The organism is Vibrio panuliri (assembly GCF_009938205.1).
Classification (GTDB): Bacteria; Pseudomonadota; Gammaproteobacteria; order Enterobacterales; family Vibrionaceae; genus Vibrio; species Vibrio panuliri.
In genome coordinates, this window is the sequence record NZ_AP019654.1 from 2,595,060 (window position 1) to 2,710,402 (window position 115,343).

General features: G+C 45.9%; 85 protein-coding genes, 4 tRNA genes, 3 rRNA genes and 1 other annotated feature (2 of these 93 cut by a window edge). Of the genes, 33 read left to right on the plus strand and 59 right to left on the minus strand.

What is annotated here, in order from left to right; all coding sequences use genetic code 11:
• From iscU to trmJ, 4 genes are all read right to left on the minus strand, one after another.
• Positions 1 to 247: the 5' portion of a Fe-S cluster assembly scaffold IscU gene (iscU, locus tag GZK95_RS11850; protein WP_005592829.1), read on the minus strand. 134 nt of this gene lie to the left of the window's left edge; only the first 247 of its 381 coding nucleotides appear in the window; the start codon lies at positions 245 to 247; its stop codon lies off the left edge, out of view.
• A gap of 44 nt (positions 248 to 291) precedes the next feature.
• The gene (locus GZK95_RS11855; protein WP_075716271.1) at positions 292 to 1,506 is read right to left on the minus strand and encodes an IscS subfamily cysteine desulfurase; all 1,215 of its coding nucleotides are present in this window, start codon (positions 1,504 to 1,506) and stop codon (positions 292 to 294) included.
• A 30-nt stretch (positions 1,507 to 1,536) separates the two neighbouring features.
• Positions 1,537 to 2,043 (minus strand): Fe-S cluster assembly transcriptional regulator IscR, encoded by a 507-nt coding sequence (iscR, locus tag GZK95_RS11860; RefSeq protein ID WP_075706794.1) that lies wholly within the window; start codon positions 2,041 to 2,043, stop codon positions 1,537 to 1,539.
• 115 nt (positions 2,044 to 2,158) lie between these two features.
• Positions 2,159 to 2,887, minus strand: a complete 729-nt coding sequence (trmJ, locus tag GZK95_RS11865; RefSeq protein WP_075716272.1) for a tRNA (cytosine(32)/uridine(32)-2'-O)-methyltransferase TrmJ — start codon at positions 2,885 to 2,887, stop codon at positions 2,159 to 2,161.
• A gap of 177 nt (positions 2,888 to 3,064) precedes the next feature.
• On the opposite strand from trmJ, the gene suhB reads away from it, so the two are divergent.
• A complete protein-coding gene (gene suhB / locus GZK95_RS11870) occupies positions 3,065 to 3,868 on the plus strand; it encodes an inositol-1-monophosphatase (protein ID WP_075706793.1) in 804 nt (267 codons plus the stop codon).
• 57 nt (positions 3,869 to 3,925) lie between these two features.
• Here the strand turns inward: suhB and GZK95_RS11875 are convergent, their stop codons facing one another.
• The 11 genes from GZK95_RS11875 to rluD form a co-directional block, all read right to left on the minus strand.
• Positions 3,926 to 4,687 (minus strand): hypothetical protein, encoded by a 762-nt coding sequence (locus GZK95_RS11875; protein ID WP_075716273.1) that lies wholly within the window; start codon positions 4,685 to 4,687, stop codon positions 3,926 to 3,928.
• Positions 4,688 to 5,391: 704 nt separating this feature from the next.
• Positions 5,392 to 5,468: transfer RNA gene (locus GZK95_RS11880), tRNA-Trp, on the minus strand.
• Between the two features lie 35 nt (positions 5,469 to 5,503).
• Positions 5,504 to 5,580: transfer RNA gene (locus tag GZK95_RS11885), tRNA-Asp, on the minus strand.
• Positions 5,581 to 5,622: 42 nt separating this feature from the next.
• Positions 5,623 to 5,738 (minus strand): 5S ribosomal RNA (gene rrf, locus GZK95_RS11890).
• Positions 5,739 to 5,829: 91 nt separating this feature from the next.
• Positions 5,830 to 8,719, minus strand: a 23S ribosomal RNA gene (locus tag GZK95_RS11895).
• Between the two features lie 270 nt (positions 8,720 to 8,989).
• A tRNA-Ala gene (locus GZK95_RS11900) sits at positions 8,990 to 9,065 on the minus strand.
• Between the two features lie 42 nt (positions 9,066 to 9,107).
• Positions 9,108 to 9,184 (minus strand) — tRNA-Ile (locus GZK95_RS11905).
• Positions 9,185 to 9,248: 64 nt separating this feature from the next.
• A 16S ribosomal RNA gene (locus GZK95_RS11910) occupies positions 9,249 to 10,801 on the minus strand.
• The 16S, 23S and 5S rRNA genes sit together here with 4 tRNA genes alongside, the layout of an rRNA operon.
• Before the next feature lie 468 nt (positions 10,802 to 11,269).
• Complete coding sequence (gene clpB, locus GZK95_RS11915) at positions 11,270 to 13,843, minus strand: ATP-dependent chaperone ClpB (protein ID WP_075710973.1); 2,574 nt, start codon at positions 13,841 to 13,843, stop codon at positions 11,270 to 11,272.
• A 117-nt stretch (positions 13,844 to 13,960) separates the two neighbouring features.
• Complete coding sequence (gene pgeF / locus GZK95_RS11920; RefSeq protein ID WP_075713574.1) at positions 13,961 to 14,686, minus strand: peptidoglycan editing factor PgeF; 726 nt, start codon at positions 14,684 to 14,686, stop codon at positions 13,961 to 13,963.
• A 2-nt stretch (positions 14,687 to 14,688) separates the two neighbouring features.
• Positions 14,689 to 15,666 (minus strand): 23S rRNA pseudouridine(1911/1915/1917) synthase RluD, encoded by a 978-nt coding sequence (gene rluD, locus GZK95_RS11925; RefSeq protein ID WP_075710977.1) that lies wholly within the window; start codon positions 15,664 to 15,666, stop codon positions 14,689 to 14,691.
• 130 nt (positions 15,667 to 15,796) lie between these two features.
• Between rluD and GZK95_RS11930 the strand changes: the two genes are divergently transcribed.
• The gene (locus tag GZK95_RS11930; RefSeq protein WP_075710979.1) at positions 15,797 to 16,522 is read left to right on the plus strand and encodes an outer membrane protein assembly factor BamD; all 726 of its coding nucleotides are present in this window, start codon (positions 15,797 to 15,799) and stop codon (positions 16,520 to 16,522) included.
• 54 nt (positions 16,523 to 16,576) lie between these two features.
• Here GZK95_RS11930 and GZK95_RS11935 read toward each other — a convergent pair whose 3' ends face one another.
• Entirely contained in the window at positions 16,577 to 18,208 is a 1,632-nt protein-coding gene (locus GZK95_RS11935) for a methyl-accepting chemotaxis protein (RefSeq protein ID WP_075713572.1), read from the minus strand.
• Positions 18,209 to 18,576: 368 nt separating this feature from the next.
• Here GZK95_RS11935 and GZK95_RS11940 point away from each other — a divergent pair, with 368 nt between their 5' ends.
• From GZK95_RS11940 to yjjX, 5 genes are all read left to right on the plus strand, one after another.
• Entirely contained in the window at positions 18,577 to 20,019 is a 1,443-nt protein-coding gene (locus GZK95_RS11940; RefSeq protein ID WP_075710983.1) for an MltF family protein, read from the plus strand.
• 341 nt (positions 20,020 to 20,360) lie between these two features.
• A complete protein-coding gene (gene hpf / locus GZK95_RS11945; protein ID WP_075710985.1) occupies positions 20,361 to 20,690 on the plus strand; it encodes a ribosome hibernation-promoting factor, HPF/YfiA family in 330 nt (109 codons plus the stop codon).
• A gap of 107 nt (positions 20,691 to 20,797) precedes the next feature.
• Positions 20,798 to 20,918, plus strand: a sequence feature (Phe leader region).
• Between the two features lie 13 nt (positions 20,919 to 20,931).
• Positions 20,932 to 22,110: a prephenate dehydratase gene (gene pheA / locus GZK95_RS11950; protein WP_075710987.1), complete on the plus strand. Its 1,179-nt coding sequence runs from the start codon at positions 20,932 to 20,934 to the stop codon at positions 22,108 to 22,110.
• 344 nt (positions 22,111 to 22,454) lie between these two features.
• Positions 22,455 to 24,800, plus strand: a complete 2,346-nt coding sequence (locus GZK95_RS11955) for a putative bifunctional diguanylate cyclase/phosphodiesterase (protein ID WP_075711136.1) — start codon at positions 22,455 to 22,457, stop codon at positions 24,798 to 24,800.
• On the plus strand, positions 24,766 to 25,296 hold the full coding sequence (gene yjjX, locus GZK95_RS11960; RefSeq protein ID WP_075710989.1) for an inosine/xanthosine triphosphatase: 531 nt from the start codon (positions 24,766 to 24,768) through the stop codon (positions 25,294 to 25,296). The genes GZK95_RS11955 and yjjX overlap by 35 nt, the downstream gene beginning before the upstream one ends.
• Positions 25,297 to 25,345: 49 nt before the next feature.
• Here the strand turns inward: yjjX and trpR are convergent, their stop codons facing one another.
• Together trpR and sltY are read right to left on the minus strand one after the other, a co-directional pair.
• On the minus strand, positions 25,346 to 25,642 hold the full coding sequence (trpR, locus tag GZK95_RS11965) for a trp operon repressor (RefSeq protein WP_075710991.1): 297 nt from the start codon (positions 25,640 to 25,642) through the stop codon (positions 25,346 to 25,348).
• Positions 25,643 to 25,657: 15 nt separating this feature from the next.
• Positions 25,658 to 27,604, minus strand: a complete 1,947-nt coding sequence (gene sltY, locus GZK95_RS11970) for a murein transglycosylase (RefSeq protein ID WP_075713034.1) — start codon at positions 27,602 to 27,604, stop codon at positions 25,658 to 25,660.
• A gap of 283 nt (positions 27,605 to 27,887) precedes the next feature.
• On the opposite strand from sltY, the gene ettA reads away from it, so the two are divergent.
• The 3 genes from ettA to GZK95_RS11985 all read left to right on the plus strand — a co-directional run bounded on the left by ettA (position 27,888) and on the right by GZK95_RS11985 (position 31,132).
• Positions 27,888 to 29,555 carry an energy-dependent translational throttle protein EttA gene (gene ettA, locus GZK95_RS11975; protein WP_075710995.1) on the plus strand — a complete coding sequence of 556 codons (1,668 nt, stop codon included), beginning with the start codon at positions 27,888 to 27,890 and terminating at the stop codon, positions 29,553 to 29,555.
• Between the two features lie 203 nt (positions 29,556 to 29,758).
• On the plus strand, positions 29,759 to 30,130 hold the full coding sequence (locus GZK95_RS11980) for a PilZ domain-containing protein (RefSeq protein WP_075710997.1): 372 nt from the start codon (positions 29,759 to 29,761) through the stop codon (positions 30,128 to 30,130).
• A gap of 9 nt (positions 30,131 to 30,139) precedes the next feature.
• Positions 30,140 to 31,132, plus strand: coding sequence for a M23 family metallopeptidase (locus tag GZK95_RS11985; RefSeq protein ID WP_075710999.1), 993 nt, complete (start codon positions 30,140 to 30,142; stop codon positions 31,130 to 31,132).
• A gap of 52 nt (positions 31,133 to 31,184) precedes the next feature.
• Here GZK95_RS11985 and tyrA read toward each other — a convergent pair whose 3' ends face one another.
• A complete protein-coding gene (gene tyrA / locus GZK95_RS11990) occupies positions 31,185 to 32,312 on the minus strand; it encodes a bifunctional chorismate mutase/prephenate dehydrogenase (protein WP_075715439.1) in 1,128 nt (375 codons plus the stop codon).
• 22 nt (positions 32,313 to 32,334) lie between these two features.
• Positions 32,335 to 33,408 (minus strand): 3-deoxy-7-phosphoheptulonate synthase, encoded by a 1,074-nt coding sequence (locus tag GZK95_RS11995; RefSeq protein ID WP_075715440.1) that lies wholly within the window; start codon positions 33,406 to 33,408, stop codon positions 32,335 to 32,337.
• A 245-nt stretch (positions 33,409 to 33,653) separates the two neighbouring features.
• Here GZK95_RS11995 and GZK95_RS12000 point away from each other — a divergent pair, with 245 nt between their 5' ends.
• Positions 33,654 to 35,327 carry a sensor histidine kinase gene (locus GZK95_RS12000; protein WP_075715441.1) on the plus strand — a complete coding sequence of 558 codons (1,674 nt, stop codon included), beginning with the start codon at positions 33,654 to 33,656 and terminating at the stop codon, positions 35,325 to 35,327.
• A 9-nt stretch (positions 35,328 to 35,336) separates the two neighbouring features.
• Positions 35,337 to 36,056, plus strand: coding sequence for a two-component system response regulator BtsR (gene btsR, locus GZK95_RS12005; protein WP_075711008.1), 720 nt, complete (start codon positions 35,337 to 35,339; stop codon positions 36,054 to 36,056).
• Between the two features lie 50 nt (positions 36,057 to 36,106).
• On the opposite strand, the gene nagZ is transcribed toward btsR, so the two are convergent.
• On the minus strand, positions 36,107 to 37,093 hold the full coding sequence (nagZ, locus tag GZK95_RS12010) for a beta-N-acetylhexosaminidase (protein WP_075715442.1): 987 nt from the start codon (positions 37,091 to 37,093) through the stop codon (positions 36,107 to 36,109).
• A 100-nt stretch (positions 37,094 to 37,193) separates the two neighbouring features.
• Between nagZ and GZK95_RS12015 the strand changes: the two genes are divergently transcribed.
• Complete coding sequence (locus GZK95_RS12015; protein WP_075715443.1) at positions 37,194 to 38,309, plus strand: anhydro-N-acetylmuramic acid kinase; 1,116 nt, start codon at positions 37,194 to 37,196, stop codon at positions 38,307 to 38,309.
• A 7-nt stretch (positions 38,310 to 38,316) separates the two neighbouring features.
• Positions 38,317 to 39,252: an N-acetylmuramic acid 6-phosphate etherase gene (murQ, locus tag GZK95_RS12020; protein ID WP_075715444.1), complete on the plus strand. Its 936-nt coding sequence runs from the start codon at positions 38,317 to 38,319 to the stop codon at positions 39,250 to 39,252.
• A 48-nt stretch (positions 39,253 to 39,300) separates the two neighbouring features.
• On the opposite strand, the gene GZK95_RS12025 is transcribed toward murQ, so the two are convergent.
• The gene (locus GZK95_RS12025; RefSeq protein ID WP_075715445.1) at positions 39,301 to 39,648 is read right to left on the minus strand and encodes a DUF2799 domain-containing protein; all 348 of its coding nucleotides are present in this window, start codon (positions 39,646 to 39,648) and stop codon (positions 39,301 to 39,303) included.
• Between the two features lie 230 nt (positions 39,649 to 39,878).
• On the opposite strand from GZK95_RS12025, the gene GZK95_RS12030 reads away from it, so the two are divergent.
• Positions 39,879 to 41,363 carry a carbon starvation CstA family protein gene (locus tag GZK95_RS12030; RefSeq protein WP_075715446.1) on the plus strand — a complete coding sequence of 495 codons (1,485 nt, stop codon included), beginning with the start codon at positions 39,879 to 39,881 and terminating at the stop codon, positions 41,361 to 41,363.
• Positions 41,364 to 41,452: 89 nt separating this feature from the next.
• On the opposite strand, the gene GZK95_RS12035 is transcribed toward GZK95_RS12030, so the two are convergent.
• From GZK95_RS12035 to murJ, 7 genes are all read right to left on the minus strand, one after another.
• A complete protein-coding gene (locus tag GZK95_RS12035) occupies positions 41,453 to 44,218 on the minus strand; it encodes a M16 family metallopeptidase (protein ID WP_075715447.1) in 2,766 nt (921 codons plus the stop codon).
• 202 nt (positions 44,219 to 44,420) lie between these two features.
• Positions 44,421 to 45,386: a 4-hydroxy-3-methylbut-2-enyl diphosphate reductase gene (ispH, locus tag GZK95_RS12040; protein WP_075715448.1), complete on the minus strand. Its 966-nt coding sequence runs from the start codon at positions 45,384 to 45,386 to the stop codon at positions 44,421 to 44,423.
• Between the two features lie 23 nt (positions 45,387 to 45,409).
• Complete coding sequence (fkpB, locus tag GZK95_RS12045; RefSeq protein WP_075711023.1) at positions 45,410 to 45,841, minus strand: FKBP-type peptidyl-prolyl cis-trans isomerase; 432 nt, start codon at positions 45,839 to 45,841, stop codon at positions 45,410 to 45,412.
• Between the two features lie 117 nt (positions 45,842 to 45,958).
• Positions 45,959 to 46,462, minus strand: coding sequence for a signal peptidase II (gene lspA / locus GZK95_RS12050; protein WP_075711025.1), 504 nt, complete (start codon positions 46,460 to 46,462; stop codon positions 45,959 to 45,961).
• A gap of 196 nt (positions 46,463 to 46,658) precedes the next feature.
• Complete coding sequence (ileS, locus tag GZK95_RS12055; RefSeq protein ID WP_075715449.1) at positions 46,659 to 49,487, minus strand: isoleucine--tRNA ligase; 2,829 nt, start codon at positions 49,485 to 49,487, stop codon at positions 46,659 to 46,661.
• A gap of 64 nt (positions 49,488 to 49,551) precedes the next feature.
• Positions 49,552 to 50,487, minus strand: a complete 936-nt coding sequence (gene ribF / locus GZK95_RS12060; RefSeq protein ID WP_075715450.1) for a bifunctional riboflavin kinase/FAD synthetase — start codon at positions 50,485 to 50,487, stop codon at positions 49,552 to 49,554.
• A gap of 114 nt (positions 50,488 to 50,601) precedes the next feature.
• Positions 50,602 to 52,164 carry a murein biosynthesis integral membrane protein MurJ gene (gene murJ, locus GZK95_RS12065; protein ID WP_075715451.1) on the minus strand — a complete coding sequence of 521 codons (1,563 nt, stop codon included), beginning with the start codon at positions 52,162 to 52,164 and terminating at the stop codon, positions 50,602 to 50,604.
• 260 nt (positions 52,165 to 52,424) lie between these two features.
• On the opposite strand from murJ, the gene rpsT reads away from it, so the two are divergent.
• Positions 52,425 to 52,685: a 30S ribosomal protein S20 gene (gene rpsT, locus GZK95_RS12070; protein WP_075651474.1), complete on the plus strand. Its 261-nt coding sequence runs from the start codon at positions 52,425 to 52,427 to the stop codon at positions 52,683 to 52,685.
• A 61-nt stretch (positions 52,686 to 52,746) separates the two neighbouring features.
• On the opposite strand, the gene GZK95_RS12075 is transcribed toward rpsT, so the two are convergent.
• Both GZK95_RS12075 and nhaR read right to left on the minus strand, forming a co-directional pair.
• The gene (locus GZK95_RS12075; RefSeq protein WP_075711033.1) at positions 52,747 to 53,049 is read right to left on the minus strand and encodes an ArsR/SmtB family transcription factor; all 303 of its coding nucleotides are present in this window, start codon (positions 53,047 to 53,049) and stop codon (positions 52,747 to 52,749) included.
• A 120-nt stretch (positions 53,050 to 53,169) separates the two neighbouring features.
• On the minus strand, positions 53,170 to 54,060 hold the full coding sequence (nhaR, locus tag GZK95_RS12080) for a transcriptional activator NhaR (RefSeq protein WP_075711035.1): 891 nt from the start codon (positions 54,058 to 54,060) through the stop codon (positions 53,170 to 53,172).
• 413 nt (positions 54,061 to 54,473) lie between these two features.
• Between nhaR and GZK95_RS12085 the strand changes: the two genes are divergently transcribed.
• Entirely contained in the window at positions 54,474 to 55,619 is a 1,146-nt protein-coding gene (locus GZK95_RS12085) for a Na/Pi symporter (protein WP_075711037.1), read from the plus strand.
• A gap of 259 nt (positions 55,620 to 55,878) precedes the next feature.
• Here the strand turns inward: GZK95_RS12085 and GZK95_RS12090 are convergent, their stop codons facing one another.
• Genes GZK95_RS12090 through rppH form a run of 5 tightly spaced genes read right to left on the minus strand, consistent with a single transcriptional unit; the run spans position 55,879 to position 61,173 of the window.
• Complete coding sequence (locus tag GZK95_RS12090; protein WP_075711039.1) at positions 55,879 to 56,730, minus strand: thymidylate synthase; 852 nt, start codon at positions 56,728 to 56,730, stop codon at positions 55,879 to 55,881.
• Positions 56,731 to 56,739: 9 nt separating this feature from the next.
• Positions 56,740 to 57,564 (minus strand): prolipoprotein diacylglyceryl transferase, encoded by an 825-nt coding sequence (gene lgt / locus GZK95_RS12095; protein ID WP_075711041.1) that lies wholly within the window; start codon positions 57,562 to 57,564, stop codon positions 56,740 to 56,742.
• A gap of 40 nt (positions 57,565 to 57,604) precedes the next feature.
• Entirely contained in the window at positions 57,605 to 58,396 is a 792-nt protein-coding gene (locus GZK95_RS12100) for a sulfite exporter TauE/SafE family protein (protein ID WP_075711043.1), read from the minus strand.
• A 9-nt stretch (positions 58,397 to 58,405) separates the two neighbouring features.
• Positions 58,406 to 60,652, minus strand: coding sequence for a phosphoenolpyruvate--protein phosphotransferase (gene ptsP / locus GZK95_RS12105; protein ID WP_075715453.1), 2,247 nt, complete (start codon positions 60,650 to 60,652; stop codon positions 58,406 to 58,408).
• A 2-nt stretch (positions 60,653 to 60,654) separates the two neighbouring features.
• Positions 60,655 to 61,173, minus strand: coding sequence for an RNA pyrophosphohydrolase (gene rppH, locus GZK95_RS12110; RefSeq protein ID WP_075711138.1), 519 nt, complete (start codon positions 61,171 to 61,173; stop codon positions 60,655 to 60,657).
• A gap of 618 nt (positions 61,174 to 61,791) precedes the next feature.
• On the opposite strand from rppH, the gene mutH reads away from it, so the two are divergent.
• On the plus strand, positions 61,792 to 62,457 hold the full coding sequence (gene mutH, locus GZK95_RS12115) for a DNA mismatch repair endonuclease MutH (RefSeq protein ID WP_075711140.1): 666 nt from the start codon (positions 61,792 to 61,794) through the stop codon (positions 62,455 to 62,457).
• Here mutH and GZK95_RS12120 read toward each other — a convergent pair.
• Positions 62,454 to 62,765, minus strand: a complete 312-nt coding sequence (locus GZK95_RS12120) for a DUF6482 family protein (protein WP_075711047.1) — start codon at positions 62,763 to 62,765, stop codon at positions 62,454 to 62,456. The genes mutH and GZK95_RS12120 overlap by 4 nt on opposite strands.
• Before the next feature lie 198 nt (positions 62,766 to 62,963).
• Between GZK95_RS12120 and GZK95_RS12125 the strand changes: the two genes are divergently transcribed.
• Complete coding sequence (locus GZK95_RS12125; protein WP_075715454.1) at positions 62,964 to 63,998, plus strand: NADP(H)-dependent aldo-keto reductase; 1,035 nt, start codon at positions 62,964 to 62,966, stop codon at positions 63,996 to 63,998.
• 39 nt (positions 63,999 to 64,037) lie between these two features.
• On the opposite strand, the gene GZK95_RS12130 is transcribed toward GZK95_RS12125, so the two are convergent.
• The 5 genes from GZK95_RS12130 to GZK95_RS12150 all read right to left on the minus strand — a co-directional run bounded on the left by GZK95_RS12130 (position 64,038) and on the right by GZK95_RS12150 (position 70,575).
• Complete coding sequence (locus GZK95_RS12130) at positions 64,038 to 64,289, minus strand: DUF1127 domain-containing protein (RefSeq protein ID WP_075711051.1); 252 nt, start codon at positions 64,287 to 64,289, stop codon at positions 64,038 to 64,040.
• 513 nt (positions 64,290 to 64,802) lie between these two features.
• Entirely contained in the window at positions 64,803 to 65,249 is a 447-nt protein-coding gene (locus GZK95_RS12135) for a YgdI/YgdR family lipoprotein (RefSeq protein ID WP_075711053.1), read from the minus strand.
• Between the two features lie 4 nt (positions 65,250 to 65,253).
• The gene (gene arcB / locus GZK95_RS12140) at positions 65,254 to 67,599 is read right to left on the minus strand and encodes an aerobic respiration two-component sensor histidine kinase ArcB (RefSeq protein ID WP_075711142.1); all 2,346 of its coding nucleotides are present in this window, start codon (positions 67,597 to 67,599) and stop codon (positions 65,254 to 65,256) included.
• A 138-nt stretch (positions 67,600 to 67,737) separates the two neighbouring features.
• Positions 67,738 to 69,489 carry a sensor domain-containing diguanylate cyclase gene (locus GZK95_RS12145; protein ID WP_075715455.1) on the minus strand — a complete coding sequence of 584 codons (1,752 nt, stop codon included), beginning with the start codon at positions 69,487 to 69,489 and terminating at the stop codon, positions 67,738 to 67,740.
• A gap of 156 nt (positions 69,490 to 69,645) precedes the next feature.
• On the minus strand, positions 69,646 to 70,575 hold the full coding sequence (locus GZK95_RS12150; RefSeq protein WP_075711057.1) for a TIGR01212 family radical SAM protein: 930 nt from the start codon (positions 70,573 to 70,575) through the stop codon (positions 69,646 to 69,648).
• A 535-nt stretch (positions 70,576 to 71,110) separates the two neighbouring features.
• Between GZK95_RS12150 and gltB the strand changes: the two genes are divergently transcribed.
• From gltB to GZK95_RS12175, 5 genes are all read left to right on the plus strand, one after another.
• The gene (gene gltB / locus GZK95_RS12155; RefSeq protein ID WP_075716248.1) at positions 71,111 to 75,649 is read left to right on the plus strand and encodes a glutamate synthase large subunit; all 4,539 of its coding nucleotides are present in this window, start codon (positions 71,111 to 71,113) and stop codon (positions 75,647 to 75,649) included.
• Entirely contained in the window at positions 75,649 to 77,118 is a 1,470-nt protein-coding gene (locus tag GZK95_RS12160; RefSeq protein ID WP_075716249.1) for a glutamate synthase subunit beta, read from the plus strand. Before gltB ends, GZK95_RS12160 begins: the two co-directional genes overlap by 1 nt.
• A gap of 209 nt (positions 77,119 to 77,327) precedes the next feature.
• Positions 77,328 to 77,759: a DUF1499 domain-containing protein gene (locus GZK95_RS12165; protein ID WP_075711144.1), complete on the plus strand. Its 432-nt coding sequence runs from the start codon at positions 77,328 to 77,330 to the stop codon at positions 77,757 to 77,759.
• A gap of 287 nt (positions 77,760 to 78,046) precedes the next feature.
• Positions 78,047 to 83,500, plus strand: a complete 5,454-nt coding sequence (locus tag GZK95_RS12170; RefSeq protein ID WP_075716250.1) for a glutamate synthase-related protein — start codon at positions 78,047 to 78,049, stop codon at positions 83,498 to 83,500.
• Between the two features lie 65 nt (positions 83,501 to 83,565).
• A complete protein-coding gene (locus GZK95_RS12175) occupies positions 83,566 to 85,326 on the plus strand; it encodes a diflavin oxidoreductase (protein ID WP_075716251.1) in 1,761 nt (586 codons plus the stop codon).
• 64 nt (positions 85,327 to 85,390) lie between these two features.
• On the opposite strand, the gene vpsR is transcribed toward GZK95_RS12175, so the two are convergent.
• The 4 genes from vpsR to brnQ all read right to left on the minus strand — a co-directional run bounded on the left by vpsR (position 85,391) and on the right by brnQ (position 91,198).
• Positions 85,391 to 86,725: a cyclic-di-GMP-binding transcriptional regulator VpsR gene (vpsR, locus tag GZK95_RS12180; RefSeq protein ID WP_075711067.1), complete on the minus strand. Its 1,335-nt coding sequence runs from the start codon at positions 86,723 to 86,725 to the stop codon at positions 85,391 to 85,393.
• A 331-nt stretch (positions 86,726 to 87,056) separates the two neighbouring features.
• The gene (gene lysS, locus GZK95_RS12185) at positions 87,057 to 88,589 is read right to left on the minus strand and encodes a lysine--tRNA ligase (protein WP_075716252.1); all 1,533 of its coding nucleotides are present in this window, start codon (positions 88,587 to 88,589) and stop codon (positions 87,057 to 87,059) included.
• Between the two features lie 34 nt (positions 88,590 to 88,623).
• Positions 88,624 to 89,722, minus strand: a protein-coding gene (prfB, locus tag GZK95_RS12190; RefSeq protein WP_139312680.1) for a peptide chain release factor 2 whose coding sequence is annotated in 2 segments (ribosomal slippage) — positions 88,624 to 89,646 and positions 89,648 to 89,722 — 1,098 coding nt in all. Because the reading frame shifts where the segments join, the coding sequence is not laid out codon by codon here.
• Between the two features lie 162 nt (positions 89,723 to 89,884).
• Positions 89,885 to 91,198 carry a branched-chain amino acid transport system II carrier protein gene (brnQ, locus tag GZK95_RS12195; RefSeq protein WP_075711073.1) on the minus strand — a complete coding sequence of 438 codons (1,314 nt, stop codon included), beginning with the start codon at positions 91,196 to 91,198 and terminating at the stop codon, positions 89,885 to 89,887.
• Positions 91,199 to 91,506: 308 nt separating this feature from the next.
• Between brnQ and GZK95_RS12200 the strand changes: the two genes are divergently transcribed.
• Positions 91,507 to 92,226, plus strand: coding sequence for a tRNA1(Val) (adenine(37)-N6)-methyltransferase (locus GZK95_RS12200; RefSeq protein ID WP_075712981.1), 720 nt, complete (start codon positions 91,507 to 91,509; stop codon positions 92,224 to 92,226).
• Positions 92,227 to 92,361: 135 nt separating this feature from the next.
• Positions 92,362 to 93,597, plus strand: a complete 1,236-nt coding sequence (srmB, locus tag GZK95_RS12205; protein WP_075711077.1) for an ATP-dependent RNA helicase SrmB — start codon at positions 92,362 to 92,364, stop codon at positions 93,595 to 93,597.
• Positions 93,598 to 93,884: 287 nt separating this feature from the next.
• Here srmB and prfC read toward each other — a convergent pair whose 3' ends face one another.
• From prfC to ubiT, 5 genes are all read right to left on the minus strand, one after another.
• On the minus strand, positions 93,885 to 95,474 hold the full coding sequence (prfC, locus tag GZK95_RS12210) for a peptide chain release factor 3 (protein ID WP_075711078.1): 1,590 nt from the start codon (positions 95,472 to 95,474) through the stop codon (positions 93,885 to 93,887).
• Positions 95,475 to 95,580: 106 nt separating this feature from the next.
• Positions 95,581 to 96,030 carry a ribosomal protein S18-alanine N-acetyltransferase gene (rimI, locus tag GZK95_RS12215; RefSeq protein WP_075712979.1) on the minus strand — a complete coding sequence of 150 codons (450 nt, stop codon included), beginning with the start codon at positions 96,028 to 96,030 and terminating at the stop codon, positions 95,581 to 95,583.
• Between the two features lie 6 nt (positions 96,031 to 96,036).
• Positions 96,037 to 96,429 carry a DNA polymerase III subunit psi gene (locus tag GZK95_RS12220; RefSeq protein ID WP_075712977.1) on the minus strand — a complete coding sequence of 131 codons (393 nt, stop codon included), beginning with the start codon at positions 96,427 to 96,429 and terminating at the stop codon, positions 96,037 to 96,039.
• Between the two features lie 94 nt (positions 96,430 to 96,523).
• Positions 96,524 to 97,027 carry a GNAT family N-acetyltransferase gene (locus GZK95_RS12225; protein WP_075711084.1) on the minus strand — a complete coding sequence of 168 codons (504 nt, stop codon included), beginning with the start codon at positions 97,025 to 97,027 and terminating at the stop codon, positions 96,524 to 96,526.
• Positions 97,011 to 97,538, minus strand: a complete 528-nt coding sequence (gene ubiT, locus GZK95_RS12230; RefSeq protein WP_075712975.1) for a ubiquinone anaerobic biosynthesis accessory factor UbiT — start codon at positions 97,536 to 97,538, stop codon at positions 97,011 to 97,013. Before ubiT ends, GZK95_RS12225 begins: the two co-directional genes overlap by 17 nt.
• 194 nt (positions 97,539 to 97,732) lie before the next feature.
• Between ubiT and GZK95_RS12235 the strand changes: the two genes are divergently transcribed.
• The 3 genes from GZK95_RS12235 (at position 97,733) to GZK95_RS12245 (ending at position 101,823) form a co-directional block, all read left to right on the plus strand.
• Entirely contained in the window at positions 97,733 to 99,772 is a 2,040-nt protein-coding gene (locus tag GZK95_RS12235; protein WP_075711088.1) for a sensor domain-containing protein, read from the plus strand.
• 143 nt (positions 99,773 to 99,915) lie between these two features.
• Positions 99,916 to 100,929: a ubiquinone anaerobic biosynthesis protein UbiU gene (gene ubiU, locus GZK95_RS12240; protein WP_075711090.1), complete on the plus strand. Its 1,014-nt coding sequence runs from the start codon at positions 99,916 to 99,918 to the stop codon at positions 100,927 to 100,929.
• Positions 100,930 to 100,947: 18 nt separating this feature from the next.
• The gene (locus tag GZK95_RS12245; RefSeq protein WP_075711092.1) at positions 100,948 to 101,823 is read left to right on the plus strand and encodes a U32 family peptidase; all 876 of its coding nucleotides are present in this window, start codon (positions 100,948 to 100,950) and stop codon (positions 101,821 to 101,823) included.
• 62 nt (positions 101,824 to 101,885) lie between these two features.
• Here GZK95_RS12245 and GZK95_RS12250 read toward each other — a convergent pair whose 3' ends face one another.
• The 5 genes from GZK95_RS12250 to rpsO all read right to left on the minus strand — a co-directional run bounded on the left by GZK95_RS12250 (position 101,886) and on the right by rpsO (position 107,602).
• Positions 101,886 to 103,229: an MATE family efflux transporter gene (locus GZK95_RS12250; protein WP_075712989.1), complete on the minus strand. Its 1,344-nt coding sequence runs from the start codon at positions 103,227 to 103,229 to the stop codon at positions 101,886 to 101,888.
• 62 nt (positions 103,230 to 103,291) lie between these two features.
• Positions 103,292 to 103,705 carry a MarR family winged helix-turn-helix transcriptional regulator gene (locus tag GZK95_RS12255; protein ID WP_075712973.1) on the minus strand — a complete coding sequence of 138 codons (414 nt, stop codon included), beginning with the start codon at positions 103,703 to 103,705 and terminating at the stop codon, positions 103,292 to 103,294.
• Between the two features lie 113 nt (positions 103,706 to 103,818).
• The gene (gene nlpI, locus GZK95_RS12260; RefSeq protein ID WP_075711096.1) at positions 103,819 to 104,724 is read right to left on the minus strand and encodes a lipoprotein NlpI; all 906 of its coding nucleotides are present in this window, start codon (positions 104,722 to 104,724) and stop codon (positions 103,819 to 103,821) included.
• A gap of 200 nt (positions 104,725 to 104,924) precedes the next feature.
• Entirely contained in the window at positions 104,925 to 107,054 is a 2,130-nt protein-coding gene (pnp, locus tag GZK95_RS12265; protein WP_075712971.1) for a polyribonucleotide nucleotidyltransferase, read from the minus strand.
• 278 nt (positions 107,055 to 107,332) lie between these two features.
• Entirely contained in the window at positions 107,333 to 107,602 is a 270-nt protein-coding gene (rpsO, locus tag GZK95_RS12270) for a 30S ribosomal protein S15 (protein ID WP_075651391.1), read from the minus strand.
• A gap of 384 nt (positions 107,603 to 107,986) precedes the next feature.
• Between rpsO and mtnN the strand changes: the two genes are divergently transcribed.
• The 4 genes from mtnN (at position 107,987) to GZK95_RS12290 (ending at position 111,229) form a co-directional block, all read left to right on the plus strand.
• Positions 107,987 to 108,685 (plus strand): 5'-methylthioadenosine/S-adenosylhomocysteine nucleosidase, encoded by a 699-nt coding sequence (mtnN, locus tag GZK95_RS12275; RefSeq protein WP_075711100.1) that lies wholly within the window; start codon positions 107,987 to 107,989, stop codon positions 108,683 to 108,685.
• Between the two features lie 27 nt (positions 108,686 to 108,712).
• Positions 108,713 to 109,666 carry a cobalamin biosynthesis family protein gene (locus GZK95_RS12280; RefSeq protein ID WP_075712969.1) on the plus strand — a complete coding sequence of 318 codons (954 nt, stop codon included), beginning with the start codon at positions 108,713 to 108,715 and terminating at the stop codon, positions 109,664 to 109,666.
• A complete protein-coding gene (gene btuF / locus GZK95_RS12285; protein WP_075712967.1) occupies positions 109,666 to 110,484 on the plus strand; it encodes a vitamin B12 ABC transporter substrate-binding protein BtuF in 819 nt (272 codons plus the stop codon). The genes GZK95_RS12280 and btuF overlap by 1 nt, the downstream gene beginning before the upstream one ends.
• Positions 110,485 to 110,608: 124 nt before the next feature.
• A complete protein-coding gene (locus GZK95_RS12290; RefSeq protein ID WP_075711106.1) occupies positions 110,609 to 111,229 on the plus strand; it encodes a TRIC cation channel family protein in 621 nt (206 codons plus the stop codon).
• Between the two features lie 98 nt (positions 111,230 to 111,327).
• Here the strand turns inward: GZK95_RS12290 and thrC are convergent, their stop codons facing one another.
• The 3 genes in view from thrC to thrA are tightly spaced (at most 14 nt apart) and all read right to left on the minus strand, a layout consistent with a single transcriptional unit that may run on beyond the window.
• A complete protein-coding gene (gene thrC / locus GZK95_RS12295) occupies positions 111,328 to 112,611 on the minus strand; it encodes a threonine synthase (protein WP_075711108.1) in 1,284 nt (427 codons plus the stop codon).
• Positions 112,608 to 113,564, minus strand: coding sequence for a homoserine kinase (gene thrB / locus GZK95_RS12300; protein ID WP_075712987.1), 957 nt, complete (start codon positions 113,562 to 113,564; stop codon positions 112,608 to 112,610). The genes thrC and thrB overlap by 4 nt, the downstream gene beginning before the upstream one ends.
• 14 nt (positions 113,565 to 113,578) lie before the next feature.
• Positions 113,579 to 115,343, minus strand: the 3' portion of a protein-coding gene (thrA, locus tag GZK95_RS12305) for a bifunctional aspartate kinase/homoserine dehydrogenase I (RefSeq protein ID WP_075711110.1). The gene runs 695 nt beyond the window's last position; the window shows 1,765 of its 2,460 coding nt (coding positions 696–2,460); its start codon lies off the right edge, out of view; its stop codon occupies positions 113,579 to 113,581.

Genomic DNA, 115,343 nt, shown 5'->3' on the forward strand with positions numbered 1-115,343 from the left:
CAATAGACTTGCCTTTCACCCATTCTGTCACTAGAGAGCTTGATGCGATCGCACTGCCGCAACCGTATGTTTTAAACTTCGCGTCTTCAATGATGCCCTCTGGCGTCACTTTGATCTGCAGTTTCATTACGTCACCACACGCAGGCGCACCAACCATGCCGCTACCTACTGATGGGTCTTCTTTGTCAAATGAACCAACGTTACGCGGGTTCTCATAGTGATCAATTACTTTTTCGCTATATGCCATAATTTTTACCTCGAATCCTCTACACCAATTGGGAAGCTAAGTGCTTAGTGGTGTGCCCACTCAACTGTACTTAGGTCAACCCCTTCCTTGTACATATCCCATAGAGGAGACATGTCACGTAGCTTAGTGACGGCTACGCGAATTTGTTCAATTGCATAGTCCACTTCTTCTTCTGTCGTAAAACGACCAAATGAGAAACGAACAGAACTGTGTGCCAATTCGTCATCAAGACCAAGGGCACGAAGTACGTATGAAGGCTCTAGACTTGCCGATGTACAAGCACTGCCTGATGATACAGCAAGGTCTTTAAGCGACATAAGCAGCGACTCACCTTCCACAAAGGCAAAGCTCACGTTCAGGTTGTGAGGAACACGTTGCTCTAGGTCACCGTTAACCGTCACAGCTTCTAAGTCTTTCACACCGTTAAGTAGGCGATTACGTAGAGTCATTGCGTGGTCGTAATCTTTCTGCATATCTTCTTTAGCGATGCGGAATGCTTCACCCATACCCACAATTTGATGCGTAGGAAGTGTACCTGAACGGAAACCACGTTCATGACCACCACCATGCATTTGCGCTTCAAGACGGATGCGAGGCTTACGACGTACATAAAGAGCACCGATACCTTTAGGACCGTAGATCTTGTGCGCAGATAGCGAGATGAGATCCACTTTTAGCTCTTGTACGTCAATTGGTAATTTACCTGCAGACTGTGCCGCATCGACATGGAAAATGATTTTACGTGAGCGGCAAAGCTCACCAATGGCCGCAATATCTTGTACCACGCCAATTTCATTATTCACATGCATGATAGAAACAAGCACAGTATCTTCACGCATCGCAGCTTCAAGCTTGTTTAGGTCAATCAGACCATTTGACTCAGGCTCAAGGTAGGTAACTTCAAAACCTTCGCGCTCAAGTTGACGACATGGGTCAAGAACCGCTTTGTGCTCTGTTTTACAAGTGATTACGTGCTTGCCTTTCTTTGAATAGAAGTGAGCAGCACCTTTAATCGCAAGGTTATCTGACTCGGTGGCACCTGACGTAAAGACGATTTCGCGAGGGTCTGCATTCAGCAGATCAGCAATTTGCTCACGAGCATTGTCGACTGCTTCTTCAGCTTGCCAACCGTAACGGTGCGAACGAGACGCAGGGTTACCAAACGTACCATCCATCGTCATGTACTGAACCATCTTTTCAGCTACTCGAGGATCTACTGGACAAGTTGCTGAATAATCAAGATAAATCGGCAGTTTCATTCTCTACTCCAATGTAACATTGCTGACCGCTCACGAGCGGACATTTAAATCCACAGCCGCACCGAATGCAGTGCGATTTGCTAGACCGTGGTTCACCGCAAGATCTATGTCTTGTCGGTCTGAAATTTCAATTACTTCGTTGTCTTGCATCAACTCACCAAGGGTGATGTTGTTTAGGAAGTCACTAATACGCGAGCTTAAATCGCGCCACAATGTGTGAGTTAGGCAACGTGTACCACCTTGGCAGTCTCCTTTGCCATTACATTTTGTCGCATCAACAGACTCGTCAACAGCCGCAATTACGGTACCAATGGCAATTGTGTGCGCATCCGCTCCTAGGCGATAACCACCACCTGGCCCGCGAACGCTGGCAACCAATCCGGCTTTGCGCAGCTTTGAAAATAGCTGCTCTAAGTATGAAAGCGAAATACCTTGTCGCTCTGAGATGTCTGCTAGCGGTACGGGACTCTGCTGTGAATGTAAAGCCACATCTAGCATAGCTGTAACCGCGTATCTTCCCTTAGATGTAAGTCTCATAAAACACCATATCCACATCGTTCATGTGGTAAGAAGTTTTTCATACCTGACAAAAATGGTCAAGTATTTATTTGACTAAAACAGTCAGGTATTTAACCCCAACCTTTATATGGTGTTAACGGCTGCCTATTTTTTTCTCTACGGCAGTCAAAATACCGCGCAACGTGTTTAGCTCTTGCGACTCTGGACGAGCTCGGTTGAACAAGCGACGCATCTTGTTCATCACTTTACTAGGCTGGTCTGCAGAAATGAATTGGGTATCAATCATCACTTTTTCAAGGTGTGTGAAAAACATTTCTAGCTCTTCGTGGCGCGGATAGGATTCTTCCGCTGGTTGGGCAAAGTTTTGCTTTTGCTGAGCTAAAAACGCCACGCGAATTTCATAAGCAATCGTCTGAACCGCCATCGCTAAGTTCAATGAGCTGTACTCTGGATTGGCTGGGATACAGACGTGGTAATGACACGTTTGCAGTTCGTCATTGGTTAAACCCGTGCGCTCACGCCCAAAGACGATGGCCACTTGGCTATGTTGACCTTCTAACGCACATTTCTCGCCACATTCACGAGGCTCAAGCATCGGCCACTCAAGAGTACGAGAACGTGCGCTCGACCCAACCACGAGAGCACAATCTTTGACCGCTTCTTCTAAACTATCAACAATCTGAGCATTCAGTGCAATATCACTTGCACCGGCCGCTAAAGCGATGGCTTGACCATCCACCTCACACTCAGGTGCGACAAGCACCATGTTGTTCAATCCCATAACCTTCATAGCACGAGCGGCTGAGCCAATATTACCGGAATGAGATGTACCAACGAGGACAACTTTAACGTTGCTGAGCATGAGAAATACCTGTACGAAATAAAGTGGCGAGATATTATCACATTGCAGAAAAAAATGGTTAAAGTGATTCATATTTGCTTGCCAATAGTGCAACAATTAACCACTTCCCTTTAGCGAATATTCTGTGTATACTTCGCGGCGTTTTTCTGTTCTTTAACATCCGTTGGGAAATTTTGTATGCATCCAATGCTTAATATCGCTATTCGTGCGGCACGAAAAGCTGGCAACCATATTGCTAAATCACTAGAAAATGTTGAGAAGATCGAATCTACTCAAAAAGGCACGAACGACTTTGTTACTAACGTAGACAAAGAAGCAGAAGCACTGATCATCGATACAATCAAGGCATCTTACCCTGAACACTGTATCGTGGCAGAAGAAAACGGTCTTATCGACGGTAAAGATAAGGACGTACAATGGATCATCGACCCACTGGATGGCACCACTAACTTCGTTAAAGGTCTACCACACTTCTCTGTATCTATTGCTGTTCGTATTAAAGGCAAAACAGAAGTTGCGTGTGTTTACGACCCTATGCAAAACGAACTATTTACTGCTCAACGCGGCGCTGGCGCGCAACTAAACAATGCACGTATTCGCGTTAAACAAGTAAAAGATATGCAAGGTACTGTTCTAGCAACAGGTTTCCCATACAAGCAAAAGCAACACTCAGAATCTTACTTCAAGATCCTATCTGCGCTATTCGTAGATTGTGCAGACTTCCGTCGCACAGGTTCTGCTGCGTTAGATCTATGTTACTTAGCTGCAGGCCGTGTCGATGGCTTCTTCGAACTTGGCCTAAAACCTTGGGATATCGCTGCTGGTGAGCTAATTGCTCGCGAAGCTGGTGCTATTGTGACTGACTTTGCAGGTGGCACAGACTACATGCAGTCAGGTAATGTTGTTGCAGCAAGTGCTCGCGGTGTTAAAGGTATCCTTAAGCACATCCGCGAAAACGGCAATGTAGCAATTCTAAAATAATCACTACCGTCACAGCTGATTAAACAAAGCCCCGCTCAAGTAGCGGGGCTTTTTGTATCAACTGATTCGAGTAAAGCGAAATGTTTGTAGCTTTTGCTCTTGCCCATCAATATAAGCATAACTATCAATCAACCAAACTTGATTGCCGACAAAACTGAGTTCTAGGCGTACATCTGACGAAGGGATATCGGCATAGATGACATCTTGTACATTGGATGGATAAAATGAAACTTTGCTTGCACCCTCGTTTGCATCACCAACAAAGTTAACCGAAACCTGTTTCGCCTGATTCGTTACTTGCATTTGATAACCTTCACTTTGTTGATAACTGAAGGATGCGCTGAGGTCTAACCCTTGCTGATTAGTGATCTTTACATCTGCTGACGAAAGTGACGCTAACTTGCCTTCAGCGGTTATTTGCCGATGCTCTGTCGTCACTATATGACTTTGAATATTCACGTTCCACTCACCAACAAAATTCTCTAACTGTTGCCAATTTTGCTGTGATTGCGTCTCGCTCTTACCCGTTCCTATCGTCCCAAGAGCATCATTGCGGCTATCATGACGAATATTGTCACGGTTACTTTGCAAATCTTGGCTTGCCCCCGCAACACCACCTGCAACACCACCGGCTATCGCCCCTTTTACGGCGAGGTCGGATTCTCCTGTTAAAGCTCCCATTGTTAAACCTAACAATGCTCCTCCAACAGCCCCCTGCTTGGTCGCAGCATTTGGGTCATCCTCACCAGGGGTAACACAGCCAGCTAGCAAAGGAATAGCAATAAACGATGTTAAAACTAGCTTGTTGTTTATTCTCATAGGACACCTCATCTTTTGAACTGGTTGTATGGTAAGCAACCACTGTCAGCAGAACTTCAGTGACTGTCAGGGCAGTTTCAGAGCGGACAAGAGAAATGTTACGGGTTGTTGCTAAAGATAGATAGGGAGAGGGAGAAGAGTAACAGAGTGTAGAGGAGAGAATCGAGAGCTACTTGCTTTGCGTCCCTGTATTACCGTCGGGACGCGTAGTCTGAGGCTTTAGAAAGACGTAAAAAAGCCCCGACATTTCTGTCGAGGCTTTCGAAGATGGCAGGAGTGGAAGATTCGACCGGGCTTGCGCACAAGCTCCCAACACTTGCTTTGCAAAAGCAACAAATGCAAAAAAGCCCCGACATTTCTGCCGAGGCTTTCGAAGATGGCAGGGGTGGAAGATTCGACCGGGCTGGCGCTCCAGCTCCCAACACTCGCTTTGAAAAAGCGATAGATGCGAAAAAGCCCCGACATTTCTGTCGAGGCTTTCGAAGATGGCAGGAGTGGAAGATTCGACCGGGCTTGCGCACAAGCTCCCAACACTTGCTTTGCAAAAGCAACAAATGCAGAAAAGCCCCGACATTTCTGTCGAGGCTTTCGAAGATGGCAGGGGTGGAAGATTCGACCGGGCTTGCGCACAAGCTCCCAACACTTGCTTTGCAAAAGCAACAAATGCAGAAAAGCCCCGACATTTCTGTCGAGGCTTTCGAAGATGGCAGGGGTGGAGAGATTCGAACTCCCAACACGCGGATTTGGAATCCGCTGCTCTGCCAATTGGAGCTACACCCCTATCTTCAGTTTTAAAGAGCTGAAACTCTGAATAAGTGGCGGAGTGGACGGGACTCGAACCCGCGACCCCCGGCGTGACAGGCCGGTATTCTAACCAACTGAACTACCACTCCGCAGTGGCTTACTCGCTATCAAGCAAGTGTCCATAATGTAAAGCCTGGCGATGTCCTACTCTCACATGGGGAAGCCCCACACTACCATCGGCGCTAATTCGTTTCACTTCTGAGTTCGGCATGGAATCAGGTGGGTCCAAATCGCTATGGTCGCCAAGCAAATTCTTTAATTCGGAAAGCTGGTTTGTGTTCTCTACACAATCAAGTTTTGTTCTTTCTTTGAGTCCATCAAAACCCCTTGGGTGTTGTATGGTTAAGCCTCACGGGCAATTAGTATCAGTTAGCTCAATGCCTCACAGCACTTACACACCTGACCTATCAACGTCGTAGTCTCCGACAACCCTTTAGGATACTTAAAGTATCAGGGAGAACTCATCTCAAGGCTCGCTTCCCGCTTAGATGCTTTCAGCGGTTATCGATTCCGAACTTAGCTACCGGGCAATGCGTCTGGCGACACAACCCGAACACCAGAGGTTCGTCCACTCCGGTCCTCTCGTACTAGGAGCAGCCCCTTTCAATTCTCCAACGCCCACGGCAGATAGGGACCGAACTGTCTCACGACGTTCTAAACCCAGCTCGCGTACCACTTTAAATGGCGAACAGCCATACCCTTGGGACCGACTTCAGCCCCAGGATGTGATGAGCCGACATCGAGGTGCCAAACACCGCCGTCGATATGAACTCTTGGGCGGTATCAGCCTGTTATCCCCGGAGTACCTTTTATCCGTTGAGCGATGGCCCTTCCATACAGAACCACCGGATCACTATGACCTACTTTCGTACCTGCTCGAATTGTCATTCTCGCAGTTAAGCGGGCTTATGCCATTGCACTAACCACACGATGTCCAACCGTGTTTAGCCCACCTTCGTGCTCCTCCGTTACTCTTTGGGAGGAGACCGCCCCAGTCAAACTACCCACCAGGCACTGTCCGTAACCCCGATTAGGGGTCGACGTTAGAACATCAACACTACAAGGGTGGTATTTCAAGGACGGCTCCACACATACTGGCGTACGTGCTTCAAAGCCTCCCACCTATCCTACACATGTAGGGTCAATGTTCAGTGCCAAGCTGTAGTAAAGGTTCACGGGGTCTTTCCGTCTAGCCGCGGGTACACTGCATCTTCACAGCGATTTCAATTTCACTGAGTCTCGGGTGGAGACAGCGTGGCCATCATTACGCCATTCGTGCAGGTCGGAACTTACCCGACAAGGAATTTCGCTACCTTAGGACCGTTATAGTTACGGCCGCCGTTTACCGGGGCTTCGATCAAGAGCTTCGACCTAAGTCTAACCCCATCAATTAACCTTCCGGCACCGGGCAGGCGTCACACCGTATACGTCATCTTACGATTTTGCACAGTGCTGTGTTTTTAATAAACAGTTGCAGCCACCTGGTATCTGCGACTCTCAATAGCTCCATCCGCAAGGGACTTCACCGTCAAGAGCGTACCTTCTCCCGAAGTTACGGTACCATTTTGCCTAGTTCCTTCACCCGAGTTCTCTCAAGCGCCTTGGTATTCTCTACCCGACCACCTGTGTCGGTTTGGGGTACGATTCCTTACAATCTGAAGCTTAGAGGCTTTTCCTGGAAGCATGGCATCAATGACTTCACTACCGTAGTAGCTCGACGTCGTGTCTCAGCCTTAAAAAGAGCCGGATTTACCTAACTCTTAAGCCTACGCACTTGAACCTGGACAACCGTCGCCAGGCCCACCTAGCCTTCTCCGTCCCCCCATCGCAATTGTAAGAAGTACGGGAATATTAACCCGTTTCCCATCGACTACGCCTTTCGGCCTCGCCTTAGGGGTCGACTTACCCTGCCCCGATTAACGTTGGACAGGAACCCTTGGTCTTCCGGCGAGGAGGTTTTTCACCCCCTTTATCGTTACTCATGTCAGCATTCGCACTTCTGATACCTCCAGCATGCTTTACAACACACCTTCAACGGCTTACAGAACGCTCCCCTACCCAATAACTAAAAGTTATTGCCGCAGCTTCGGTTTATAGCTTAGCCCCGTTACATCTTCCGCGCAGGCCGACTCGACTAGTGAGCTATTACGCTTTCTTTAAATGATGGCTGCTTCTAAGCCAACATCCTAGCTGTCTAAGCCTTCCCACATCGTTTCCCACTTAGCTATAATTTGGGACCTTAGCTGGCGGTCTGGGTTGTTTCCCTCTCCACGACGGACGTTAGCACCCGCCGTGTGTCTCCCGGATAGTACTTACTGGTATTCGGAGTTTGCAAAGGGTTGGTAAGTCGGGATGACCCCCTAGCCTTAACAGTGCTCTACCCCCAGTAGTATTCGTCCGAGGCGCTACCTAAATAGCTTTCGGGGAGAACCAGCTATCTCCAGGTTTGATTGGCCTTTCACCCCTAGCCACAAGTCATCCGCTAATTTTTCAACATTAGTCGGTTCGGTCCTCCAGTTGATGTTACTCAACCTTCAACCTGCCCATGGCTAGATCACCTGGTTTCGGGTCTATATCCAGAGACTGAACGCCCAGTTAAGACTCGGTTTCCCTACGGCTCCCCTAGATGGTTAACCTTGCCACTGAATATAAGTCGCTGACCCATTATACAAAAGGTACGCAGTCACAGGACAAAGCCTGCTCCTACTGCTTGTACGTACACGGTTTCAGGTTCTATTTCACTCCCCTCACAGGGGTTCTTTTCGCCTTTCCCTCACGGTACTGGTTCACTATCGGTCAGTCAGTAGTATTTAGCCTTGGAGGATGGTCCCCCCATATTCAGACAGGATAACACGTGTCCCGCCCTACTCGATTTCACTGAACACACATCGTCAACTACGGGACTATCACCCTGTATCGTCGGACTTTCCAGACCGTTCGTCTAACGTGTATAAAGCTTAAGGGCTAGTCCAATTTCGCTCGCCGCTACTTTCGGAATCTCGGTTGATTTCTTTTCCTCGGGGTACTTAGATGTTTCAGTTCCCCCGGTTCGCCTCGTTATGCTATGTATTCACATAACGATACTTACTTATGTAAGTGGGTTTCCCCATTCGGAAATCCCAGACTCAAGTGGCTTTTACTGCCTAATCTGGGCTTATCGCAAGTTAATACGTCCTTCATCGCCTCTGACTGCCAAGGCATCCACCGTGTACGCTTAGTCACTTAACCATACAACCCGAAGGAGTTTCGAGTTGATGTTCAAATCACCAAAGTTGTCTGCAATTTTTATACATGATGCAGACTCGATTTTGCCGGACTCAAATTCCAAGAACACTTGAATGTGTTTTTGTGTATTCATAAATGAATACTTTGAGAACTTTACAAACAACAATAAATTGTTGTTTTGTCAGCTTTCCAAATTGTTAAAGAGCTAGATTTTACTTTCTACTTAAAGAAAGAAACCATTTTTAAGAACACTTAATCAAATGTGCTTAGAGATGGTGGAGCTATGCGGGATCGAACCGCAGACCTCCTGCGTGCAAGGCAGGCGCTCTCCCAGCTGAGCTATAGCCCCATCAGGTGTTGATACTGTGTGCCAATTCCTTGGGATGGGAATTGGTGGGTCTGAGTGGACTCGAACCACCGACCTCTCGCTTATCAGGCGAACGCTCTAACCACCTGAGCTACAGACCCAGTATCGTCTCTTAATTACAAACCGTATCAATCTGTGTGAACACTCATCGCAATAATCATCGTATAAGGAGGTGATCCAGCGCCAGGTTCCCCTAGCGCTACCTTGTTACGACTTCACCCCAGTCATGAACCACAAAGTGGTGAGCGTCCTCCCGAAGGTTAAACTACCCACTTCTTTTGCAGCCCACTCCCATGGTGTGACGGGCGGTGTGTACAAGGCCCGGGAACGTATTCACCGTGGCATTCTGATCCACGATTACTAGCGATTCCGACTTCATGGAGTCGAGTTGCAGACTCCAATCCGGACTACGACGTACTTTTTGGGATTCGCTCACTTTCGCAAGTTGGCTGCCCTCTGTATACGCCATTGTAGCACGTGTGTAGCCCTACTCGTAAGGGCCATGATGACTTGACGTCGTCCCCACCTTCCTCCGGTTTATCACCGGCAGTCTCCCTGGAGTTCCCGACATTACTCGCTGGCAAACAAGGATAAGGGTTGCGCTCGTTGCGGGACTTAACCCAACATTTCACAACACGAGCTGACGACAGCCATGCAGCACCTGTCTCATAGTTCCCGAAGGCACCAAAGCATCTCTGCTAAGTTCTATGGATGTCAAGAGTAGGTAAGGTTCTTCGCGTTGCATCGAATTAAACCACATGCTCCACCGCTTGTGCGGGCCCCCGTCAATTCATTTGAGTTTTAATCTTGCGACCGTACTCCCCAGGCGGTCTACTTAACGCGTTAGCTCCGAAAGCCACGGCTCAAGGCCACAACCTCCAAGTAGACATCGTTTACGGCGTGGACTACCAGGGTATCTAATCCTGTTTGCTCCCCACGCTTTCGCATCTGAGTGTCAGTATCTGTCCAGGGGGCCGCCTTCGCCACCGGTATTCCTTCAGATCTCTACGCATTTCACCGCTACACCTGAAATTCTACCCCCCTCTACAGTACTCTAGTCAGCCAGTTTCAAATGCAATTCCGAGGTTGAGCCCCGGGCTTTCACATCTGACTTAACTAACCACCTGCATGCGCTTTACGCCCAGTAATTCCGATTAACGCTCGCACCCTCCGTATTACCGCGGCTGCTGGCACGGAGTTAGCCGGTGCTTCTTCTGTCGCTAACGTCAAATCCATACGCTATTAACGCATGAACCTTCCTCACGACTGAAAGTACTTTACAACCCGAAGGCCTTCTTCATACACGCGGCATGGCTGCATCAGGCTTGCGCCCATTGTGCAATATTCCCCACTGCTGCCTCCCGTAGGAGTCTGGACCGTGTCTCAGTTCCAGTGTGGCTGATCATCCTCTCAGACCAGCTAGGGATCGTCGCCTTGGTGAGCCCTTACCTCACCAACTAGCTAATCCCACCTAGGCATATCCTGACGCGAGAGGCCCGAAGGTCCCCCTCTTTGGCCCGTAGGCATTATGCGGTATTAGCCATCGTTTCCAATGGTTATCCCCCACATCAGGGCAATTTCCTAGGCATTACTCACCCGTCCGCCGCTCGCCGCCCATAAACGCACCCGAAGGATTGTTTATGTCGCTGCCGCTCGACTTGCATGTGTTAGGCCTGCCGCCAGCGTTCAATCTGAGCCATGATCAAACTCTTCAATTTAAGATTTTGTCGACTCAATGAATACTGAACATTACATAGTAATGTTTGAATTGACTGTGCTGCTATTTCTAGCAATGGTCACTTCGTTTCATTGAAATCTAATTTGAAGCCTAAGCTTCTAATTTGGATTATCATCAACGAGTGCCCACACAGATTGATAGGTTTATATTGTTAAAGAGCTTTGCTTTAAGCTTTCATCTCAAAGCGGACGGTCATTTTAGCGAGATAACCTTAGGAGTCAAATACTTTTTTCGGTTATTTCTCTGAAAGTTAATTTATTAACTTTCACCGTCTTGTTGTCTTGCTATATCGCTCGGTTTCCCGTGACAACGGAGGCGAATTATAGGGAGATAATTTTAACTGGCAATAGTTTTTTTCCACTTTTAGTTCGTTTGCGCGGATTTTAAACAAAACAGCCAAAACAGCAGCAAAAAAGGGGCTAAAAGCCCCTTTCCACTCTATTTATACTTACTGATGAGCAACGATTTGGTCATTATGCACAATCAGTTTGATGGTTTTATCCGGGACAACTCGACCCGACAAAATAGCCTTAGCCAGTGGGTTCTCAACACTTTGCTGGATAGCACGTTTTAATGGTCGCGCACCGTATACCGGGTCAAAACCAACTTGAGAGATCAAATCCAACGCTTTTTCTGATACTTCCATATGGAAACCACGCTCCTCCATTCGCTTAGATAGACGCAGCAATTGGATAGCAGCAATAGACTTAATATGATCCTGACCAAGTGGATGGAAAACAACACTCTCATCGACACGGTTAAGAAACTCAGGTCTGAAGTGTTTAGTCACCACTTCCATTACTTCGTTCTTAATACCTTGGTAATCCAGTGTATTAAAGTTCTCTTGAATACGCGCAGAGCCGAGATTCGATGTCATAATAACGACGGTATTACGAAAATCGACGGTTCGCCCTTGACCATCGGTTAAACGCCCATCGTCCAATACTTGCAATAAGATATTGAATACATCAGGGTGCGCCTTTTCTACTTCATCTAATAAGATGACGGAATAAGGTTTGCGTCTAACCGCTTCTGTTAAGTAACCACCTTCTTCATAGCCGACATAGCCCGGAGGTGCACCAACTAAACGCGCGACTGAGTGTTTCTCCATAAACTCCGACATATCAATACGCACCATGGCATCTTCACTGTCGAACATAAAACTAGCGAGCGTTTTACACAGTTCTGTTTTACCAACCCCTGTTGGGCCTAGGAATAAGAAGGAACCAATTGGTTTGTTCGGATCAGACAGCCCCGCTCGGCTACGGCGAATCGCATTCGACACTACCTCAACCGCTTCTTTTTGACCTATCACGCGTTTATGCAGTACCTGCTCCATACGCAGCAGTTTTTCTTTTTCTGCTTCGAGCATTTTGGATACTGGGATTCCCGTTTGCTTAGACAGCACTTCAGCGATCTCAGCATCAGTCACCTTATTGCGTAGCAACGTCATCTCTTGCATCTCTGCTTGAGTGGCTAAGTCCAGTTGTTTCTCCAACTCAGGTATACGACCGTATTGCAACTCTGACATACGACTTAAATCGCCAGCTCGGCGAGCAAGTTCCATATCAAGACGCGCTTGCTCCAGTTCAGACTTAATGTGCTGGGTGCCTGAAAGTGCGGCTTTTTCCGTATTCCAAACCTCTTCTAACTCAGCAAACTCACGCTCTTTCTCTTGCAGTTCTGAGTTGAGGATCTCAAGACGTTTTTCACTGGCATCATCTTGTTCATTGCTAAGCGCTTGCTGCTCAATCTTAAGCTGAATGATTTTTCGCTCTAGCTTATCCAGAGACTCTGGTTTTGAGTCCATCTGCATACGAATACTCGATGCTGCTTCATCAATTAAGTCGATGGCTTTATCAGGTAGTTGACGGTCTGAAACATAACGATGCGATAGGCTCGCTGCCGCCACAATGGCAGGATCAGTGATCTCTACATGGTGATGCAGTTCATAACGTTCCTTCAAACCGCGCAGAATGGCCACGGTGTCCTCAACGCTTGGTTCATCCACCAGCACTTTTTGGAAACGGCGCTCTAAAGCGGGATCTTTTTCCATATACTGACGATATTCATCTAAGGTTGTTGCACCCACACAATGCAGTTCACCACGCGCTAAAGCAGGTTTAAGCATGTTACCGGCGTCCATCGAGCCTTCACCTTTACCGGCGCCAACCATAGTATGAATTTCATCGATAAAGAGGATGATGTTACCCTCTTCTTTAGATAGTTCGTTTAAAACTGATTTTAAACGCTCCTCAAACTCGCCTCGATATTTAGCACCTGCGACCAATGCGCCCATATCTAATGACAATACGCGACGGCCACGTAAGCCTTCCGGCACTTCATTATTAATAATACGCTGGGCCAAACCTTCAACAATCGCAGTTTTACCCACGCCTGGCTCACCAATAATTACTGGGTTATTTTTCGTGCGACGCTGTAATACTTGAATAGTGCGACGAATTTCATCATCACGGCCTATCACCGGGTCAAGTTTGCCTTGCTCGGCGCGCTCGGTAAGATCGACAGTAAATTTCTCTAATGCTTGACGCATCTCTTCAGCATTTGGGTCATCAACCTTTTGCCCGCCTCTGACCTTATCAATTGCTTCACTGACTTTCTGCTCTGTGATGCCAAACTCTTTTAGCAATGCACCAAGAGGTCCTCGGTCTTCAATCGCAGCGAGGAGGAAGATCTCTGAAGAGATATAGGTGTCTTGGCGCTTTTGTGCCACTTTGTCACATAGATTAAACAGCGTGCCCATGCTGCCTGATAGTTGAACATCACCGCCGATACCACTTACCTTAGGTAAGCGATCCAACATTTCTCCCAACTTGGAACGCAACTGAGAAACATCAACGCTTAACATCGTCAACAGTGGACGGATCGGGCTACCATTTTGATCCATTAACGCCACCATCAAGTGGACGGGTTCAATGTATTGATGATCGCGACCTAACGCCAAAGACTGCGCGTCAGAAATAGCGATTTGGAACTTGCTAGTAAATCTGTCTAGACGCATTTCAACCTTCCTAAACTCAACTGAGGTAATTCTATTTCAGTATGAAAGATGGCTACGCTTAGGCAGATTTTCAAGGGAGCAGAAAGGAAAAAGGCTGACAAATGTCAGCCTTTAAGATTACTCAAGCCATATTAAACTGGCTTGCCGCCCTGTAACGCCATCGCGGCGATAAGAATAAAAGCGTTCTGGATCCGCATAGGTACACATACCACTGGCAAAGACTTGTTGAACACCGAGCTTATTTAAGCGCTGGGTTGCGATTTGATCCATGTTAGCCCACCATTTTCCCGCTTTACCTGTCGGCTTAAAAGCTATGCTCGCTTGCGAATCAGAATCGCAGAATGCTTGCAACACATCATCACCCACTTCAAAAGCCGAAGGACCAATAGCAGGGCCAAGCCAAGCAATCACTTCGCCGTCAAAAAGCTCTACCGCATTCTCAACAATACCGTGCGCTAAACCACGCCATCCAGCATGAACCGCGGCCACTTGTGTACCTTGAGTGTTAGTCAGTAGTACTGGCATGCAATCTGCTGTCATTGCTGAACAGACAACACCGGGTTGAGCGGTAAATACACCGTCTGCATCCAATATTTGGTCTGTTGGTTTGCTCACGACTTCCACATGAGTGGAATGCGTTTGGTTTAACCAAACAGGCGCACTGGGCATTGACGCTTGAACAACAAGAGATTGGCGATTTTCAAGTACCGCTGCTAATTCATCCCCAACGTGACTACCAAGATTTAAACCTTGATATGGTGCAACAGAACAGCCGCCGAGACGTGTGGTCGAAATGGCTTTTACCTGTTTTGGCACTTTCCACTTAGGGATAATTAGCGACATGGTTAGTACTCTTCTTCTAATCCGTGCTCTTGAGTATCAAGGCGCAATGCTTCGGTCATTGCAACCATATCATCTGGCACTGGAGCATGGAACTCAAGCTCTTCGCCTGTGATTGGATGCTCAAAACGCAGCATTACCGCATGCAGCGCTTGGCGGTCAAAACCACGAATCATATCCGTTAGCGCTTGCGTTGCTCCCGAAGGAATGCGCGCACGTCCACCGTAAGCGGCATCACCAAGCAATGGGTGCTGCAGGTAAGACATGTGAACACGAATCTGGTGCGTACGGCCAGTTTCTAGACGTAGGCGAATGCGAGTATGCTCACGGAAGTGCTCTGCGACACGATAATGCGTCACGGCTGGTTTACCCATAGGGCTCACGGCCATCAGTGTGCGTTTAGTCGAGTGACGACCAATTGGCTGATCAACCTTACCACCAGCGGTCATACGACCAATGGCAATCGCTTCATACTCACGAGTAATATTGCGCTTTTGCAGTGCTCGCACTAAACGGGTTTGTGCAGGCACGGTTTTCGCAACCACCATTAAACCCGTCGTGTCTTTATCTAGACGGTGCACGATACCCGCACGTGGTACTTCCGCAATATCAGGGTAATGATGAAGCAATGCGTTTAGCACTGTGCCATCTGGCGTACCCGCACCTGGGTGCACAACAAAATCACGCGGTTTGTTAATTACAATGATGTCATCATCTTCAAAGACGATATCCAACGGAATATCTTGCGCTTCCCAACGCTCTTCATCTTCAAGTTCCGCTTGCAGTGTGATGACTTCGCCACCCATTACTCTCGTTCGCGGCTTGGTAATCACCTCGCCATTAACTTGAACTTTACCCGCAAGCAACCACTCTTTGAGTCGCGAACGTGAGAAGTCGGCAAAAATTTCTGCGATAGCCTGGTCAAGACGTTGACCTAATTGACTATCTTTTACTGTATTGGTTAATTCAATCTGCTGAGCCATATCGAACTTTTTTAAAAACTGTGAGACTAATTGTCACTAGTATGGAAGAATATTGCTCCATTGTATCTGCTACCGACAAGAAAGTAACGGAAGCGAGAGAATTATTTACTTCAAGGAATCGACTCCTGACATGAAACAGCATACTTTATCTGGATTATTGGCACTTAGTTTACTCGTCGGTTGTTCCAGCAGCGAAGAGATTGTTCCAGATGTACCGCCATCAGAGCTTTACTCCGAAGCTCAAGAATTACTGCAACAAGGTAGTTGGACAACAGCCATCAGCAAACTTGAAGCGCTCGACTCACGCTACCCATTCGGAGCTTACTCTGAGCAAGTTCAACTTGATCTTATCTATGCTTATTATAAGAACAATGATTTGGCATTAGGCCTCGCTACAATCGAACGTTTTATTCGTTTAAACCCAACGAACGAAAAGCTGGATTGGGTTCTTTACATGCGTGGTCTGACTCATATGGCTCAAGACCGTAACTTTATGCACGATGTTTTCAACATTGACCGTAGCGACCGAGACCCAGAGCCAGTTAAATCTGCCTTTGCTGACTTCAAGAAACTCTTAGAGCGTTACCCGAACAGTCCTTACGCAGAGGATGCGCAGAAGCGTATGTATGCACTCAAGAACCGCTTGGCTAATTATGACCTTGCAACAGCGGATTTCTATCTGCGCCGAGAGGCGTGGATTGCAGCAATCAACCGCTGTCAAGAGTTGCAAAAAACTTACCCTAATACGGAAGCTGCGCGCCAATCTCTAGAGATCCAGTTAGAAGCATACGAGGAGCTTGGGTTGGAGGAAGCGGCAGAGCGCACTCGCCAGTTAATCAAGCTCAATCCGAGTTAAAAACTCGCTTCAAATAAAAAAACCGCTTCAATGAAGCGGTTTTTTTTATCTTATTTAAGCAACTTTAAATTGCTGAATAATCGTCTGCATATTCGATGCTAACTGACTCAGTTCACTACAAGCTTGCGCAGTTTGTGTGGACCCAGCAGCCACCTCAATCGATGAGTGATGAATATTCTCTACATTTCTCAGTAGCTCTTCAGATACTGAACTTTGCTCGCTACATGCGCTGGCAATTTGAATATTCATACTGGCGATATCGTCAACCGAGTTTCCAATTCCATCAATAATGCCACCGACAGAACTCGCTTGTTCGGTACATGAACCAATTGCTTCACAGCTTTTCGCCGTTGCCTCTACTGCGCTTTTCGCCCGTTGTTGCAACTGTTCAATGATACGCACAATCTCCTCGGTAGAGCTTTGTGTTCTACCCGCTAAGGTGCGGACTTCATCAGCCACAACCGCAAAGCCTCGTCCCTGTTCTCCCGCCCGAGCCGCTTCAATGGCAGCATTGAGCGCCAATAAGTTGGTTTGCTCTGCAATATTTTGGATGACATCGACCACCATACTGATATTGCTAGAGTCTTTTTCCAATTGTGCCACCATCGTTCCAGTGCTTTCTATGACCTCACGAGCGTAAACAATTTGCTCAGCAGCCGTTGATACGCCATCGGCACCTTGACGCGCTGTCGTGCTGGCAAATCCAGCCGCCGTTGAAGCCTCCTCAGTGTTGCTCGCGACTTCGTTAACCGTCGCTTGCAATTGATGCATCGCCGTCGCCACTAAGTTAATTTGATTTTGCTGGCTAATCATACCTTGCTCTGTTTGCTCAGAAACAGCGCTCACTTCCTCAATCGACGCCGCTAATTGAGTGGCAGAACTGGCGATCTGCAAAACCATTTCATGTAATTTGGCTTGCATCTGAGCACAAGTATCCGCCAACTCACCTAGCTCATCTTGACCAAACTCACTACGATTGACGGTTTGAGTTAAGTCTCCAAGTGAAATCACTTTGGCTAACTCCATCACCTTGCTCAATGGCGCACATATCTGCTTGGTGAGCACCCATCCAGTGATCAACATAAAGGCAACTAAAGCACCGATACTCACTCCACCCACAAGCAATGTTTGGCTAACGCGCTCTTCTGCAACACGCTTATCTTCTTCTATGTAGGCTTGGTTGAGGCTTTCCAGCGCACTCATAAACTCAAATGTCGTTTGGTACTGCTCATAACCATCGACTGTCAGGTCATTCGCTTCTGCAATTAAATCACTATCAACCAGCTCGCGAAATTCAGCCAACTGACTCTGATAGGCATGCCAACTTTGTTCTAAAGCCTTATATGCTGAGCGGTCTCTTTCGTCCCAAAGTCCCTGCTGATAAGCAGTTAAACTCTGAGCAATTTCATTTTCAAATTTGTCCATGTTCTCTTTCCAGATCGGTACAAGATCATGGTTTGGGTTAGCGACAATGGCGTACTGATCACGTCGAATCTCTTCAAGATTGATCTTCATATCTTTAACTTGCAGCACACTTGGCACCGTTGTATCAGTAAATACCACCAAAGCATCGCGGATATGATCGATTTGCTTGATCATAAAAAGAACTTGCATCGCAATCGCAATCGCAAGGGCCACAAAAATCACCGCAATTTTGTTTCTAATTTTTAAATCTCTAAAACTCATGACTCACCAGAATTTTCAACTATGAAAAAGTTAATTCAGCAAACGAATTAACCACCAAATTAGATTTATCCAGCTTATATACGCCTAATATTTTTTAATGACACTCACAAAATATATTTTGCGATTCACTTCACATAGAACTAACGATTTAAAAGCTAAGTCACGGAAATATAAGTAATTGGTTTAATTTAAATGAGCAATTGAGTGAACAAAGTGTTAAGCCAGCGTCATACGAGAACTTGTTGTTTTTCAAACCAATGAAGCAGAAGAGGGGAACTTGATAACTTATCGACACGCGCTACTTTTAACTAACAGGGAACTATTCTGCGGCACGGCATAATAAGTCGCAAATCACCACGGGAACTTAAATGGTCAAAGTGATATTACTCACGCTGTTATGCTTACTACCTCTCACCTCCTCCGCGTTGTCTCTTACCCCTCTGGATAAGCAACCACATTTTGGTGATTTACCGACATTGGAGAAAAAGGGGGTTATCCGCGTGCTCGTATCAGCCGATCTGGGTTTTTATTACATCGAGGCAGGACAACCCAAAGGTATCTTAGCTGAACTGCTTTATCATTTTGAAAAGCAACTCAAAAAGCGCTCTTCATACCTTAATTTACAGGTGATTCCTGTCGAGCGAGACGATCTCCTGCCACTGCTTGTGCAAGGGTATGGTGATTTAGTTGTAGCAAATCTTACTATTACAGAGCAGCGCCTTGGGCAAGTTGATTTCAGTACTCCAGTGCGCAAAGGTGTCGACGAATGGATCATTACCAACCAAAAAACACCGCAATATACAAATATCACCCAATTAAGTGGTAAAGAATTTTGGGTAAGGGCAAGTTCGAGTTACTTTGAAAGCCTGCAAGCGTTGAATAACAAACTCAATAAACTAGGTAAACCGCCAGTCTTAATTCGTTTTCTGCAAGAAACGCTACAAGACTACGAAATCATGGAGATGGTTAATCAAGGTCATATTAAAGCGACCGTGCTTGATAGCCATAAGAGTGAGTTATGGTTAAGCGTAATGAACAATATTCGAGCCCACAAAGCGCTTCCCTTACGTCAACATGGCGAGATTGCGTGGGCGATGCGAAAACAAAGCCCAAAACTAAAATCGGTCGTCAATCAGTATCTCGCGAAACACCGCTCTGGCACGTTAATGGGCAACGTGATTTATGGAAAATATCTCGACAGCACCCGCTGGCTAAGGCAAGTATTAGATCCCAACAATATTCGCAAACTGGAGTCGCTATCGCAGATCTTCGTCAAATACTCTTCACGCTATAACTTCGACCCTTTAATGATTTCAGCGCAAGGCTATCAAGAGTCAGGGTTAGATCAGCGTAAGGTCTCACACATGGGAGCGGTAGGTATCATGCAGGTCTTGCCGAGTACCGCAAGAGATCCCAACATCAATATTCGCAACATCTATAACACCGATAGCAATATTCACGCGGGTGTAAAGTACATGCGCTTTATCAAAGACCGCTACTTTAACGAGATGGACATTACTGCTGACAATAAAGTCTACTTTGCACTTGCAGCCTACAACGCAGGACCGGGTAACATCCGCAAGATGCGTCGACTTGCGCGCCAGCAAGGCTATGATGAAAATAAATGGTTTAAGAATGTTGAGATCGTGACAAGACGCAATATAGGCAGAGAGCCAGTTCAATATGTCTCCAATATCAATCGCTATTTCATTATCTACACACAGCTTGCATTACTACAAGATAGTCGCAGTCAATCAAATCATTCACAAACTAACCCGCTGATATTCCCAATTGAAATAGAGGAGAAATAACCAAGTCAGTGAGAAAAAGGGGGAATGTAGCTACGACGAAGTTTTTTGGTGATATAAATCACAACACTGGAGTGATTAAGGTTTGAGCAGATGATGTTTTTAGGTCGCATTAGTGCCCTAAAAAACAGAGGCTTTTTAGCAAGAGACCCTTACCAATCTAACGTGTTTTTTTCGTTTCACAAGCTTTTTCAACCTATGATTCAAAGACAGTTTGAGAAAGATCACAAATGAATCCGAGCAAAAATAACCCCTTCAAAATAGTGATACAGATCACATTCTTTCCTGCCTGAATCAGTAATCTGGAGTTAACCCATGAGGGATGCTACAGAGGAAAAACATTTATGAAAGTAAACATCACTGGTAAAAACATCGACATCACCTCTGCAATCCGCACGCACATTGAGAGCAAGTTTAAAAAACTTGAGAAATGGCAAGTAGACATTATTGGCTGCCAAACTTCGTTTAGCGAAGAGCCAAACAAACAGATGAAATTTGAAGCAGTTATCACGGTACCAAAAGGAAAATTAGTTGCTTCAGCAATCCACGAAGATTTATACGCTGCCGTTAATGAGGTAGAACAGAAACTAGAACGTCAGCTAAACAAACTACGCCATAAACCAGAAGCTCGCCGCAGCGATAAGCCGGAGCTTGAAGTAGAAGACGCGGAATAATTAAACGATGTGAGAAATAGCGCCGTAAGGCGCTATTTTTTTGCTTGACGCTGAAAACACGGTTGCTTATTGTGTTTAACAACACATACTGTGAATGAAATTTATGCGATTAACCCAACTGTTCTTTTTCGACTTGTTTTTTCTCCAATAGGTTTTGGAGGCTGACTCGTTTGCGGAAGATAAGTCAAAAACGAACAGAAAGCCTCCCTCTAGGGAGGTTTTTTTATTTAAGGATAATAGGATGACAGAACCACAATACTCTCTTGACGAAATTCGAGTTCGACTCAACGAACTCGACGATAAACTGTTACAGCTACTTTCTGAGCGCCGTAAGATGAGTATTGAAGTCGCGAAAAGTAAAGTCGAGACGGCAAAACCCGTTCGCGACGCCGAACGCGAGCAGCAGTTACTGGTGAAACTGATCAATAGTGGTCTTGAGAAATATGACCTAGATGCGCAATACATCACGAAACTGTTTCACGCCATCATCGAAGATTCTGTTCTGCTTCAGCAAGCTTACTTGCAAAACTTGGCTAACCCTCAACTAAGCCGAAAGCCGCTTGCTCGGGTCGCCTTTTTAGGTTCCAAAGGATCATACTCTCACTTAGCCAGTCGAGAGTATTTCAGCCGTAAAAACACTGAGCTTATTGAACTAAACTGTGACGGTTTTCGCGATGTCGCCACAACCGTTGAGTCAGGGCATGCAGACTATGGCGTTTTGCCAATTGAAAATACCAGTTCTGGCTCAATCAACGAAGTCTATGACTTACTCCAACATACCACCCTATATATCGTTGGTGAGATTACTTTGCCGATTGAGCACTGTTTAGTCGCCACCGAAGAGATTCGTCTTGAAAACCTAACGACACTCTATTCACATCCTCAACCCCATCAGCAATGCAGTGAATTTTTAGGTCGATTAAAGAATATCGAGCTAAAAACCTGCGCAAGCACCGCTGATGCGATGCAAAAAGTGCGAGAACTAAATCGCACTGATGTTGCAGCGATCGGCAATGCATCATCAGGGAAGCTCTATGGTCTTCAAGCTATTCAGGGCAATATTGCTAACCAAACAGAAAATCATACTCGCTTCATTATTGTCGCGCGTAAACCTGTTGAAGTCTCGCCGCAAATTCCGGCGAAAACGACCCTGATTATGTCCACATCACAAGAGACGGGATCACTGGTTGCAACCTTACTTGTGCTGCAGCGCTATCAAATTAACATGACCAAGCTGGAGTCTCGTCCAATCATGGGCAACCCATGGGAGGAGATGTTCTATGTCGATGTCGATGCCCACTTAGATTCAGAAAATATGCAAACCGCACTGTCTGAGCTGACTCGCATCACTAAACACTTGAAAGTGCTCGGTTGCTATCCAAGCGAAAATGTTAAACCGACGCAAGTGAAACTCATTTAATCCGCTTTCAGGCTACCCCATGCAAGCACGTTGACTGATGTTCAGTGCTTGCATGCCACTTCCACAGTGACAATTCTTCCAACCGATAAATATCCCAGCGCTCTGTCTCACACTCACCCTCTACCACCAGCTAAAGATCTCAAAATCAATGTAATAAATGTAACGACAATCAAAGCTGCAACGGCCTGCAGAAGTTGACTAAAACTAGTGATGGATTTCAGTGAAATTGATGCATTATTGAGCACCAAAATGTAATTCAGCGTCGTTAGGCCAAACAGAATAGGCTCTTTCTGGCGATAACCTAAGCCTAAAAGCCCAGAATCTAAGTCTGTTGTTAAATGACCATGAAACTCAATACAAGAGTCCTGTTACTCGTTGCCCCCGTGATACTACTCAGCGCTGCGATTTCGAGTTATGGCATCTATGAAAATCAAAAAGATGCGCTCATCAAGCGAGAAACCAGTTATTTGCAGTTAACGATGGAAAAACTTGCCGGTCACTTTCGGCAGTCCTATGCGTTGGTCAACAGTTACGCATTGACCTTATCCCGCAGTGAAATTGTTTTAAAATATCTGCGCAATCAAGGAAACGCATTTATCGAAGTCGACATGCTCAATAGCATGCAACGAATCATCAACAGTTTTCAGTCTGTCTCGCAAGACTCTATTGGCATTGCCATCTTAGATGACCAGTACAAACCTAGATTCTTTGCCGACAATCAAAAAGATCCTTTCTCCACCATCGATATTCGTGCATTAGAATACGTTCGGCTTGCCAATACCTTAGGTGGCAACAAAGAGCATATTGGTTTTAGTAAAAACCAGCAGGGTCAAAGTATTTTGATTCACTATCAAGTCATTGAACCTAAGATCTGGAACAAAGCACTCCCCAGTAGCGGTGCGGGCAACACTTTATTTATGGTCTATATGACTCTTGAGCAGTTTGATCAATTACAACGTTTAATCGAATTTGACACCGATAGCTCGATCTTTTTTACTGATCAAGCGGTGGATAAGAGCGGGCTCAATCAATCCATTGAACTCAAGTCTGGGCTATTTGCCACCCTTGACCCTGCCCAGTACTTGCTGGAAGAGAAACTGCGAGAAATTAAGTCACGACTCTTTGTTTTCTTTATCGGCTCATCGATCTTCACCCTGCTACTATTGTTGCGTTTACTCTATCACCATGTCACTAGTCCACTCACCAAGCTCGACAAACAGTTACTCGAGTTAGAAAGAAACCAACGCAATAACATCGATAGATTACCCAACAACGACGAGATTGGGCGTCTGTCTGAACGGTTTTACAGCATGTATCAGGAGTTACAATCTGCCTATCAAAAAACCAAAGCGCTGGCTGAAAACGACCACCTAACGGGACTAGCCAATCGCTATCAATTTCAAAATCATGTGCGACATCGCCTTGCCAACAACGCCCACTGTCAACACGCGTGGATCCTCTACATTGACTTAGATAACTTTAAATACGTTAACGACAAATACGGACACTGTGCGGGCGATAAACTGCTCACCAACTTCGCCAACCATATTCAAACACTGTGTCAAGACTGGCAAATCATTAACCATGTCAACTGTTTACCTGCAAGGCTTTCTGGTGATGAATTTGCGATTTTTGTTGCCGCGGGGGGACATAACAACCATGCAGATACTCTCGCTCAAGCGATTCTCGACCCCTTGGTGGATACCAGTGACTCACCACTGGGCAACTTACCGATTACCGCAAGTATTGGCATCGCGCGCTATCCCAGCGACGGAAAGAGCTTAGAAAGCCTACTCTCTAATGCAGACACCGCCATGTATCAGGCTAAACGTGCAGGGAAAAACCAAGTCTCTTATTATTCCGAGAAATTAGACAGTAGTGTCAGACGACGGACTCAAATTGAACGAGCCTTGCGAAGTGGTGAGTTTGATAAAGAGTTTTCCCTACGCTATCAACCCTACTACAACCGAAGTGGTGAGCAACTGGTTGGTGTTGAAGCGCTATTGCGTTGGCATTCACCAAAACTTGGTAAAGTTGCGCCAGAAGAATTTATACCTATCTCAGAGCAAACAGGAATATTTGGCAATATTGACCGCTGGGTAATCGAGCAAGCCTTCCGTGACTTTTCTGGACTCCAAGCGATGTTTGAGCATGAAATTCAACTGTCGATCAACCTCTCGTCTGCTGAACTCGACTCCAAGCAACTCGCGGTTTTTATCCAGATGATGTCTTTGCAGTATCAAGTAAAACCGCACCTGGTGGACTTTGAAATCACTGAAACTTTCGCGACTGACTCCCAAAGCTACTCCTTGCTCCATGAACTCTCAACCATGGGATTTAAACTCGCGATCGATGATTTTGGTTCTGGCTATACATCTATCACACAGCTAGTAGAATATCCGGTACAGAAGATTAAACTGGATCGCGAATTTTTAGCGGCACTAATCAAGACTGACAACCGCAAAGTGGTAAAACCCTTGGTTGATTTATGTCACTCTCAAGCCATGATCGTCACTGCTGAGGGCATAGAGTCAGAGGATATGCATAATTGGCTTGCAGACAATCAATGTGATTTTATGCAGGGCTATTACCTTTCTCCACCAGTCAAACTTAGTCAGTTGCGAGAATTTGCCAGTGCTAAAAAGGTAGAGAATCATGCCCACTCAAACAGTCATCGTTGCTTCGCTTAACCCAGCTAAAATAGCGGCGGTTGAAAGCGCCTTTAAAGCGACATTTCCTAGCCAAGATTTTCATTTCCAAGGTATCAGTGTGGCTAGTGATGTTGCAGCTCAACCGATGAGCAATCAAGAAACCTATCAAGGAGCCCGCAATCGAGTTAAAAATGCCAAACTCGCGGCAAACGGAGACTTTTACGTCGGGCTAGAAGGAGGGGTAGAAGAAGGCGTTACTTTTGCTTGGATGGTCATTGAATCGGCAACCCATCGCGGCGAGTCACGTTCCGCAGGAATGATGCTTCCACCCAATGTCGCCGCTCAATTAAGTGCGGAAAGCGAGTTGGGAGATATCATGGATAAAGAGTTTGATACGCATAATATTAAACAAAAAGGCGGAGCCATAGGCCTACTAACCAAGCATCAGTTAACTCGCAGCTCGGTCTACCATCAAGCTTTGATTTTAGCGCTGATTCCTTTCGCTAACTTAGAGCTTTACCCTGCGAACCTCTAACTTACTAAGCGATTAAAAAAAGAAAAGGTGCTCTAAGCACCTTTTCTCATTATTGACGTTGTAAAAGCTGGGTGATCGCCTGCTTTTCATCATCACTTTTGGATTTTAACTCATTAGAGCCACGAGTAATGGTCGCCACACCTACGCCCAACATTTGACTGATCTGACGCTGGGACAACTCACCTTTAAGTAGCTCACGCAAAATATTCACCCGCGCAACCAACGACTCTCTTTCATCCGGAGTCAAAAGCATCGTTAGCAATATTTCATGCTGTTCTGTCGCTGTGCTCTGTTTAATCAAATCTAAGATCTGTTGCCAATCAGTATACTCTGGTTGTTGTGACATGATTTACGCGCTCGCTCAATACTTAGTATTCATTTCATGTGGCTTAAGAAACGCACCATCCGCTCCTAACAGCTCACGATAGTAAACTTCAAACATTAATATGTTTTGCACATAGCCGCGAGTTTCATTGAAAGGAATGGCTTCGATAAATGCATAAGCATCTAATTTTCCTTGTGTTCTTTCACGCCACGTTTTGACTCTTCCTGGCCCCGCATTATACGCTGCAAATGCAAAAATTCGATTGTTATCGTACTGCTCAAGCAAACTCTGCAGGTAACGACTGCCAATCTCAATATTTTTGCCCACTTGATACAAATCGCCACTACCTTGATAGGTCAGTTCATACTTGCGCGCAGTGTACTTCGCTGTCGAAGGCATAATTTGCATGATGCCTCTCGCACCAACCGGTGACTTTGCTTCGACATCCATCGCACTCTCTTGGCGAGCCAAAGACATCAAGGTAATCGGGTCTACGCTATGCTTCTCGCCATAGAAATTAAACCACCAGCGGTGAGCGATGGGGAACCTCAGCTCAAGGTTATCCCACATTTTCGCTTCGATACTGCCTGTCACTGTAAGGTGATGCCAACGCTTATACGCAGCGTAGGCGGTCAGTTGCGCCTGCTGCTCTTGTGTCACGTTCCGCAGTAAATGACGCCATTCACTTTTGGCTGCCGCAATTTTATCTCGTAGGATCAACTCATCAATCCGACGCAGTGAGATATCAAATGGTTTAACCATTGCTCGATCAAGTTTGAGTGTCGATTGCGGGTACACCACGGAACGACCTAGCTCTTTTGCCGCTGCAACACTGTAGAAATTCCGTTGACCGACAATTTTCTCAAGGCGTTGGTTCGCTTGTTTTTTCTTGCCTAACGCCAGCTCTGAACGTGCTAACCAGTACTGCCAGCGTAAAGACTGCTGCACATTCGACGGCAGAACCGCGATCCAACTCGCCACACCAGTCCAATCCGCCTGTTGAATCGCTAGACGTGCGCGTCGTTCAATCAACTTACTGTTTTGGGAGGTTTTAATCTGCTCATCACGCCAATCCGCTAGTGAGCTTGAGTCCGTATTGATCAAACGCAGTGCAATATAATCCGCTAAACTTTGCGCCTGCGGCTGAGACATTTTTTGCCCTGCGACCACTTTCTGCCACGCTTGCTGAGCCTGCTCGACATTTTTACGCGCTAACTTTTCCAATGCCATTTCGCTTTGTCGGCGATAGAACTCATCCGCTGGTTGTTTCTTGGCAAATGCCGCGACATTCTCAGGTTTATCAAACAAGGCTTTCATTGCACTTGCTTGCTGCTGAGCTTTTGGCTCTGTTACTTGCTTCGCTAAGTACTTAAGTAAACTTCCATTACGAGCATCAAACGCAAGCAACATCCGCTCAAGAACCTGTTGATCGGTTTTCAGCCCAGCTTTATCCCAAGCCGAGAATAAAGGGTCACAAGCATCAGAAACGCTGCGTCCATGTAGCCACAAATCTTCCGCACCTTTATAAGCCGCCTCTGTTTGCCCGGTTTGTAACTTGGCGTTGTAATAGTGACATTGGTACTTTTCTCCCCTCGGGAGGTCAGTTTGAAACTCAAGTAAGGTTTGCCATTGCTTGCTGCTTGCTAGCTTATCGAGATAAGGCGCACGTATACGATTGGAAAACGGAAAGTCTCTGTGCTGCTCGATAAAATCTGTCACTTGCTGCGGCGATTTATCGCCAAGTTGCACCAAAAATGTACGGTAATCCACATAAGGCGTCAGTGGATAGGAAGCAATTTGTGGACGTAATGCAAGGTAGGTTTCAACTTGCTTTTGATCCAGTAACTGTTGCGCTTGATCATAGAGTGCTCTTTGCTCCGATAGAGAAGGAGCGGCAATACTCGCTGCGCTATATATCATCGTCGACACTGCCAATATCGATGAAGGAAGTCGATAGAACGACTTAGAAAACCTTGGCGTCATGTCATCTCGTCCTTGTGAGATACAAATATAGTGAACTACGCCTCACTGTCGTGAGTAACGTGGGGTATATAAAACTATTCTAATTGCTTCTGTAAAGCAGAGAGTTGTAAATAGAAATTATTTCATACAAGTGTGACACATTTAATCAATTCCCCTTCCCTAATAGACAAATTTCGTTAGTATGCGGGGTCAATCAGCATCAATTGTCAGGTTCGGTAACAATGCTTGTTCGGTTGGTGTAAAATACACGTTTATGTATATGGAAAGTTAGGAACGATCGGCAATGGCTGAATACGTATATACCATGTCGCGGGTGAGCAAAATTGTGCCACCTAAGCGTCAAATTCTTAAAGACATTTCTCTAAGCTTCTTCCCTGGAGCAAAAATCGGTGTTCTTGGTCTAAACGGTGCAGGTAAATCTACCCTGTTGCGCATCATGGCAGGTATCGATACTGATATCGACGGTGAAGCACGCCCACAACCAGGTCTAAATGTAGGTTACCTACCTCAAGAACCGGTACTTGACGAGTCTAAAACAGTACGCGAAATCGTTGAAGAAGCAGTTGCTGATGTGGCTGGCGCTCTCAAACGCCTCGACGCGGTATATGCAGCTTACGCTGAAGAAGATGCAGACTTTGACGCACTAGCCAAAGAGCAAGGCGAACTGGAAGCACTTATCCAAGCGAAAGACGGCCACAACCTAGAAAATGCTCTTGAGCGTGCTGCCAACGCACTGCGTCTTCCTGAATGGGATCAGAAAATTCAACACCTCTCTGGTGGTGAACGTCGCCGTGTCGCTATCTGTCGCCTACTACTTGAAAAGCCAGATATGCTGCTACTAGACGAACCAACTAACCACTTGGATGCTGAGTCTGTTGCATGGCTAGAACGTTTCCTAGTCGATTACACAGGTACTGTTGTGGCTATCACGCACGACCGTTACTTCCTAGACAACGCCGCTGGCTGGATCCTAGAACTTGACCGTGGTGAAGGTATTCCATGGCAAGGAAACTACACCTCTTGGCTAGAGCAAAAAGATGCGCGTCTGCAACAAGAAGCATCTCAAGAAAGTGCTCGTCAAAAAACGATCGAGAAAGAACTTGAGTGGGTACGTAAGAACCCTAAAGGTCGCCAAGCAAAATCGAAAGCACGTATGGCGCGCTTTGAAGAGCTACAAAGCACTGATCACCAAAAACGTAATGAAACCAACGAGCTGTTCATTCCGCCAGGTGAGCGCCTAGGTGATAAGGTTATCGACGTTAAGAACCTCACTAAGTCATTTGACGGTCGTGTGCTGATTGATGACCTATCATTCAGCATACCTAAGGGTGCTATCGTGGGTATCATCGGTGCCAACGGTGCAGGTAAATCGACCCTGTTCAAGATGCTAAGTGGTACTGAGCAACCAGACTCGGGCACTATCGAAATGGGTGATACGGTTAAACTGGCATCTGTTGACCAGTTCCGTGACTCAATGAACGATAAGAACACCGTGTTCCAAGAGATTTCGGAAGGCGCTGACATTATCAAGATCAACAACTTTGAAATCCAAGCACGTGCTTACTGTTCACGCTTCAACTTCAAAGGTTCTGATCAACAAAAAGTGATCGGTGAGCTATCTGGTGGTGAGCGTAACCGTGTCCACCTTGCGAAACTGCTAAAAGCAGGCGGTAACGTACTGCTACTCGATGAACCAACCAACGACCTAGACGTTGAAACCCTACGTGCACTTGAAGAAGCGCTACTTGAGTTCCCTGGGTGTGCAATGGTTATCTCGCACGACCGTTGGTTCCTAGACCGTATCGCCACGCACATCATCGACTATCGCGATGAAGGTCAAGTTAACTTCTATGAAGGTAACTACACCGAGTACATGGACTGGTTGAAGAAAACTCTTGGCCCTGAAGCGGCAGAACCGCACCGCATTAAGTACAAGCGTATTTCTAAGTAATCCCCCTTTAATCAAGAGAGATAGAACACGATCTCTGCTTGAAATTTGCTCTAAGGCCGCTAATATAGCGGCCTTTCTTGATTTACAGTACTGCGTAATAAAACGACAAAAAAGACTTTCATCACTATCTTTAAACAATTCCAAATGGCAAACAGAGTTCTTCTGTTAAGCTGAAAGACAAACGGATTGAAAGAGAGTTAACTATGATTGAACGTCGTCGATTTTCACGCATTGTATATCAAGCAATAGCCGTCGTTTCCCAAGGTGAGAACCAAGTGGAAGCCAGCGTAAAAGATCTATCGTTACATGGTCTCTTACTAAGTAGCTCCCAGAGCAATCAACTGGATTTAACCCAACCAATAGAGGTCAAATTCCAGTTACCAGAAAGTGACATCTCTATCGAGCTCAAAGGAAGAATTATCAGTGAAGAGCAAGGGTTAACCCGTGTGATCATTGAACATATTGATATCGATAGTATTAGTCACATCAAACGTATAATTGAACTCAACGTTGGTGATGATCAGCTACTGCATCGTGAAATCGAACAGCTATCGGACCTAGCAGAATATTCCTAACACCGCTGTATGTCACAAAGAAAAATAACAATTACTATTCCGACTGGTAAAGAGGCACAACATTTCTCTATCAGTCGTTCAGCTCTATTACTGTCTATTGCTGCCAGTGTCACGATCATCGGTTCCACCGCTGGTTATATCCATTACAATCAAAGCCATATTGCCGAATTAAATCAACAACTGGCTCATTCTATCGAACAGAAAACGACACTAGAGCAACTCTACGAAGAGCAGATGGATACCACCCATACACTGTCACAAGAGTTGGAAGAAAAGCGCGATCAGCTGCATGTACTTGGTCGCCGAGTCTATGATGTAGAGGCCGTGTTGGGTTTATCGGGCGAAGAGCCACTCGATGAGCAAAACTTGGAAGACCGCTTAGATGCAGCGGTAGTCGATTCGGCGGTTCGCGCCACCATGTTTCGTATGATACCTAACGACGCTCCATTAGATTACAATCGGATTTCCTCTTCATATGGGCGCCGTACCAACCCAATTACAGGCAAACGCCATACGCATACGGGTATCGACCTCACCTGTAACCGTGGCACACCGATAGTCGCTCCTGCCGACGGCGTGATCGAGACAGTGAGACCAAGTAAAAAAGGGTTTGGTAACTTCTTAACGCTGCGCCATTCATTTGGCTTTATGACCTCTTACGCACATTTACAGCACTTTAAAGTCAAAAGCGGCCAGTTTGTCTCAAAAGGTGATGTGATCGCGACATGCGGCAACTCTGGTAACTCAACAGGTCCCCACCTCCATTACGAAGTGCGCTTTTTAGGCCGTTCACTCAATCCGCAATACACCATGGATTGGACCCCAGACAACTTTAATTATCTGTTTGAAAAAGAGAAAAAAGTAAAGTGGGCACCACTGGTAAAACTGATTGATGACAACGTTCGTTTGCAAGTCAACCTCACCAACAAGCCGTTTGTCGAACAAGCCGTTGATACCGTCAGAAGCGACGCCAACAACAAAGTTAACGTCTCCGTTCAATAACTGAAAAAGCTGCCGATTGGCAGCTTTTTGCTTATCAGCAACAGCGTAAAAATCAGCCTCGATGGATGGAATCATTCGCCTGTTTGAGTAGGTTTTGACTTTCCACCATAAACTGTTGTGAGTAATCGCCAAACCAATCACTGACATGCTCAAAGTTCTTAATGAAGGTTGGCTTATCTTGATTGTCGAGAATCTTCAACGCTTCACCAAAGCAGTGATGGAAACGTTTGATCATGTCGATGTTCTCTTGCGAAGCAAAAATAATATCGCCATACAGATGAGGGTCTTGACCAAATAGACGACCAACCATCGCCAGTTCTAGGCGGTAAATTGGAGAACTGAGCTGCAGTAACTTATCAATACTTGGATTCTCATTGCTCAAATGTAGCCCGTACGCAAAAGAGGTAAAGTGACGTAAGGCTTGTATCAAGGTCATCCCATGATCATGGTCTTGAGCATCTATTTGGCAAAGACTCGCTCCCCAAATTGCAAACTGTTTTAGCAACCATTGGTAATGCTCAGCCCCACGTCCATCACAATAAGCAATCACCTGTTTAGCCAAACTGGGCACATCAGGACCAAACATCGGGTGCAATCCAACTACAGGGCCATTGTGAACCCGCAACATAGCATCAAGAGGTTTCGTTTTGATCGAGGTTAAGTCACATAAAATACAGTCATCAGGCAGTTGACCAAGCTTTTCTATCACCCTTTGTGTCAGGTGAATAGGCACTGTCACCACAACCAAACCAGCGTCATTAAGTAGCTCGTCGGCACGATGCCAATCTTGACTACCTAAAACCTTAACCTGATAGCCTGACAGAGTGAACATGCGACCGAACAGACCACCTAACTGCCCTTTACCGCCAACAATCACCACCGAACGCAACTCAGGATTTAAACATTTAAAACCTGAGTCTTTTTCGCTGGCATAAGACTCACGCATCGTACGGCGCAAAATGTCTTCGATTAACTGTGGTGGCACTCCGATTTTCTCAGCTTCGGCACGACGCGAAGCTAACATCGCGGCTTCTCGATCCGGCGCGTAAATCGGTAAGCCATGCTCGCTTTTTACTTCACCAACTTGCTCTACAAGCGATAAACGCTGTGCAAGTAAACTAAGAATTTGCTTATCAACTGCATCAATTTGATCACGCAGCCCATTTAACTGTTCGGCCATGAATGTCCTTATCCTTTACTACTTAACCTGATAAACGCTCGCTTAAAAATGGCACTAACGCAGAGTGCGCATGACGTAGTAGTGTCTCAGTTGTTGACCAATTAATACAGGCGTCGGTAATAGAAACACCATATTTCATTTGATTTAATGGCTGTTCTGAGGAATGGTTACCCTCATTAAGGTGGCTTTCTATCATTAAGCCAATGATAGAACGGTTCCCTTCACGAATCTGATGAATGACATCTTCGGCAACCAAGGGCTGACGTCGGTAGTCCTTACGCGAGTTCGCGTGGCTGCAATCGACCATCAAAGAGGCTTCTAACCCCATTTGTGCCATCTCTTGCTCGCACTCAGCAACGGAAACTGAATCATAGTTAGTCTGTTTACCACCGCGTAAAATCACATGACCATTTGGGTTACCTTGTGTCGTGAGTAGCGCAACTTGCCCTTCACGGCTGATCCCCATAAAACGGTGACTAGAAGATGCGGCTTGCATAGCGTTGATTGCTGTCGATAGGCTGCCGTCTGTACCATTCTTAAACCCAATCGGCATAGAGAGACCGCTCGCCATCTCTCGGTGAGTTTGCGATTCTGTCGTGCGCGCACCAATAGCAGCCCAACTAAACGTATCAGCAAGGTATTGAGGACTGATCGGGTCAAGCGCTTCAGTAGCCAATGGAATATCCATTTCAGCAAGCTCAACCAAAAGCTGACGCCCAACGTGCAACCCATGCTCAATATCAAAGCTGCCGTCCAAATGAGGGTCATTGATGAGACCTTTCCATCCCACCGTGGTGCGCGGTTTTTCAAAATACACGCGCATAACAATATAGAGTTGGTCATCCAATTGCGCTGACAGTTGCTTTAAGCGACGTGCATAGTCCTTTGCCGCTTCAACATCATGGATTGAACAAGGGCCGCACACCACGAGCAAACGATGATCTTTTTTGTGAATAATATCGGCGATAGTTTGACGCGATTGCTGTATAAATCGGCGAGCTTTATCACTTAAAGGCAACTTAGCCTTAAGTTCATCAGGGGTGATCAGTACTTGTTCTTCACTGATGTTGATATTACTCAATTCACTTTTTTGCATAACCAAAACTCTGTAAAAAATTATTACACCTTAAAATCCATTTATTCAAGGCTGACCAAAAACCTTACGATAACAGGCAAAAACAATAATTCAAGTGTAAATTTAAATAAACATTTAATGTAAAAATAAATTTACGTATGATTTTTTTACTGCCTTTATTGTAAATCAACACTGAAAGCATGTTTTCTCAGAAGCAAAGCCTTTAGAATAAGCCTCAACCGCAAATGGAAAATAGGTTGATCAACATGGATTTGATCCTCTCTCTGCTGCAGCAAATGTGTGTCTACTTAGTACTTGCCTATATGTTGAGCAAGACACCGATCTTTTTGCCGCTCCTCAATATTTCAAATCACCTACGCCACAAAATTAGCATTTATATCCTTTTCTCATTGTTTTGTGTGATGGGGACCTATTTTGGCTTACAAATCAACGATGCGATTGCCAATACGCGAGCTATCGGTGCGGTCATGGGAGGACTATTTGGCGGGCCTGTTGTTGGCTTTTTTGTTGGTTTGACTGGGGGGTTACACCGCTATAGCTTGGGTGGATTCACCGATGTGGCATGCGCAATATCAACCACCGCAGAAGGGTTAATTGGTGGTCTATTGCATACTTACTTACTCCGCCGTAGCAAAGGCATACTGCTTTTTAGCCCTAGCATTGTATTTGCCGTTACCTTATTCGCAGAAATTATTCAGATGGCGATCATTCTGCTGGTCGCAAAACCATTTGATGAAGCATATGAGCTGGTGTCTGCTATTGCCGCACCAATGATCATTGCCAACTCGGTTGGAGCCGCTCTGTTTATGAGCATCCTCCAAGACAGAAAAACAATATTTGAAAAATACTCTGCCACTTTTTCACGCCGAGCGCTAAACATTGCCGAACGCTCCGTTGGGATCTTATCGGCCGGTTTTAATCCTACCACCGCAGAGAAAATCGCTCGTATTGTCTATGAAGAAACAAATGTTGGCTCAGTGGCGATTACCGACGATGAAAAAATACTCGCCTTTGTCGGTATCGGCGATGATCACCACAAACCCGAAACCCCAATATCATCGCAATGTACCTTAGACTCGATTGATAAAGATGCGATTATCTACCTTGATGGCAAAGATAAGCCTTACCAATGCTCAATTTCACCACATTGTAAGTTAGGTTCTGCATTGATCATTCCTCTACGTGCGGGCGATAAGGTTATTGGCACGATCAAACTTTATGAGCCGAAGCTGAAGCTTTTCTCGACCATCAATATGTCAATGGCTGAAGGCATAGCGCAACTACTCTCTAGTCAGATCCTCTATGGAGAACTGCAACAGAAGCAGTCTTTGCTAGCCCAAGCAGAGATAAAACTGCTGCATGCTCAGGTAAACCCACACTTTCTGTTTAATGCGCTCAACACAATTAGTGCGGTTGTCAGGCGAGAGCCAAATAAAGCTCGTGAACTTATCCAGCATTTATCGCAATTTTTCCGCAGTAATTTAAAACAAGATATAGAGTCCGTCTCACTGCAAGATGAGCTTGACCACGTGAACGCCTACCTCACTATCGAGAAAGCACGCTTTAGCGATCGCTTAGATGTGGAAGTCGATATCGATAGTGAATGGTTAGGGCGAAAAGTCCCCACCTTTACGCTCCAACCTTTGGTCGAAAACGCGATCAAGCACGGCACCTCCAACCTATTCGAATGCGGGGTGATCCGAATATACAGTGATATGGTTTCGCAGGGATGCCGTATTACCGTCGAAGACAACGCAGGTAGCTATCAAGCTCCGAAAGAAGATCATGAAGGTCTCGGAATGCAAATTGTTGCCAAACGCCTGACCAATAAATTTGGCCGAGTGAGCCAATTGCAAATCGACGTCGAACCGAACCAGTACACCAGAATGAGTTTTATCATTCCCCATCAAGACCATTAAGGAATAATCATGCTCTCCGCTCTAGTGATAGATGATGAATTATTTGCTCGTGAGGAACTCACCGAGCTACTTGAAGAAACGGGAAAAATCACCGTTGTTGACCAAGCAAGCAACGCCATTGAGGGGTTAAAGAAAATTAATCAACTCAAACCAGACGTGGTGTTTCTGGATATTCACATGCCACAAGTGACGGGTATCGAGTTACTGGCGATGCTCGATCCTGATATTCAGACGCGCGTTGTATTCGTAACCGCTTACGATCAGTTCGCGGTTCAAGCCTTTGAAGAAAACGCATTTGATTATCTACTCAAACCGGTCGACCCCAAAAGACTTGGGATTACCATTCAACGTTTGATTAAGTCTGACAATCAAAGCATCCAGCAGTACGCCCCTCTAACGCCACCTTGTTTAGATCAAGTTCCTTGTGTGGGCTTAAACCGTATTATGATTATCGCCACCGATGAAATTGAGTTTGCCTATAGTGATATTAGTGGGGTGCATGTCCAAACCGCCGATCAAGTGGCGACCTGCCAGCTTACGCTTAAAGTGCTAGAAGAGAAAACACCACTAGTACGCTGTCATCGTCAATATCTTATCAACATCAAGGCGATCAAAGAGATTAAACTGTTAGAAAACGGACTAGCCGAAATCGCTACCAGCAGTGAGCATCCTATTCCAGTGAGTCGCCGCTATCTAAAAACACTTAAAGAGCTGCTTGGGTTTTATTAGTCGATAGCAAAAGAGCCACAACAGTGGCTCTCTCAATCTGCACTCGACCATTAACTACCGAGGATGCGTTTCATCGCCTCAGACGCCTGTCGCCATTGTTCACTGCGTTGCAAATCAGCAAACGAAAACGACTGTTTCTTCAGTAGGCGCGTCGCTTCTGGGAACTCAAGAATCGGCAGGTTATCCAATACCTCAACTTGCCCGGCTCGGTTGTTACACAATAGCAGCATATCGCAACCTGCCACCAGCGCTTGATGAGAACGCTCAGCAGGCCCGCCCATGATTGCAGCGCCTTCCATATTCAAGTCATCAGAAAAGACGATGCCTTTAAAACCAAGTTGCTCACGCAATACCTTCTTAAGCCAATACTGTGAACCACTTGCCGGCTGATCATCATACTGCGGGTAAATCACGTGCGCAGGCATCATGGCATCAAGCGATCCCGCTTCAATCTGAGCTTTAAAAACAGCCATATCTTGCTCTAATATGGTTTGACGCTCATCGTAAGGGGTTTCCAAGTGAGAATCAGCAATCACACCACCGTGTCCAGGAAAGTGCTTACCCGTGGTCGCCATTCCTACTGACTTCATACCACGCATAAAAGCGGAGCTGTGACGCAGAATCGTATCTAGGTCTTCACCAAATGCTCGGTCACCAATCGCCTTACATTCAAAACCTTGGTCCAGCACTGGCGCAAAGCTCAAGTCAATATCATGGGCAATTAACTCTGCCGCCATTAACCAACCACCTAATTCCGCCATACGCTCACTTTCAGCTTGCTCTGCATATAACTTAGCAGCGGGAATACGACTAAAACCTTCGCGAAAACGCTGAACTCGACCACCTTCTTGATCAACACCAATTAATATTGGTCGTTTTGCAGCTTTGCGAATCTCTTTGTTTAGCGCTAAAAGTTGCTGACTATCGTGGTAGTTGCGAGCAAACAAAATCACGCCTCCTACCGTTGGATGCTGTATGACCTCTTTGTCTTCAGCTGTAAGTTCATATCCAGCGACGTCCAACCATAACGGCCCCATAATTTCTCCTATTTGCGCATCAATTTCGCTTTGGCTTTGAGGTTATTCTGATTATTCTAGCTTTACAATGGATAAGTGAATGGATTGGTGAAAATTGGATATGAGTACAAAACAACGCTTTATTGGCGTGATGTCAGGCACCAGTATGGATGCTGTCGACACCGCATTAGTAGAAATTGAAGACAATCACATTGAACTCCTTGCCGCGCTCGACTTTCCCTTTCCTGCGGATCTTAAACAGCGCTTATTGGCAATTTGTCTTGGACAAGAGACTAACTTAGCCGAAGTGGGTGAGCTCGATCACCTGCTAGGACATCTGTTTGCCGATGCCGTCAATGCCCTACTTAAGCACGCAAACTTAGATGCTGCCGACATCATCGCCATCGGTAACCATGGACAAACGGTCTACCATCGTCCAGATGGACAGGCACCCTTTACCATGCAAATTGGTGACGCAAACATTATTGCCACCAAAACCGGTATTAACACCGTCGCCGATTTCCGCCGTAAAGATATGGCGCTCGGCGGACAAGGTGCACCGCTGGTTCCTGCCTTCCATAAATCGATTTTCTCAGCCAAAGAGTCGAGTGTCGTCGTGCTCAACATCGGAGGCATCGCCAATATATCCGTCCTTCGTCCTAATCAACCCGTAATTGGTTACGATACTGGCCCGGGCAATATGTTGATGGATGCGTGGTGCGAGTTACATCGTCAAACCAAGTTTGATAAAGACGCGCAATTTGCTCTTGAAGGGCGAGTCCATTCAGCTCTATTAGCGCAACTGATGAATGAGCCTTACCTCAAACGCAGCGCCCCTAAAAGTACCGGACGTGAGCTATTTAATCTTCCTTGGCTTGAGCAGCAACTCTCCGCTTTCTCACTTTCGCCGCAAGATGTACAACGCACCTTATGCGAATATACAGCAGTGACGATAGCTAATGAGGTCACGCGTTTCGCTGTCGGCGACCAGCCGGAGTTGCTGGTTTGCGGGGGCGGCGTTCGTAATCCATTGATAATGCAAAGACTTAATGAGTTATTACCAAGCTGGAACGTGACCTCAACACAGCAGAAAGGAGTCGACAGTGATAACATGGAAGCGATGGCGTTCGCTTGGCTTGCACAGCGTCGCATCCATAACTTGCCAAGTAACCTTCCTGAAGTAACTGGTGCACGGCAGTTGGCTTCCCTTGGTGTTCTCTATTTTGCTGATCAATGAGGCCTCTATGACCAATGATGCGTTAATCGCTGCTCTAACTCACCTCGTTTCGGAAGGGCGTAACCCCGAAACCATGGATATCGACCTGCTCTCCTCGTACGATATTGTTAAGCGAATCAATCAGCAAGATAAACAAGTTCCATTGGCGGTTGAGCAAGCTCTGCCGGAGATTGCACAAGCCGTCGATAAAATTACGGAAGCATTTAAAGTCGGTGGCAGGTTGATATACATAGGGGCAGGAACCAGCGGGCGCTTAGGTGTGTTGGATGCGTCAGAGTGTCCGCCCACTTTTGGCGTATCAGACAAAATGGTTATCGGCCTAATTGCAGGCGGGCCAGAAGCCATTCTCAAGGCCAAAGAAGGCGCTGAAGACTCGCTTGAGCTTGGAGCAGAAGATTTACAGAGTATCCAATTTAGTGAAAAAGACGTGATGGTTGGTATTGCCGCCAGTGGAAGAACGCCATATGTACTCGGAGCACTGCGTTATGCGAATCAACTTGGCGCGACAACCGTCGCGCTTTCATGCAACCCTCAATCTATTATCGCGGAGGAAGCTGATATTGCGATAACACCTGTTGTTGGCCCTGAGGCGCTAACGGGGTCGACGCGCTTGAAGTCTGGCACCGCGCAAAAATTGATCCTTAATATGCTAACGACAGCCAGCATGATCCGACTTGGTAAGAGCTATCAAAACTTGATGGTCGACGTCAAAGCCACCAATAAAAAACTGGTGGCTCGCGCTGTACGAATCGTGATGCAGGCAACGGAATGTAAAAAAGAGCTCGCGACACAGCTTCTTGAACAAACCAACTATGATGTCAAACTGACCATATTAATGGTTCTTACCGGAATGGATTTACATACCGCAAAAGCTCACTTGGCAGCCAAAGAGGGTTTTCTGCGCCGAGCAGTGGAAGAGCATCACGCTGCCGAAAAAGGTTAGAATTGGTCAAAAAGGCTTGGGCTTTTTGCCTAAGCCTCACCACGGGTATTAATACGAACTTCGCCCTTCATCCCAACCACGCTGCCACTCCATACGAAAGCGTTGCGCTTCTTCTGTGCCTTCACAAACACCATCATAGTACTGTCCCGAAAGACCAACTTGGTAGGCGACATCAGGGTTACAAAACTCATTCACACCGGTTAAATAGCCTTGATCATAATCTGCACTATTCACATTACCCATTTTGGTGAGTTCACGCATCGAACGGGCATGGTTGCCTGTGACACCATCTTGATAACCGATTTGATACCAATCTCCGGCTTGCGCCATTTCTTCAACACTGCTGGCACAACCAGTTAATCCCACTAGCAAGATAACACTTAGTCGTTTTTTCATTATTTTTCCTTGTTATTTGCGTTCACCTAACCAACTTTTATTCGTCAGGGCACATATCCTTTAGTTTAACCACTTCTGCTGAGATTTAACCATTTAACTTTCGCCCGAACCACTTAATTGTTCAACTTGCCACTTAATCCGATATACGACCACTCACCCCAAATCCGGATGAAGCTGTTCTTACATCTCTTTAGTATGTACCGTGAATTTTAAGATCAGGGGACAAAGTTATGTTGTGGTTTTTAACTTGTGTAGCCGCACTCATTGGTGGTTACTTTATCTACGGGGCTTTCGTTGAAAAAGTATTTGGCATCAACGAAAAGCGTCAAACACCCGCACATACTAAAGCAGATGGCGTCGACTACGTACCAATGTCGACCAAAAAAGTTTACTTAGTTCAGTTATTGAACATCGCGGGCGTTGGCCCAATTTTCGGCCCTATTATGGGTGCGTTATACGGCCCAGCCGCTATGTTGTGGATTGTGATTGGCTGTATTTTCGCTGGCGCAGTGCATGACTACTTCTCGGGTATGCTGTCTGTTCGTAATGGCGGAGCATCGGTTCCAACCATCACAGGGCGATACCTAGGCAATGGCGCAAAACACTTTATGAATATCTTTGCCATCGTCTTGCTTCTTCTTGTCGGTGTGGTGTTTGTATCTGCTCCAGCGGGTATGATTACTAACTTGATTAATGATCAAACCGACTTGACTGTGAGCATGACAACCATGGTTCTGGTTATCTTTGCCTACTACATCATCGCAACGATTGTCCCTGTTGATAAGATCATTGGTCGCTTCTACCCACTGTTTGGCGCATTACTGATCTTTATGTCGGTAGGTTTGATCACAGCGGTTGCTTTCTCAAGTGAACATACTGTGATGGGCGATTTCCAAGTCACTGACATGTTTACCAACTTAAACCCAAATGATATGCCTATCTGGCCTGCGCTGTTTATTACTATCGCATGTGGCGCTATCTCTGGTTTCCATGCCACTCAATCGCCTCTGATGGCACGCTGCATGGAAAATGAGAAGAATGGTCGCTTTGTATTTTATGGTGCCATGATTGGTGAAGGTGTTATCGCTCTAATCTGGTGTGCACTAGCGCTATCATTCTTTGGTTCTCTTGATGCGTTGCAAGAAGCTGTTAGCAACGGTGGTCCAGGTAACGTTGTCTATGCGTCATCATTTGGTCTACTTGGCGTGTTTGGTGGTGTCCTAGCGTTCCTTGGTGTGGTAATTCTTCCTATCACATCTGGCGACACCGCTTTCCGTTCAAGCCGTCTGATCCTAGCTGAATACTTCAATATGGAGCAGAAAACGCTACGCAATCGTCTACTGATGGCAGTACCACTATTTGTTATCGGTGGCATCTTAACTCAAGTTGACTTCGGCATTATCTGGCGTTACTTCGGTTTTGCAAACCAATCAACAGCCGTCATGATGCTGTGGACAGCCTCGGCTTACTTACTACGCCACAATAAACTACACTGGATTACATCTGTTCCAGCCGTGTTTATGACTACAGTCTGTGTCAGCTTTATCTTGAACAACAGCTCACTTGGCTTTGGTCTGCCAATGCAAATTTCAACAATCGTTGGCGCCGTGTTTGCTGTTGCGGTACTTGGATATGTAATTAAAACATCAAAAGGTAAAGGTGAAACTGAACTGGCTGATGAAGAAAAACCAAAAGCAGTCACTGAAACTGCATAAATCAACAATACCTTTGCTTGCGAAAAAGGCTCCTTCGGGAGCCTTTGTTTTATCGACAAGATAGACTAAACATCGCATTGATACACGGTTTAACTTTGGGGGGACAGTGTCGCTGTAAGCTTTTTACTCTTCGCTCCAAACACCCAGTTAGCCTTCTGTTGAAGATCATCCAAAGTAATGCTGTTTGCTGTTCCTTCAATATCGAGTAACGCCTCAATACCATAGCCATGTATTAGGTAACGACTATAGAACCAAGCGCGTTGGATCGGATCATCATTAATCGGTTCAACAGCGACGGCGAGTTGTTTGACCGCCGTAGAGAGCTCCTCTTCGGTAATGGAATTAGCTAACCCATCAAAGATAGTCTTTAAAGCGAGTTGAACCTCTTTTAAATCCTCACTTGCGACTTTTGCTGTCACAAACCAATCACTCCCCCACTCTCCATCTTGAGTCACAGGATATACTTCCGGAGAATAATCTAAACCGCGTTTTTCTCTTACCTCATCAAGAAGACGGGCACTTGCAATACGTTGTAGCGCATCCTCGGCAAAAACATCTTTCGCTGATTTCGCCCTCTTTTGTGTGTTAATGAGGCGAGTCAACAGCATAGTGCCTTTTTCATTACCTTGGTTAACTTCAACCAGCGGCGCTAACTCTCCCTTGTATTGATTATCAAAGTTCAACAGAGAAACGTTCTCGTTACTTAGATTAATCGAAGCGATATATTTACGTAACATAGGGGCAATTTGCGCAGGTTCCAGATCGGCGATAATGACCAATTTATTGCCACGGTTATAATGAAATAAGCGCTGGTGAACCTGAAGTAGCTGATCGGTAGTCACGGATGCAATATCGGAATTGAGGACAAAACGGTGTCGGCTATGTGGTTGATAAGTTTCGGCATTGATCGCTTTATACCATTGACCTTCTGGCGAACCGTAATAGGCATTATTGTTCTCATAAAACTCTTGTTTGACTGCCTCAAGTTGGCGCGGCTCAACCTTCACTTCCGTAGAGATATTAAAAATCGTATTTAGAGCTAAAGGCAATGCCTTCACTTCCGTGTTTACCTCTAAACCATGGAATGTGAAGCCAATAAATGGATACACCGCGACACCTTTCTTACGCAAGTAACTATCAAATTGTGCGCCGTTAAACTCACCTAGCCCACTTCGAGCAGCAGACTGAGGTAGTAAGTCACTCGCCGCATACAAGTCTGGCGTTAGCGCAGCTTTACCTCCTTGGCTAGCATAGACAAGATGCGCTCTCTGACCGGCTTGCGGGTCCCGTTGATACCAAACTTCTACTCCATTACTCAACTGCCAAACAGTAAAATCGCCCTCTTTTTCCGTGCGCGACACTATCTCTCCCTGAGCCTTTGGCTGTTTGAGCTCTGAAGTCACATCCTGAAGCTCCAGCGGTTTAAATCCAGTTTGAGCGTATACATCGGGCAGTTTTATAAGCTCTTGTTCTAAAGTGCTCAATGACTCACTCGCGCTATAACCCTGAAGCCAAGAGAGATTGGACGAAAGCAGATCCTCAATATTCTTATTGACCCGCTTTAAATCAATGTAAGTAACAAACTCATTGAGCGCCTGACGATTGGTCTCACGACTTTGTACTGGCATTGCTTGCTCAATAGCGAATACCTTGTCATCAACAATTTGTAATGGCTTACGCTTGTTCCACTCGTTGTCGAAGTTAGACAAAGTATTGCGATAGCCAGTCATAATGCTCTCAAGCTCACTTTGACTGACACCATAATCTCTTAAGGAACGGACAGTCTGCAAAAACAGTTGCTGAGTGGCCTCTCTGTTGTCAGCAGAAAACGCAATACTCGCGGCTGCGTATCGGTTATAGCCTATCCATTGAGAATAACTTCCCGAGTATTGCACTGCCTGAGCGGCATTGTTGAACGCAGCTTGGAGACGTTGAGTAATTAACTGCTGCGTAACTTCATCTAACCAATATTGATACTGCTGCCTATAGGTCGTGATAGCAATAGGGCCTCTATCGACAAGAAAGTGTAAGCTTGGCGATTCCATCTCTCCGACCAGCAAAGTGTAAGAGCCGTTATTAATTTTGTGACCACGCTGCTTATTAACCGCAGGCTTACCATTATTTTTCCACGTTGAAAATTGCTGTGTAATAAGCGTCGAAAGTTCTTCATTGCTTATGTTGCCAGATATAATCAGCTCAGCATTTTGCGGTTGATACCATCTACGGTAGTAATCTTTAAGCGCTTTTGCTGACGCCTGTTTAACGGAGTCTTCAGTCCCTAGCGGATCTTTATCCTCCAACACGGTACCTTTTACTGCTTCTAGGTACGCTTTAGTAAAGAGCGGTTCATTCTCTGAGCGACTGGCTCGGAACTCGCCAAGAATAACGCCTTTCTCTCGTTCAACCTGCTCTGGAGAGAACTCAATCCCATCAGCAACATCTCTCATCCAAGTCAGCGCTAAGGGGAGATGTTGTTTATCGGATAAATCCATTTTATAGGCCGTTAATTGATAACTGGTGAAGGCATTAATATCCGCACCAAAGCTGCCACCAGTCTTCTCAAACAGCCTAATCACCTCATTACCGGTAAAGTGACGACTGCCATTGAACGCCATATGTTCAACGAAATGAGCATAGCCTTTTTGCTTGTCAGACTCCTGCATCGATCCTGCATGAATCATAAGACGAATTGAGATTTCTTTATCTTCCGTTGGGTAGAGATGGTAGCGCAACCCGTTATCGAGTTGATACTGACTCCAGTTCGAGTCTTCTGGAATGGATTTATCGAGGTCACTATTACACCCCACGATAAGTAAAACGGTAAAGAAAGTAAGCCACTTTTTAATCAGTTGCATGAACAGCTCCTAGTCCAATTACTAAGCGCACTATATCGTTCAACGTGGCTCAAAATGTAATCCACCGGGTGGAATGGTGGAAAATACGACCGACAAGAGATAATTGTGTAATTTACATATTCATCAGTTAATTACTAAGATATCCAAACAAAAAAGCCCCTAGCTTATGTTTAAGCTAGGGGCTAGAAGACACTAAACGGAATCAGTCTACTTGTTTAATTTGCAGCTCTTTTGGCACTTCAAAGAACATGTTCTCTTCACGACCTGTCACTTCTTCCACAGAGCGAGTTCCAACAAGCTCTTTAATCCGTTCCATAATTTGATTCACTAGCTCTTCAGGCGCAGAAGCGCCTGCGGTCACGCCTACTTTTCGCTTACCATCAAACCACTCGGCTTGAATATCTTCTGGACAGTCGGTGAGATAACCAGGAGTGCCTAGTTTTTCGGCTAGCTCTTTTAAGCGCGTTGAGTTTGAGGAATTTTTTGAACCCACAACAATTACTACGTCAACGTTGCTGGCAATCTCACGTACGGCATCTTGACGATTTTGCGTTGCGTAACAGATATCATCTTTACGTGGTCCTTGAATCTCAGGGAATACGCGACGCAGCTCAGCAATCACATCAGCCGTCTCATCAACAGAAAGCGTGGTTTGGCTAACATAATGTAACTCACTTGGATCTTTAACCAATCCAAGTAACGGGGCGACATCCTCTGGCTTTTCAACCAAGTACATGCCACCAGTCTCGCTTGAGTACTGCCCCATCGTTCCTTCGACTTCTGGGTGACCAGCATGACCAATTAACACCACTTCCATATTACGACGGCTTGCACGTGCCACTTCCATATGAACTTTTGTGACCAATGGACACGTAGCATCAAATACGGTCAAAGCGCGTTGCTTCGCTTCTTGGCGCACAGCTTGCGACACACCATGAGCGGAGAAAATCACAATATTGTCGTCTGGCACTTCACTGAGTTCTTCGACAAAAATCGCGCCACGTTGTTTAAGCCCTTCCACCACAAAACGGTTATGTACCACTTCGTGACGAACATAAATTGGCGGTTGATACAGCTCCAAAGCGCGCTCTACGATACTGATGGCTCGGTCTACACCGGCACAAAAGCCACGCGGGTTAGCTAACAGGATTTTCATTTCATTGCTCATGGGGTGTTTTCTTCTTTGGGGCGTTATTCTACTGACAAAATTTCAACTTCAAAAGTCACATCTTGTCCTGCTAGTGGGTGGTTAAAGTCAACCGTGACTGAATCGCCAGCTATTTCAGTAATAATACCAGGGATCTCCATACCATCCGGACCACTAAACGCCATAATGGTGCCAACTTCAACGTCGGCATCTCCGACAAATTTGGCACGGTCCATATGGTGAATATTATCTGGGTTTGGTAAACCAAACGCATCAACTGCAGCCAGTTCAATCGCTTTAGACTCACCACTTTCTAATCCAAGCAGACACTGTTCAAAATTATCACTCAGGCTCCCGTCACCGATGACAAGTTTGGCTGGTTTGCCCATGTTGTGTGTACTATCGGCAACAGAGCCGTCTTTCATCTTGATAGTAAAATGGAGGGTAACGGTAGAGTCTTGGGCTATTGATTTCACGATACTGCTTCCTTGTCTTTATGGTAACGCCGAGCTTAGTCGGCTTATTAAACTATGTGGTGAAGGTATAAAAAAAACGCTGTCGAATCAACGGACAGCGTTTATGGTTATTCACTTTTATGCTTTCGCATTCTCTTTGCTAAGAAAGCCATCGAGGATAATCATTGCAGCACCAATACAGATAGTCGTATCGGCAAGATTAAAAATCGGCCAATGATATTGGTCAATATACAGGTGCAAGTAATCCACAACAAAGCCATGCACGACACGGTCAAATACATTACCGATTGCCCCACCGATAATCATCGCATAGGCGATGTTGTTCCATTTTTCTTTGGCGGGTAACTTGCTCATCCAATAAGTCAGCATTGCGGTGACCACAAAAGCGATCCCTGTAAATAACCAGCGTTGCCAACCGGCTTGATCACTTAAAAAGCTAAATGCGGCACCGTAGTTATGAGCATAAGTAATATTGAAAAACGGCAATACGTCAATGCTCTGACCCAATCGCATGTTCTGCATCACAAACAGTTTAATCGCGATATCAGCGATAAAAATTACCACCGCTAGCAATAACCAACGCACGCCAGACTCTTTTAGTGTTAATGCTTTTTCACTCATGTCCTTACCTAAAAACAACCCCAGTAAATACTGGGGCTGCTTGGTTATTAAAAAGTTCCATATCAAATGGCATTACTCTAAATTATTGGAACTGTGTTGCGGCGCTAAATCCTTGAATCCCCTGAGCATAGTCTACTATGTGACTGGGGTGAAAGGATGCTGGCAACAAAGCCATAGTTCCAAGAATGACGAGTAATTAGGCGAAGTGGCGAACTTCACCTTCACCATCAATATTCGACACACAACGACCACAAACTTTCTCATGACCTTCGATAGTGCCTACATCTGCGGTATGGTGCCAACAACGGTCACACTTCTCTGCTTCCGTCGCTTTCACTTCCACAAATAGACCTTCGATATCTGTCGCTTTCGCCGCGTCTGTTTTTTCGCTTAGAGGTTTCACTACCGCTGCTGATGTTAGCAGTACAAAACGTAGTTCATCTTCAAGCTTGTTGATTTGTGCCGCTAATGCGTCATCTGCGTAAAGCGTTACTTCTGCTTGTAGTGCACCACCGATGACTTTATCAGTACGAGCTGCTTCTAGCAGTTTGTTCACGCCACCACGAACTTTTTGGATTTCAGCCCAAAATTCGTTGTTTAGCTCTTCGCCTTCCGCTAGACCAAATAGTCCATCGAACCACTCACCAGTGAACACGAACTTGTCGCGTGCACCTGGCATTTCGTTCCAGATTTCATCGGCTGTAAACGACATGATTGGCGCCATCCAACGAACCAGTGCTTCTACGATGTAGTAAAGCGCGGTTTGACAGCTGCGTTGTGCGTGGCCACCTAGTTTCGCCGTGTATTGACGGTCTTTAATCACATCTAGATAGAACGAACCCATCTCAACTGAACAGAAGTGCATTAGACGCTGCATGACTGCGTGCGTGTTGTACTCTTCGTACGCTTTTACGATCTCTTCTTGTGCTGCTAGCGCTCGGCCTACTGCCCAACGGTCTAGCGCCACCATCTCTTCTGCTGCAACAAGATCTGTCTCTGGGTTGAAACCACTCAAGTTTGCTAGGAAGAAACGTGAAGTATTTCGGATACGACGGTATGCGTCTGCTGAGCGTTTTAGGATTTCGTCAGAAACCGCTACTTCACCGGTGTAGTCTGTTGATGCAACCCATAGACGAAGGATATCTGCGCCTAGTTTGTTGGTTACATCTTTTGGTGCGACTACGTTACCGATAGATTTTGACATCTTACGGCCGTGACCATCAACTACGAAGCCGTGCGTTAGCACTTGCTTGTATGGTGCTTCGTCTTTCATCGCGATCGATGAAATTAGCGACGATTGGAACCAACCACGGTGTTGGTCTGAACCTTCTAGGTATAGGTCTGCGCTGTTGCCGTTGAACTCTTCACGAGCATCAACAACAGCTGAGTGGGTAACACCTGAGTCAAACCATACGTCTAGCGTATCCAGTACTTTTTCGTATTGGTCAGCATCATCGCCTAGCAGTTCTGCGTTATCCACATCCCACCAAGCTTGAATGCCTTTTTGTTCAACTAGCTGTGCTACTTTTTCAATTAGCTCTAGCGAGTTAGGGTGCAGTTCAGCCGTCTCTTTGTGTACGAACAGAGCGATTGGCACACCCCATGTACGTTGACGAGAGATACACCACTCAGGACGACCTTCGATCATACCTTCGATGCGGCTTTGACCCCACTCAGGCATCCACTGAACACCTTTGATTGATTCTAGTGCTTTAGCACGTAGACCCGCTTGATCCATTGAGATGAACCATTGTGGTGTTGCACGGAAGATGATTGGTGTCTTATGGCGCCAGCAGTGTGGGTAGCTGTGCTCGTAAGCGTGGTGGTGCAGTAGCGCGCCTTTTTCTTTTAGCGTCTCTACAACCGCATCATTTGCTTTGAATACGTGTTGACCAGCAAATAGCTCAGTGTCAGGTAGGTAAACACCGTTTGAACCGACTGGGTTAGCAACTTCTAGACCGTATTTTTGACCAACAGCGAAGTCTTCTTGACCGTGGCCAGGGGCTGTGTGAACCACACCAGTACCTGAGTCAGTCGTTACGTGATCGCCTAGGATCGCTGGAACGCTGAAGTCGTAGAATGGGTGGTTGAACTGAGCAAGCTCTAGATCAGCACCTTTAGCAAAACCAAGGTTGTGGAAGTGCTCGATACCCGCGCGATCCATTACGTCTTTCGCTAGCTCAGATGCCACGATGATACGTTCTGGGTTATCGCCTTCGACTTGAATTAGTACGTATTCAAGGTCATCACGTAGACATACTGCGCGGTTCGCTGGTAGTGTCCATGGCGTGGTTGTCCAGATAACGATAGATACGTCACCGTGACCTTCATGACCTTCGTTTAGCTCAAACTTAGCCAGTACTGCTGCTTCGTCTGCGGCTTTAAAACGCACGTCGATAGACGGAGAAACTTTGTCTTTGTATTCTACTTCTGCTTCAGCCAGTGCGCTGCCACAGTCAGTACACCAGTGAACTGGTTTGAAACCTTTTAGTAGGTGGCCTTTGTCGGCAATTTTACCTAGCGCACGGATAATGTTTGCTTCAGTAGCAAAATCCATTGTGCGGTAAGGTTTATCCCACTCCCCCATGATACCAAGACGCTTGAAGCTCTCTTTCTGACCTTCAACTTGACCCGCCGCGTATTCACGACATTTTTCACGGAACTCAGCAGCCGTGACTTTTTGACCTGGCTTACCGACTTTCTTCTCTACCATTAGTTCGATAGGAAGACCGTGACAGTCCCAACCAGGAATATATGGTGCGTCAAAACCTGAAAGTGTTTTGGATTTAATAATAATGTCTTTAAGAATCTTGTTTAGTGCGTGGCCAATGTGAATGTCACCGTTCGCGTATGGAGGACCATCGTGCAACACGAATGACTTTTTGCCTTTTTTAGCTTTACGGATTTCACCGTAAAGATCTTCTTTGTACCAACGCTTAAGCATTTCTGGCTCTCGTTGTGCCAGATTGCCGCGCATTGGAAACCCTGTTTCAGGTAAGTTCAGGGTATCTTTATACTCACTCATCGATTCTTAATTCCGTTATATTGGGCGAAAGTTAGACATTATGTTAATCGGTGGAATAAACCGATTAACTCTTAGACTGACGCAGCCACACCCTTGCTGCCTCAGCATCCAATTCAATTTGCTGTTTAAGCGCTTCGAATGATTCAAATTTATGTTCATCACGAAGCTTTTCTAGAAGTACGATTTCTAGCTGTTTACCGTATAAATCGCCTTGAAAGTCAAATAAATGTACTTCTAATTGCTGACGAACACCATTGACGGTTGGTCGTTGACCAATGTTCGCCACTCCTCCAATCGCTTGCTCTCCAAGCCCTAGAGCTTGAACTACATAGACACCAGAAACAGGTGATACGCAGCGTTTAAGGGGAATATTGGCCGTAGGAAAACCTATGGTTCTCCCAAGTTTGCGACCATGGGATACTCGACCGCTAATACTGTAGTCGCGTCCAAGCATCTCTGCCGCTGCAGGTAAGTTGTCTTCCGCTAAGGCATTACGGATAGCCGTACTACTGACTCGCAGTTGCTGTAAGCAGAAGCTTTGCGTGCTAACCACTTCAAAACCATGCTCTTTTCCTGCTCGCTGTAACATCGCGAAGTTGCCTTTGCGACCGCGTCCAAAGCAAAAATCATCGCCAACTACGAGAAACTTAACACCCAATCGCTTGACCAACAAGTCAGTAATAAACTCTTCCGCCGTTAAATCGGCAAAATGACGGTTAAAAATGACACAAAGCAAACGATCGATGTTCAGCTTACTTAACTGAACAAACTTATCTCTTAAGCGAGTTAGACGCGCAGGCGCTTTATCTTTTGCAAACAACTCTAACGGCTGGGGTTCAAACGTCATCACCATTGAGGGCAAACCTAAAGCTTGCGCTTGATGTGACACTTGCTCAAGCACAGCTTGATGCCCTAAATGAACACCATCGAAGTTTCCTATGGTAAGCACACAACCTTGATGTTGTGGCAAAATATTGTGAATACCTCGGATCAATTCCATTAGACGTTGCTTTCTGCCTTTCTTTTACACTGCGTGAAACCGACGGATTATATACTAATCCTGATACCCAAGTAACCTCATTATGCTTGCTTCAGCGAGATTAACTTAGCGACACTACTCTGTCTCTGCTTTTAAGTCTCTAAGCCGCACGCCTAAAATCAGCAAGCAGATAAGATAAACGCCCGCGCCTAAACCAATCAATGCCGTCAACCACATCACACGCTCTGCAAAACTCCATGTCAACCATACGCTCATATCTTCAAGTTGCCAAAGAATCGCAGTCACCATAGCGCCACCTGCAATAATCAAGCGGGCGATAAACAGCAACGTTTTCTTGGTGATCTGGTAAACGCCTTGAATATGCAGCCCTCTATATAATAGAGACATGTTAACCAACGCAGACAATGCTGTCGCCATGGCCAAACCAACATAACCATAGAAATAGGCAAAAATCATATTGAAGCCCATATTGGTGACCATTGCCACGATGCCATATTTAACGGGTGTTTTCGTATCTTGACGAGAATAGTAGCCCGGCGCGAGTACCTTTATTAGCATGAAGTTAAGTAAACCCGCTGAATAAGCAAGCAATGACAGGGAGGCTTGTTGCACATCGTGAGGAGAAAACTCACCACGCATAAATAGCACCATCAGCATTGGTTTAGCTAGAACCATCAGACCAAGCATAGCTGGCAAACCTAACAGCAGTACCATTCGTACCCCCCAATCCATGGTACTGGCAAAGCCTTCACTGTGCGCATCGACATGTTTGCGTGATAACGCAGGTAAAATAACCGTCGCGATTGCGATGCCGAAAAGCCCCAATGGGAACTCCAACAAGCGATCAGAGTAATAGAGCCAACTGATTGAGCCTGTTTGCAAGAAGCTAGCAATAAAGGTATCGAGAAGTAAGTTGATTTGACTCACTGAAACCCCAAACAGAGCTGGGATCATCAGAGTGCGAATCTTCACCACACCAGGGTCGCGCCATCCCCACTTTGGCTTGACCATGACCCCTGCTTTTATAAGAAAAGGGATCTGAAACAAAAATTGCACTAAACCACCCAAAAACACACCAATCGCCAAGCCGATTTCTGGTTGGGCTAACTGCGGGGCGATAAACCACGCAGAGAAAATGATCATTACATTGAGAAATACTGGAGTAAATGAGGAAACGGCAAACTTACCCAACGTATTTAGAATCGCACCAGATAAGGCAACAAAAGTAATAAACCATAAATAAGGAAAGGTGATTTTGAGCATAAAGCTCGCCAGTTCAAACTTTCCAGCAGAAGGACCATCGTTAACCCAATCTAAAAACCAACCAAAACCAAACAAGGCTGTTACCGCACCGGAGCCCAAGATACCGAGCAACGTCACTATCGAGACGATCACCCCTAGGGTTCCTGATGCTTTGGCGATCAACTGGCGAGTTTTGTCCATATCGCCTGCGGCATGGCTTTCAGTTAAGACAGGTACAAACGCTTGTGAGAACGCCCCTTCAGCAAATAGACGGCGCAAAAAGTTAGGGATTTTATTGGCGAAGAAAAACACATCCGCACTTGCCCCAGCCCCCATAAGGTTAGCAACAACCACGTCGCGCACTAAACCAAGTACACGAGAAATTAATGTCATCGCACTGACAATCAAGCCAGATTTGAGCAGACGTTTACTCACAAACACCTCGAATATCAGCCATACTCAGTCAATCCGCCCAACTAAGATGAAGGAAAGTCGTGTTCAGGGCAGATAAGTATTAGCATTAAAAAAAGAATACTGATAGAATCCCCGCCATCTTAACCGCGATGACTCGTCGAATCCAAAAATTGTTTGGCTCAGACTGGTTTTTGCACAAATCATTTGACATTCGGGCGCAAATAGGGGATATTCCCTGCCCTTAAATTGTCACCGAACTAAAGTTTTTGGGAGTTAGACCCTTGGCAAATAGTAAATCTGCTAAGAAGCGCGCTATCCAAGCTGAGAAACGTCGCCAGCACAACGCTAGCCGTCGTTCTATGATGCGCACTTACATGAAGAAAACTGTTGCTGCTATCGAAGCAGGCGACAAAGAAGCTGCAACTGCTGCATTCGCTGCAGTTACACCAATCCTAGACCGTATGGCGACTAAAGGTCTTGTTCACAAGAACAAAGCTGCACGTCATAAGTCTCGTTTCGCTGCTGCAATCAAAGCTCTATAATAGAACTCTGATTTCCAGTGAAGAAAAAACCGGCCTTGGCCGGTTTTTTTATATCTAAATTTTAACTCACTGGCTGACAATACAAGTTGTGTAACAGGTGAATTAACGCCTTTACTTCTTCACTACTTAAAGTGTAATACACCGTTTGGGCTTCTTTACGAGTACCAACCAAGCCATCTCTCCTCAACCACGCTAAGTGTTGTGAGAGAGCAGATTGACTTAACGCTAGCTTGCTCGACAACTCGCCAACTGAGAGTTCTTGATTATGCAGTAAGCAAAGTATCTGTAAGCGCCTTTCATTGGCCATCGCCTTCAATAAAACTACCGCTTGAGCGGAGTTCTTTTCCATCTCTTGCACATCCATTCGCAGGCCTCCTTGGAACAGCAAAACATCTCACCAGAGTTTTGAGGCTGTATCGGTCGATATCTTATAAACTTAACTTTTTGTAAATGTTAATCGATTTAATTTAAGCTGTAAAAGACCTTAGTTAAATAGATTACTAAAATCTGCATCGCACACATTTTTTACCGCTGGGTGCTGGATCATGCGCTCCGCAAAAATAACGTAATACTCTTCTTTTAACTCATCAACGTGCCCAAGCAACTGTAAGGGCTGATCATCTTGTATTTCTTTGCTATACAGAGTTGGGGCAAGAAAGATAACGTCATCATGATAACGGGCAAAAGCTTTCATTAGTGCCACGTCATCAAACTCTCCCAAAATATCCACTTGGATGCCTTGTCGGTCGAACCACTCGATAACTTTACGCCCCATTGAGGTTCGGCTACCCGGGATCAACAACTTACGCTTCTCTAACACTTCCGGAAATTTTACATTCTCGACATTTCCTGAGCTAAAGAAACTCATACAACTTTCCCCAAGCTTTTTACTGAATAAGCCAGGACTTTGACTCGAATCTACTGGACAATCAGACAAAATCATATCGAGCTTATGCTGCGCTAACTGCTCCAACAGCATTTCGTGAGTCGATTCAAAACAGCGCAAATGAATACTGTTGTCGTCTGGCACTGTGGTCATCAAGATCTTGCTGACTAATCTCTTAGACAGCGCGTCTGCGACCCCTACATCGAAAAGGACGTTGGAATGCTGACTGTAATTGACGATGTCCAGCATCTCGTAGCTAAGACCATACATACGATCGGCATATTTAAAGACTAACTGCCCTAACTCGGTTGGCTCAACACTGCGTCCATTTCTCTTCGTCAGCTTACCGTCCAAACGTTCTTCTAGGGCTTTAATTTGGCCCGTCACCGTTTGCGGTGTTAAAAACAAGGCATCTGCCGCTTTGGTAACTGAACCTTGCTTGCACACCATCCAGAAGTAGTAGAGGTGGTTATAATTTAGGTGAGACATGTTCTATTTTTCTTATCCAATGAGAAGCTTAGTTTATAGCAGAAGGATATGATGACAACAATATTTCGGCTAAACCGAGATAAAGAGCATTTAATGCATACATTTACCGATTCAAAAATGACTTTTATGACAATCGAATGTCATAAATCACCGCAAATACTGACTGAACTCTGACTTTTCTGACATTTTTGCGATTGATTTCAATGTGGAAAATTACCAAATTTAAGTCAATAAAATCAAATAGATAAACCATAAGTAAAGCAATAATTACAGACATCTCCGTTTACAACATGAAAAAAAAACGCCGTTACACCTAACTGTAATATTACTGAAATATTTCCTCTCTACTATCGCCCTCAGATTCAACTTATAGACCAAATCAAACAGTAAACGGTCCAACGGAGAAAATATTTATGAACCAAGCTACTACTACAGCAGCACCAATTTCGAGCACGACTCGCTGGTTACGCTGGGCTAACTTGGCATTCATGTTGTACTTACTGCTTCTTGCAGTAGCGATGGTAGGTACAGGTTTTAAATGGTCAGTGGGCGATCAAGCAAAAGTTCTTTTTGAGTTTGCTTCTCACCCTGTAGCAGGTCTGATGATCGGCCTTGTTGCGACCGCTCTAATCCAGTCATCAAGTACAGTAACCTCTATTATCGTCGGTCTTGTGGCTGGTGGTTTGCCAGTTGAAACAGCAATCCCAATGGTTATGGGTGCAAACATTGGTACAACCGTAACCAACACACTCGTGTCTCTAGGCCACGTTCGTTGCAAAGAAGAATTTAAGCGTGCTTTTGCAAGCGCGACTATTCATGACTTCTTCAACCTACTGGCTGTAATGATCTTCCTACCGCTAGAGATGATGTTCGGTATTCTTGATAAAGTGTCACACTGGTTAGTATCACCACTGCTTAACACCGGTGATATGAGCATGGGCGGTTTTGACTTCATTAAGCCAATTACTAAGCCAGTGATCAGTGCACTGCAAGGCCCACTAGGCTCTTTTGGTAATACCGTTGGTGGTGTACTACTTATCGCAATCGGTATCGCTACTATCTTCTTAGCTATCACTGTAATGGGTAAGCTAATGAAAGGTCTAATGGTAGGTCGTGCTCGTGACATCTTGAAGAACGCAATTGGTCGTGGTCCAATCCACGGTATCGTTTCGGGTTCTATCGTAACAGTACTCGTTCAGTCTTCTTCTACGACAACGAGCCTAATGGTTCCACTAGTGGGTACTGGCGTGCTTAAAGTACGTGACGTTTACCCGTTCACTCTAGGCGCTAACATTGGTACTTGTATTACCGCTCTACTAGCAGCGACAGCAGTATCTGGCGAGTTCGCAGTATTCGCACTACAAATCGCACTTGTGCACCTAGTGTTCAACCTAATGGCAACAGTCTTTATCTTTGGTATCCCGTTCCTACGCGAGATCCCAGTGAAATGTGCCGAGCTACTGGCTGAAACGGCAGTGAAGAACAAACTGGTTGTTGCCGCATACCTACTATCTGTGTTCATCGTGCTACCAGGCGCAATCTTAGCACTGACAGTATAATAACAACGAAATACACCATCGCTTGCTAAGCCCCTAACTTCGGTTAGGGGCTTTTTTTATGCGCAGAGCGCTGCGCTTGAAGAGATGAGATATGAGAGCTGAGAATGGATGATTGGTATGTGGTATGACTGTTCTTTATCGGCAAAGTGACAGCCTCTCTCTGCTCTCGAAGTTTGAAGTTACAAACATTCTTAACTCTCATTTCTCCAGTGCAAAAAAAGACCGACACTAGGTCGGTCTTTTTCATTCAATCTATCGCTTACACTGAGAACGGATATTTAATTGGCTCGTGGCATTCATAGCCTTCAACCCAAAAATCATCCAAGGTGACCCAAGTTTCCAAATCTTCAAGTGACTTAATCTCTGGATTGATGTGGAACGTTGCTGGCGCTAATGGCTCACGTTTGAGTTGCACATCACGCATCAACTCAAGCTGATCCTCATAGATGTGTGCATTAACAATCTTGTGGTACGCCACACCCGGCTTTTTACCGGTAATTTGCGCCATGATCGCAAGGAACACATAAACTTGAACCATATTGAAATTAAGCCCTAGTGGTACGTCACAAGAGCGCTGGGTGCTGTTTAGGTACAAGGTGTCACCCAGTAGCGAGAAATGATGGCTGTACATACAAGGACGCAAACAGCCCATATGAAACTCACCAGGATTGTAGAAGTTTAAGATTTCACCGCGATCATCAACACCACGAGTCAACTCATCAACTATCTTACGCAGTTGGTCGATATGACCACCATCCGGTTTTGCCCATGCGCGTCCTTGAACACCGTAGACACGTCCCATATCATCTTCGCCTTTGCGATATGGGTTGTTAAGCCACGCTTCATTTAGATTAGCGTTAGCGTCCCAAGTTTTGGTGCCAAGCTTGCGAAAGTCCTCTGCATTGTCATAACCACGAATATAACCAAGCAGTTCCGCAACCGCTGCTTTCCAAAAGCTCTTACGTGTTGTTACTAACGGGAACTGGTTGTTAGCCACATCGTAGGTCAAATCAGCGTTGATCACGGTTAAGCAGCGCTTACCTGTACGCTCATTTTCAATCCATTCGCCATGGTCAACAATTCGCTGACAGAGATCTAAATACTGTTTCACACCAATTCCTTACTTCGCTTTTTGTTGGGGTAGTTCGTCTTTGTAGTGACCGCGCTTATAGGCCCATACCATCATCAAGCCACCAGCAATGATCATTGGTGTTGATAAGATTTGACCCATAGAGATAAAGCCACCGAATAAACCTAATTGCGCATCTGGTTCACGGACATATTCGACGAGGAAACGGAATGTACCATAACCGACTAGGAATAGACCTGATACAGATCCAAGTGGACGTGGCTTTTTAATAAACCAGTTTAAAATAAAGAATAGCACGACGCCTTCCAGTGCCATCTCATATAGCTGCGAAGGGTGGCGCGGCAGCGGACCGCCATTGGGAAAAACGATAGCCCAAGGCACATCAGTCACACGTCCCCAAAGCTCACTGTTCATAAAGTTACCCAAACGCCCCATACCTAAACCAAACGGCACTAGTGGAGCAATGAAATCCGCTACCCCAAAGAAGGTACGTCCATTTTTACGCGCATACCAGAACATTGCCGTAATGACGCCAAGTAACCCACCGTGGAATGACATACCACCGGTCCAGACTTTAAATAGGTAAAGTGGATCTTGTAGGAATAACTCAAAGTTATAAAACAATACATAACCGACACGACCACCGATCACGACACCTAAGAAGCCAGCAAAAAGCAAGTCAGACACCTGTTCGCGTGTCCAGCCACTGCCCGGTTTGTCAGCGCGTCGATTCGCCAGCCACAAGGCAAAGGCAAAACCGATTAAGTACATTAAGCCATACCAACGAATAGATAGTGGGCCAATTGAGACTAATACAGGATCGATATTAGGAAATTCGAGGTATCCCTGAGACATAAGAAGATTACTCTTTAATAATGATTTATATGAGATTGTGCTAGAGCAACATAGTTCCCGCGACAAACATCAAAAATACTGCAAAGATCTTTTTCAATGCGGCGGTTGGCAGTGAAGTGGCAAGTTTCGCCCCCACTCGAGTCGTCAACATCGAGGTCGATGCAATGGCTGCCAAAGCAGGGAGATAAACGTAGCCAATACTATAAGCTGGTAAATTCTGCGCGCTGTAACCATGCAGAATGAAGCCTATCATGCCAGAGATGGCAATAACACAACCACAAACAGAAGAAGAGCCTACCGCTTTTCTCATCTCAACGCCATGACGATTAAGAAACGGCACCGATAACGAGCCGCCACCGATACCAGCTAAGCTTGATATCACACCAATACCCGCACCGTAGCCGATAGTTTTTACATTAGATGGCATACTCCGTTGCACACCATTTTTTATCGAAAGCAGCATTTGTAAGGCAAGAAACAGCACTATCACACCAAACACTTTCGGTAAGTACTCGGTAGGAATCCACTCCGCAACATTCGCCCCCACGAAGCCCCCAATCACAACGCCGGGCATTAACCATTTGACGACAAACATATCAACATTGCCCAGTTTCAAATGGTTTAGTGCAGAGGAGCCGGAGGTAACAATAATCGTCGACAATGAAGTCGCAAGTGCAATGTTCATCGTAATCGATGGATCAATCCCCGCTTTGGGAAGCAGTATCACTAAAGCGGGTACGACAATCAGCCCACCACCAATGCCGAGCAACCCTGCCATGACCCCAACAAACGACCCGAGTAGAAGCATCATAACCAACAGCTCTATACTCATATCAATCCCTTACTTCTTACCGGCACGAATAAAGCCAGAGAAACCTTTCAGCTCAAAAAAGTCCTGCATCATGGTGTAAATGTCCTGCCCGTACGGTTGGGTCAACGCTTGGTTCGCTAACTGACTTAGCTCAGTAATGCTGGTATGTCGCAGCAAATATTTTACTTTGGCTACATTGGAGGTATTCATACTTAAACTTCGGTAGCCCAAGCCAACCAAAAGCAAGGAGCCTATTGGGTCACCCGCCAACTCGCCACAGATACACACAGGCAGCTTCAACTGCTGACAGGTCTGGTAAATATGATTGAGCGCCAAGATCACCGCTGGGTGCATACTCTCATAAACATCCGAAACCCGAGAATTGTTGCGGTCCACAGCAAGTAAATATTGGGTTAAATCGTTGGTTCCTACTGACACAAAATCAATCTTATCTGCAATCAACGGCAAAAGATAAAGCATCGATGGAACCTCAATCATTATGCCAACCTGTGGGCGTTTGATTGTCGGCTCAACCAACTGCATCTCTGCGTATGCTTGATCGATCAAGATTAAGGCGTCATCAAGCTCCTGTGCACCCGAAACCATCGGCAAAAGGATACTGAGGTTCTGCGTATTGATGCTCGCCTTCATCATGGCGCGAATTTGCATCAAAAAGATATCGGGATGATCGAGTGTAAAACGGATACCTCGCCAGCCAAGGAAGGGATTATCCTCTTCGATTGGTAGGTAAGGCAGTGGTTTATCTCCACCAATATCGAGTGTTCGCATCACCACACGTTTGTCAGGATACGTCGCTAAGACGGCATTATATTGCTGGGTTTGCTCATCTTCTGATGGAAAACGATGCTGGAGCAAGAAACTAATTTCGGTACGATACAACCCGACCCCATCAACCCCTTGGTTAACCGCGATATTGGCATCCGCACTCAACCCGGCATTAAGCAGAACTTCAATTCGCTCTCCGTCACTGGTGCGTGCCGGTTCTTCAATGCGCTGGTTAACCATATTAGCTAACTCACGCTCTTCGTTGGCTAATGCGCGATACTCTTTGAGCAATTGACGGCTTGGGGAGACCAGAATCTTGCCGCTATAACCATCAACAATACCTTGCTTACCATTGATGGTATTGAGGTTAAGGTTTACCCCCATGACAGCGGGAATGCCCAATGCCCTTGATAAAATGGCGGCATGCGAATTTGCCGCTCCCTCAAGAGAGATTACGGCCAATAGCTGATCTTTAGGAATAGAAGCCAATAGCGACGCCGTCAGCTCACGTACAACTAAGATCACTGGTTGTTCGAAGTTTTGCTGCTCTTGCTCGGTATTGTTGAGGAAATAGAGTAAGCGCTGGCCTAACTCTCGGACATCTTGCGCTCGCTCACGTAGATAGCTATCAGACATGCGTGCAAAACGGCTTGAGTACGCCTCAACCACTTGGCGCACGGCCCAGTCGGCGCGATCGCCTTTTTGAATTTGTGCTTTAAGATCCTTACGGAGCATAGGATCATTGAGTAGATGAGTGAAGAGGTCGAAAATCGCTAGCGTATCTTTGTTTATTTCACTGTCGAGCTTTTTACGCATCCGACGAAAATCAGCTAGCGCTGCTTCAATCGCAATCAACAGCCACTCTTGCTCGCGTTCTACATCCAAAGCAGATGCAGGGCTAACCTCTGACAACTGCGGCTGGCTGTTGTCCCACCAAAACTGTCCTATTGCCACACCAGATGATGCAGGAATACCGCGAATCGCTTGCTGGGTTTTCTCTAGACGCCATTGCCCCTGCGTTTGGGCATGAGCAATAATTACCGCCAACTGCGCAGCAAGTGTCACAAGAAACGATTCTTCAATTTCATCAAATAAGCGCGGTTCTTTTTGCTGCACCACCAGCACACCCAAAACCTGTTTGCGGTGGATTATCGGGGTGCCAAGAAAGCTCTGATAAACTTCTTCGCCCAGTTGGGAGAAATACTTAAAGTCAGGATGCTTGGAAGCTTCAGCGAGGTTTAGGGGTTCAGCACTGCGTTTAACTAAGCCCACTAACCCTTCACTAAAATTAATGTGTATTTTGTTGCCTTTAAAGCGCAAACCTTGCGTTGCCATTAACTCAAGGCGCTGCATCTCCTCATTTGCAAGGTAAATCGTACAGCACTCCGTGTGCATAGCGAGACAAGTCTGTTGCACCAATAACTGCAACGCAGCATGAACATTTTCAACTCTTGAAACTTGTTCAACTATGTCCCTTAGTTGAGAAAGCATCTCTACCCTCTTCGTGATTTACGCTTGCCTTTAACTCGACGCTCTTTAAACGGCATTGCCATGGATGCAAACTCTTTCATCGCTCGACGATAGACATCGCGCTTAAAAGAGACCACTTGACGCACTGGGTACCAATAACTAACCCAACGCCAACCATCAAATTCAGGGGATTTACCACGCTGCATATTGATCTTAGATTCTTCACAATCCAAGCGCAGTAAAAACCATTTCTGTTTTTGGCCAATACAAACAGGTTTAGAATCCCAGCGCACCAGTCGCTTTGGTAGCTTATATCTTAACCAATGACGACTTGTCGCGATGATCTTAACGTCTTTTTTAGTAAGACCTACCTCTTCATACAACTCGCGATACATGGCTTGTTCCGGTGTTTCACCATCATCAATTCCCCCTTGGGGAAACTGCCATGAATGTTGTCCGTATCGTTTAGCCCAGAAGACCTGACCATGGTTGTTACAGATTACAATTCCCACATTTAAGCGGTAACCATCGCCATCTATCACTGGCCAACCTCTAATAAAATCTTTAATTGCGGTAATTTTTCCACATATCCCCAAGCGGAGCAAACTTACTAATGTGACTAGCACAGAAATTATCGCCGAATCTTGCAAAACTGGATAACTAACCACCAGAAAAGTCTTTATTCACACCCCCATGAGACATAGCCCACATTTATTCACCTTTTCTGTGTATAACTATGTGAAAAAAGGTCAAACAGGCGATCTTTTGTTCAATGCACCTAAAGATCATAAAAATACCCACCGACACAGCAGCCAAATAAAACCTTAATATACAAAAAGTTAACCATTTAAATAGAATAAACCCTGTGAAACAATCACTCTGAATCGCATCAGTAGCACAAACTGCTCAAAGATCAATCAGCGGCTTATTTATCCACACCATCAATCAACAAAAACTCTAAGACCGGAAAATTCAAGCAAAAAATCCCACTCAAACACCTGTTAATTCATACAGATGGTGGAAATTTCGTTATTTTTCATTCAATATCTGTGGATAACCTATTAATGAAGATCTTTTCGCCACTCTGGACGATCTTTATCCAAGTCGAAATTTTGCTGAAATGGGTTAAAATAGCGCGACCTCCACCGACATACATCAATATGAAAGCTGAACCGAAATCTGAATCTGAACTTCTCACCCGCGCAACTGAGATTGCAGGCTTAACTTTTCAAGAACTCGCCGATGAAGCGGGGATTTCTGTGCCCGCTGATCTGCGTCGAGATAAAGGTTGGGTGGGACAACTTCTCGAGTGGCACCTTGGTGCAACGGCAGGTAGCAAACCACAGCAAGATTTCGAACAGCTAGGAATTGAGTTAAAAACCATCCCTATTGGCTACAACGGAAAACCTTTGGAAACCACTTTTGTCTGCGTTGCGCCATTGGTCGGCGTTCAGGGGCTAACTTGGCGGCAAAGCCATGTGCGTAATAAGCTATCGCGCGTACTCTGGATTCCCGTCGAAGGGGAACGAGAAATCCCGATTGCGGAACGTCGTGTCGGTTCACCATTAATTTGGTCACCAAGTATTGAGGAAGAACAACAGCTCCAAGCTGATTGGGAAGAGTTGATGGAACTGATAGTGCTTGGGCAAATAGATAAGATCACCGCACGCCACGGAGAAGTACTTCAACTGCGCCCCAAAGCAGCCAACAGCCGTGCGTTAACGGAAGCGTATGGTGCCAGCGGAAAGCTGATCAAAACCCTACCCCGAGGTTTTTACCTACGCACTCAATTTACGGCGCGTATCTTAGCCAATAACTTTGCTTAATGTTTGGTTACTGACAGTTCGATATCGTGATATCGAGGCACATCCTCTGAGCCAAACTCATCATAGCTATTGTGCAAACGTAAGTAGGCTCTCTCGACATCAAGTCGATTAAGTTCCTCTTTAACTTGCTCAAGCGAAGCAAAATGCACTGGCTCTCCATCAACACAAATCGGCTCCAGTCGGTGCTTATACTCTACGGCAAGTAAATATTGTGAAAGATCAGAGCAACTAATCACAAAGACTTTGGGCGGCTGGTAGCTCTTCTTATGAAAGCCATGAATCCATTTATCTAATTGCTTTCTCTGCATCGTCCCCTCCTGCTGATACCGCTGTCATGACGACCGTCGATCTAAGTATAGATTGTCACTGGTCATTTTTGCGTACTCAAGACTTCCATTTCACCTGAAAGCTCGCTTATATTGAAACAAGCCGTCTCGATTGAACATCTCGGCTTGGGTCTTTAAACGAGTATTTGCTCGTCTCATTTTCGCCGACAAGGAAGTGCCATGAAATATCACAAACTCCCACATTCAAACTTAGAACTGAGTAAAATTTGCTTAGGTACTATGACCTATGGTGAGCAAAATACACAATCAGAAGCCTTTAACCAATTGGATTACGCGTTTGAACGTGGGGTCAATTTTATTGATACGGCAGAAATGTATCCCGTTCCACCCAAGCAAGATACGCAAGGCTCAACCGAAGCGTTTATCGGCAACTGGCTCGAAAAATCGGGGAAAAGGGAAAAAGTGGTATTGGCCACTAAAGTCGCAGGTCCACGAAACGTCCCCTATATCCGTGACAACATGAAGCTCGATCGCCGTCATATCCATCAAGCCATAGATGCGAGTTTAGAAAGACTTAAAACTGACTATATCGACCTTTATCAAATTCATTGGCCTCAGCGCGAAACAAACACCTTTGGACAACTCAATTACCCATACCCCGACACTCAATCAGAAGTCACTTTAATCGAAACGTTAGAAGCAATGGCTGAGTTGATTAAAGCCGGTAAAGTTCGTTATATCGGCGTATCAAACGAGACACCTTGGGGTGTCATGAGCTTACTCAAACTAGCCGAAAAGCATGATCTACCAAGAATCGTCTCCATACAGAACCCCTACAACCTACTTAACCGAAGTTTCGAAGTCGGCTTGTCTGAGATCAGTCATTTTGAAGGTGTTGAGCTACTTGCCTACTCGCCGCTCGCATTTGGCTGTTTAAGCGGTAAGTATCTGAACGGTCAACGCCCTTCCGGCGCACGCTGTTCTCTATTTGAACGCTTTGTCCGCTACTTTACGCCACAAGGTATCGCAGCGACTCAAGCCTATGTTGAGTTGGCTCGCGACCATGGCCTTCATCCGGCCCAAATGGCGCTTGCTTTTGTTAACCAGCGTCCATTCGTTGCCGCCAACATTATTGGCGCGACAACGATGGAACAGCTTAAATCTAATATCGATAGCGTCTCTATCGAGTTAAGTGATGATTTACTAAAAGATATCCAAGCGATTGGGACCACTTACTCCAATCCTTGCCCTTAATGAAACGGAGGGAGGGAGATATCCGTTCCCTCCCTTCGGCTACGTCAGTATTCGCGAAGTTAACACCCGACGAAGGTGGCGAATACGACGCTCAGCCTTCACTTCAGGATCGACACTTTTTCCTAACGGACGTCCATCTCGATCGAGTCCGATATCACGCAACAAGTACTCATTGTGCCAAGGAATTTCATGAGCACTTCGACGCACTCTTCGCTTCCAAGCCCGCTCTTCACGGCGTAAGTCGGCTTTGACTAATACTGTGGCTAGTTTTAGGTAAATTGATTGGTTCATGATTTTCTCCAGTCATAGTGGGGCTGGAAAAAGGCAACAGAGACGAATAAACGTAATTTGACATTAATCAGCTGCCTTTTCCGCAGCCAATTAAAAACAGGTTACGGATTAATTCTTTGTATGTTTGACGGCTCGATCGATTTGATCGATGAACAAGCAATCAGCACAACCTTTCGACGCATGGAACGCACAGGTTGAAAACATGGGAGCGCACGATTTTTGAATCACAGTGAACGATTTCATGATGCGCCTCCTAGCAAATAATTAATCCAATCTTTTGGGGAATATGAGCTTAAACTCATGGTTAAATTTTAAGCAATTGAATCTAATATTCAACCCCAAACCACGACCAAAATTCAAAACAATTTTTTTACCTAAAAATAACGTAAATTTAGGCTTATTTATAAGATATTCCACTTGGAAATATGCCAGCATCACTATATTCATTTGAGACATAAAAAAGCCAACCTCATCGGGTTGGCTTATATTTCAATGGGATGTGAGCATCAGCTATCAGTAGACAGTGTCAATCACGACCTGTTTCTCAACCATCCACTGAAGGTTTCCTTGATGGTTAAGCTGTAAAGCAACGTCGACAGGTTGACTTGGGTCAAGCTCCAGTTGCCAAGCAAACACGACTTCCCACTGGTTTTCTGTATGGCTACGAATCTCAACCGCGTCTCCATCAATAAACCATGTATCATCGCCTTGACGCAATGTGACTTGATCCACCTCTAAATCGGCAGGCAACGGTTGCGTGGATTCAAGATAAAGAGCCGCATGAAGATTCTGCTCCTGCAGTTCACCAATCGTCGGCATTTTGTTTAGCCATAAATTCGTGGTTAATTGCACTTCGGCCTTATCAATGGTTACTTTTGCATCTTGCTCCCACCCCACCTGAGGTGAAGAACACCCAGCTAACAATGCGAGCGCGAGCGAAACAATCGTAAACTTTTTCATATTATTACCTCTGGGCTAACCAATCTTTGAGTATCTGAATATCCACTTGATACTCCTTTTTAATTTCATCGACCCAATCATCGATGTTTTCCCACCAAGCCGGAAGCTCTGGAGATTGTGCCTTTTGTGCGACGCTTTGTATATGTTTCAGACCAATCGAACCCGCAGCCCCTTTAATTTTATGAGCCTCGGAGACAATACCTTCCTGATCTTTCGCCACCATATTCGAATCGAGCAATTCAATATAACCCGGCATCATCTCTTCAAACATTTTAATGCTTTCAAGAACCGGTTTAGCTCCGACGATGCCAACGTAAGACTCCAACATATCCAAATCAAGGATGTTCTGATAAACCTCCTCGGCATCAACATGATGCTCAGGCTCAGGGAGATGGGGCATCGGCTCACATGGTTCATGATCACCAAATAGCGCAATCACTTCTTGCACCGCGAGCACCGATAGCGGCTTGCTGATCGCCTCATCCATACCTTGCTCGTAGTATTCCTGCTTATTTTTCACAACGTTAGCGGTAAGTGCAACTAGCGGAGGAAGTACTGGATAGGTTTCTCGAAAATGCGCCGCAACATCGAACCCAGTCATATCTGGCAACTGAATATCAAGGAAAACCAAGTCATACAGTTCTGGATCAAACATCTCAATCGCTTCTTGCCCCGTCATGGCAACAGAGACCTCATGTCCCATACTCTCTAACAGCGAGCGGGCTACCGTAATATTGAGTTCAATATCTTCAACCATAAAGATGTTGAGCTCTCGCTGAGCTGGTTGAACTTCAACTTTGGCGATTTCTGCCTCTTGAGCAAGAGGAACGCATATGGTGACGGTAAAGGTACTGCCAAAGCCCTCTTCACTGCTTACGGTGATGTCCCCATGCATCATTTTAATCAGCTGCTTAGACACCGCTAAACCGATCCCTGTGCCTACCGCATGTAAGTTATCGCTCTCTGATTTCACCTGATAATACATGGCAAAAATATTGTCTAACTCAGATTCTGGAATCCCGACACCGGTATCTTCAACCTCTAGGGTAATGTGGGCATTTCCTTGCTCAATCACCGAGCTTACTGAAAGCACCACACCACCCTCTTTAGTAAACTTCATTGCGTTACTGATCAGATTCCACAAAACTTGACGTAATCGAGTGGCATCAGCACTGATGGCTGTAGGCAGATCATTCAAACGCTCGAGATTAAAACGCAAACCTTTTTGCTCTGCCATTAAGGCGGCAATACTCTCAATTTCAACCACAAACTCTTCGAAATTAAGCGGCGCTGGGTAAAGCTCTAACTTACGACGGTCAAATTTATCCATATCAATGATATCATTGAAGATATTGCCAAGCGTAATCGCACTGACATTGATCGTTTGCATATGTTTGCGTTGCTCATCCGTCATTGGAGTATCAAGCAACATTCGGCTCAAACCAACGATGCCGTTAAGCGGAGTTCTTAATTCATGACTGATAGTCGAAATAAACGTTGTCTTATCACGGCTGGCTTTTTCTAACGACTCTTCATGACGCTTACGCTCAGTAATATCTCGTCCAAAACCGACCAAGCCTAAATGTCGGCCCTCTTTGCTGTAAAACGGCACTTTACGCAGTTCAAAATAGATCTTGCGACCATCAGGGTACTCAAGCCACTGCTCATAAGTGATCGCTTGATTGTCAGCAAAAACGGCATCATCGGTTTCCACAATTTGCTGGGCAACTTCTTTGCTGTATACCTCCCAAGGGGTTAAACCGACCAACTGAGACTCTTTTTTCCCGGTCAGCTCTTCCATCGCACGGTTACACCCAGAGAAGACTCCTTCAGCATTGCGGTAGTAAATAAGATCTGGCGAAGCATCAATAAAAGAACGTAATAATGCGGTACGCTCAGCCAGTTCCATTTGCGTGCGTTCACGTTGATACACCTCATTTTCGAGGTCTTTCATTGCTTCTTCACGCCCCTCTTCTGCTTTAATCCGATCTTCAATTTCGCGATTCAACTTCTCAATATTTTGTTGAAGTTGCTGGTTAAGCTCCAAATCTCGCGAGCGCATTACTTTAAGTTTTGAAACCAGCTTAGAAAGTCGTTGGCGAGACTCCTCTAACTGATCAACTACCACCGAAAGAAAGTAGACAGCCCACGGAGTGATCACTAGGCCAAAGAAAACCGAACGAACAATGTCGATGTTATCGACATGCCCACTAAGAAATAGAGTGATCCCAACTTGAACAACGACTGCGAGAGAAATTAAAGCGAGAGCAAGAAGAATGGAAAAACGCAAAATACCCAGTTTGACCAAGAGATCAACGTAGTATTGAGCAAGATTCTTAATGGTTTTCATTGAGTGCTCCGAGCGAGAAACAGCAGCTATCACCATAAACATCGGCTGCTGAATTATTAGAATAATAAATGGCGACTTAGCTCCACATACTACCTGCTTTCACAACACACAGCTAAAAAATCACGAATTAGCGTATGCTTAATTACTCGATGTGTGATGTAGGCAAGTTTGATTACGACCTTGTGCTTTAGCACGATATAAAGCACTGTCTGCTAAGGCAACCATTGAATCTGGACTGTCGCTTGGCTGAGGCACAAATGTGACAAAACCAATACTAACGGTGACGTAAGGCTTAACTTGGGAGCCTTGATGGGGAATCGCTAAACTCTCTACTTCTGTATGAATGCGTTGTGCCAAAACTTTCGCACCATCAACCGTGGTGTTTGGCAGAATAAATGCAAACTCTTCCCCACCATAACGGGCAACACAATCACTGGAACGCGTAATGACTCGCTTAAAAGCTTGAGCAACGCCAATTAACGCTTCGTCGCCTTGCTGGTGACCATAAAGATCATTGAAGCCTTTGAAGTTATCAATATCACACAACATGATAGTCAATGGTCTCTGCTCGCGAATGTGCAGATGCCATAGTAAATCTAACTGCTCATCAAAACGACGACGGTTGGCGATTTGGGTTAAACCATCAATAAAACTGAGTCTTTCCAGTTCTTGGTTTGCCTCGGCTAATTTCTGTTCCGCAAGATATCGTTCCGACACATCGCGAGCCATCACCAACACGCCATTTGTGCCCGAAGCAGGATCACGAAAGGGAGACTTCACTACGTCATACCATGTCATCTCACCGTTACTATGGACAACTTGTTCTATATATCGCTGTGAAACGCTTTCTTTCAGCACTTGGTGATCACTCTCAGAGAGTTTCTTATATGCCTCTGCAGAGATTACGTCTTGGAGCCGGCGTCCGATTAAGTCATTAACGTCTGAGATACCGAGTTTTTTAACAAATGGTTTATTGCAGGCTTGATAAATTAAGCTTTGATTGAAAATACCAATGGAGTCTGGGCTGGCCTCTAGGATGTTTTGTAGGATGGTGTCACTTTGCGCTAGTGCCACCTCAGTGTCGCGGCGTTTTTCCATTTCATCACGCAAATTACGCTGAATGTCATGCCAATCCGTCACATCATGGCTGATCCCCAGCATACCAAGCGGCTCACCTTGTGGTGACATCAATAGACTTTGGTGCGTCTCTAATAAGCAACTGCGTCCAGAAAGATCCACAGTCCAATGTCGATGAGAGGCCCGTCCTTTGTCAACGCCCGTGATCTCATGCATACCTTCATCAAATCGCTCGCCCCAAAAATGATCAAACGCTCGGTTGGTAAAAAGTTTTTCACCATTAGTCCCTTTGACAAAAATCAGCTCGGATAAATTGTCAAACGCACTTTTTATCACCGAAAGAGAGTGAACTTGTTTGGTCATGTCATCAGCGTTCTGCTTATATGGCGTAATGTAAAACAGCCAACAACGCTTGCCGTGGTAATCGGTCGCACGGGCATACACTTCTACTCGAACAGACTGATTCGCAGACAGTGGCCAATCAATCTTATATACCGCAGAGTTGTTATGCGTGAAATAGTCCATCAGTTCGATGATAAATGATTGATTGAGGGTGCCTGGCAGCAAGTAGTAACGCCCCACACGGCGCACACCTAAGACTCGTGCGGCAACCGCATTTGAAATCAGAAGTTTGCCTGATTTACTCTCAACCAACATCATCGGTACGGGAGAGTCTTCGATAAGACGTTTAACTTGTCGGTGAAATCGATAGTAGAGTTGGACGAAAAGAACCAGCAGCACAATGGCAAACAGCATTTCAAATCCATGAAGATGGACAGACTCAAATATCCAACTTTCCGACGTCTTTATCATATATAGGCTAATTATCTCTGGCGTTTAACTAATATACCCAAGCAACTCGATGATGCTTGGCTATATGCGCCAAGTTACCTGCCATCGAAAGCGGCACCAAGGAGTAACTTGGACATTTTTAAAGATAGCAGTTTCTAATTAATTATCGGTCACAAATCAAGGCTTAATGTAATGAAACGGTCGGCCTGTTAGTGAACCTTGAGCCCCGTCTCTATTTAGTGCTCGTCCTATCTCTGTCATCGCCAACCAGCGGTTCTCGCACCACAGTGGAGAAAGCAGGGTTGGACGACGTGCAGCCGACGATACTCGGTGATAAATCACCTCGGGTGGAGTCATGCGAATCAACTCACTCGCAATTTCAACATACGCTTCCAACTCTGGCGCTTCTAGTTTACCTGCACGCCATGCTTTGGCCATCGTACTGCCCTCGACGATATGCAAACCATGCAGTTTAATGCCGTCAGTACCCACTTCGAGCACTTGCTGCATAGTGCGTACGTTATCTTCTCGAACTTCTCGAGGTAACCCGACAATCAAATGAGTACATACTTTTATGCCCAACGCGCGAGCGCGACGAGTAATTTCTGCATAACATTCGAAGTCATGACCGCGGTTTATGCGTTTCAATGTGTCATTATTAGCCGTTTGCAACCCGAGCTCTAGCCAAATCTCATAACCTTGTTGTACATAGCTTGAGAGAAGATCCAATACCGCATCAGGTACGCAGTCAGGACGCGTGCCGACACACAGCCCGACAATATCCGCCGATTTAAGTGCCTCTTCATACATATTCTTCAGCACTTGCACTTCTGCATAAGTACTGGTGTAGGCTTGAAAGTATGCTAAATATTTTTTTGCCCGAGCAATTTCACCAGCGCGATCTGTTAACTGCTCTTTAATGCTTTTGACTTGCGTTTCCTCATCGGCGAACGACGCCACATTACAGAACGTGCACCCTCCGCGACCAATGGTGCCATCGCGATTCGGACAACTAAAGCCACCATGTAATGTCAATTTATGGACTTTCTCGCCATAGCGACGGTGTAGATCTTGACCAATGGTGTTTACCAACTCATGTAACTGCATATCTTCCACTAATGAGAATAGAAATCATTAAGATTTGTGTAATTAAATTACACAATTTGTTCACTTTTTAAGTACACGCTATTTAACCAAAACCTCCTATTTGATCCCTATCACAAATCAATAAACATGCAGATATACGTGCTTCAAGCTAAAATTTAGGCAAAAAACAAACATAAAACCTATTTCATACGCGAAAAAATTGCGCAACAACGCCGCGTTTTGATTGCATTTTAGCCTGAAGAAATTGTAGGATACTTACAGATCTCACTCGCGAAGCCGTAGGCTGAAAAACAACATAATTAGCGAGGAGAACGGTGATATACCAATCCCGCCTATATAAATCACTACAAAAGTGATGCAGTTAAATGGATATCACCAAGGATTATCTTTCTCACAAAATTTTTCCTGTGAGGAAAGAAAGGAATCAAACCTGAACAACCTCGGTCAGGTGCGAATTAAAACTATAAAAGGAAGTGACGTGCGATTAAGTTCGCTTAATCAAAGTGCGTCCAAATTAGATTGGAAGGATGTATCTATGGTAGATAGAGAGCAGAGCACCCAAGGTCTGTACACTCCTGAATTGGAACACGACGCTTGTGGTATCGGTTTTGTTGCTCACCTTAAAAACCGTAAATCACACGCAGTAGTTACGCAAGCACTTGATATGCTAGCGCGCATGGAACACCGTGGCGGTCAAGGTTGTGACCCTTGTAGCGGTGACGGCGCAGGTATCCTACTGCAAAAACCTCATGAATTTCTTTTAGAAGAAGCGGTGAAGCTTGGGATTAAGCTTCCTTCTTTTGAAAAATATGGCGTGGGTGTGGTTCTTTTCCCGAAAGACCAGCACAAACGCGAGCAATGTCGTGACATTCTAGAGCGTAACGCCAAACGACTAGACCTCGAAGTGATTGGCTACCGCGTGTTGCCAACCGACAACTCAATGATTGGTGCCGACCCACTCAGCACTGAACCTCAATTTGAGCACGTGTTTATCACGGGTGGTCCAGGTACCACGCCAGAAGAACTTGAGCGAAAACTATACGTTCTACGCAACTATACCGTTCGTGTTTGCCTAGAGAGCGTATCGAATATTGGTGATGATTTTTACATCAACTCAATGTCGTACAAAACCCTCGTCTATAAAGGCCAGTTGACCACGGAGCAGGTACCGCAGTACTTCTTAGATCTGCAAAACCCAACTATGGTGACAGCGTTGGCGTTGGTGCACTCGCGTTTCTCCACCAATACATTCCCTAAATGGCGTCTGGCGCAGCCTTTCCGTTACATTGCTCATAACGGTGAGATCAACACCGTGCGCGGCAACCTAAACTGGATGAAGGCCCGTGAAGCGATTCTGGAATCAGAGCTCTTTACTCAAGCTGAAATCGATATGCTGCTGCCGATCTGTCAAGAAGGCAGTTCAGACTCATCAAACTTCGATATGGCACTTGAGCTACTGGTACTTTCTGGCCGTAGCTTACCGCATGCATTGATGATGATGATCCCTGAAGCATGGCAAGAAAACAAAAACATGGATCCAACCCGTCGTGCGTTCTATCAATACCACGCCAACATCATGGAACCATGGGATGGCCCTGCGTCTGTCTGCTTCACTGACGGCGTGCAAGTTGGTGCGACCCTTGACCGTAACGGTCTGCGCCCATCACGCTACACAGTCACCAAAGATGACTTCCTCGTTATGGCGTCAGAGTCTGGTGTGGTTGATATCGCGCCAGAAAACGTTGAGTTCCGCGGTCGTCTGCAACCAGGTCGCATCTTTGTCGCTGACTTAGAGCAAGGTCGCATCATCTCTGACGAAGAAGTTAAAGATGCCATTGCCACCGCGCAACCTTATCAGAAGTGGGTAGAAGAAAATCTACTAAGCTTGAAAAAACTGCCTGATGCGAGCAACCAGTTCAGCCAACCATCGCCTGAGCGCCTATTACACCGCCAACAAGCGTTTGGCGTAAGCTCTGAAGAAGTCAATGAAGTCATCGTGCCAATGGCGAACGATGGTAAAGAACCTTTATCAGCAATGGGTGCCGACTGGCCGTTAGCAGTGCTTTCGCACCAATCACAGCATCTATCAAACTACTTTAAGCAGCTGTTTGCCCAAGTCACCAACCCGCCGATCGACCCGATCCGTGAACGTATGGTGATGTCACTGAACACTTACCTAGGTAAAGATCAGAACTTACTGACGGAAACACCTCTACACTGTCAAAAAGTTGAGCTTGAATCACCAGTGCTGGCAAACTCTGAACTTGAGAAGCTACGTGCGATTGATAACGAGCACTTACAAGCAAAAACTCTCGACATCGTATTCCAAGCAAGCGAAGACCAAGGCAAACTTGAACGTGCACTAAAACGTATTTGCCAATACGCAGAAGATGCGGTGATTGATGGCTATTCCATCATCTTGCTCACTGACCGTGCCGTAAACTCAAACCACGCCGCTATTCCTGCAATGCTGGCGGTAGGTGCCGTGCATCACCACTTAATTCGCAAAGGTCTACGTGCTAAATGTGACATCGTTGTCGAAACAGGTGACGCACGTGAAACGCATCACTTTGCCACACTACTTGGTTACGGTGCTAACGCAGTAAACCCGTATTTGGTTATTGAAACCATCATTGAACTGCAACGCACGAAGAAACTTGATCCGCAAGCCAACCCTCGCGATCTATTCAACAACTACCGTAAAGCCGTGAACGGCGGACTGCTCAAGATTTTCTCGAAGATGGGTATCTCTACGCTGCAGTCTTACCATGGCGCACAGATTTTCGAAGCGCTTGGTATTCACAAGTCAGTGGTAGATAAGTACTTCACTGGTACAGTCTCGCGTATTCAGGGTCTGACTCTGGATGACATCGCTAAAGAAGTGTTAGTTCGTCACCGCTTTGGTTACCCACAACGTGAGATCCCAGTACAAGTACTAGATGTCGGTGGTGTGTACCAGTGGAAACAGCGTGGTGAAAAACACCTGTTCAACCCAGAAACCATCTCTTTGCTGCAAGAATCAACACGCAACAAGAACTATGATCAGTTCAAACAGTATGCAGCAGCGGTTGATAAGCAAGGCGACAATGCGGTTACGCTACGAAGCCAACTGGAGTTTATTAAAAACCCAGCCGGTTCAATTCCTCTTGCAGAAGTCGAGCCGATTGAAAGCATCGTAAAACGCTTTGCAACCGGCGCGATGTCGTTTGGTTCCATTTCTTACGAAGCGCACTCCACACTAGCTGTCGCGATGAACCGCCTAGGCGCGAAATCGAACTCGGGTGAAGGTGGTGAAGACCCAATCCGTTTTGAGCGTAAAGAGAACGGTGATTGGGAACGCTCTGCGATCAAACAGGTTGCTTCTGGTCGTTTTGGCGTGACGTCATACTACCTAACAAATGCTGACGAGCTACAAATTAAGATGGCTCAAGGTGCGAAACCTGGTGAAGGTGGTCAACTACCGGGCGACAAAGTCGATGATTGGATTGGTGCAACACGTCACTCAACTCCTGGCGTAGGACTTATCTCACCACCACCACACCACGATATTTACTCCATCGAAGATTTGGCTCAGCTCATCTACGACTTGAAGAATGCTAACCGTGCTGGTCGCGTTAACGTTAAGCTCGTATCAGAAGCTGGCGTGGGTACGATTGCTTCTGGTGTGGCAAAAGCTAAAGCAGATGTGGTACTGATTGCTGGCTTCGATGGCGGTACTGGTGCATCACCACTGTCGTCTATTCGTCATACCGGTCTCCCATGGGAGCTAGGTTTGGCAGAAACACACCAAACGCTACTAAAGAACGGTCTACGTAACCGTATTGTCGTTCAAGCTGACGGTCAGATGAAGACACCACGCGACCTTGCTGTAGCAACACTACTTGGTGCAGAAGAATGGGGTGTAGCGACTGCCGCACTGGTTGTTGAAGGTTGTATCATGATGCGTAAGTGTCATAAGAACACCTGTCCGGTGGGCATCGCAACACAAAACAAGACGCTACGTGAACGCTTCGATGGTCGCGTTGAAGATGTTGTTACCTTCTTCCAGTACATGGCTGAAGGGCTACGCGAGATCATGGCTGAACTTGGCTTCCGTACGATCGAAGAGATGGTAGGCCAAGGTAAGAAACTGAAAGTTCGCCAAGATGTTTCTCATTGGAAATATAAGAACCTCGATCTTTCGCCTGTCCTTCACGTCGAAGAAGCGCGTGCGGAAGACGGTATCTTCTGTCAAACCCAGCAAAACCATAACCTTGAATCAGTGTTGGATCGCCAGCTTATCCAAGCTGCTATCCCTGCACTAGAAAAAGGTGAAGCGGTAAATGCCGAGTTCCCTATCGTCAATACCGACCGCTCAGCAGGCACAATGCTGTCGAATGAAATTTCGAAGGTCTACAAAGATCAAGGTCTACCTCAACCAATGAACGTTAAGTTCAAAGGTTCTGCTGGTCAGTCATTCGGTGCTTTCCTAGCGAAAGGTGTGAAGTTCGAAGTCGAAGGTGATGCCAACGATTACTGGGGTAAAGGTCTATCTGGCGGTACGCTGGTGCTTTATCCAGATGCGAAATCAAGCATTGTTGCAGAAGATAACATCGTCGTGGGTAACGTTTGTTTCTACGGTGCGACCTCTGGTGAGTCTTTCATCCGCGGTCTAGCTGGCGAACGTTTCTGTGTACGTAACTCTGGTGCAAAAGTAGTGGTTGAAGGCGTCGGTGACCACGGTTGTGAATACATGACTGGTGGCGCAGCGATTATCCTTGGCTCAACAGGACGTAACTTTGCCGCTGGTATGAGTGGTGGTGTGGCTTATGTTTGGGACAAGTCTGGTGACTTTGAGTCAAAACTCAACCCTGAACTGGTTGACCTCGACCCAATCGAGCAAGCAGATAAAGAGCTACTACTTGAGATGCTAACTAAGCATGTTCAATTCACAGGAAGTGAAGTTGCTCAGTCTTTCCTCGACAATTTTGAAGCAAGCCTTGAGAGCATGGTGAAAGTAATGCCACGCGACTACAAAGCTGTTCTACAAAAGCGTCAGGCTGAAGCACAACAGACAGAAGCGGAGGCAGTGTAATGGGTAAGCCTACTGGATTTTTAGAGCATGGTCGTGAACTCCCGCAGAAAATCGACCCGCAAGAGCGTATTAAGAACAACAAAGAGTTCGTTCTCAACGAGGAGTTTGGCGAAAAAATCAACACGCAAGCTTCTCGCTGTATGGACTGTGGTGTGCCGTTTTGTCATAACGGCTGCCCGATTGGCAACATCATCCCAGAATTTAATGATGCGGTTTACCGCGATAGCTGGGAAGAAGCTTGGAACATTCTGAGCTCGACCAATAACTTCCCTGAATTTACGGGTCGTGTCTGTCCTGCGCCATGTGAAAGTGCTTGTGTACTTGGTATCAACCAAGACCCAATCACCATCTGTAACATCGAGAAAACCATAGTCGAGACCGCGTATCGTGAAGGCTACGCGAAACCGAAAACGCCACGCAGCCGCACGGGTAAAACTGTGGCTATCATCGGCTCTGGCCCCGCAGGTTTATCTGCCGCTGAGCAGTTGAATAGTGCCGGTCACTCCGTGACGGTGTTCGAGCGTGATGAAAAAGTCGGTGGTTTGCTACGCTTTGGTATTCCAGACTTTAAACTCGGTATGGATATTATTGATCGCAAGATCAACTTAATGGCAGAAGCTGGCGTTGAGTTCAAAGTAAATCAACATATCGGTGTGGATGTGAACGCCCAGCAACTGCGCCAAGAGTTTGATGTAGTACTACTGACTGGTGGTTCAACCGTTCCTCGTGATCTACCGGTTCCTGGACGTGAACTGAATGGTGTTTACTTTGCGATGCAGTTCCTAGCGCAGAACAACCGCCGCGCAAACAACATGGATCTGAAAACGGAAGAAATTCACGCGAAAGATAAGCATGTTGTGGTGATTGGTGGTGGTGATACGGGTTCCGACTGTGTCGGCACATCAAACCGTCATGGTGCGAAAAGTATTACCCAAGTGGAAATCATGCCGATTCCGCCAGAAAAACGCCCAGCAAACATGCCTTGGCCTCAATACCCAATGATTATGCGTACCTCGACTTCTCATGAAGAAGGCGTTGACCGTCATTGGAACATCTTAACCAAAGAGTTTGTCGGTAACGACCAAGGTGAAGTGACTGGGTTACGTATTGCAGACATCGTCTGGGATGAACCTAAAGCAGGCGAACGCCCTAACTTCATAGAAGTCGAGGGAAGCGAACGAGTGATTCCTTGTGATATGGCATTCCTAGCAATGGGTTTCCTACATCCAGAGCCACACGGAGTGTTAGCGCAACTCGACATCGCTTTAGATGAACGAGGCAATGTCGCAACACAAGGCTTTGCAACCAATCAACCAGGTGTATTTGCTGCTGGCGATATGCGTACTGGTCAATCTTTGGTGGTGCGCTGCATCAATGAAGGCCGAGAATGTGCTCGTGCAATCGATGAGTTCTTAATGGGTGGAACTCATTTAGAAGCAAAAGCGAACTCTCTGATGCTTTCCGCTTAAGAAATTGGGCGAGAGATGATCGTCTCTCGCCTTTTTCCTTCCATTTTAATTTGACCAGCTTTGCGCTGGTCTTTTTTTTCTCTTCGCTTTATTCACCCAGAATGACTTGGCAAGCTCACTGTTCTCTTGGCTATCACTTGGTGAATATGATCAGATTGACTATAGTTGCGTATGGAGTAATCACACTAAACTAGATACGGACAATAATGATGAAAGCCCCCTTCGCACTGTTTGCTGCTGCAATCATGCTTTCAGGCTGCAGCCAAGGAGAGAGAGTTATGGCCAAAAAAATCGATCAAATGTGCGGCGACAAACCCAACTGCGTTTCAACCTTAGATCAAAGAGAAGAACACCAACTGGCTCCCTTCACGCTCAAAGATGGTGTCACACTCGAGCAAATCGCAACCGTTGCCCTCACACTTCCCGGAGCCAAGTTGGCGGTGGAAGAAGATCGCTACTTACGCATAGAATGCACGAGTAAAATAATGCGCTTTGTCGATGATTTAGAGCTAGAGCAACAAGATAACCAACTGATCGTTCGCTCAGAATCACGTGTCGGCTATTCAGATTTTGGCGTCAACCGCAAGCGTGCTGAACAATTAAGAAATGCATTGAATGATGCCGGTTTACTCTCTAAATAAATTCAGTTCTCCTTCGACTTAAACCCAAGTTTGCTTGGGTTTATCACCTCACACCACTCGCAACAACTGTTAAAAATTCATTAACATCTTCGCCAATAACGTCTAATTTTTAGTCGATCTTAGTCACACAATACTTGCGATAAACGATCTCTCATGGTAATTATGGGTGTTCTAATAAAGAGAATAGGAATTATTCTTACTTAAAGACAATGGATTACGGCACTGTAGTGATACAAGCCAATGGACTCAGCGGAAAGTAAACCGCTAGCAATCAAGGAAAAGATCGAATGAATCAGGAATGTCGCTCGCTGTTTGATCGCGAGCTTGAACACTCAAGTTGTGGAGTGGGGTTCATCACGGACAAAACGGGCGAACAGACTCACCAACTTTTATCTCTTGCCCACCAAGCACTTTGTACTATCCCTCATCGCGGCGGTATGAATGCCGAAGGTATTGGTGATGGAGCAGGAATCAACATTGACTTATCAACCCATTTCTTTAGTGGCCTACTAAATCAAGCTGAATTACAACTAGGCGAGTTTGGCGTTGCTAACTTTTTTTTCCCCTATGACAGTAATCAGCACGCACGCACTGAAACGTTAATCACAGAGCTACTCAATCAGTTTGACCTTACTTTTGAGCTCTACCGCCAAGTTCCTGTTAACGCAGATGCGATTAATGTCGCCTCGCAACAAGTACAGCAAGCCATTCACCAATATGTATTTACCAATGGCAAAAATAACCGAACCCCTGCGGAGTTTGAGTTCGATATCAACCTCGCCTTGAATAAGTTAGAGTCCATCGCATTTACCGATGACGAGTTACATGGCTTTTACCCACTCTCCATGAGTTCCAAAACTCAAGTTTATAAAGGTCGTCTAAACTCATGGGAAGTGATGCCCTATTTCTCTGATCTCACCAACCCAGAACATCGAGTCACCACGTTATTCTTCCACACGCGATTTTCCACCAATACAGCCCCTGCGACAATGATGGCTCAACCATTTCGCCGGATGGCCCATAATGGTGAACTGAATACCGACAAAAAAAATCGCTTAAGTGAAGATGCCATTGCACGTCAACAGCATAAAACCGTCGTATTTCCTAAAGGACAATCCGATTCAGCTCGCTTAGACCAAACGTTGGCACGCCGGGTGATCGAAGACCAAATGGATATAGTCACGGCAGTCATCGCCATGATGCCACCAGCATGGGAAAACGACGCTAAGCTCTCCCCTAACGTCAAAGCAATGCTGGAGTATTTCAGCCTTTCAGAAGAGAAAAACGACGGGCCTGCTGCACTTATATTCTCTGATGGTCAAAAGGTGGGAGCACGTCTCGACCGTTTAGGTTTGCGACCACTGCGTTGTGTAGAAACTCACCGCTACCTCGCGGTGATGAGTGAGGCCGGGCAAATTGATTTTCCTGCCGAAGAAATCATTCGATTTGGTCGCATCCAAGCTGGTGGCATGATCTATTTTGACCATGCCACTGGACAAAGTTATGAAACCAACCAAATTCTGGAATCTCTTGCAGCGCAACGCAATTATCCAGCTCTACTTCAATCGGCGCGTTTTACTCTCAATGATCTCGAGCCAACCACACTCGATACCACCGCTGACAACAACAGCTTTAGTACTTATAGCCGCCATGTTGCTTACTCCCTTAACCAAGAGAGCTTTAAATTCTTTCTTGATCCAATGCTCGAGTCCGGTGCTGAGAAAATCTCGGCCATGGGCTTTGGTTTAGCACCAAACGTGTTAACGGATGAAGAAGGAGGCATGGCCAAGTACTTCAGCCAACGATTTGCTCAAGTCACTAACCCACCATTGGACTCATTACGTGAATCTGATGGCATGACGTTACGCGTCGCCTTGGGTGCCAAACCCAATTTTAGCCCGAGAGATACCGTTCAGTTGGTGCTGGAGTCACCCATTATCCAACCGCAACAGTTGCAGCAAGTGTTGCAACAACAGAGAATAAAAGTCACCACCATCGACACCTTGTTTACCCCAACGATCAACAATCGGGATGACAATACACAACGGGTAAAGGATGCCGTAGAACAGGTGTGCCAACAGATAGAGGCTGCGGCCTCATCGGGGTACGGCATTATCGTATTGAGTGACAAAGCGATTGCCAATAACCAAGCCGCCCTGCCCGCTATTTTAGTCGCAGCGGCAGCGAATCAACGCTTGATCAAGCAAGGTCTGCGTTTTGATACCAGCTTAATCTATCAAACCGGACAAGCGGCCAGCAGTCATGATATCGCGTGCTTGCTGGGCTTTGGTATTTCAGCTGTCTGCCCTATCTCTGTCTACTATCGGGCGCAAACACTGGCGAACAACCAAAGTGTCGAAGCTGGGTTGAACAACTTCCAGAAAGCGTGTGAAAAGTCGCTAATGAAGACCATGGGTAAGTTCGGTCTTTGTACCGCTGAAAGCTATATTGGCGGTGAGTTCTTTGAGTCTAACTTTATCGACACAGACTCTGATTGCCTCAATGCTTACTTCCCCAATATTGCTTCGCCAGTCGGTGGAGCAAGGCTGGCAGATATCGCGTGGAGCGCAGCCAAATGGCATTTCAAAGCCATGGCAATTAACCAAGAGAACCAAATTCCTTTGCTCGGCTTGTTTAAAGAACGCCAAGATGGCGCTGGGCACAGTTTTGGTAATACTGCGGTGCGCGAGTACATCAATATGACTCAAGAGCCGGTGAGTTATGTCGAAGCCTCACAAGAGGCCAAACTGCTTGAATCGACCTTGGTACAAGAGCAAGATCTTGCCTACAAGCAAACCGGTTATGACAAACTCACTCCAGAACAAATCGACAATTTTGCCATTACCCCAGCCTATCGAACCTTTGCCAACAATCTTTACTTAGAGAGGGAAACTCGCCCTGCGGCACTGCGCGATATTCTACTCTTACCACTGGATTTTACTTTGGCTACCAGCCAAGCTGAGTTTGTTCACTTACTCGACCGTTACCATTTAGACGGCAACATCGACTATTTATGGCGAGGAATTAAGGTTGATAACCACCAACCTGAGTACGTGTTAACACTCGACAATCCCAAAGCGAATCAAGCGCTCAAAGAGGCGATTGAATTGGTGTGGGAAGGTCATGTTGAACACGTCGCGCTATGGGAAAAAAGTGTCCGCTTGATCGCGTCGCCACAACTGAGCCGCTTTCTCAGCCGAGTAAAAACTTCGCGTAAAGCGCTCAAATTGGAACACGTTTCTGCCGCTCATCTTATTACGCCATGCTTTGCCTCTGGAGCAATGAGCCACGGTGCGCTAAATGCCAATGCCCACCAAGCCGTAGCTCAGGGAACCAATATCGCAGGGGCGATGAGTAACTCGGGAGAAGGTGGCGAACACTCTTCACGTTTTAACTCGATAAAATCCAGCAAAATCAAACAATTTGCTTCCGGGCGATTTGGTGTTTGGGTCGGCTACTTGGCCGATCCACAGCTTGAAGAGATCGAAATCAAAATTGCTCAAGGTGCGAAGCCTGGCGAAGGAGGACAACTCCCTTCGGCAAAAGTGACGGTCGAAATCGCCGCAGCGCGAGGAGGCACCCCGGGAGTCGAACTCGTCAGTCCTCCCCCTCACCACGATACCTACTCAATCGAAGATCTTGGTCAACTGATCCATGATGCTAAAGCTGCACGTGTAAAAGTGATCGTCAAACTGGTCTCTTCTGAAGGTATAGGCACAATTGCTGTTGGGGTTGCCAAAGCAGGCGCAGATATCATCAACGTTGCGGGTAATACTGGCGGTACAGGGGCTGCGGCGGTAACCAGCCTGAAAAATACCGGACGAGCAGCGGAAATTGGTATTGCAGAAGTCCATCAGGCACTAAGTGAAAACGGCTTACGAGACAAAGTGATTCTGCGTTGCTCGAATGCTCATCAAACCGGTATGGACGTGATCAAATCGGCCATCATGGGCGGCGACTCGTTTGAGTTTGGCACGACCGCGCTGATGATGCTGAAATGTGTGATGGCAAAAAACTGCAATATAAAATGTCCGGCAGGCTTAACCACCAACCCTGAGCTCTATCAGGGCGACCCGCGCGCACTGGCACAATACTTCCTCAATGTTGCCCATGAAGTTCGTGAAATCCTTGCATCATTAGGCTACCAAAGCCTTGCGGAGATCCGTGGCAAAACCGAGCTTCTGCACCTCGCTAACCATCACAGTATCGTTGGACGCCTAGATGTTACCGGACTATTGAAACCCGTTGATTTAGTCAGGATTGCTAAACCTGTCTATCTTGAAGCGGATTTCACTGCCGATGACAAGTTAATTGAACGGCTACTCAATCACTACTTTGACTCGCAAGAGCCGCAGATTACGTTAGATGCAGGCAAGCTAAACAACCGCAATAAATCGACTGGAGGGCAGCTCTCGATAGATATTGAACGTGCTCTCAACTATCAAGACAAGGGCTTAAATCATCCTGCGTTGATTACGGCGAGCAACGGCCGCCGCTTCTTTGATGCCGAGTCGATAGTCGTTACCAGTTATGGCAGCGCAGGCCAAAGCTACGCCGCTTTCAACAACAGTGGTTTAGTCATGCAGCATACTGGAACGTGTAATGATGGCGTCGGAAAAGGAGCCAGTGGCGGGCATATCGTCGTGCGCTCACCGCATGCTAAAGCACTGAGAAAAGGCAGCAATGTACTGATTGGTAACTTCGCTCTGTTTGGTGCTACCGGTGGGCAAGCCTTTATTCAAGGTGAAGCTGGCGATCGCTTTGCGGTGCGAAACTCAGGAGCGGTAGCGGTTGTGGAAGGCGTCGGAGACTTTTGCTGTGAGTACATGACCAATGGTTCAGTGATAAACCTTGGTGATTACGGTAAAGGTTTCGGCAATGGCATGTCAGGTGGTATCGCTTATCAATATGATATCGATGGCAAGTTTGCCGCCAGCTGTAGCAAAGATTCTGTGCTCACCGTACCACTGATTGAACATGATCAAGGCTACGAAGAAGCGTTGAAATGGCATCTGGAACAGCATCTTCGATTTAGCGGTTCCGAAACAGCTCGCCATTTACTCGCAGATTGGGCCACTAGCCGAACTCTTTTTACTTTGGTGCTGCCACTCGCCCTAATCCAAAGTCAGCATCCTGAGAGTATTTTGCAAAGCCATACAAGTAAGAAAATGCTTGAGGAAATGATTCATGGTGAAGCAAGCCGCCTGATCGAACAGATTCACTTTGCCTATCGCGATAATCAACCTTTATCCGAAGGTCTAAGCCCGCAGTACGGTGAAATGGACAGTGAGCTAATTTGCCAACTGCTCACTCAAAGTGGCGTCTTACATCGCGCTCAGCAGTTGAGTCTCGCTCATCGTCATCCCGATACGGAGAGCAACTCTAACCTTCGCCGTTTATTTGAGCTAAAAGATAAAAAGCTGCTAGATGCGATATGCAAAGATGTCAAAGAGGCCGTTTCCGCTTACAAAGATCAAGAGCTCGCTGTACTGCTGGCGGCTAAACGGATCGAAGATTATAAAGCGTCGCTCAATCGTCGAGATGTTTGGGACACCCACTCTCGAGGAACCACTGTCTGGATCATGACCCAAGAAAAAGCAGTTGCTCAGCAACGGAGCGAAATTGAGCCACTCAACCAACGACTGGCAACGCTCTATTGTCAGCAATTTGCTGAAGTCATTCGCCAAGATATCGAGCAAACCTCACGCATGGAACAGCAAAAGCAAGTGAAAACCGCCTAAGGAAAGGCACTGTATCCCCCAGTCATGTGTACATACGGGGCAGGTATAGAGAAATAGGAAAGAGAATGAAAGTACCTCATTTACCACAAGATATTCCGTTCAACGACGACCAAAAAACTTGGCTGGCTGGTTTCTTTTCCGGTCTCCACTCACGCTTGCTGGTCAAGCAGGAGTCGGTGGTCCATGCAGAAAGTGCACCGCAAGTAAAAAGCTTAACCATTCTATACGGTTCACAAACCGGCAATGCAGAAAGTGTCGCCCATGACGCAGCAGAGAAAGCAAAAGAGTATGGTTTGACGGCGACCGTACTCGATATGGATGACGTCGACGCGCAAATTTTTGTCAAATCCTCCCGCATCCTGATTGTGACCAGCACTTACGGTGAAGGTGAAATGCCGGACAACGCAGAATCACTGTGGCAAACCATGAGTAGTGACAACGCGCCAAACCTCGAAGGCACCTTTTTCTCAGTGCTGGCGCTAGGAGATACCAGTTATGATGAGTTCTGCTTAGCAGGTAAATTATGGGATGAACGCTTAACTGAGCTTGGCGCAACAAGAGTTTCAGAGCGCATCGACTGTGATATCGACTTTGAACAACCCGCTGAAGATTGGATGGTGGCAACTCTACCCACTATCGCCGACAAAGGAGAGGATGGCGAATCACCGACGCAGCCAACCAACACGTCAACCAAACAGAAATCCAAATACAATCGCAAAAGCCCGTTGCTGGCGACACTCAAACACAAACGCGTACTAACTAAGCCAAACTCGTCAAAAGAAATCGTCCATTACGAAATGTCACTTGAAGGCTCAGGTGAGTTCTATAAACCCGGTGATGCACTGAATGTTATCCCGCAAAATCAGCCTAATCTGGTAGAAGAGGTGCTTGATCAACTCGGTTACAGTGGGGACGAACGTCCATCTTGGAATGGAGAAAGCCACAGCTTACGCGATATCTTCACCGGTTATCTTGATGTGCGAACTCCGAGCAAAGAGTTGGTTAAAGCGCTCGCGGAGGCAGCCAGTGACCATAAGCTATTGCAGCTACTTGCCAGTGAAGACACGACGCCATTAAACGATTTCCTTTGGGGGAAAGATATCCTTGATATTTTGCGTTACTACCCGAATGTCACACTGTCGTTAGCAGAAACACTTTCACTACTCAAACCCATTGCGCCACGTGCCTACTCGATTTCATCCAGTTTGAACAAACATCAGGATGAAGTTCACCTCACCATTGGAAGTGTGCGCTATCAAAACCAAGATCGTGAGTATCGAGGCACCTGTTCGACTTGGCTAGCCGATATTGTCGAACAAGGTGACAAAATTCCATGCTACTTCGCGCCTAACAAGAACTTTGCCATTCCTGAAGATGACCAAGCTCCAATGATAATGGTCGGTCCCGGCACAGGTATTGCCCCATTTCGGGCATTTCTAGAAGAGAGGGAAGTCAAGGCTGCTCCCGGTGATAACTGGTTAATCTTCGGTGATAGAAATGCCGCTAGTGACTATATTTATCAAGAAGAGATTGAGTCTTTAGTCCAAAAAGATGTGCTAACTAAACTAGACTTGGCTTTCTCAAGAGATCAGGCGGAAAAAGTCTATGTACAAGACAAAATGCGTGAAAACGGCGCAGAGTTGTTTGCTTGGCTAGAACGCGGGGGATACTTCTTCGTCTGTGGCGATGCCTACCGCATGGCAAAAGATGTCGACAAAGCCCTACATCAAGTGATCGCACAGCATGGAAAACTAGATGATCAAGGCGCATCTGATTATGTCGCTCGATTGAAAAAACAAAAGCGTTATGTCAGAGATGTTTACTAGCCAACCAATCACTTAAACGAAAAAACCATGGCGATACGCCATGGTTTTTTTATCCATCTAGCACCTAGACCGTGCTATCGGTGATCAGATTATGCTTATTGAGCAGACGGTACATGGTTGCACGCGAAACACCCAACTCTTTCGCCGCCATAGAGACTTGTCCAGAGTGAGACTCCAACACCAGTAACAGCGCATCACGCTCACTTCGCTCGCGGATACTCTTAAGACTACGCTTACCATCACTGCGTTTCGGCAAATCTAAGTTTGCTTCATCGAGCATAACCGTATCTGACATGAGAACCACGCGTTTAATCTGATTCATTAGCTCACGAACATTGCCTGGCCAATGATAACGAGTGAGCGAGCGCACCGCATCTTCAGTAAAGCTTCGCGCCTGCGCGTTGTACTCTCGGGAGTAATCCATCAAGAAGTGACGAGCCAAAATGGCAATATCACCTGCTCGTTCTTTCAAGCTTGGCACGTTAATCCGCAATACATTGATGTAATGGTAAAGTTCTTCATTAAAATCACCATCAATCAGCGCCTTCTCTATATCTGCGGAGTTGGCTGCCAGCACTCGTACATCAATTTCTTTGCTACCATTTGGGGTTTCAATCGTCCCTTCTTGCAAAAAACGCAGCAAATTGAGCTGTTGCGATTTAGGCAAGGTTAGGATGTCATTTAGCAGCAATGTCCCACCATCAGCCTGCTCTAAGTAAGAAGGCTCTTCCTCATCATCGCGATTGATACCAAATAGATCGCTCTCAATCCTGCGTTCTGACAAAGCACGGCAGTTCACCGAAACAAACTCTTTATGTGCTCGTGCTGATGTTTTGTGCACCGCTCGGGCAACTGTTTCTTTGCCGGTACCACTTTCACCATAAATGAGGATACTGACATCCGTTGGGCCGATACGCTTAATTTGATCGCGTAAACGCTTCATCGGAATAGATTCACCGATCAAGCCCATATCATTGTTATTACCGTAATGCGGCCATACCTTTTTCTCCAACTTAAGCATACCCAGTTGGTGTCCAATGGTGCTCAAAAGCTGAGCATCTGGGATAGGTGCAGTAAAAAAGTCGACACAGAAGTTAACGATAAATTGGCAAATTGTGTCAGAGCTAAGCTGAGATTCTCGGATAAACGCAATCCAGCGAACCTGCTTATGTGCACTCACTAAGTTAGCAATACCATTTAAACTAAATTCATCGTGACTTAAGTCAACGACACCAATACATGGACCAGTCTCAGAGAACAAGGTGTTCGCCTTGCGCAAATCTGCGCACTGCGTACATCGCCAACCAACTTGTTCGAGTACTGAAAGCCATGGTTCGTAGCTACCACCTACTACGACTAACGAGCCTGGGACAGAGTCCATACGGAATTGACTACCCATTTAGCTTCTTCCTTTTAATTTGTAATAAACTTTATAATTATTTGTGCCAAGAAGAACACATCAACTAAGCGTCTACACTATAAGAGCTGGCGTAAATAATCTGTCTCACAAATAAGACTAGACACTATTCCAGTAATACGACAAATTTTTCTGCGATAAGCCTTACAGATTTCACTGTAACAAAGCACATACTAAGTTAATTTCATTGCTCAAAAGCCGTATTACTTGCCTATATTCATATAGATGCACAGTTATTAACGAAAAAAAACGGGCAAAAAAAAACCACCCGAAGGTGGTTTTGCTAGTCAACTCAAGTTTATTTACTTGATGATTAAGCTTGTGGTCGCATTGCTGGGAATAGGATCACGTCACGAATAGTATGCGTGTTAGTGAATAGCATCGCTAGGCGATCGATACCGATACCTTGACCAGCTGTTGGCGGTAGACCGTGCTCTAGCGCAGTGATGTAGTCAGCGTCGTAGAACATAGCTTCATCATCACCCGCGTCTTTCGCATCAACCTGTGCTTTAAAGCGGTTATCTTGGTCTTCTGCATCGTTAAGCTCTGAGAAGCCGTTCGCCACTTCGCGACCACCGATAAAGAACTCGAAACGATCAGTGAAGAATGGGTTGTCATCACTGCGACGTGCTAGTGGTGAGATATCTGCTGGGTAGCCAGTGATAAACGTTGGCTGAATCAGTTTAGGTTCAGCTGTTTCGCCGAAGATCTCTTCAAGAAGCTGACCACAAGTCCAGAACTTCTCTACGTAAATTTCTAGTGACTCAGCAATAGAAACCATAAGCTCACGATCCTGAACACCTTCTTCTGTCAGTGCTTGGATTGCTTCATGTTCTGGGTTGTAGTGCTTGATGGCCTCAAGCATTGTCATACGCGCGTATTGACCACCAAATTCAACCATTTGATCGCCGTAAGGCATCGCTGTTGCACCTAGCACTTCTAGAGCCACAGTGCTTAGCATCTCTTCAGTAAGATCCATTAGATCTTTGTAGTCCGCATAAGCCATGTAGAATTCGATCATAGTGAATTCTGGGTTATGACGAGGAGATAGACCTTCGTTACGGAAGTTACGGTTGATTTCGAATACACGCTCAAAACCACCAACAACAAGACGTTTTAGGTATAGCTCTGGAGCGATACGCAGGAACATTTGCTGGTCTAGTGCATTGTGGTGAGTGATAAATGGACGCGCAGACGCACCACCAGGGATCACTTGCATCATTGGTGTTTCGACTTCCATGAAGCTCTTTGACTCCATAAAGCGACGAATTGCTGACACCAACTTAGAACGCACTTTGAATGCATTGCGTGAATCTTCATTCACGATCAAATCTACATAACGTTGACGGTAACGCATCTCTTGGTCAGTTAGACCATGGAATTTCTCTGGCAGTGGACGAAGTGCTTTAGTCAGCAACTCGAACTCTTCCATATTTACGTATAGATCGCCTTTACCAGACTTGTGTAGCGCACCTTTAACACCAATGATATCGCCGATATCTAGGCCGTGGTACTGCTCTTTTAGTACTTTTTGTACTGCTTTATCAGCGTAAGCTTGAATATTGCCTGAAGTCTCTTGTAGCAACAAGAATGGACCACGCTTAGCCATAACACGACCAGCAATTGCCACTACATGGTTAAGCTCTTCTAGCTCTTCTTTGCTCTTTTCACCGAACTCAGCTTGTAGATCGCCCGCTAGTGCATCACGACGGAAGTCATTTGGGTGGCCATTTGCCTTGCAGCTCTGACGGATCGCATCCAGTTTCGCGCGACGCTCAGCAATTAGCTTATTCTCTTCTTGTGCAGAAGGTGCTTGTACATTTTCGTTTTGAACAGCATCAGTCATTTTCGATGTATCCTGTTTTTTGTCGGTGAAAAGCTTACAGACCTGATTTCAGGCTAGCTTCAATAAATTTGTCTAAGTCGCCGTCAAGCACCGCTTGGGTATTGCGGTTTTCAACGCCAGTACGTAAATCTTTAATACGAGAGTCATCAAGAACGTATGAACGGATTTGACTGCCCCAACCGATGTCAGATTTGGCATCTTCGTTCGCTTGCTTCTCAGCATTTTGCTTTTGAATCTCTAATTCAAACAGTTTGGCACGTAGCTGCTTCATTGCTTGATCTTTGTTCTTATGCTGAGAACGGTCGTTCTGACACTGCACTACCGTATTGGTAGGTACGTGCGTAATACGTACCGCAGATTCGGTGGTGTTAACGTGCTGACCACCCGCACCAGATGCGCGGTATACGTCGATACGCAGATCGGCAGGGTTAATATCGATAGCAATGTTGTCATCAATCTCAGGGTAAACAAACGCAGATGAGAAAGAAGTATGACGACGACCACTTGAGTCAAATGGTGATTTACGAACTAGGCGATGTACGCCCGTTTCAGTGCGTAACCAGCCGTAAGCATACTCACCAGAGATCTTCACTGTCGCGCCTTTCAGACCCGCGACTTCACCTTCAGAAACTTCGATAACCTCGGTCTTAAAGCCTTTTGCTTCAGCCCAACGTAGGTACATACGAAGTAACATATTGGTCCAGTCTTGCGCTTCTGTACCGCCAGAACCAGCTTGTAAGTCGATATAGCAATCAGATGCATCATGGTCACCAGAGAACATACGACGGAACTCAAGCTTAGCCAGTTTGTCTTCTAGCTCCGCTAACTCAGGTTCAATTTCATCAAATGTTTCTTGGTCTTCTTCTTCGACCGCAAGCTCTAAAAGACCTTCAACGTCTTCTACACCTTGTTCTAGTTGGTCGATAGTTTCCACAACCGCTTCTAGTGATGCACGCTCTTTGCCTAGCGCTTGTGCACGCTCAGGTTCATTCCATACATCTGGTTGCTCGAGTTCTGCGTTGACTTCTTCTAGACGCTCTTGTTTAGCGTCATAGTCAAAGATACCCCCTCAGGACTGTAGTGCGCGAAGACACATCCTGTAGACGGTTTTTAATTGGATTAATTTCAAACATGCTTGCTCAATATTTATGAGTAGAATTTAACCGGAGAATTGTACTGAAAAGTGTGACGGAGATACAGGAATTTTTTTCTCGCTCAAGGCGGTGGCTGTAGATATAAAAATCCCCCGCAATACTATGTACTACGGGGGATGATGAATAATATTTTAGACTGAACTACGCCGCATCTTCAATCAAGCTTGGTTGGTTTGAACGGCCAACAAAGAACATGCAAACCATCGCAGCAAAGGTAGGCAGTAACCAACCCATTCCCATATCAAACAATGGCAAAGCATTGAATACAGAGACATCGACACCAGCGACTTTCACCGCATCAATCAACGCAAACACCAACGAAACCAATAGAACTGCGCGATAAGCAAGACGTGGGTTAGGCAGTTTGCTGCGCAGGAACGTCAACACAACTAATGCAATGGCTACAGGGTAAAGCGCAAATAACACTGGTACTGAAAGCGCAATCAACTGAGCTAAACCAACGTTAGCGACGAATGCACAAGCCACACCGTTGATAATTACCCACTGCTTGTAAGTAATTTTTGTTAGTGAACTGAAGTAGTCAGAACACGCAGAGATCAAGCCGATAGCCGTCGTTAAACACGCTAGAAGTACAATGACAGTAAGAACAATCTGACCATATGAGCCAAACAGTGCTTGTACATACTGACTTAGGATCACACCGCCATTGTCTGCGCCCGCTGCAATCGAAGAGCTCGTTGCACCTAAGTAAAATAGCGACACATAAACAAACGCCAGGCCAACCGCAGCAATTAGACCTGCATAAGTCAGATACTTAGCCGTTGGCTTGTGCTCGGTAATACCCTTACCACGCAGTGCATCAACAATCAGTACACCAAACATTAGCGAGCCAAAGGTATCCATGGTGTTGTAACCTTCAAGGAAGCCTTTCTGAAGCGGGTGCGTTAAGTACTCACCTTGCGCTGCGATAATCTCGCCTTGCGGAAAGAAAAATACCGCAGTAGCCAGCACGATCAAACCAATAAACAGCACTGGTGTTAACACTTTACCAATCACATCAATCAGTTTGCCTTGTGACCATGAGAAGAACATAGCAATAGCAAAGAAAGCGATAGAGAAAATTGTTAGGTGAAGTTGCTCTGCATGAGCAAAGAATGGCTTAACCGCCATTTCGTACGCAACCAAACCAGTACGAGGGGCCGCAAATGCCGGGCCGATAATGATAAAAATCAAAACCGCCATCACCGTTGCCGCTTTCACTGGTAAGTCTTTGGTAAGCTTTTGCCACGAACCACCTGCGACAGCAATAGCGATAATGGTCACAAGAGGGAGGCCTACCGCTGTCAACAAAAAGCCAAACATGGCTGGTAATACATTTTCACCTGCTAGTTGACCTGCTAATGGTGGGAAAATGATGTTACCTGCACCTAAAAAGAAGGCGAAAAGCATAAAGCCTAACGCTGTAATATCTGATAATTTTAAGGACTGCTTCACAGAATTACCTTTACTGATGATGATGGATGTTGTGTCTGCTCAAATGCGTAAGATCACGCTCTGAACTATTTAATATAGTTCCGAATAATGACCAAATACTCATCTATTCGCAACACTAAAGCGAAAAACACCATATAAATTTAGTTCACAAGCCAAAAAGCAGTTTGTTACACCAAAAAATTAAAATACAGTGGAATTTACAGCTAATAATTTCGTTAACAACATCATGCAAATGTAGAGCATAATATTATACAACTTATCTACATTAGTGATAATCACTCTATTTATAAAGTAACGCCGGATATTTAATGAGCAAGACATTTCATAAAACCAAAGGATTTCGTTTCAAGCAGTTCACTATTGATGGTGGGGAATGTGGCATGCCAGTCAGTACCGATGGCGTTTTGTTGGGCGCATGGAGCGACCTTGAAGGAATGCATCGAATCCTTGATATTGGTACGGGCACTGGGCTACTTGCGCTGATGTGCGCCCAACGCCAACCATCTGCCGACATCTGGGCGGTCGATATCGAGGAGAGTGCTGCGGTGACTGCTCAACTCAACGTGACACACTCACCTTGGTCTGAGCAAATACGCGTTGAACTTGGTGATATCAATACAATGACTTACCCCGAACCATTTGATGCGGTTATTTGTAATCCACCTTACTTTAACAATGGCGAGCAATCTCAGTCTCAGCAACGAGCGACCGCTCGGCATACAGGAAGCCTCAGCCATCAAGCTCTACTGGCACGTTGTAAGACATTACTTCATCCACAAGGGCGAGCGAACTTTATTCTGCCTGTCGTTGAGGGCGAAGCATTTATTGAGCTCGCTCAAAAACAAGGCTGGAGCCTAACGCGCCTTTGCCGAGTAAAGCCAACAGATAACAAAGCCGAGAATCGTTTACTTATTGAACTAGCCCAACAAGGCGACCAATGCCAAGTTGAACATCTAACGATCCGTAACAAAAATGGCTACAGCGATGAGTTTGTCGCCTTAACTAAAGACTTTTATTTAAAGATGTAGAAATAAGGTGTGATCCTAATCACCAATGCAATTATACTATGCGGTCTAATTTTTGACTTAGCCCGGTAAGGCTAGGTAATTTGTCTGCCTCTCATCTATTGTCAATCTCGCCGAAAGGCTTGTGGAGAACTCACTGTGATCAAAAATTTTGCAGAACTCGATTTAGATCCAAACCTGCTTAGTGCCATCGAAGAAATGGGCTTCAAACGTCCAACTCAAGTACAGGCGCAAGCGATCCCTCAAGCTCTAGATGGCCGAGATATTCTAGCATCAGCACCAACGGGAACAGGGAAAACTGCAGCTTTTGTCTTGCCAGCACTGCAATATCTGCAAGACTTTCCTCGCCGTAAACCAGGGCCTGCACGTGTGTTGATCTTAACTCCGACTCGTGAGTTGGCGATGCAAGTCGCGGATCAAGCTCGCGCGCTAGCAAAGAACACCAAACTGAATATCTTTACTATCACCGGTGGTGTGCAGTACCAAGAACATGCTGATATCTTAGCGACCACTCAAGATATCGTCGTGGCGACTCCTGGGCGACTAATGGAGTATATTCAAGCCGAACGTTTCGATTGTCGTGCGATTGAATGGCTGATTCTTGACGAGGCGGACCGTATGCTTGATATGGGCTTTGGTCCAACGGTTGACCGCCTATCTCAAGAATGCCGCTGGCGTAAACAAACTCTACTATTCTCAGCAACGCTTGAGGGTAAAGGGGTTGAAGGCTTTACCGCTGATCTACTGAAAGATCCGGCAGAAATAGATGCAGAACCTTCTCGCAGTGAACGTAAAAAGATCACTCAGTGGTATCACCGTGCGGACAACGCTGAGCACAAACTGGCGTTACTGAAAAAAATCATCACCGAGCAAGCTGAACGCTCTATCGTGTTTTTGAAAACTCGTGAGCGCCTAGCGGAACTGCGCACTGAACTAGAAAAAGCGCAAATCCCTTGTGCATGGATTCAAGGTGAAATGCCTCAGGATCGTCGTAACAACGCAATCGCACGCTTTCGTGATGGCACGGTAAACGTACTGCTAGCGACTGATGTCGCAGCGCGCGGTATCGACTTACCAGACGTTAGCCACGTAATTAACTACGATATGCCACGCAGTGCTGACGTGTACCTACACCGTATCGGCCGAACTGCACGTGCGGGTAAGAAAGGCTCTGCGATTTCAATCGTTGAAGCGCACGATCAACAAATGATGGATCGCGTAGCTCGTTACGTAAAAGAAGACATCAAAGAGCGCTTTATCAAAGAGATGCGCCCAGCACACAAAAAGCCAGTGTTTAAGAAAAAGAAAAAAGACGACAAGAAAAAGTCGGCAACCAAAGCGAAAGTGAAAAAGAAAACTTCAAAGAAGAAGTAATTGAGAACGCTGCGCTTTAAGAAGTGAGATAATAGAAAGGCTGATGTGAAAACATCAGCCTTGAGCCAAACGACTCTCAAAATATTGCTCAAGCAATACGCTCTCAACTCTCATCTCTAGATATAAAAATACCGCCTCAAGGGCGGTATTTTTGTATCCATCAATATTCAAAGTAGTTGGTGTTAGAACAAGGCGACAAGTTCATTCATCGCCATGAGCATAGTCAACTATGTGATTGGTGTGAATTAACGCAGTCAACGCAGTTATCACACCAAATACGAAGAATATTAGTGTTCGCGAGTCGCGCGGAACTGAATATCTGGATGACGCTCTTGCGCTAAATTCAAGTTCACCATCGTTGGCGCGATGTACGTTAGGTTATCACCACCATCTAGCGCTAGGTTTGCTTGGTTCTTACGTTGGAACTCATCCAACTTCTTGCCGTCTTCGCACTCTACCCAACGTGCTGTCGCTACGTTCACACCTTCGTAGATTGCTTCAACGTTGTATTCTGACTTCAAGCGAGCCACAACCACGTCAAACTGAAGCACACCAACCGCACCAACGATAAGGTCGTTGTTTTGCAGTGGACGAAATACCTGTACTGCACCTTCTTCAGAAAGCTGAACTAGGCCTTTCAGTAGTTGCTTCTGCTTCAATGGATCTTTTAGGCGAATACGACGGAACAGTTCTGGAGCAAAGTTTGGAATGCCAGAGAACTTCAACGCCTCACCTTGAGTGAAGGTATCACCAATCTGGATCGTACCGTGGTTGTGTAGACCGATAATGTCACCAGCATACGCATGCTCTGCACGAGAACGATCACCGGCCATAAATGTAACCGCATCTGAGATACTGACTTGTTTACCAAGACGAACGTGGTTCATCTTCATACCTTGTGTGTAAGTACCAGATACGATTCGCATGAATGCGATACGGTCACGGTGTTTTGGATCCATGTTTGCTTGGATCTTAAATACGAAGCCAGAGAACTTATCTTCCGTTGCTTCAACATCACGCTCGACTGCTTGACGTGTTTTTGGCATTGGAGCCCATTCAGTCAAACCATCTAGCATGTGGTCAACACCAAAGTTACCTAGTGCAGTACCGAAGTACACCGGTGTCAATTCGCCAGTTAGGAATAGGTCTTGATCAAACTCAGGGCATGCACCCATAACCAACTCTAGTTCTTCACGTACGCTTGCCGCGAGATCGGCACCTACTTTGTCATCTAGCTCTGGGTTATCGAGACCTTTGATGATACGTACTTCTTGAATCTCATGACCGTGGCCTGATTCATACAGAATCGTCTCATCACGGTGAATGTGGTAGACACCTTTAAACTCTTTACCACAACCAATTGGCCATGTGATTGGCGCACACATCATACCCAATTCGTTTTCTACCTCGTCCAACACTTCCATTGGATCGCGAACGTCACGGTCAAGTTTGTTCATAAAGGTTACGATTGGCGTATCACGCAGACGGGTTACTTCCATCAATTTACGCGTACGATCCTCAACACCTTTCGCCGCGTCGATAACCATTAGACATGAGTCTACCGCTGTTAGCGTACGGTATGTATCTTCCGAGAAGTCTTCGTGTCCCGGAGTATCGAGAAGGTTAACTAGGCAGTTATTGTAAGGGAACTGCATCACAGACGTAGTTACCGAGATACCACGCTCTTTTTCCATCTCCATCCAGTCAGATTTCGCGTGTTGGTTAGAACCACGACCTTTAACTGTACCCGCTTTCTGGATCGCGTTTCCGAATAACAGAACTTTCTCTGTAATTGTGGTTTTACCCGCATCCGGGTGCGAGATAATAGCGAATGTTCTACGCTTAGACACTTCGCCAATAAATGGTGTATTTGACATGAAACTGGTCTTCTTTTCTGTCTGGATGCTTGTTTAAAACTCTAAACAAACGGGATTCGATTCAATTTTGCGCGGTATTTTCGCTTATATTCCTTTGTGGAGCAAATCAGAAAAGGAATAAATAACTCATGATAATCGCGTCTTCGTTACCATTCGCGGTTGGGTAGTAATTTCTGCGGCGATCCACTTCATTAAAACCCGCAGATTCATAAAGTGAAAATGCTTTATGATTACTCTCGCGAACCTCTAGCCATGCACTCTCTGCTTGGGCGTTCTCACACATTTCTATAAAGTGTTCTAACAGCTTTTTGCCAAACCCTTTTCCCTGCTGCGAAGGGGCTATCGCGATATTCAGTAACGTCACTTCACCAACGATATTCTGGGCATAAAAGTAGCCCACCACTTGCTCATTATCGAGTAACACATGGTGGCATGCACCGCGACTAGATAGGTCACGAATCATCGATTCCGCCCATGGGTGGCTGTGAGCTTGCAGCTCTATTGCCCAAACATCGTCAAGATGTTCCGTAGCAAGCGTGGTCAATTGTAATGTCATAATTAGTTAGGAGTATGAACAGATCTGTTGCCACAGCGCTTTACGCTCGGCGTTGTTGCCATCAATATCACTCAACAGTGGTGTATTGAGCACTTTACTAGGTAACTCGGTGCTGGCGCATCCAGCAAACCATACCCATTCAACAGGTTGCTCAAGTTGAGGTAATTGGTGGGGATAGATATGGCGCACTTGCGCCAGTGTTAACTGCATGCTTTTCAACACACGATCGAGAAACTCAGCTTGATCGCCTTGAGGCAAAACCGCTGAAACCAACAGCAATTTACAATCAGACGGCAACGTAATACTTACCGCTTGGTAACCAGAAAGACGCTGGGGATGTATTAACTGATACTGGTCGATACCCATCTCAGATAAATATGCCATCGGTTCGTTTCGCATGACTACTGTTCTCAAAAAATTGGTCGCCAATGCTATCACAGTTCTGGCGATAACAAAAAAGGGGCTAAAGCCCCTTTTCACTGCCAATCGCTAACTACAAAGCGGAAAACTCAGGGCTATACTCGATTAAACCGCTACGCTCAGCAAATTCATTTTCAGCAATGGCCAACACTTGAAATGCGCCTGTTGGCACTTCCCACTGGCAATGAAAATGATGTTGCTCTGCCGCGGCAAAACCAAAGCGCGCGTAATAAGCAGGGTCACCCAGTACTACACATGCTGGATAACCGAAATCACGTAAAGATTCTAAACCTTCACGAATCATGCGCTCAGCAATGCCTTGGTTGCGAACATCTTGACGTACGGCGACAGGTGCTAAACCTTGCCAATTGAGGTCTTCACCTTCCAGTGTTACTGGGCTGAACATTGCGTGCCCAACAACTTCACCGTCATCATTACAAGCCACCAGCGAGAGCGTTAACTTACCATTCTCTCTCAGTGCCATCACCAAGTTCGCTTCCGCTTCTGTCTCAAAGGTTTGTTTGAGTAAGCGATCGATAACCAGAATATCCGCTGGCGCTTCAGTTCGTATAAGCATGTGCTACCTCTTTTTGCATTACTGGCGATTGTACGCCTTTATGCACGAAGTCAGCCAGTTGATTCAATAAAACTTGCAACGGTTTTGGTAATAACTCTAAATCGACACTATCCATTAAGTTTTTCACTTCCAAACCAAGCTCTGTATCCCCTTCTATTGAAAGGCGTCGTTGGAAGAACAGTGTATCTGGATCTTCTTTACGACCGGCAATCAACACTAAGTCGTTTAAGTTGCCACTGAAAGAAACATCTTCATCTACCGGCTTATCCGCCACTACAATTTGTTCATCTTGGTAGCTGATATACCAAGCTAGTTTCATGTCCTTAACTTCTACTTTCAGCCACTTATCTTCTAGAAATTCAAAATCACCATCTTCTAAAGCTTCTTTGAACACTAGTTTTAGCCCGTCTAATAAGGCTTTTTTTTGAACAGATTGCGGCAATAAGTGGACTGGAGATCGCAAAATTGATGCTGCATTTTGAACTAATTGAGTGCGAATCTTGTTAATCACGCGGGTTATCCGTTACTTTGTAAATGATGTCAGGATGATAATGGAACAAGTCAAAGCGAGACCTGTTGTGCATCAATAAATGACCACATGGCTGTAACTCTTTCATCTCTTTGAGAACAAGGCTATATTAGAGCTACAGCTACAATAACATTCTCGCGCTTCGTTTCTATCTTTGGAGAATTGGTACCCTTTTAATGCCACCGCAACAACTTCAGCATTGGTTTAAGCAAATTACGGCCAAAGGACCTTTTTTCTCGGCCATTATCGACAGCCAACACAACTACGTAATGGTGAATGATCGCTATTGCGAAATTTCGGGTCTCAGTACCGATGAATTAGTTGGCATGAACGATAATGCAATCTTGGGTCAGCAACTCTACCAACAGCTCAAACCCTATTATGATCTCGCATTTAATGGTGAATATTTAGAGACCGAAGTTTCACTGCTTCATCTCGATATTGAAACTAGCCTTGCTTGCACCCTTTCTCCAATCCGCTATGACGAAAAAGTGCAATATATTGCCTTTCACGCCGTGGATACGTCGGAGAAACAACTGCTGGTGCGTTCATTGCAAGAATCAGAAGATAAGTTCACTGCACTAACGCAGTTAGTACCTGATGGTCTGCTATTGGTTGAAGATGACTGCATTATTTCAGCGAACCCTGCAGCTGTGCGTATTTTGGGCTTTGATTCAAGTCATGACCTACTTGGTGAAGAGCTAAGTCGTCTGTTTATTGATGAGAAAAGTAAAACGGTTTTTAACAACAAGCTTGGCGTATTGTTGCATGACACACCAATAGCCTGTTTAACCGGGCCTCGTTGTAACATTGAGCGCAAAGTGTTTTTGCAATCAGCCAAAACCATGGTTCTGGGCACAGAGTCGCAACTGGTGTTGGTACAAGATGCCGAGCAAACACCAAAGCAACTGACGCAAAACAAGTACGAAGATGCCCATATTGATAGCCTTACTGGGCTATACAACCGTTTTGGTTTTACCAAACGCTTGGAGCAAATGGTCAAAAATGATACGCCTTTGATCATGCTGTATCTGGATATCGATAACTTTAAAAACATCAACGACTCTTTAGGTCATCATATTGGTGATAAGGTGATTAAAGAGGTGTCGTCACGTCTTAAGCGTCTACTGCCGCAGCAAGCGGTACTTGGGCATTTAGGAGGGGACGAGTTTGGGTTGATCTTACCTGAGCCAGAAAATAATCGCATGGCAGAGTCATTGTCTGATCGCATTATTTCTCTCATTAACCAACCATTTGATTTGCATCACTTTAGCAAGCGTCTTGCCTGCTCTATTGGTAGTGTTTGTTACCCTGGAGATGGTAACGATGCACGTATTCTACTGCAGAATGCCGATACCGCGATGTATGAAGCAAAAGAGCGCGGACGAAACCGTTTGATCAAGTTTAACGATCAGATGAACAAAGAAGCACGTATGCGCTTGTGGCTTGAAATTGAACTGCAAAAAGCACTGCAACAAAATGGCCTTGAGGTATGGTATCAACCCAAAGTGAACGCGCGCGATTTTAGTATCAATGGCGCGGAAGCACTGGTGCGCTGGAAACACCCAGTGGAAGGTTATATCAGCCCTGGGGCATTTATTCCTGTCGCAGAGAAAGCCGGCCTGATTGAAAATCTAGGTCGCGTAGTGATGCGAGAAGTGTTTAACACCGTTAAACGCTGGAAGCTGCAAGGCATTCTTCCTGGACGCGTGGCAATTAACCTCTCACCAGAGCAGTTTGGTAATCCTCAGTTAATCGATTACATGGAGAAGCTGTTGCGCACGACTGAACTGGATCCGAACTGCATTACGTTCGAACTAACAGAAAGCGCGGTGATGAGTGACAGTGAGCATACCTTGCAAATGCTAAATGCGATCAAAAAACTGGGGTTTGCCCTCTCTATTGATGATTTCGGTACGGGTTATTCTTCGCTGGCGTACTTGGCACGTTTCCCACTCGATGAGCTCAAAATAGACCGAGCATTTATCAATGAAATCGACACCTTACCTAAACAGGTAACGGTGATTGAAAACATTATTAACTTGGGTAAATCCCTCAACCTTAGCGTGGTTGCCGAAGGTGTTGAAACCCAGCAACAAGCGACTCTGCTCTCCAACCTAAACTGTAACTCAATCCAAGGTTTCCACTTCTTCCGCCCACAACCAAAGCAAGAGGTTGAAGAACTGTTTGTGCAAAACCGTCGACATAAGAACTAGCTCAAACGCCAACCTTTAACCTTTCACCGCAAAATTCAACATCCTTTGCGGGCTAACTCACCGAAACCTGCCTTACATCAAGTTTGCCGTTCACAATTCTTCATAAAATGCGGGCAATTAAAACGTAATAGAACTGTTTAGCAATGGAACTCCTATGTCCTGCGGGTAACCTGCCTGCTCTAAAAACCGCTATCGATTGCGGTGCTGATGCGGTATACATCGGCTTTAAAGACGATACCAATGCTCGCCATTTTGCTGGTTTGAACTTTACCGGCAAAAAGCTCGACAAAGCCGTACAGTACGTACACGACAACAACAAGAAAATCCATGTTGCACTAAACACATTTGCGCACCCGAATGGCTTTGAACGTTGGACGAATGCCGTTGACCACGCTGCTGATGTGGGCGTTGATGCACTGATCGTTGCTGATATTGCGGTATTGGATTACGCAGCACGTAAGTATCCAGAGCTAGAACTGCATCTTTCCGTTCAAGCTTCAGCGACCAACGTTGCAGCAATCGACTTCTATAAGAGCAACTTCAACGTTAAACGCGTTGTACTTCCTCGCGTGTTGTCTATCCATCAGGTCAAGCAGCTTTCACGTAATATGACCAGCGACGTTGAACTGGAAGTGTTTGCTTTTGGTAGCCTATGTATCATGTCCGAAGGTCGTTGCTACCTATCTTCATACATGACGGGCGAATCACCCAATACCGTTGGCGCATGTTCACCAGCAAAATATGTGCGCTGGCAAGAAACCCCTCAAGGTCTTGAGACTCGTTTGAATAACATTCTTATCGACCGCTATAGTGAGGGAGAAAATACTGGCTACCCAACGCTGTGTAAAGGGCGTTTCGTGGCAGATATTGAAGGTGAAGCCAAGCGTTACCATGCCTTGGAAGAACCCACCAGTCTAAACACCTTATCGCTATTGCCTGAACTGTTTGCCGCCAACGTTGCATCAGTCAAAATTGAAGGTCGTCAACGTAGCCCTGCGTATGTCGAGCAAGTCACTCGCACATGGCGTGCGGCGATAGACCGTTACCAAGCCAACCCTGACGCTTATCATGTTGATGCTGCTTGGGATGCTGCACTGGCAAACGTGTCCGAAGGGACTCAAACCACACTTGGTGCTTACCATCGTAAATGGCAATAACGGTTTAGGAAGAGATAAATGAAATACGCACTCGGCCCACTACTATACTTTTGGCCAAAACAAGACGTTGAAAGCTTCTATCAGCAAGCAAAACAGAGTTCCGCCGATATTATCTACCTAGGCGAAACCGTCTGTTCTAAACGACGAGAGATGAAACCGGCGCATTGGTTTGATATTGCGAAGGACTTAGCCGACTCTGGTAAGCAAGTTGTACTGTCTACCATGGCTTTGCTTGAAGCGCCAAGTGAAGTCAACATCATGAAAAAGTATATCGACAACGGCGACTTCACTATCGAAGCAAATGACGTCTCTGGCGTACAGATAGCATCTGAGCACAAAGTGCCTTTTGTCGTCGGTCCAGCGATCAATACTTACAATGCACACACACTAAACCTGTTCCTTAAACAAGGTATGGTGCGTTGGTGTATGCCAGTCGAGCTTTCTCGTGAATGGCTTAGTAATGTTATGCAGCAATGTGAAGAGCTTGGTATTCGCAATAAGTTTGAAGTGGAAGTGTTCAGCCATGGCTACCTACCACTGGCTTACTCCGCTCGCTGCTTTACAGCACGCGCTGAGAACCGAGCAAAAGATGACTGTGAAACTTGCTGTATCAAGTACCCAACGGGCATCCAAGTACGTAGCCAAGAAGGACAAGAGGTATTTAACCTCAATGGTATTCAGACTCAATCAGGCTACTGCTATAACCTAGTCAATGATTTACCAAGCATGCAGGGGTTGGTTGATGTGGTTCGCCTTAGCCCACTTGGACTTGATACTTTCTCTGAGCTTGATCGCTTCCGTGCCAATGAGCAGGGTGAGAACCCAATTAAGATTGCTGACCGCCAATGTAATGGCTACTGGCACCGCCTAGCGGGTCTTGAGATTCAATCTTAATCAAGCATATAGAAAAGACAAAGCCAACCTCTCCGGTTGGCTTTTTTACATCTTGTTGCCTGTTAGCTCGCGGCATTTAATGGCTGATTGATGGGTAAAACCATACGTTTTATATCGCGCCACAACATCCAAGCCACCACAAGACTCAATGCCACATTCGATAATGGATAAGCAATCCAGATACCCGGAACCCCCATGAGTTTTGGCATTATGAACAAGAACGGCAACTGAATAACCATGTTACCCACAGTGACAAACATTGCTTTGCTGCCTTTATTGACTGACTGGTAGTAAGCGCCAGCCACCACCAAGAAGCCGTCCAAGAACATAGCAAACATATGCAGACGAATACCAATCACGGCATTATCCATCAAGTTGGTATCACTCGAGTTAAACACCGCAACAAACTCACGTGGGAACAAGTTAAGCAGAATGACAAAAGCGAGCCCGCCAAAAACGGCGCTGCCCATCGCCACACCAAGAAGCTTGCGAATATTGTCTTGATTGCGCGCACCATGGTTATAGCTCACCAAAGGTTGCATACCGTTAGCAAAACCCTCAACCACTAAGTAGTAAACGGTCACGATATAACCCAAAATCGCGTAAGCACCAATGAGTACTGAACTACCATACTCAGCAAACAAGCTGTTGTGCAATGCCACCATCATTGAGCCATAGGCGTACATAAAGAAACTTGAAATACCAATCGCTGCTATCTGCGGAATTTCACTGACTTGCATGCGTAAATCAGAAAGATGGAGGCGCATCTTCGCTTTATCAGAGAAGAAGTAACCCACCCCTAAGATCGTCACCACCATCTGAGCAATTGCGGTTGCCATTGCCGCGCCTTCAAGCTCCCAATCGAGATAAGCGATAAACAGGTAGTCGAGAACAATATTGATCACCGCGCCAATGACCATCAGCAGCGTCGCCAAGTTTGGGCTATCATCATTGCGCAGCAAGAAAGGAGCCGCAATTGAGCCTAAAGAGAACACACATGCAAATATCAAAATATGAAGATATTGTGAGCCTAACTCTAATACCCGCCCTTGCGCGCCTTGCCACAACAAAAAGCTATCGGCAAACATATAAAGAACAAAAGATACCACTGGTGCCATCGCAAGTAACAGCAACAAGCCAGTTGCCAAAGTCGTTCTTGCTCCGGATTGATTACCCTCTCCTTGCTTGATTGAGGCGAGCGCGCCTGTCCCGACCCCGACCAACATACCCATCCCAAGAATGGAGCCAATCACAGGCCAAGCGACATTAATCCCCGCCAAACCATCAGCACCAACATAACGGCCAATAAAGATCCCATCGACCACTTGATAGAGACCATTGACCAACATAGCCGCAACTGTCGGAATCGCATAACGCCAAAACTGTTTATAAATTGATACTTGCATCTTCTCACCAAGTAAAAATGCCAAAGGCATTAGTTAGCCATGCTAACCAAATGGATAAAATATTATTTTTTTAGTGCTTTATTAAGTAACTCAACCAACTTCATCGCTTCCTCCTCACTTAACTGTGCGTTTAAGTCGGAGGCAATTTGCTGATACACCACTCGCTCGAACGACATGTTTTTTATCACCCAATCAGTGAGTACCACACGTTTTGCTCGCGCATCTTCACGGCATGCAATCGTTCGTACTAGGTTTTTCTTTGCCAAACGGCTGACCATAGTGGAAGCGGAAGGTTTCGTTACATAGAGCTCCTGAGCAAGATCTGTAATTCGAACCCCTTCAGGATACTGTTCTATCACTTTCAAATAATCGAACTCATTAAAGCTCAATTGACACATAGGGTCATCGTTGCCATGTTGTCGCCAAGCCTTGGAACAAAAGCGCTCCAAGTCCATTAAGCTCTCTTCTAAATGCATACGATAATTCTATTAGTTAGTCAGGCTAACTATTTTAGTATTTTCCGCTCACCATGCAATCAAAAAAACCACCCGAAGGTGGTTTAATGCGTTTTGGTCGTGATTAAAAATACTTACTGGGCAGGTTCAAGTTTTGCTTTTGCCAACTGCTCAGCTTTCACTTCCTTAAAGATGCGCGTGAGTTCTAAGAAAGAATAGCGATGCTCAACGTACTCATAAACATTGAATGAAATCGCCAACTTATACATAGAAATGGCGCTGGCAAAATCACCCTCATACTGATAGCGCTTACCTAAGTAGAAATAAGCCTCAGTTAAACGTTGAGCCAGCACAGTGTTATCGCGAGTCCCAGCGAACACGGCTTTGAAAGTCTGCTCTTCTGACACTTCTCCCAGAGACAGCGCAACCAAGACCCAGCCCCATTGGTTATCCCGAGCTTGATAGAGTCGTAGCAACTCTTCCCGTGCCGCTTGCGGATCTTTCTCTAGTTTAATCAGATACACCCACAAAGCTCGGAATGGATCACTGGGATCTTCAGCGTAGTGGGCTTCAATATCTTCTAATGCAAGATCAATTCGATCACCATAGTAAAGCGCGATGGCTCGGTTACGTACCGCATAGGAATTGTCAGGATCGAGATCAATGGTTGAGTCAAACGCCTCATATGCGGCATCAAACTCGCCAACTTGAGTGTAATAAACCCCAAGGAGGTTAAAGAGTTCCGATTGAGCTGGATTGATTTGCAACGACTGAGTGTAGTCTAAGCGCGCCAAATCACGCAGACCAACACTGTCATAGTAGTTGCCTCGTTCAAACAACATCTTTGCACGAAGTTCATCAGAAAGGTTAGAGCGAAGGAGTAATTGAGACAAACGCGCAATTTGCACTTCTTGCTGCATGCTCGCTTGTAGCGGCACAGCCATCGGTGGATAAAACCACTTTTGTTTATCCGCTGTTGAGGCACATCCAGTGGCGATCAACATGCTTAAACTCAGCGTTACGGTTTGAAACCATTTCACGAACAAATACTCCTATTAACTACTTATTATGAGTCTATACCCTAAGAGTCTCACGTCTAGTTCGATTTTAAACACCATCAAACTCAACGGATAACTGGTTATTTCTATACTGAGAATCCGTTTCCTCGGCATAAAAAAAGGGAGCTCACAGCCCCCTTTATAGCATGCTTTTAGCCGACTAGGCTAATTAAGATACCAGATTACTCAGCGTCAGCCGCTGGCTTATCCGCTTCTTCTGCTGGCTTTTCAACCGCTTCTTTCATGCTTAGACGAACACGGCCCTGACGGTCAATCTCAAGTACTTTAACTTGAACTTCTTGGCCTTCAGTTAGGTAGTCAGAGACTTTCTCTACACGCTTCTCAGAGATTTGAGAAATGTGTACTAGACCATCTTTACCTGGCAGTACAGTAACGAATGCACCAAAGTCAGCTAGACGAGCAACTTTACCAGTGTAGATGCGACCTACTTCAACTTCAGCAGTGATCTCTTCGATACGACGGATAGCTTCTTGCGCCGCTGCACCTTCAGTTGCTGCGATCTTGATTGTGCCATCATCTTCGATTTCGATAGTTGTACCAGTCTCTTCAGTTAGAGCACGGATAACTGCACCACCTTTACCGATAACGTCTTTGATCTTCTCAGCGCTGATCTTCATTGTGTGAATACGCGGAGCGAACTCAGAGATATCTTCACGAGCACCAGAGATAGCTTCATCCATTACAGATAGGATGTGCTTACGTGCACCTTGCGCTTGGTTAAGAGCAATTTGCATGATCTCTTTAGTGATACCTTCGATCTTGATGTCCATTTGCAGTGCAGTGATACCAGTGTTAGTACCTGCTACTTTAAAGTCCATGTCACCTAGGTGGTCTTCGTCACCAAGGATGTCAGAAAGAACAACGAAGTCGTCGCCTTCTTTCACTAGACCCATTGCGATACCTGCAACAGACGCTTTGATTGGCACACCCGCATCCATAAGTGCTAGAGAAGTACCACATACAGAAGCCATTGAAGAAGAACCGTTAGATTCAGTGATTTCTGATACTACACGTACTGTGTATGGGAACTCATCTACAGATGGCATTACTGCAGCAATACCACGCTTAGCAAGTTTACCGTGACCAATTTCACGACGCTTAGGAGAACCTACAAAACCAGTTTCGCCTACACAGTATGGAGGGAAGTTGTAGTGTAGTAGGAAGTGGTCTTTACGCTCACCAGTTAGCTCGTCGATGATTTGAGCATCGCGCTGCGTACCAAGAGTCGCAGTAACTAGAGCCTGAGTTTCACCACGAGTAAATAGTGATGAACCGTGAGTACGTGGAAGAACACCAGTACGTACGTCTAGCGCACGAACCATGTCTTTTTCACGACCATCGATACGAGGGTTACCAGCAATGATGCTGCGACGTACCACTGTCTTCTCTAGGTCGTGGAAGATAGTGTGGATTTCTTTGGTGTTCGCTTCTGGATCTTCAGCAAGTAGCACTTCGTTTACTTCACCAGCGATCTCGTGGATGCGGTCGTAACGAGCCATCTTCTCTGTGATTTGGTAAGCTTCAACAAGTTTAGCTTCTGCTAGTTCAGCAATCTTGTTTACAAGCGCAGTGTTCTCTTCAGGAGCAACCCAGTTCCAAGCAGGAGTCGCAACTTCAGCTTTGAATTCGTTGATTGCTTTGATAACAGCTTGCTGTTGATCGTGACCAAACACTACTGCTGATAGCATTTCTTCTTCAGTTAGGTTGTCAGCTTCTGACTCAACCATTAGTACTGCAGATTCAGTACCCGCTACAACTAGGTCTAGCTTAGAAGTTTCTAGCTCAGTGTTGCTTGGGTTAAGAACTAGTTGGCCGTCGATATGACCAACACGTGCTGCACCGATAGGACCGTTGAACGGAATACCAGAGATAGCAAGCGCTGCAGATGTACCAATCATTGTTGGGATATCTGGTTGAACGTTAGGGTTTACAGACATTACTGTCGCAATAACCTGAACTTCATTTTTGAATGCATCTGGGAATAGAGGGCGAATTGGACGGTCGATTAGACGAGCAGTCAGTGTTTCACCTTCAGAAGGACGACCTTCACGCTTGAAGAAACCACCTGGAATTTTACCTGCTGCGTAAGTACGCTCTTGGTAGTTTACAGTTAGTGGGAAGAAATCTTGACCTTCTACCGCTTCTTTTTTACCTACTACAGATACGAATACCGCAGTATCGTCCATAGTAACCATAACAGCTGCCGTCGCTTGACGTGCAATTACGCCAGTTTCTAGAGTAACCGTGTGGTTACCGTACTGGAACGTTTTAACAACTGGTTTTTCGAACATTGTTAATCCTTGTTTCTAAGCAAAGCTCAGAGTATGTAAGTTATTTCCCAAGGCATTACGAATCGCGACTAGTGAAAAGAAACTGCTGTAAGTTCCCTTTTAATAGTCGCGACCTTTTGGTCGACGTGGTTGACTGTAATGCAATGAGCTATCGAGAAAATCCCGAAACGAGATTTCGCCGTGCGTAGTATAACGGCATTCGTTGAGTTTGGCTAAATTTAGCCAACAAAAAAGGGGCATATAGCCCCTTTTCTGACAAACTGCTAAGCAGTCGCTTATTAGCGACGTAGACCTAGACGAGCGATTAGGTCTTGGTAACGACCTAGATCTTTACCTTTTAGGTAGTCTAGAAGCTTACGACGGCGAGAAACCATGCGTAGTAGACCACGACGGCTGTGGTGATCGCCTTTGTGAGCTTTGAAGTGACCTTGTAGGTGGTTGATAGAAGCAGTTAGTAGTGCTACTTGTACTTCTGGTGAACCAGTGTCGCCTTCGCCACGTGCGTAATCTGCAACGATTGCTGCTTTAGTTTCTGCATTCAGAGACATAATTCTCTCCTAAATAAGAGTAGGTTAATATTTGTACCAGCCAATCTCTGATTCAGCCGGTACGAGGAGCGCGAATTATAGGGTATGTACAGAGGTTAAGCAATAGATTTTGCAAAGCTAGGCTTAGCAAAAAGAACGCGAAGCGAGCTTCGCTTTGAGAGTAGAGAATGTAAAGCTGTGCTTTGCTTCGAGAGTATAGAAATGTGAATAGGGAACGTTCAGTAACATGCTCAACTCATAGTAAGTATCAAATGCCCTACCCCCGCCTCTCGAATCGCGATTCTCAACTCTCGAAACTCCGCGTGAGCCGTGCGTTCCCATTCCCACCGTTTCTGGTACACTTACGCCATCAAAATCTAGCTATCTGAACAAACAGGATTCTCTATGAAAATCGGTATCATCGGCGCGATGGAACAAGAAGTTGCCATCCTTAAAGGCTCTATCGACAACTGCCAAGAAGTCACCAAAGCAGGTTGTACTTTCTTCTCTGGCCAACTAAACGGTGTTGAAGTGGTGCTACTTCAGTCTGGTATCGGTAAAGTGTCAGCGGCTGTCGGTACCGCTATCTTGCTTGAACAATACCAACCAGATGTTGTGATCAACACAGGTTCTGCCGGTGGTTTTGACTCAAGCCTAAACTTAGGTGACGTGGTTATCTCAACTGAAGTTCGCCACCACGATGCCGACGTTACTGCATTTGGTTACGAAATTGGTCAAATGGCGCAACAACCAGCGGCATTTATCGCAGACGAGAAACTGATGGATGTAGCCGAGCAAGCATTGGCACAAATGGAAGGTACGCACGCAGTACGCGGTCTAATTTGTACCGGTGATGCTTTTGTGGCGAGCGCAGAGCGTCAAGCATTCATTCGCACCCACTTCCCTTCTGTTATCGCAGTAGAGATGGAAGCGGCAGCCATTGCCCAGACTTGTCATCAGTTCAAAGTTCCATTTGTAGTCGTTCGTGCTATCTCTGACGTTGCAGACAAAGAAGCGGGTATGAGTTTTGATGAGTTCCTGCCACTTGCAGCAAAAAGCTCATCAGAAATGGTGGTGAAAATGGTTGAGCTATTAAAAGCTTAATCACTCAGTAAGCAGACTCTGATTCTCATGGACGATATTATTAATCAACTGCTTGCTCACAGTGCGCTTCTGGTTCTATGGGGCGCACTGCTTTGCAACTGGTTACTTCCTTTTCCCAGAGAAGCTCATCCAGCCATTTTGTGGCACAAATTCGCACAGCTGCTGGCAAGCAAAGTAAACTCACCAACCCATTATTCACAAAGTTTGATTTCAGGCACCTTAGCTTGGCTGTTGATGATGTTGCCAATGTTATTGGTACTTGGGGCATTAAAAACGCTTGTTTGGCAGCCACAACTATACGAGCTTGCGTTTCTTCTCCTTGCGCTTGATTGGCGTAATAACGACAAGTTTGCTAATCAGTTTACCCAGCGCCTTGCCGAAGAAAATTCATCGGCAGCCAAATTGCTCCTCGCCCCTCTCGTTAACCGTTCTACCGATACCTTATCTTTACTTGGGCTTGGCAAAGCGGGTTGTGAAACCTTAATCATGAGTTACGGACGCAATGTGGTCGCCGTGCTATTTTGGTACGCCATTGGCGGCGGGATTGGCGCCTTTATGTATCGAATGGCAATGGAGCTCGCTCGTGCTTGGTCTCCATCACGACCACAATTTATGCCATTTGGTATTCCAGCAATCAGAGCACTTGCCGTACTAGACTTTATCCCGCTGCGCCTCTTCGCACTGCTTGTCTTAGCGGGTAATGGCGCGAGCAATATTCTTACTCTGATTAAGCAGCAAGCTGCCTCATGGCCTCTGCCAGGACCTTCTTGGTTGCTAATTGCTTGCGGAGGTAAACTGGAATTATCATTAGCGGGCCCTGCTATTTATAGCGGCAAAAAAGCGGTACGCGCTAAGCTCGGCGGGCGTATTGCCCCCGCGGCTCTTCACTTTGCCCAATTACGTAAACTACTCATCAATCGTTTGTGGTTGTGGGTCGTCATTCAAAGCCTAGTCATGGGCGTCATATACCAAGGATTATAATGATTCGCATAGCTATACTGCTTCTATCTGTCAGCTTTTCTCTTCATGCGCAAACGATTGAGCGAGTCATTAGCTTAGCGCCCTCGGCGACCGAACTTGCCTATGCAGCGGGGTTAGGTGACAAACTGATTGCCGTTAGCGAGCGCTCTGATTACCCAGAGTTTGCTAAGGATTTAGAAAAAGTAGCCAACTATCAAGGGCTCAACATTGAACGAATCATAACCCTTCAGCCCGATCTTATCGTCGCATGGTCATCGGGCAATCCCAGTAAAGATTTGGCTAAGTTGCGTCAGTTCGGTTTTACGATTTATGAGTCGAATGCAGCGACATTGGAAGACATCGCCGTCAATATAGAAGAATTAAGCCAATACGCAGATGATCCAAGCTATGGCGAAAAAAATGCTCGTGAGTTTCGTCAGTCATTAGAACAACTTAAGCAGAAATATCATACGGAGCAATCTGTCAGCTACTTTTACCAGCTAAGTGAAAAGCCAATCATCACTGTGGCTAAGGGACATTGGCCGAGTGAAGTTTTCTCTTTTTGTGGTGGCGTCAATGTCTTTGCCAATAGTGCGGCATCTTATCCACAAGTGGGGCTAGAGCAGGTTCTACTGGCCAATCCCGAGGTAATTTTTACTTCTCGCCATGCCATCGAAAACTCGAAAATGTGGCAACCATGGCATGCACAGTTACAAGCATTACACAACCAGCACATTTGGACTTTGCAGTCCGACTGGATTAACCGACCAACGCAACGAACGCTGCTCGCGATAGAGCAAGTTTGTGAGCGATTCGAAACAGTCAGACAAAAGCGTTAACGGTTGCGTTGATTATCTCGTACTATGCTGCGCCGATTTTCATGACAACATACGTACCTAAGCGTCTACGGCTACTTGGGTATTAGCACAACATTTTTATTATAACTATTGAGATCCTAACAACATGGATTCCTTGTTAATTTATTTAGTTGACCAATTTGGCACTGCCATTTTTGCAATTTCTGGGGTTCTACTCGCTGGGCGACTTAAAATGGACCCTTTTGGGGTGATTGTTTTAGCCAGTGTGACGGCAATAGGTGGCGGCACCATTCGAGATATGGCATTAGGTGCCACACCGGTATTCTGGATCACTGATACCAACTATTTATGGGTTATCTTTATTACTTGTTTGGCGACAATGCTTATTGTTCGTCGACCTAAACGTCTAGCTTGGTGGATTTTGCCGGTTTGTGATGCGGTAGGGTTGGCGGTATTTGTTGGTATTGGTGTCGAAAAAGCGATGATGTACCAAGACTCAGCGTTGATCGCCATTATTATGGGCGTGATCACTGGCTGTGGCGGCGGCATTATCCGCGATGTACTCGCTCGTGAAGTCCCCATGGTACTTAGAAGTGAAGTTTACGCGACGGCATGCATTATTGGCGGGGCATTCCACACCACCGCACTGGCAATGGACTACAGCAACGATACCGCATTTCTAGTTGGGGTGATCTCAACGCTCGTTATTCGACTAGGAGCCATTCGCTGGCATTTATCATTGCCCATTTTTGCCTTGAATCGCTAGATAGAACCCACTGCGTTTTACGCAGTGCTTGGTAAGCCATTTATCGGCATTCCCAATTCCCGTATCCATTAAAAAAGGTCGCTTTCGCGACCTTTTCTCTATTTCTGAACTTTTCTCAGCACTTGCTTCAAGGCTTCAAAATCATTCGCGAGATCTTCTGATAGCAGTTCCATCGCAGCATGTTTCGCGAGTGGCGCAGGCAGTTCGATATCGCTCTGCAAAATATCATCAACGACTTCTTTGAACTTAGCAGGATGAGCGGTGCATAAGAACAGCCCAGTTTCACCTTCAGCAAGCTGCTCTTCAAGTACACGGTATGCTATCGCACCATGTGGCTCACACAGATAACCGAGTTGATTTAGCTCGCGTACTGATGCGGCACTCTGCTCGTCTGTAACAGCGCCTTTACCCAATGTATCTAATCCCCAGCCTTTCAGCTGACAAAGCTCTTCAATACGCGGCCAGTTATTTGGCTGGCTGACATCCATTGCATTCGATGTCGTTGCGATAGTCGGCTTAGGCTCCCATTGTCCAGTGGCTAAGTAGCGCGGCACTGTATCATTGACATTGGTTGCGGCGATAAAGCGTTTAACTGGCAAGCCCATCGCTTTGGCTAATAGACCGGCGGTTAAATTACCAAAGTTGCCACTTGGTACAGAGACCACAAGGTTTTCACGCTGCTGCTTAGTCAGTTGTGAAGCCGCCTCAAAGTAGTAGCAAATCTGCGCCATTAGGCGGCTAATGTTGATTGAGTTTGCTGAGTTTAAACCAATCTCTTGGCGTAACTGTGCATCATCAAAGGCTTGTTTCACTAGTGCCTGACAAGCATCGAAGTCACCATCAATAGCAACAGTGTGGATATTCTTACCTAGAGTACAAAAGAGCTTTTCTTGTAATGGGCTGATCTTGCCTTTCGGATACAAAATCACCACATTAATATCTTCCATGCCATAGAATGCATGAGCAACCGCAGCGCCTGTGTCGCCGGAAGTTGCAGTCAAAATCGTGATCTTTCCACCGTCAGAAACTGCGGCAAGAGACTGGGCCATAAAACGGCCGCCAAAGTCTTTAAACGCTAATGTTGGACCGTGGAATAGCTCTAGCGCATATACGCCAGATTTAACCTGCTTAATAGGAGCAGGGAATTGAAATGCAGCATCAACCATGGCATTGACTTGCTCTGTTGCAAGTTCATCACCAATTAGAGCCGATAAAATTTTGGTGCTACGCGCGACAAAGTCTTCATCGAGCAGCGCATCAACATCATCAAACTGTGGGAGTTGTGATGGAAAAAATAGGCCTTGATTACGACCTAGCCCTTGGCGCACGGCTTGGCCAAAAGAGACTTGTTCATCATTTTCTTTAATATTATAAAGCTTCATAGCTCACTTCCTGTCACAATCGAACCTTGCTTATCTAAACGACAAACATGAACGAATCCTTCTTCATTTTGTACGTAATTTTGTTCGAGCCATCGAGCAACACGCTCCGCGATATCTTTCTCTTTGCAGATACTAAACAGCGTTGGTCCACTACCAGAGATCCCAGTAGCGAGCGCACCTGCTGATGTCGCGTATTGACGGGCATCAGCAAAACCGGGCAACAGTTTCTCACGATATGGTTCTGCGATCACGTCTTTGATCATTTTTGCAGCAAGTTCCGGTTGATTCGAATGGCAAGCATGGACGAATCCGGCAAGGTTGCGCCCGTGTGCAATCACGTCTTGGCGGCGGTATTGTGAAGGCAGAATAGCGCGAGCTTCTGCCGTGGAAACTTTAATCCCTGGGTAGGCCATTACCCAGTACCATTCATCAAAACACGGCACTTCTTGGCTGATAATCCCCAACTCTTCCAGCATTAACTGCAAACCACCAAGATAACACGGTGCGACATTATCGTAGTGCACGCCTCCGGAGATTCGACCTTCCATTTCTCCCATCAATGCCAGCAGTTCCATCTCATTCAGTGGCTCACCGTGGAATCGATTTAGGGCGTCTAGCGCAGCAACGATCGAACAAGCGCTCGAGCCTAACCCTGACCCTATCGGCATGTTCTTTTCGAGGGTCATTGCCACGGGCAATAACTCCTCACCTTTGCGGTCTAATTCGCGGGCAAAGACCCGCCAACAATCGTAAACAATATTCTCTTTAGGATCCGTCGGAAGCTTAGCAACAAAACTGCCCGCAGTATTTAGAGAAAAGGCATCACTGCCTTGACTGACCAATACTCGATCACCCAGTAACGTGCCGTCGATTGGCGAAACGGCGGCACCCAACACATCAAAACCAACACTGACATTACCAATCGACGCTGGTGCATACACCACTACATCCATACCACGACTCATGGTTATACCCCCAGTTTCCAGCCGAGTGTACGCATCACATCGGCAAACACGCCTGCCGCGGTGACTTCAGTACCAGCACCATAGCCACGCAACACTAGTGGGATTGGGTTGTAGTAACGGCTGTAGAACGCCAGCGCATTTTCACCATCTTTAATCTTAAACATTGGGTCATTCTCATCCACTGCCGCGATACTCACACGACATTGACCGTCTGCAATTTCGCCAACATAGCGCAATACTTTGCCTTCTTGACGAGCTTTTGCCGTTAGCTCTTGGAAGTAGGCATCCGCTTCCGGCAGGCGCTGCATAAACTCATCAACACTGCCTGAATCATCAAAGCCCGGTGGCAATGCTTGGTCGACAACGACGTCTTCTAGCTCCAACGCCATCCCCGCTTCACGCGCAAGGATAAGCAGCTTACGAGCTACGTCCATACCGGATAAATCATCACGAGGATCAGGTTCAGTAAAGCCATTATCTTTAGCAATGTTCGTCGCTTGGCTCAGGCTCATCCCTTCATCTAGCTTGCCAAAAATATATGAAAGTGACCCAGACAAGATGCCACTGAAACGCTCAAGCTCATCACCTGCAGCAATTAGGTTTTGCAGGTTCTCAATCACTGGAAGTCCAGCCCCAACGGTAGTTTCATACATCAACTTACGACGTGAGCTACGAGCGACATTACGTAATTGATGGTAGTAAGACATGCTAGCAGTATTGGCTTTCTTGTTTGGGGTTACCACGTGGAAACCTGCAGCAAGGAAGTCGGCATATTGATCGGCTATAACCTCACTGGAAGTACAGTCCACCAATACAGGGTTAATGATGTGGTTGCGTTGCACTAGTGACTTAAGGCTGGCAAGACTAAATTGCTCTGAGGCGCCATTTAGGCGGTCACGCCAATGTTCTAGCGGCAGCCCTTGACCATCGAGCAATACACCTTTGCTGTTCGCCAATCCACACACTCGCAACACGATGCCTTTATCTGCCAATTTTCCCTGTTGACGTTGGATCTGATCGACCAACTCACCACCGACACCACCAACACCGACGACAAATACATCAAGGAAATGTTTGGAGTTAAATAGGTTTTCGTGACAAGCCTTGATCGCTTCAGAAATTTTACCTTCAGGGATAACCGCAGAAATCGCTCGCTCAGAAGATCCTTGCGCGATGGCCACAATATTAACGTTAACCTCTGCCAATGATGCGAAGAACTGCGATGCAACCCCGCGTGACGTGCGCATACCGTCTCCGACTAGCGTCACGATAGCAACGTTATCAATGTATTCAACTGGCTCAAGTAACCCATCTTTCAACTCGAGTTCAAAGGCTTCTTTCAGTGCCAGCTCTGCACGAGCTTTGTCTTCAGCTTCAATACAGAAGCTGATGCTGTATTCAGAAGATGATTGTGTAATCAGTACAATTGATACGCCAGCTGATGACATCGCCCCAAAAACTCGGCTTGCCATACCGACCATGCCCTTCATGCCAGGTCCTGAAACGTTAACCATGGTCAGGTCATTCAGTGTCGTAATACCTTTAATCGCCAGTTTGTCTTCACCGCTATCTTGACCAATCAGCGTGCCAGCACCTTGCGGGTTAAAGCTGTTTTTGATTAAGCATGGAATTTGGAACTGGGCAATGGGAGCGATGGTTTTCGGATGCAGTACCGAAGCACCAAAGTAAGAAAGCTCCATCGCTTCTTGATAACTCAATGATTTGAGTAAGCGCGCATCCGCCACTAAACGAGGGTCACAGTTATAA

Bases quoted from the DNA above. Each gene is read 5' to 3' on its own strand.
- GZK95_RS11855 (WP_075716271.1), bottom strand. From the start codon at position 1,506: ATGAAACTGCCGATTTATCTTGATTATTCAGCAACTTGTCCAGTAGAT.
- iscR (WP_075706794.1), bottom strand. From the start codon at position 2,043: ATGAGACTTACATCTAAGGGAAGATACGCGGTTACAGCTATGCTAGAT.
- trmJ (WP_075716272.1), bottom strand. From the start codon at position 2,887: ATGCTCAGCAACGTTAAAGTTGTCCTCGTTGGTACATCTCATTCCGGT.
- suhB (WP_075706793.1), top strand. From the start codon at position 3,065: ATGCATCCAATGCTTAATATCGCTATTCGTGCGGCACGAAAAGCTGGC.
- GZK95_RS11875 (WP_075716273.1), bottom strand. From the start codon at position 4,687: ATGAGAATAAACAACAAGCTAGTTTTAACATCGTTTATTGCTATTCCT.
- clpB (WP_075710973.1), bottom strand. From the start codon at position 13,843: ATGCGTCTAGACAGATTTACTAGCAAGTTCCAAATCGCTATTTCTGAC.
- pgeF (WP_075713574.1), bottom strand. From the start codon at position 14,686: ATGTCGCTAATTATCCCTAAGTGGAAAGTGCCAAAACAGGTAAAAGCC.
- rluD (WP_075710977.1), bottom strand. From the start codon at position 15,666: ATGGCTCAGCAGATTGAATTAACCAATACAGTAAAAGATAGTCAATTA.
- GZK95_RS11930 (WP_075710979.1), top strand. From the start codon at position 15,797: ATGAAACAGCATACTTTATCTGGATTATTGGCACTTAGTTTACTCGTC.
- GZK95_RS11935 (WP_075713572.1), bottom strand. From the start codon at position 18,208: ATGAGTTTTAGAGATTTAAAAATTAGAAACAAAATTGCGGTGATTTTT.
- GZK95_RS11940 (WP_075710983.1), top strand. From the start codon at position 18,577: ATGGTCAAAGTGATATTACTCACGCTGTTATGCTTACTACCTCTCACC.
- hpf (WP_075710985.1), top strand. From the start codon at position 20,361: ATGAAAGTAAACATCACTGGTAAAAACATCGACATCACCTCTGCAATC.
- pheA (WP_075710987.1), top strand. From the start codon at position 20,932: ATGACAGAACCACAATACTCTCTTGACGAAATTCGAGTTCGACTCAAC.
- GZK95_RS11955 (WP_075711136.1), top strand. From the start codon at position 22,455: ATGAAACTCAATACAAGAGTCCTGTTACTCGTTGCCCCCGTGATACTA.
- yjjX (WP_075710989.1), top strand. From the start codon at position 24,766: ATGCCCACTCAAACAGTCATCGTTGCTTCGCTTAACCCAGCTAAAATA.
- trpR (WP_075710991.1), bottom strand. From the start codon at position 25,642: ATGTCACAACAACCAGAGTATACTGATTGGCAACAGATCTTAGATTTG.
- sltY (WP_075713034.1), bottom strand. From the start codon at position 27,604: ATGACGCCAAGGTTTTCTAAGTCGTTCTATCGACTTCCTTCATCGATA.
- ettA (WP_075710995.1), top strand. From the start codon at position 27,888: ATGGCTGAATACGTATATACCATGTCGCGGGTGAGCAAAATTGTGCCA.
- GZK95_RS11980 (WP_075710997.1), top strand. From the start codon at position 29,759: ATGATTGAACGTCGTCGATTTTCACGCATTGTATATCAAGCAATAGCC.
- GZK95_RS11985 (WP_075710999.1), top strand. From the start codon at position 30,140: ATGTCACAAAGAAAAATAACAATTACTATTCCGACTGGTAAAGAGGCA.
- tyrA (WP_075715439.1), bottom strand. From the start codon at position 32,312: ATGGCCGAACAGTTAAATGGGCTGCGTGATCAAATTGATGCAGTTGAT.
- GZK95_RS11995 (WP_075715440.1), bottom strand. From the start codon at position 33,408: ATGCAAAAAAGTGAATTGAGTAATATCAACATCAGTGAAGAACAAGTA.
- GZK95_RS12000 (WP_075715441.1), top strand. From the start codon at position 33,654: ATGGATTTGATCCTCTCTCTGCTGCAGCAAATGTGTGTCTACTTAGTA.
- btsR (WP_075711008.1), top strand. From the start codon at position 35,337: ATGCTCTCCGCTCTAGTGATAGATGATGAATTATTTGCTCGTGAGGAA.
- nagZ (WP_075715442.1), bottom strand. From the start codon at position 37,093: ATGGGGCCGTTATGGTTGGACGTCGCTGGATATGAACTTACAGCTGAA.
- GZK95_RS12015 (WP_075715443.1), top strand. From the start codon at position 37,194: ATGAGTACAAAACAACGCTTTATTGGCGTGATGTCAGGCACCAGTATG.
- murQ (WP_075715444.1), top strand. From the start codon at position 38,317: ATGACCAATGATGCGTTAATCGCTGCTCTAACTCACCTCGTTTCGGAA.
- GZK95_RS12025 (WP_075715445.1), bottom strand. From the start codon at position 39,648: ATGAAAAAACGACTAAGTGTTATCTTGCTAGTGGGATTAACTGGTTGT.
- GZK95_RS12030 (WP_075715446.1), top strand. From the start codon at position 39,879: ATGTTGTGGTTTTTAACTTGTGTAGCCGCACTCATTGGTGGTTACTTT.
- GZK95_RS12035 (WP_075715447.1), bottom strand. From the start codon at position 44,218: ATGCAACTGATTAAAAAGTGGCTTACTTTCTTTACCGTTTTACTTATC.
- ispH (WP_075715448.1), bottom strand. From the start codon at position 45,386: ATGAGCAATGAAATGAAAATCCTGTTAGCTAACCCGCGTGGCTTTTGT.
- lspA (WP_075711025.1), bottom strand. From the start codon at position 46,462: ATGAGTGAAAAAGCATTAACACTAAAAGAGTCTGGCGTGCGTTGGTTA.
- ileS (WP_075715449.1), bottom strand. From the start codon at position 49,487: ATGAGTGAGTATAAAGATACCCTGAACTTACCTGAAACAGGGTTTCCA.
- ribF (WP_075715450.1), bottom strand. From the start codon at position 50,487: ATGGAATTGATCCGAGGTATTCACAATATTTTGCCACAACATCAAGGT.
- GZK95_RS12075 (WP_075711033.1), bottom strand. From the start codon at position 53,049: ATGGATGTGCAAGAGATGGAAAAGAACTCCGCTCAAGCGGTAGTTTTA.
- nhaR (WP_075711035.1), bottom strand. From the start codon at position 54,060: ATGTCTCACCTAAATTATAACCACCTCTACTACTTCTGGATGGTGTGC.
- GZK95_RS12085 (WP_075711037.1), top strand. From the start codon at position 54,474: ATGAACCAAGCTACTACTACAGCAGCACCAATTTCGAGCACGACTCGC.
- lgt (WP_075711041.1), bottom strand. From the start codon at position 57,564: ATGTCTCAGGGATACCTCGAATTTCCTAATATCGATCCTGTATTAGTC.
- GZK95_RS12100 (WP_075711043.1), bottom strand. From the start codon at position 58,396: ATGAGTATAGAGCTGTTGGTTATGATGCTTCTACTCGGGTCGTTTGTT.
- ptsP (WP_075715453.1), bottom strand. From the start codon at position 60,652: ATGCTTTCTCAACTAAGGGACATAGTTGAACAAGTTTCAAGAGTTGAA.
- mutH (WP_075711140.1), top strand. From the start codon at position 61,792: ATGAAAGCTGAACCGAAATCTGAATCTGAACTTCTCACCCGCGCAACT.
- GZK95_RS12120 (WP_075711047.1), bottom strand. From the start codon at position 62,765: ATGCAGAGAAAGCAATTAGATAAATGGATTCATGGCTTTCATAAGAAG.
- GZK95_RS12125 (WP_075715454.1), top strand. From the start codon at position 62,964: ATGAAATATCACAAACTCCCACATTCAAACTTAGAACTGAGTAAAATT.
- GZK95_RS12130 (WP_075711051.1), bottom strand. From the start codon at position 64,289: ATGAACCAATCAATTTACCTAAAACTAGCCACAGTATTAGTCAAAGCC.
- GZK95_RS12135 (WP_075711053.1), bottom strand. From the start codon at position 65,249: ATGAAAAAGTTTACGATTGTTTCGCTCGCGCTCGCATTGTTAGCTGGG.
- arcB (WP_075711142.1), bottom strand. From the start codon at position 67,599: ATGAAAACCATTAAGAATCTTGCTCAATACTACGTTGATCTCTTGGTC.
- GZK95_RS12145 (WP_075715455.1), bottom strand. From the start codon at position 69,489: ATGATAAAGACGTCGGAAAGTTGGATATTTGAGTCTGTCCATCTTCAT.
- GZK95_RS12150 (WP_075711057.1), bottom strand. From the start codon at position 70,575: ATGCAGTTACATGAGTTGGTAAACACCATTGGTCAAGATCTACACCGT.
- gltB (WP_075716248.1), top strand. From the start codon at position 71,111: ATGGTAGATAGAGAGCAGAGCACCCAAGGTCTGTACACTCCTGAATTG.
- GZK95_RS12160 (WP_075716249.1), top strand. From the start codon at position 75,649: ATGGGTAAGCCTACTGGATTTTTAGAGCATGGTCGTGAACTCCCGCAG.
- GZK95_RS12165 (WP_075711144.1), top strand. From the start codon at position 77,328: ATGAAAGCCCCCTTCGCACTGTTTGCTGCTGCAATCATGCTTTCAGGC.
- GZK95_RS12170 (WP_075716250.1), top strand. From the start codon at position 78,047: ATGAATCAGGAATGTCGCTCGCTGTTTGATCGCGAGCTTGAACACTCA.
- GZK95_RS12175 (WP_075716251.1), top strand. From the start codon at position 83,566: ATGAAAGTACCTCATTTACCACAAGATATTCCGTTCAACGACGACCAA.
- vpsR (WP_075711067.1), bottom strand. From the start codon at position 86,725: ATGGGTAGTCAATTCCGTATGGACTCTGTCCCAGGCTCGTTAGTCGTA.
- lysS (WP_075716252.1), bottom strand. From the start codon at position 88,589: ATGACTGATGCTGTTCAAAACGAAAATGTACAAGCACCTTCTGCACAA.
- GZK95_RS12200 (WP_075712981.1), top strand. From the start codon at position 91,507: ATGAGCAAGACATTTCATAAAACCAAAGGATTTCGTTTCAAGCAGTTC.
- prfC (WP_075711078.1), bottom strand. From the start codon at position 95,474: ATGTCAAATACACCATTTATTGGCGAAGTGTCTAAGCGTAGAACATTC.
- rimI (WP_075712979.1), bottom strand. From the start codon at position 96,030: ATGACATTACAATTGACCACGCTTGCTACGGAACATCTTGACGATGTT.
- GZK95_RS12220 (WP_075712977.1), bottom strand. From the start codon at position 96,429: ATGCGAAACGAACCGATGGCATATTTATCTGAGATGGGTATCGACCAG.
- GZK95_RS12225 (WP_075711084.1), bottom strand. From the start codon at position 97,027: ATGCTTATACGAACTGAAGCGCCAGCGGATATTCTGGTTATCGATCGC.
- GZK95_RS12235 (WP_075711088.1), top strand. From the start codon at position 97,733: ATGCCACCGCAACAACTTCAGCATTGGTTTAAGCAAATTACGGCCAAA.
- ubiU (WP_075711090.1), top strand. From the start codon at position 99,916: ATGGAACTCCTATGTCCTGCGGGTAACCTGCCTGCTCTAAAAACCGCT.
- GZK95_RS12245 (WP_075711092.1), top strand. From the start codon at position 100,948: ATGAAATACGCACTCGGCCCACTACTATACTTTTGGCCAAAACAAGAC.
- GZK95_RS12250 (WP_075712989.1), bottom strand. From the start codon at position 103,229: ATGCAAGTATCAATTTATAAACAGTTTTGGCGTTATGCGATTCCGACA.
- GZK95_RS12255 (WP_075712973.1), bottom strand. From the start codon at position 103,705: ATGCATTTAGAAGAGAGCTTAATGGACTTGGAGCGCTTTTGTTCCAAG.
- pnp (WP_075712971.1), bottom strand. From the start codon at position 107,054: ATGTTCGAAAAACCAGTTGTTAAAACGTTCCAGTACGGTAACCACACG.
- rpsO (WP_075651391.1), bottom strand. From the start codon at position 107,602: ATGTCTCTGAATGCAGAAACTAAAGCAGCAATCGTTGCAGATTACGCA.
- mtnN (WP_075711100.1), top strand. From the start codon at position 107,987: ATGAAAATCGGTATCATCGGCGCGATGGAACAAGAAGTTGCCATCCTT.
- GZK95_RS12280 (WP_075712969.1), top strand. From the start codon at position 108,713: ATGGACGATATTATTAATCAACTGCTTGCTCACAGTGCGCTTCTGGTT.
- btuF (WP_075712967.1), top strand. From the start codon at position 109,666: ATGATTCGCATAGCTATACTGCTTCTATCTGTCAGCTTTTCTCTTCAT.
- GZK95_RS12290 (WP_075711106.1), top strand. From the start codon at position 110,609: ATGGATTCCTTGTTAATTTATTTAGTTGACCAATTTGGCACTGCCATT.
- thrC (WP_075711108.1), bottom strand. From the start codon at position 112,611: ATGAAGCTTTATAATATTAAAGAAAATGATGAACAAGTCTCTTTTGGC.
- thrB (WP_075712987.1), bottom strand. From the start codon at position 113,564: ATGGATGTAGTGGTGTATGCACCAGCGTCGATTGGTAATGTCAGTGTT.